The sequence below is a fragment of the Streptomyces sp. Ag109_O5-1 genome (genome assembly GCF_003814875.1).
Lineage (GTDB): Bacteria > Actinomycetota > Actinomycetes > Streptomycetales > Streptomycetaceae > Streptomyces > Streptomyces sasae.
Map to the genome: position 1 here is coordinate 2,282,116 of NZ_RKQF01000001.1, position 115,343 is coordinate 2,397,458.

Sequence of the window (115,343 nt, forward strand, 5' to 3'; positions counted from 1 at the left end):
GACTATGGCGGCCCCCAGAAAGTACTCGCTGGAGTTGCGTGAGCGTGCGGTACAGATGTGCCGGACCTCCGACCCGAAGCCGCAGATCAAGAAGCTGGCCGTCGACCTCGGCGTGCATCCCGAGGCCCTGCGCGGCTGGATCCGGCAGGCCGAGGCCGATGCCGGCGAGCGGGACGACCGGCTCGCCACCGACGAGCGGGCCGAGCTGGTGGCGCTGCGCAAGGAGAACGCCCAGCTCAAGCGGGCCAACGACGTGCTGCGGACGGCCTCGGCTTTTTTCGCGGCGCAACTCGACCCGACCCGGCCCAGGTGACGGCGCTCGTCGACGAGCATCCCCGCCTGGGAGTCGAGTGCGTCCTGCGGGAACTGCACATCTCCTCCTCCACCTACTACCGCTGGCGCCGCGCGGAGAAGGAGCCGTGCGAACGGCGGCGCCGCGACGTCGAGCTGACCGAGCGGATTAAGGAGATCCATGCGGAGTCCGGCGGCAATTACGGCTCGCCGCGCGTGCACGCCGTCCTCAAACGCGAGGGCACACGCGTGGGCCGCAAGCGGGTCGAGCGCCTGATGCGCGAGGCCGACATCGCAGGCGTCAGCCCGCGGCGCAAGGGCTTCACGCGCCGCGATCCCAAGGCCACGCTCGCCCCGGACCTGGTCAGCCGGGACTTCACCGCGCCGGCGCCGAACCGGCTGTGGGTCACCGACCTGACGATGATCTCCACCGGCGAGGGACCGTTGTGGCTCTCGGCCATCCGGGACGCCTTCTCCCGCCGGGTGGTCGCGTGGGAGACCTCTGCCCGCGCGGACGCCGACCTGGTCCTGACCACCCTGGAGTACGCGCTCGCGTCCCGTGAGGTCGAGCCCGGCAAGCTCATCCATCACGCCGACCACGGCTGTCAGTACACCTCCATCAAGCTCACAACCCGGCTGCTGCGAGCGGGAGTTGAATCATCCATGGGGTCCGTCGGGGACTCATACGACGCCCTCGCGGAGAACCTCTGGATGCTCATCAAAACCGAGTGCATCCGCGGCCGCACCTTCACCACAAGGGCCGAGGCCAACCTCGCGCTCTTCGAATACATCGACGGCTTCTATAACCCCCGCCGCATCCAGGAACGGCTCGGCTTCCTCAGCCCGATCGAGTACGAGGAGAAGCACTACGCCGAGCAGGCGACGGTCGAACCAACGAATCTGAACACCCATCGACCCCTGCTGACCAGCTGATCAGCACCTCCCGCACGACGGGGGAAGCTCAATCCCCGCGCATGTCATGAACGTACTTCCCGTCATGACGCGGCCTACCCTCCGCGCAAGGCAACTTCTCCAACCTCCGGTAACGCAACGTCACTTCGAAGGTGAAGTTGCCCATTGCGTTGGAGGCGTGGCGATCCCGCCTTGTGGGGTGCCGGTGACGGTCTCCTTGGAGGTGCCAACCTCGGTGAGGATGCCCGCCTTCAGAAACGCCTTCACCAGCGCGAGCACGCGTTTGTCTCCGATCCGAGCCCTCACCCGGTCCATCAGAGCCGAGTGCGAGATCTCGTCGAAGCAGGCCGTGATGTCACCCTCCAGCACCCACTCATAAGTCTTGGATGCCAGGAAACGGGTCTCGGCCATCGCGTCGTGCGCCCGCCGGTTGGGGCGGAAGCCGTACGAGCACGGCGCGAAGTCCGCCTCGAATATCGGCTCCAGCACCAGTTTCAAGGACGCCTGGACCACCCGGTCGGCCACGGTCGGCATGGTCATCGCATAGGGCCGCATCGTCCAGTGATTCCTTGGGATCGCTGGTGGTCACGCATCCGTTTCATCCGCTGGCAGGTCGACGTCTGGTGGTGCTGTTCATCAAGCGACGGGCGGGGGCTGTGGTGTTCGTCTGCGCGAGCGACATTTCGCGGAGTGTGACGCTGCCCCGGGAGTGGACCGATCGCGCCCCGCGCCCAGCCACACACCGGCTCTCGGCGGAGGGCTTGAGTGCTGCCCGCGCTCTGGTAGATGCGCTGGTCAGCCGTCGCGCCGGTACCGACGGAGGCGGATCCTGATGACAAGGGACCAGTTCTGCACCGTTGTTGGGCCGAGGGCAAGGGCGGGGCGCCATAGCCGGAGCAAGCGGGGTGTGCTGCGAGGCCGTGATGGCAGTGGCCAACATGGTCGAGTCCGTGCTGGGAGGCGGACGTGAACGGCCAGGGGAAGATCCGCAGTTCCCATCTGGAGCGCCAGGCGGTCATTTACCTGCGACAGTCCACGCTCGTGCAGGTCAGGGAGAACACCGAGTCCACCCAGCGGCAGTACGGGATGGCCGACGAGGCGGTCCGGCTGGGCTGGGCCCGCGTGGACGTGGCGGTGATCGACGCCGACCTGGGAACCTCAGCCCGCTTCGGCGCCGACCGCGAGGGGTTCCGGCAGGTCGTGGCGAAGGTCTGTCTGGGCGAGGCAGGGGCGATCTTCGGCCTGGAGGTCTCCCGGCTGGCGCGGTCCTCGGCGGACTTCGCCCGGCTGCTGGAACTGGCCCGCCTCACCGACACCCTCCTCATCGACGACGACGGCATCTACGATCTCGCCGACATCAACGATCGCCTCCTACTGGGCCTGAAGGGCCAGATGAGCGAGGCCGAGCTGCACATCCTGGCCTGCCGGATGCACGGGGCGAAGAAGGCCGCGGCCGCTCGTGGCGAACTGCGCTTCCCGCTGCCCGTCGGGTATGTCTACGACGACGAGGGCCTGTGCGTCCTCGACCCGGACGAACAGGTGCAGGCCGCGATCAAGGATGTGTTCGCCGCCTTCACAGCCAGCGGATCGGCCTACGCGGTGGTCTCCGCGTTCGTGGGCCGTCCCTTCCCGCTGCGGGCATTCGGCGGCATCTGGGCCGGCCAGCTGCGATGGGGCTGTCTCACCCACGCCCGCGTCCTGGGCGTGCTCAACAACCCCTGCTACGCGGGCACTTACGTCTACGGCCGCTACACAACCCGGCGACGCGTCGAGCCGGACGGCACCGTCCACACCGGCGTCCGGCTGCGGTCCCGGTCCGAATGGCCGGTGGTCATCCACGACCACCACGACGGCTACATCAGCTGGGACGACTACCTGGACAACCAGGCCAAGCTGGACGCGAACTGCACCCACGACGGCGCCCGACCGCCGCGCGAGGGCATGGCCCTGTGTCAGGGGATCATGCTCTGCGGCTCCTGCGGGCGGCCGATGACCACCCGCTACCACCGTGGCGGACGGGCCGCCTACGAGTGTTCGGCCTCCCGCGCCGACCAGCAGGCCACCGCGACCTGCCGGTCCATCGCCGCGGACACCGTCGACGACGCAGTCACCGAGCGGCTGCTTGCCGCGCTGACCCCGCAGCAGATCGCTCTCGCCCTGGCCGCCGCCGACGAGGTCGCCGACCGGCATGCCCGCAGCCACCGCGCTGCCGAACTCGCCCTGGACCGCGCCCGCTACGAGGCCGACCGGGCCGAGCGCGCCTTCACCCGGGTCGAACCGGAAAACCGTCTGGTCGCCCGCACCCTGGAGACCCGCTGGGAGGCCAAACTCGCCGCCCTCGCCGAGGCCGGGCAGGCCCTGGACACCGTCCGCAAGGCCCGGCCGCCGCTGCCCGAACCCGCCACGCTCAAGGCCCTCGCCACCGACCTGCCCCGCCTCTGGCACGCGCACGACACCCACGACAGGGACCGCAAGCGCCTGCTCCGGACGATGATCGCGGATGTGACCCTGCTGCCCGAACCCGACCGGCACCAGGCGCGGATCGGCATCCGCTGGCACACCGGCGCCACCGACGAGATCACCGTGATGCGCAACGACCTGCGGACCCCGGCGGCCGCTGTCGACCTGATCACCCGGCTCGGCCCCACCCACACCGACGAAGAACTCGTCGCCGAGCTCGCCGCCGCCGGCCTGACCACCGGCAAGAAACGACCCTTCGACATCAAGGCAGTGCGCTGGGTCAGGCACGCCTACCGTGTTCGGGCACCCCGCACGCTGCCGTTCCGCAAGGGCGAGATCGGGATCGACGACATGGCCCGCATCCTGGACGTCAGCTACAGCGCCGCCTACTACTGGGTCACCCACCACCGCCTCGACGCCCGCCAGGACCGCAGCGGCCGTTGGTGCGTGACTTGGAACGAGACCGTCGAAGCCGACTGCCGGGCCAGGATCGCCCGCTCCGGACACCTCAACCCCGCAGGCCCCGGCGCCCACCCACTGCCCGAGGAAGTACACGGCTGCCTCAGCGTCCACGACGTCGCTATCCGGCTCGGCGTCCCAACGGACGCGGTCTACTACTGGATCCGTGTCCACAAACTGCACGCTCGACGGACCACCACAGGCCGCTGGAGCATCCCCTGGAACGAGCAGATCGAAGACTCAGCCCGACAACTCGCCGCCCGCACCCGGAACTTCACACCCACAACGCAAACCATCACAGCAGGAGGGGCAGTATGAAACGTCCATCGGGATCCCGAGGCGGCGCCGCTTGTGCGACCCTGGCTTGGGGATCATCCGTTCCCTGACCGGCACCGGCCGGAAGCTACGGGACTTCAACTGCTCCCGCAGCTCGGCGAGGAACTGCACCTCGCCGAACCGTTCCCGGACGTAGGTGACGGTCATGCCGTCCACTCCGGCCGAGCGCGCGCCCTTGTTCCCCGCAACCCGCTCCCAGGCCATGGCCAGGAAAGCGGGATCACAGACGAGGTTGTACAGATCGTCGAACCGACGATGAGGCTCGTCGGTCGCCCAACGGTGCAGCTTGGTCTGGATCTCCAGTACCCGTCGCTCAGCCCGGAACGAGCCGAGCGGCAGATCACTCGTATTCACCAGCGGCCTCCTGGTCTTCCAGCACTTCCACTACTGACTTGCTGGCCCCCTTCGCCATGCGGCCGGCTTTCCCGGCCTCGGACTACTACGGAGCCTCCGCCCCGCCCGGCGCCGTCGGCAGACGACGTGCCTGTCCTTCCGTCGCACCGGCTGTGCATGGCGAGGACGACACCGGACGGTTCCCACGTTCACTTGAAAGTCGATCGACGGGCGAGGCGCCCAGCTCTACCCCTGCGGCATCGCCACGGCTACGCCGCAGACATTCACCGTGGCCTCCTGGCCGTGGATCACATGGCGACCAGGAGTTACCCGCTCTCGCACAAGAAGCAGGTACGCACCGCGACCAGCCCATATCCGCCAGATTTGAGCTGGTGGGCCGTTAAGGGGCGTCAGACACCGGTTCCTCTCGTACACCTTCCCGTCTCGCTGACCGGACCCGCACCATCTGGCAGTACTGGCACGTCCCAGCGTTGTCAGGGCTGCTCCCACCCTCCCCGGCGTCTCCCGGATCAGGCTGCCCTCAGCTTCACCCGGCCGCTGCGACGGCCAGGAGGCGAAGTAGGGGTCGGACCGGGGCGCGGTACTGGCCTTGTGACCAGCCCGTTTCCCCGGCCCGCCCTCCGCACCGGACATGCGACTCTCACCGCATCCGGCGCTCCACGGACTCCCTTGGGGCCGCGCGGTTCACACCGTCGCGGTCTTCGCCCACGGTGTCGGGATGCTGTATCCACGCCAGCGATAGCGGGTCACCTTCACCCGCTGCGGGACGAACAGCGTGATCCCGTCCTCCGCGGGCCGCCAACCGGGCTCGCCGGTCAAGTAGCGGCGCCGCAGAGTCCTCCAGTCGATCCCGGGATGCTGCTTCCTCAGCCACAACGTCACTCGACGCCAGCAGAAGTCGTCGAGATAGTGGAACGTGGCTGTGGACGACCCGAACCGGAAGTAGTAACACCATCCCCGCACCGCCGAGTTGAGCTGGCGGAGCAGGTTGGCGAGAGTGCGTTGACCTCTCTTGTTCGTCATCGCCCGCACCTTGCCCGTGACGGAGGCCAGCGCCTTCTTCGACGGATAGGTGTAGACGTAGTGCTCGCTGGTGCCCTTCTTGCGCCTCCGCTGGATGTGAAAGCCGAGAAAGTCCAGCCCCTCGTCGATATGGCAGACGCGGGTCTTGGCCTCGGACAGGCGGAGCCCCAGAGGGGCGAGCACGGCCGTGACCTCCTCCCACAGCGCGTCCGCGTGAGCTCGGGCGCCGCACACCATGATCAGAAAATCGTCCGCGTAGCGGACAATCCGGTATGTGGCACCTCCGCGTCGGCGGTGTGCTGTCCGCTTGCCGCCGTTGCCGTGAGCGTCCCACTTGGCGCAGAAGTATTCATCCAGCGCTGAGAGGGCGATGTTCGCCAACAGCGGCGAGGCGATGCCGCCTTGGGGTGTGCCGGTGTTCGTGTCCCTGGTCTCGCCATCGGCGGACATGATGCCCGCCTTCAGAAACACCTTGACCAGGGCAAGAACCCGCTTGTCTCCGACTCGTCGGCGCATCCGCTCAAGGAGAGCGGAGTGTGCGATGTTGTCGAAGCACGCTTCGATGTCCGCATCCAACACCCAGTGGTAGCCCTTGGTGCCGAAATGGTGCACCTCAGCGATCGCGTCATGGGCTCGTCGTTCGGGGCGAAAGCCGTAGCTGACCGGCTTGAAGGACGCCTCGAAAATCGGCTCCAGGACCAGCACGAGCGCGGCTTGCACGAGCCTGTCCATCGCGGTGGGAATCCCCAGCCTCCTGAGCTTTCCCCCGCTGCCCGGCTTGGGGATCACGCGCTCCCGCACCGGCAGAGGGGTGAACGTGCGGGCCTTCAACTGCTCCCGCGTGTTCTTCAAGAAGGCCACGATGTCGGCGTCGTCGGCGATGAAGGCCGGGATGACCCGGTCCACGCCGGCGGTGCGCGCGCCCTTGTTGCCCCTCACCCTCTCCCACGCGACGGTGAGGAAGTCGGGGTGATGGACAAGGTTGTAGAGATCATCGAACCTGCGGTCGGGATCATCGACCGCCCATTGGTGCAGCTTGGTCTGCATCCGTCGTACCCGCAGCCAGGCCCCATCGGGGTCGGGCCACAGATCACCGGTATTCACCAGCGTCTCCGTCCCTTGCAGTTCCTCAACTACCTGAATCCGCTGGGCTGCTTCGCCATGTGGACGGCTTTCCCGCCCTCGGACTACTACCAGCCCTCCGCCCCACCTCGGGCCGTCGGCGGACGTCGCGCCTTCCCGCCCCATCGCACCTGGAGAGCGCACTGAGACGAAAGCTTCGAGGTGGTTCCCACGTTCACTGTGATCCGCTCGTCGGGTGAGGCGGCCAGCTTTGCCCCTGCGGCATCGCCACGGTTACGCCGCAGTCCTTTCACCGTGGCCTCCCGACCGGCAAGATCAATCCGATCCAGGAGTTCCTGCCCGTACGGGCAGTGCGCACCGCGATCCAGCCCAGATCCACCGGGTTTGAGCTGGCGGAGGTCTTAAGGGGCTTTACACCGCTGGTTCCTCGCGTCCACCTTCCCGTCTCGCTTGCCGGACCCGCACCGTCCGGTAGTTCCGGTGCGTCCCGTCGTTGTCGGGGCTGCTCTCCATCAGATCCGGCCGACTCGCCGGGACCGACTGCCCCCTGCTTCTGCCGTCCCGCTGCGACGGGACGCCGATGCGGGTCTCACACCCGCACGCGGATCACAGCGCCTCGTGGCGCACGGTCTTTCACCTCCGCTCGACTTCAAGCGCCTCGTGGCGCACGTGATCCTCAGCCCAGTCGATTCCGCAGAACACGCTCATATGCGTCTCCTTCGTTCGGTTGTCTGCGCTGGTGACGAGCGCATGCGGGCCACGCGACGCTCTAATGCCAGGACTCACCGGTCCGCAATCTCACAAGCCGTTCGCGGCACCAGCGCACCGCACGAGCCTCGGTCTCGCCCAGAGCTCACGGGCTCGCGGAGACGAACGGGAGGTCACCATGCGGCGGACTCGCACCACGAGCATCAACGTCCGCTGTGGGCCCGCCATTTCATGGTGGCCGGAGGACGCCGGGCGCTGCCAGTCTTTCAATAGGCATCGCCGTGCCGAAGAGGGTTCGGAGTCATCCCGACGCCCACCAGACCACCACGAAACTCACCGTGGAGAACGGTGCCTGTCTTCTTTGAGACCTCACAGGTCAGCGACTCAGCGCACCTTCGGTGCGCGCCGGGGGCGTGGTAAATGCCCTGGCGCGCGCCGGAGGTGCTTCTGTCCGCCCTGACGTGGGCTGATGCCGGTCCGGGACGCTGGAGGGGTTCGTTCCGGCCGAAACCGAGGCTTCTGTGATGCCGGTGAGCTCGCAGGTCAGCATGGTGCCGAGGGCCGTCCACGGGAACCGTGGAGTGTTGCTGTGAGCACGCGCGTCAGAATTCCTGTTCCACCCCGGCCCTCCCGGAACGGCGAGTCGCCCGGTCGTCCGGTGAGGGAGGGAGCAAGGCCGTGGACGTGCTGCACGAACGCTGCGCCGGCCTGGACATCAGCAAGAAGGACGCCAAAGCGTGCGTCCGCACTCCGAGCACGAAGCGGCGGGGAACGTTCACCACCCAGACCACGACCTGGGGTTCGACGACGAACGCCGTGCTCGCCCTGCGGGATCACCTGCTCGCCGCCGAGGTCACACTCGTCGTGATCGAGGCGACCTCGGACTACTGGAAGCCGTTCTACTACCTGCTGGCCGAGGACCTGAACGTGATCCTGGTCAACGCCCGGCAGGTCAAGAACCTGCCCGGCCGCAAGACGGACGTCTCCGACGCCGCCTGGCTGGCCCAACTGGGCGCGCACGGCCTGGTCCGCCCCTCGTTCGTGCCACCGCAGCCGGTACGCGAGCTGCGGGACCTGACCCGGGCCCGCACCCAGATGACCCGCGAACGAGGGCAGATCGTGCAGCGGCTGGAGAAGCTGCTGGAGGACACCGGGATCAAACTCGCCGCGGTCGCCTCCGACATCATGGGCGTCTCGGGCCGGGCCATGCTGGAGGCCCTCATCGCGGGTGAACGCGACCCGCAGACGCTCGCGGACCTGGCCAGACGCAAGCTCCGCAACAAGATCCCCGAACTCACCGAGGCCCTGACCGGACGCTTCCGCGCCCACCACGCCTTCCTCACCCGGCTGCACCTGGACCACTACGACCAGCTCACTGATGCCATCGGACAGCTCGATGAGCGGATCGAGGAGGCGATGGCCCCCTTTCGAGGCGCCCTCGACCTGCTCGACACCGTCCCCGGGATCAACCAGGCCGTCGCCGAAGTGATCATCGCGGAGACCGGCGGGGACATGACCCGGTTCTCCTCGGCCGGGCACCTGGCGTCCTGGGCCGGGGTCTGCCCCGGCCACCACGAGTCCGCCGGCCGCACCAAGAACACCAAGGTCCGCCCCGGCAACCCGTATCTCAAGGGCGCCCTCGGACTGGCCGCCTTCGGCGCAGCGAGAACCAAGGACACCTACCTACAAGCCCGTTACAAGCGCCTGACCGCCCGCCGTGGCCCGCTCAAGGCACTGGTCGCCGTCGAGCACTCGATCATCACCGCGATCTGGCACATGCTCACCGACAACGTCCCCTACCGCGAACTCGGCGGCACCTACTTCACCCAGCGCGACCCCGAACGCGCCACCCGCCGCGCGATCACCGCCCTCAACCAACTCGGCTACACCGTCACCCTCAACCCGATCGAAGGCGCGGCCTGACCGCTCACAGACCAAGTGCCCGGCGGCCTCGACGACCACCGGGCACCCAGCCTGCCCAAACAGCCCCTGACCTGGACCTATTTACGCGTCAGAAGGAACTGAGGCATCCGCTCCATGCGTTCCAGACCCGCCTCAACAAGTGGGTGCGGAAGCACGTACGCACTGCATTAGAGGGTGCGCCTCCAGTAGGGCGTTGATCTGGGCTTCCAGGGCCCGGCGCTGTTCGTGGACTGTTCACCGCGCGGAACACGGCGAACAAGGTGGACGTGGTCTACCCGGACGGCACCAAGGTCACCGTGCTCACTGCGGCCGACGGGCTGGCCAGCCCCACCGCCACCGCCGTACGCGGCCACGAGCTCCTCATCACCGACGCGGGCCTCGCCGCCCCGCACCACGCGCAGCTGCAGGGCGGCCGGATCAACCTCGCGGCGCTGCGGGCCCACGGCTGACCTGGCGCGTCGGGGAAACACGATGCGTCATGGCCGGAATGGTACGACAGATGTCCTCCCGGCCACTCACCCGCCTCTGCGGGCGCACGCCACGCTTTCTTGTGCCGGGACCGCGGTCCCGGCACAAGAAGCAGTGAGACGGACATGAGCGAGGACAAGAGGACAACATGAGTGAGCACACCATGCGGGCAGTCACCATCAGCGAGTTCGGCGGAGCGGAGGTGCTGACCGTCGAGGAGGTCGCGCGCCCGGTGCCGCTGCCGACCGAGGTGCTGGTACGGGTGCACGCCGCCGGCGGTGCTCGTCCTGCGCTGGTTCATCGACGGCACCCGCCTCTCCCAACTCGCCCGCGACAACGGCCTGTCGGTCTCCACCTCCTACCGCTACCTCCACGAGGGGCTGACCGTTCTGGCGGCCGGGGCACCGGACCTCGCGACCACGCTGGAACGCGCGAAGGCGGCGGGGCTGACGCATCTTAACCTCGACGGCACCGTCATCCGCACCGATCGCGTCGCCGCCCCCGGCCCCAACGGCGCAGACCTGTGGTGGTCCGGAAAGCACAAGCACCATGGTGGGAACATTCAGGTCATCTCCACCCCGGACGGCTGGCCGATCTGGGTCTCCCCAGTCCGCCCAGGCAGGGAGCACGACACCACCTGCGCCCGCCACCACGGTCTGATCGACGCCCTCAACCGGATCGCCGCCGAGCTGGACATGCCGACCCTCGTCGACCTCGGCTACGAAAACGCCGGCGACGGATTCCGCCACCCGCACAAGAAGCCCGCCGGTGGCGAACTGACCGAAGCCCAGCAGACCTACAACAAGGTCATCCGCGGCATCCACGGCGTCTGCGAGCGCGCCAACTCCCTGCTCAAGACCACCTTCAAGGCCCTCCGCCGGGTCAGCCTCGACCCCAGCCGCATCACGAAGATCGCCGCCGCAGCCCTCGTCCTACTCCAGCTCGAATACGACCGCACCATCTGAGCGATCACACAACGTCATGATCCGTTACTGGCAAAGGCTCAGTGAGGCATACAGCACGGCGTCGCGCAGCCGTCAGCGCATGTTCCTGAAACGGGCCTGACGACTCCTAATGTCCAGGTGTCGCCGCCCAGGGCTGCGCAACTCCGAACCTCTTTCCTTGCCGAAGAGACTGCCGTGGCCGACCACGCGCCATCACTGCCGGACGGCATGTCGCTGGCCAAGCCATACCTCGTACATAGACCGAAGAGGTGTCCATGAATCTGCCGGACAACATGCTGGACGCACTGAGCCGATATGCCGGCGAACGGCCCCAACAGGTTGCCTGTCGGTTCCTCAGTACCGGCGAGGTCGACGGACCCACGGACGAGTGGACGTATGAACGGCTGTACACCGAGGTGCGCGCCGTAGCGGCGGCGCTGAGTGAGAGCCTCCCGACCGGGTCCCGCTGCCTGCTGCTGTTCTCACCGGGACTGGATTTCGTCGCGGGATTTCTCGGTTGCCTCTGGGCGGGAATGGTCGCGGTGCCGGCCTACCTACCCGATATGGAGCAGTCTCAGCCACGGGCGCTGCGCCGCATGCTTGGTGTTGTCCGCGACTGTGGAGCCACTGCTGTCCTGACCGCCCCCGCCGACGCCGGTCTGGCCCGGATGGCCGCCGACCTCGATCCCGCCTTCGCCGGTCTGGCTTGGCTGCACCGAACGGCAGAGCCCGCGCAACACGACGCCCACATCGACGACATGCCGCCGGCTGAGCAGGTGGCCTTTCTGCAGTACACCTCCGGCTCGACCGGAGAGGCGAAGGGCGTCATGGTCTCGCACGAGAACCTCGCCCACAACCTGCGCAGTCAGCAGGCCGTCTGGCAGCAGGACGCGGCCAACGTCGTGTCATGGCTGCCCGTATACCACGACATGGGTCTCATCGGCGACATTCTGTACCCGTTGTTCGTCGGCGGTACCACCACCCTCATGACGGTGTCGGCGTTCATCGCGCAGCCGACCCGTTGGCTGCGCGCGATAAGCCATTTGGGGGGCACACTCGCGCTTGCCCCCAATTTCGGCTACGAGCTGTGCGTGCGCAACGTACCCGAGGTGGATCTGCCACGGCTGGATCTGTCGACATGGGCGGTCGCCGTCAACGGCGCCGAGCCGATACGCAGGGGCACACTCGGATCGGGAGCGGAACCACCACGCCTGTCGCGTTGCGGGCCTCTGAAGGGATCGAGAGATAACGGGACCCCTCCCCGGGGGCCAGGACCCACCAACGATTCCGGGAAGGCAAGCCCCGCATGGCCACAGAGCATGTCACACCCGCCACACGGCACGGCATACGACCTGGCGTCACTGAAGCCGGTGCCGCGGTATCACTGTCGGTTTGTTGGCCACTGGCTGCTCTTCGGGCCTCACCAGCAGCGGGAGGCAGGTGGCGGCCACTCCACCACCCGTCGCAGCTACGCCGACAGCGCCCACCAACGGATACGACGGGCTGATACGGCTTCCCCTGTCCGCCTACGGCACATCCGAGCAGCGCGACGACCCGTGGTTGCGGACAGAAAGAGAGGCGGGCCGCCCGGTCGGCGCCTGAGGCTACCTTGGTCCTGCGACGGCAAAGCGCATCGGGTTCCGCATCGGAGCGATCTGTTCAGCCGGTCGTGCCGGCAGGGGGGAACGGACAACCAGGTCAGCGCGGCACGCAAACGCCGCTCGGCCCGCATGACCACGGCCGGCCACCCGGCCGACGACCCCGAAGAGCTGGCCAACGGCCCCTGGAACACGGCCAAACCCGCCGCGAAAGAGAGCACCGCGGCCACCGCCGCCGAGTCGCGCACGCGGCCATCGGGCCTGGCCGCCGTCTACTTCGCCGTCCTCACCGTCCTCGGCGGTCCAGAAACGGTCTATCCCGCCAGCCATGAGCAGACCCCGATCGCGAAAGGCAACGAGCGCCCCATGGCACATGAATTCATCGATGCGCAATCGACGCTGCTGGACCGGGAGGAGGAGTGGCAGGAGATTCGGCGGCTGCTCCGATCGGCGGCGGGCGGGCTCGGGCAGTCGCTGATCTTTCAGGGGGGCGCCGGAACTGGGAAGACGGCAATCCTCCACGAAGCAGCGGCGCAGGCCCGGTCCGCCGGGTTCCGGGTGATGTTGGCCCGGGGTAGCTATCTCGAGCATGACGTACGCCTGGGGCTGGTGCGCCGACTCTTCGACTCGGTACTGCCGGTCCTGTCCGGGCGTGACCAACAGCCGTTTTCACGCATCCTGCAACGCCTGCTGCGCGAGGCCGGAGGCCGGCCGGAGCCGGGCCGGACCCGACGGGTTCTCCACCTCGCGCTGCGCAGGCTGCTGTGGGCCGACGAGAACTCGCCGATCCTGGTGGTGGTCGACAACCTGCACTGGGCCGACCGGGAGTCCCTGGAATGGCTGGTAACCCTCCCGGAGCACATCGCATCGATGCCCATCGCACTGCTGGCCAGCGTGTGCAGTGGGATACCCGGCACCGATCCGACGCTGGTGGACGAGACACTGATCGAGAGCTCTCGTCGGGTCACGCTGCACGACATGACCACGAACTCGGTCGGGGCCCTGCTGGCCGACCAGTTCAGCAGCCGTCCCGACCCGGCGTTCGTGGCCGGTGTCATGCGGGTGACCGGCGGCAACCCGCATCTGGTCACGGCGCTGACCAGAAAGCTGGTCCAAGAGGGCGGCAACCCGGATCCCGCCCGCGCGGCAGCCCTGGACACCGTCGTCCTCGACACGCTGGGCCAGTCCGTGCGGGTGCGCCTGGGCCGGGTCTCGCCGCACGCGCACGCAGTGTTACGCGCCGTGACGGCCCTCGATGAGGAGACCACGTTGCACCGGCTGTGTGCGATCGTGGGTCTCGACCTCGACGAGACCGCGGACATCGTCGCCCGGCTGCGCCGGCTCGGTCTGCTCACCGCCGACCGGGGTCGCCTGCGGGTCGCCCAGCTCTTGGTCCGCAACGCGGTGCTCGACGAGGACACCTACGGCGCCCTCCGGGAAATCCACGCCCAGGCGGCGCGCCTGCTCCGGGACGAGCCGGGCACCGAGGAGGCAGTGTGCCGTCACCTCATACTGAGCGCTCCGATCGGCGAGGAGTGGGCCGCCGCGGCACTCCGCTCCGCGGCCCGTTCCGCCCTGGCCGCGGCCGATCCGCAGCGTGCCGTGCTGTTGCTGCAGCGATCCCTGTCCGAGCCGCTGTCACCGGATGACCGGCATCAGGTTCTGTTCGCTCTCGCGGCGGCCGCCGGGAACAACGATCTGCCGAGGGCCGCGGCTTACCTGATGGAAGCGCTCTCCGAGCAAGATTCGTCGCACTGGCCGATCCGGACCCTCGCAGGGCTCATCGACGTCATCGCCTTGGGCGGCCGGGAGAAAGACCTCGCCCGGCTGTTCGCCGCCGAACGCGGGCGCCTCGCCACGAAAGCGGACCTGCTCGGGGTCCGGCTCTCGATTCTCAGCGACCGGGACTCGGCCGAGACGAACGAGGTGCAGCGTCTCCAGGAACAGGAGCCGGAAGAAGCATTGACGCTGGCGGTCACGGCGAGGCGGGTGGCCGACCTCGGAGCGGACCGCCCAAGAGCGCTGGCCTTGGCAGACCGGGTTCTCAAGACATCGCCCGCGACGCCGGAGGAGCTGATGGCCCGCTTGCAGGTGTGCAAGGTGCTGATGGTGGCGGAACGGACCGAGGAGGCGGTCGCCCAATGCGAGTACGGATTGGACGTCGCCCGGTGCTGGGGGAACCAGCTCATGATCGGCTTCGCGCTGACGTGCCAGGCCGCGTGCCTGCGCACGGCCGGTGACCTCAACGCGGCGGACGCCGCGGCCCAAGAGGCGATGCAGGTCCTGACCGCCTGCCGCGCGTCGCCCGACTCCACCGCCGTTCTCGGCCTGCGTGCGACCCAGGTCGAGATTCTGCTCGACCTGGGCCAGGTGCAGAAGGCGGCGGCCCTGGTGGATCAGTCGGAGCCCATCCCCATCAAGCCGCGCACCCAGATGGGCGCCCTCTTGCTGGGCGCCCGTGGCCGGTTGCGCAGGATCCTGGGACAACCTCTCTCCGGTCTGCACGACGTCGTCGCCAGCGGCGACTACTTCACCCGGCACAACGTCGCAAACCCGCTCGTCTCCCCCTGGCGTTTCGAGGCCGCCCTGGCTGCCCAGGAGCTGGACAGCATCCCGCAGGCCCGAACCTACGCCCAGGCAGAACTGGCCGGGGCTCATCTGTGGGACACGCCGGGCGCCGTCGGCCGCGCGCTGCGCCTGGTCGCGCGGGTCGGCTACGAGCCGGAGGCCCGGACCACGCTGGAACGTTCCGTGGACGTGTTGTACGACAGCGACCAGCGACTGTCGCTCGCCGAGTCGCTCACGGACCTCGGCACGCTCCTGGCCCGCCAGAGCGAGAAGACCCGAGCACGGGAGGTACTGCGGGACGCGTGCGCCCTCGCCGAGGAGACCGCGTGCGCGCCCCTGATCAGCCGCAGCCGGTCCGAGCTGGCCGCGGCCGGCGGGCGGCCGAAACGCCCTGCGAGGAACGGCAACAGCGGACTTACCGCCTCCGAGCGGCGGGTGGCCGAACTCGCCGCCGGTGACCGCACCAACAAGGCGATCGCTGCGATGCTCTTCGTTGGACAGCGCACCGTCGAGATCCACCTGACAAATGCGTACCGCAAGCTCGGCATCGGGGGCCGCGACCAACTCCCGGCGGCGTTGCGGGCGGCCGGCCTCCTGGCGACCGACCACATTGAGCTCAGCTTGACGTCGCGAGGTGAAGCGTGAGGATGGCTTTGACCAGGTCGGTGATGCGGGTGGTGCTGCAGCGGAGCTTGTGCAGCAGCCGCCAGGTCTTGAGGGTGGCCATCGCTTGCTCGCCCAGGGCGCGGACCTTGGCATGGGAGGCGTTCACCGCCTTCTGGCCCTCGGAGAGGTTGTGCCAGCGTCCCCGGTAGGGGACGCAGACCGTGCCGCCGGCTCCCTGGTAGCCCTTGTCGGACCAGCAGGGCACGTCGGCGTCGGCCAGGGCGCCGATTATGCCGTGGGTGCGGGCCGCCTCGTCTTGCGGGAGCGGGTGGCTGCCGAGACCGGTGGGGCCGGGGTGCCCCCGCCGGGCCAAGCGTGCACGGAGTGCGGCTTCGACCTCGTCGTTCCAGGGGATGGCGATCCGGCCGGCCGGTGTGCGGTGGGCGCAGAGGTGGCCGACGCGGATCTGGTAGCGGACGGCCGCGTCCAGCACGCCGAGGTGTGCGGCGGCCTGCGGGATGCTGATCTCGCCGTCGCGGGCCGATTCCACGGGCAGCGGGCGCGGTCCGGTGGGCGCGAACTGTTCGGGGTGAGTGATCCAGTCCCGGCAGGCGTCCTCGACCTGCGGGTTCCAGGGGATCAACCAGCGTCCGGAGGGGTCCTTGCGAGCGGGCAGGCGCCGGCAGCGGATCCAGTAGTAGACGGCGTGCTCGACCACACCGAGGCGGGCGGCGGCCTGCTGGACGGTGACTTCGCCGGGCAGGGCCTGCACTGGGGGGCCGGGACGTGGGGTCAGGTGTCCGGAGGCGCCGATCTGCTCCCGGCAGACGGCTTCGACCTGCGGGTTCCAGGGGATGCACCAGCGTCCCGAGGGGTCCTTGCTGCCGGTGAGCCGGTCGTGGGTGAGCCAGTAGTAGACGGCGTTGGCGGTGATGCCCAGAATCTGGGCGGCCTGGTTGACGTTGATCTCGCCGTCCCGGAAGGGGGAGCGGGCCGGGATGTTGTAGGTGTGGCCGACCCACTTGACCGCCGCCACGTCGTAGCGGCGCCCGGTGCCCGTGGTGAGCCCAGCCTCGGCGAGCGCGACAACGACCTCCTCATCGCTGTGCTCCGGACGCAGGGCCGCGATCAGCTCCCGTGCGGCGGCCGGGGTCCGCCGCACCTCCGGCGAGGTCGCGGGCCGGGTCAGGGCGAGCTCGTCGGTGGCGCCGGTGTGCCAACGCACTCCGATCCGGGCGCGGGCCCGGGCCGGCTCGGGCAGCAGCGTGACGTCCGAGACCAGGGTTCGCAGTAGGCGCTTGCGGTCCCGGTCCTTGGTGTCGGGATCGTGCCACAGTCCGGGCAGGTCAGCGGCCAGGGCCTTAAGGGCGGTGCGGTCGGGTAGCGCCGGGCGTGCCTCGCGGGCCGCGGCCAGGGCGGCTTGGGCCTGGTCGAGCGCGGTCAGTCGCGCTTCCCAGCGGGCCTCCAGGGTGCGGGCGACCATCCGGTTCTCCGGCTCGACCGCGCTGAAGGCGCGCTCGGCGCGGTCCGCGTCGTACTGGGCGCGCTCGACGGCGAGTTCGGCGGCGCGGTGGGAGCGGGCGTGCCGGTCGCTGACCTCGTCGGCTGTGGCCAGGGCCCGCTCGACCTGGCTGGGGCTGAGCGTGCTCAGCAGCAGACCGGCCACCGCGTCGTCGACGATGTCGGCGCGGATCGAGCGGCAGGTCGCGGTGGCCTCGTGGTCGGCCCGGGAGGACGAGCAGCCGTAGGCGGCCTGGCCATGACGGTGGTAGCGGGTGGTCATCGGGCGTCCGCAGGACCCGCAGAACATGATCCCCTGACACAGGGCCAGACCCTCGCGGGCCGGACGCGCGCCGTCGTGGGTGCAGTTGGCCTTCAGCTGCGCCTCGGCGGACACATACTGCGCCCAGGTCCAATAGCCCTCGTGGTGGTCGGGCAGGACGATCGGCCACTGCTCGCGGGGCAGCAGCTTGATGCCGGTGCGCACGGTGCCGTCCGGCTGCACCCGGCGCCGGGTGGAGTAGCGGCCGTAAACGTAAGCCCCGGCATAGCACGGGTTGCGCAGCACCCCCAGAGCCCGCGCGTGCGTCAGCTTGCCCCACCGCAGCTGGCCGGCCCACGCTCCTCCGTAGGCGCGCAGCGGGAAACGCCTGCCCACGAACGCGGCCACGACCTGGAACGCCGAGCCGCCGGCCGCGAACGCCGCGAACACGTCGCGGATCGCGGCCTGCACCTCGGCGTCCGGGTCGATCACGCACTCGCCCTCGTCGTCGTAGACGTAGCCCACCGGCAGCGGGAACCTCAGCTCGCCGCGCTCGGCCGCGGCCCGCATCGCCCCCTGCAGCCGACCCGAAAGAATGTGCAGTTCCGCCTCTGACATGCTGCCCTTCAAGCCGAGCAGCAGCCGGTCGTTGATGTTCGCCAGGTCGTAGACGCCGTCGGCGTCGATCAAAAGCGCGTCGGTCAACCGGGCCAGCTCCAGCAGCCGGGCGAAGTCGGCCGAGGACCGGGCCAGCCGGGAGACCTCCAGACCGAAGATCGCCCCGACCTCGCCCAGACAGACCTTGGCCACCAGATCCCGGAAGCCCTCGCGAACCTGGCCGAACTTCCCCGACACGCCGAGATCCGCGTCGATGACCATGACGTCCTCGCGGTCCCAGCCCAGCGCGACCGCCTCGTCGCCGAGCGCGTACTGCCGCAGCGTCGACTCGGTGTTGTCCCTCACCTGCACCAACGTGCTCTGCCGCAAGTAGATCGCCGCCGTCCGGGAGCGATGGGACGCGGTGATCTTCGAGGTCCCGTTCACGATCACGGCTGCCCCCCAACACGGACTCGACCATGTTCGCCAGCACCATCACCACCTCGACGCAACACGGTGATGGCGGCACGGCCCCTCGCTTCCGCCCCCGACGGGACTGGCGCGCGATACAACTGTCGTTCCATCAGGATCCGCCCTCCTCCGGGCCTGCACCACGGCTCACCAGGGCATTCACCAGCGCACCAAGCGCACTCAACCCCTCGACCCCGAGCCGGTCACCCGACGGCTCCCCACCCCGGTCCGTCCACTCCTGCGGCAGCGTCACGCTCCGGCTCACGCCGTACGCGCAGACGAAGACCAGCGCACCGCTCCGGCGCTTGACGAACAGAATCTCCAGCCGCTGACCACTCAGCGCGTGGAACGGATGAGTCACCGTCAGGGAACCCAAGGACTGCTTGGACGACGCGGCACTATGCCGTGACCGTCGCGATACCCAGATAACGGACCTTGCCGCCAGCCTTGGGAATCGTGCGCCGCCGAGCCGGTAGGGGCCGGAAGGTGCGGGCTTTAAGATCCTCCCGCAGTTCCGCAAGGAACCCCTCCAGCCCGCGCACGGACTCGATGTAGTAGGCGGTCTCGCCGTCCACTCCCGCCGTGCGCGCGTTCTTGTTGTTCCGCACCCGATCCCAGGCCACCAGCAGGAAGCCCGGGTCCGCGGCGAGGTTGTACAGATCATCGAACCTGCGATGAAGGTCATCACTGGCCCAACGGTGCAGCTTGGTCTGGATTTCCAGTACCCGGCGTTCCGCCTTGAGCAAGACGTACTCCAGTTCGTCGGTATTCACCAACGGCCTCCCGGCATTCCAGCATCCTTACTGCCGACTTGCTGGCCCCCTTCGCCATGTGCGGACCTCTCGTCCGCTCGGACTACTACGGAGCCTCCGCCCCATCCCGCACCTTCGACAGACGCCGCATCTATCCCATGAACCCGGACGGATTCCGGGTTTGGGGAACGACGCGGGACGGTTCCCGTGTTCACGGTGAATCGATCGATCAGTCCGGCGCCCAGCTTTGCCCCGGCAGCATCGCCACGGTTACGCCGCAGGCTTTCACCGTGGCCTCCCCACCGACACGCCAAGTCGGCTACAGAGTCAGCCCGCTCAACGAGCGAACTGTGCGCTACAACCCGGCCCATATCCACCAGATTTGAGCCGGTGCCACGCTTACGGAGCTTTACCACTGGTTCCTCTCGTACGCCCTCTGATCTCGCTCGCCGGACCCGGCCCGTCTGGTAGTTCCGAGCAGTCCCGGCTTTGTCAGCGCTGCTTCCCGCCCTCCCCGGCGTCTCCCGGGTCGGACTGCGCTCAGCTACCACCAGGCTGCTGCGACAACCTGGCGAGGAGGTCTTGCACCTCCTTCGATTCACCGCGCCTCACGGCGCACACTCCGGAAAACACAAGAAGCACGGGATGAACGTGCAGGTCATCGCCGATCCGTTCGGGCGTCTGCTGTGGGCCTCGACCGCCCTGCCCGGCGCGGTCCACGACATCCGCGCCGCCCGCACCCACGGCATCATCGACGCCCTGGCCCAGGCGGACATCCCCTGCTGGGCCGACAAGGCGTATCAGGGAGCCGGCGGTACGGTGCGGGTTCCCTACCGCGGCCGCCGGGAGAAACTGTCCGCAGGCCAGCAGGCCGTCAACCGCTCCCACGCCAAGATCCGCGCGCTCGGCGAACAGACCATGGCCACCCTCAAGACCTGGCGACTCCTGCGCAAACTCCGGTGCAGCACCACCCGCATCACCGCACTCGTCCAAGCCGTCCTCACCCTCCACCTCAACGCCTCAAGCTGAGGTTGGGAAAGGCTCACTGAGGAACAAGGACATGGCTGTCACCCAGTTCCCGTCAGTGGGGTGCCCGGCTCACATCAATGGGGCGAATGTATCCGGTCTTTTCAGTGTTTCCGATCTCGATGTCCATGAGTTGCACCACAGGATTTCGCTTCCCGCGTCCGCTCACAATGAAGGAGGTCGACGCGGACAATGCAACAGAAAATCCCTGAGCCGATCCGAAATGAGCGCGAAGGCGTTGGTCGATATGCGTGATCGCCTCACGTTCGGAGGCTGATGCATTCGGCGCCACAACCTGCACCACTCCTGGTGATTCCTGGACGAGCTGGAACTCCACGAGTCCAGTGGCGGTCAGGGCGGCCAGCAAAGCGTAGGGTGAATAAGCTGCCCCCTCAATACCCACGAGGCGTGCTCCGTCGCGACCCAGCAGCTCATCGATCACGGTGCCCGGCAGGCCACATGGACAGTGCGTGGCAGGGGCGGCCAGATCTCCGGTCACATATCGAATAATGGGCATCGGGCCGGACAGCAGGGAGGTCAGGATGATGTCACCGACCCCTCCTTCCCGCACTTTCCCGGATGCCGGGAAGATTTCACATTGCACGAAATCTTCATGGAAGTGCATCCTCCTCTCGCTGCACTCCCAGGCCGCGTACCCGATTTCCGATGTGCAGTAGAGCATCGTCACAGGACAACCGAAGGTCTCTTCAACCAGCTTCCGTCCGCCGGCCGGCATGTGCTCGTAGGTGGCGACTATGCCACGAGGTTCAAGGCGGATTCCTCGCTCTGCGCAGTACCGAGCGAGGAGGATGATCCTGCTCGAGGAGCCGTGGATATAGTCGACCGGTACCCGCCCCACAACCGCCTCGTAGTCCGCCACGATCTCGGCACGGTCGGGATCGTATGCCCTGAGGTTGCACTGGACGTAGGGGCGTGGCAACGCTTTGGGCTCGAAAAAAGGCTGCCCCAAGTAGTGCAACCCAAGGTTGAACACTGTGCCCGTATCAGGAAGGTCCAAGTACTGGAAGAGTCGTTCGCTGACGACATTTCTCGACAGTGCCGCCGATTCCACGGTGGTCAGAATCTGCAGCGGCCGCCCGGTGCTGCCTGTGGTCTCATTAATGACGTAACGCCCTGGTGTCATCTGCCCGACCGGGCTGCGGGCTATGAAGTCTGGGAATTTGTCTCGCAGATCCGACTTCCGCGTAAGTGGAAAGTCCGCTAGGCAGATATTTTCTCGATCACGCAGGAAGCCGTACCGCGGAACCTCATCGCGAGCGATCGAAAATAGCTCGGCCAGGCGCCTCTGCGTAACTCCCTCGTCATACGGCACGGCTTTTTCGATCTCGGCACGGCGCCGATACCAAGCTTGACTTGATCGAAGCCGGGAAAGCCTGGTCCGGGTTTCTGTCATATCCCGGGCAATATGTGACGGGAGCTTCATTGAGTCCTTCCCAGTAACGGATCATGACGTTGTGTGATCGTTCAGATGGTGCGGTCGTACTCGAGCTGGAGTAGGACGAGGGCTGCGGCGGCGATCTTCGTGATGCGGCTGGGGTCGAGGCTGACCCGTCGGAGGGCCTTGAAGGTGGTCTTGAGAAGGGAGTTGGCGCGCTCGCAGACGCCGTGGATGCCTCGGATGACCTTGTTGTAGGTCTGCTGGGCCTCGGTCAGCTTGCCTCCGGCGGGCTTCTTGTGCGGGTGGCGGAATCCGTCGCCGGCGTTCTCGTAACCGAGGTCGACGAGGGTCGGCATGTCGAGTTCGGCAGCTATGCGGTTGAGGGCGTCGATCAGGCCGTGGTGGCGGGCGCAGGTGGTGTCGTGCTCCCGGCCCGGGCGGACCGGCGAGACCCGGATCGGCCAGCCGTCCGGGGTGGAAATGACCTGCACGTTCCCACCGTGATGCCGGTGTTTCCCGGACCACCGCAGGTCCGCGCCGTTGGGGCCGGGGGCGGCGACGCGATCGGTGCGGATGACGGTGCCGTCGAGGTTCAGATGCGTCAAGTCGGCCGCCTTCGCGCGTTCCAGCGCAGTCGCAAGATCCGGCGCCCCGGCTGCCAAAACGGTCAGTCCCTCATGGAGTTAGCGGTATGCGGTGGAGACCGACAGGCCATTGTCGCGGGCGAGTTAGGAAAGGCGGGTGCCGTCGATGAACCAGTGCAGGACGAGCACCGCCTGCCGGAAGCAACCCAGCGCCCGCCTGCCCCTGCGGGTTCCGGCCGCGATGCGGTGGTCGCGCAGGAGCCGGGCCAGGTGCCCGGCGGTGGACCGCTTCACATCGCGCACCGCGGTGTATTTACGCCCGCCCGGACTTGGGGACCGCACGGGCCGTAGCGGAAACATCGCGATCACAGAGAGCGACCAGCGCTCACGGGGAAAGACTCACTCACCGCTGCCCGCATCCCGAAGAAACATCAGGAGCCCACCCGACACCCGTGATCAGAATTCACGCAGTAGATCGCGGTTGAAGCCGTGCGCGACGACTACTCGCCACCGTAGAAACTCCAAATCCCGGCGGCATCAGCGCGAGACCACGTGCTCGGCCAAAACCTGTTGTTGCTATCGCCGGCCCAAGTCAGCCAAAGTTTGGTCTCCGCGTCCTGTACGCGAACCCAGCCACCGCCCTCGTCGAAGTAGTCCCAGTTCTGGAAATTGCCGCCGTTGCATTCCCCCCAGTAAACCTGGCCCTGCCAGTTACTATCGAGACACTGATTCGAGTAAGCGTGCTTGATTTGGGACGCGACCCGCTCCCACAACTGTCCTTGGTTACCTCAGCCGCACTGAACACCTATTAGGTTGCCTCCACCGGTGACGGTGATGCACCTACCGGTCTTGTCGCTGATCCAGGTGTTATCGCCGGCGCTTGCGCTCGTCGCGAACACCCCCATGATGGCTGTGGCGACGAATGTCGTCAGCGCGACCCGAAGCGTCCGCTTTAATATCCGTTTCACGTATTATTCCCCTTGCTTGTGGAGGGATGAATGGCGTACGGGAGACTGGCGCAATGTCGAGGATTCATCGAACCGCCACATTCCCAAACGTTTAAAGGGTGCGGCAGCGTGACGAGGGTAGTTGCTGTACAGGTGCCGTGGCGGCCTACGGCTTCACATTCATGCAAGATTCCTGCCAAGCGGCATACGTCTGCCCGGACTTGGGGACCGCGCGGGTCGCAGCGCAAGCATCGCGATCACAGCGAGCGACGGACGCTTACTGGGAAAGATTCATTGTGCCTACTTCAGGGCGGTTTGACGGAAGATCTCGCCCCTGCATGGAGTTCCATTTTTCAGCGAGCGACAGCCAGTGGGGGTGCCCCCACCGAAGCGAGGGCACCCGGAGAACGTCAGATCTCCTTACTGCCACCGGCCAGGTCGTCCAGCTCCTCGTCGGTGACTTCAAAATCGGTCTCGTCGACCGCAATGTCGTTCTCGGTGTTGTGCGGGCCATTGATGATATTCATCGCTACCTCCACGGTTGGGATTGGAAGGGGTTTTCCCGGCGGTCGAAGAACCCGTAGAAATCATCGAAATCCCGACTCCTCGAATTCGCGCCGCCGGCGCCAATCTTGGCACCCGGCCGGTCCGCCCGCAAGTGGTCGGCCGGTCACCCACGGTAGCTAATGATGAGTAATCCATGTTCACAGCGCCTGCCGTGTCACGCAAGCAGCGGCCGAGAACTTTGCGGCCATCGAATTCCTTTCGGTTGCCCTTTCGGCCTCCCCTCCGTAAGCGACACCGAAGTAATCACCGATAGATCTCGCTGCGCCTGTTCATCCGGATATTGCCGCCGTGCTTTGATCTGCGGACGTAATACAGACTTCCCGTGCTGGAGGGTAAGGCACCGAAAACGATGACGAATACCGCTGATGTCCGGGTCCGGTTCGTTGAGCGCTACATCCGCGTGGTGGACCGCTTCTGGTCGGACACCGACTTCGCCGGACGGCTTGAGGACTCCCCCCTGCCGGCGCTCGCGGAGTGCGGACTGGAGGTCCCACCCGGCGTTCAGGTGCGCCTCGTCCGGCTCCCGGCGTGGGACGTGGCGGACGCGATGCGGCGCTGGTTTGAAGCCGCCGAGATCGCGTTGCCGCTGCCGCCGGGGGGCGCCACGCATGTCTCCGATGCCGAGCTGGGCGACCTGGCCGGTGGCCAGGTCAGCGCCCGGCGCCGGGCCGCCATGACGGCAACCACCACCCAGCCCGCCCGCAAGGGCGGCCTGAAATTCCGGCCCGGTGCGCTGAAGAAGCTGGGTGCGCCGCCCGCGCTGGACACGCCGGTCCAGCTCGGCCGGCCGTACGACGTCCTGGCGCTGCTGTTGCTGGTCGTGCTGATCATCGCCGCGGCGTTCTGGGGCGGGCTGGGCTCTGTCCCGCGGACGATCTCCGCCGCCGGTGTGCTGACCCACCGCGAGGGCAGCTTCGAGTTGCAGAGCCCGACGGCCGGACAGATCACCCGGGTGTTCGTCGACAAGGGGGCACAGTTCGCCACCGACACGCCGATGTTCGAGGTCCGCCTCGGATCCGACGTGCAGGTGATCAGGTCGATCAGCGGCGGGCGGGTCACGGCGGTGCTGGGAAAGGTCGGCCAGATCATCTCGGCCGGGACCGAGTTGGCGATCGTCGAGCGGATCAAGGACGCAGACGATCCGCTGATGGCCGCCGTCTACGTGGCTGGGGACAAGATCGGGCAGATCCATCCGGGCCAGCAGGTCACGCTCTCGGTCCAGTCTGCACCGGCCCAGAAGTACGGCCTTCTCGAGGGCACGGTGAGCTCGGTCGGCCAGTTCCCGGAGGCCCAGGGTGAGATCTCCGAGTTTCTCGGCGACAGCCACCTCGGCACTCAGTTCACCACGGGTGGCCAGCCGTGGAAGGTCCTCGTCCGGCTGGCTCCCGCGGGCACCCCGAGCGGGTTCCGCTGGACGACCGGCGTCGGACCGCCCTTCGGGATCGAATCCCGGACGACCGTCGACGCCGACTTCCACCTGCCGCCGCTGAAGCCGATCGACTGGCTGGTCGCGCGATGACGCCTGTACAGGGCCGGCATCGCCACCTGGCCGGTAGTGCGATGACGGCCGGACCGGGCAGGCATCGCCGGCCACCTCAGCCACGCCGCCGTGAGCCGCGGGCTCCGGCGCGGGTACGCACCCGGACGGTAGTCCAGATGGAGAGCACCGAGTGCGGCGCGGCCTCCCTCAGCATGGTCCTGGCCCACTTCGGCCGGCACGTACCCCTCGAGGAACTCCGCAAGGCGTGCGGGGTCAGCCGGGACGGCGCGATGGCGTCGGCGCTGCTCGCCGTGGCGCGTCAGTATGGCTTGCAGGCCCGCGGGGCGAACTTCTCCGCGGAGGCCCAGCACACCATGCCGGCCCCGTCCATCCTGTTCTGGGAGTTCAACCACTACGTGGTCTTCGAGGGTTTCGGCCGCCGGCGGGGCCGGACCGTCGTGTACCTCAACGATCCGGCCCGGGGCCATCGGAGGCTCAGTCTGGCTGAGTTCGACGAGAGCTTCACCGGTATCGCCCTCACCATGTCCCCGGGGAAGGACTTCACTCCCGGTGGCCGGGTGCCCGGCAGGCTTTCCGGGCTGCCGACCCGGCTCGCCGGCATCGGCATGCTGCTCGTGGCGGGCATGGTGGCGGAGCTCGCCCTCGCGGTGGTCGGCTTCAGCGGGCCGGCCTTCAGCCGCGCCTTCGTGGACACGATCCTGCTCGGCGGCGACCGGTCGATCATCGTCCCGTACTTCGTGATGATGGTGGCCACGACGGCGGTCGTCGGGCTGCTCACCGGCCTGTTGCAAGGCTTTCTGCTGCGTGCCCGGATTGTCGGGTCCACCCTGAACACGACCCGGTTCCTGCGGCACGTCCTGCGGCTGCCCGCCGACTTCTTCAGCCAGCGCAGCGTGGCCGACATCGCCCAGCGCGTGCAGTCCAACGATGACGTTTCGGCGATCCTGTCGACGCAGGTGTCCAACGTGGGCGTCTACGCGGTGATGATCCTGGGCTACGGGGCGTTGCTGTGGACGTACAACGCGATGCTGACCGCCCTGAGCATCGGGCTGGCGCTGCTCAACGTCGGTGCGCTGCGGCTGGCCGCGGTCTCCCGCCGGGTGGGCGTCGCCAACGCGGCCAACGACGAAGCCGAGTTGCTGACCACGTCCTACAACATCGTGCACTCGATCGAGACCATCAAGGCCGTCGGCAGCGAGAGCGAGTACTTCCGGCGATGGGCGGCAGAGCAGGCCAAGGTGGTGAGCGGCCGGCAACGGATCGGCACCCCGCTCGCCCTGCTCGCGGTCGTCGCGCCCACCCTCGCCGCGCTCAACGGCACGCTCGTGCTGCTGCTGGGCGGCCTCCAGGCGGTGCACGGACAGATCTCGATCGGGTCCCTGATCGCGTTCTCCGCCTTTGTCGTCGCCTTTACGCTCCCGATCACACGGCTTACCGGGATCGCCGGACAGGCACAGGACATCGCGGTCAAGATGGCCCGGCTGCATGATGTGGAGCGATACCCGATCAGCGAGAAGGCATCGGCTCCGGCCCGGCTTCCGGCCCGGCAGCTGATCGGCGAATTGGAATTCGACCAGGTCACCTTCGGCTACAGTCGGCCCGGCGACCCGCTGTTGCGGGACTTCTCCTTCGCCGTCGGTCCGGGCCGGCAGGTCGCCCTGGTGGGGGGCTCAGGCAGCGGCAAGTCGACCGTGGCCCGCCTCATCGCCGGCCAGTACGTGCCGTGGACGGGCGAGATCCGCCTCGACGGCCGGCCCCGCGAGGAGATCCCGCCGTATCTGCTGGCCGGCTCGATGACCTTCGTCGACCAGGACATCTTCCTGTACGACGGCTCGGTCCGGGACAACATCACCCTCTGGGACGACGCGATCCCGGACGAGGACGTGGTGGCGGCGCTCAAGGACGCCGCCGTCTACGACGTGGTGGCGGCCCGGGCGGGCGGCATTCACAGCCGGGTCGAGGAGGACGGGCGCAACTTCTCCGGCGGTCAACGCCAGCGGCTGGAAATCGCCCGAGCACTGGTCCGGGATCCCGCCGTCCTCGTCCTCGACGAAGCCACGAGCGCACTGGACGCCGAGACCGAGAAGAAGATCATCGACAACGTCCGGCGCCGGGGTTGTGCGTGCGTCGTCATCGCCCACAGGCTCAGCACGGTCCGCGACAGCGACGAGATCGTCGTGTTGCAGCGCGGCGCGGTGGTCGAGCGCGGCGTGCACGACGACCTCGTCGCGGCCGGCGGTCCGTACGCCCTGCTGATGGCGGAGCACTGAGATGGAAGAACTGCTCCGACGGACCGAGTGGGGCACCTACCTGGAGGTCGACCGCCGGGGCACCCGGCTCGAGGCCGACGGCCGCCCGTGGCTGATCGCCTCCGGCATCGTCGAGGTGTTCGTGGTCGCCGAGGACGGACCCGGTCGCTGGCAGTTCCTCGGCGAGACCGCCGTCGGCACGGTCCTGCTCCCGCCGGTGCCGGGCACCGGCCGGGCGCTCCTGGTGCGCCCGGCCGACGGGACGCAGGTCGAGATCTTCCGCATCGATCGACCGGGCATGTGGGGCAATGACCTCGACGCCGGTATCGCCCGCGGGCTGAACCTGCTGCTCGGTTTCCCCGAGCGTGCGGTGCCACCGCGGCGCTGCACCCGTCTGAGCCCCGGGCACGAGGTCGAGCTGGCATCGGGCGAGCATGGCCGCCCGGCCGACCTGGTCTGGGTCACGGTGACGCAGGGTGAGGTGCGGGTCGACAGCGCCGACGGACACCGCACCGTGGCCGACGGCGAGTTTCTCGCCCTCACCGGCCAGGACTGGCTTGTCGCGGTCTCCGCCGCCCGGCTGACCGTCCGGTCCACGAGCCGGCAGGTGGCCGAGGTGGGCTGGGCCTCGCTCTGCGCCGTGAGCACGGAGCTCGTGCTGCGGCTGGACCAGATCATCGAACAGCGCGACCGCCGCAGTATCCAGCAGTTGGAAGCGTCGGGCCGGGCGGATCAGGCCGCCGCCGGGCGTGCCGTACGGCTGCTGCGGACGGCGCTGCGTTCCAATCGGTCCGGCGTCCCGGCCGCCCCGGTTCCCGGTTCCGACGCGACGCTCGGCGCGTGCCGTATCGTCGCCGACGAACTGGGAATCGACCTGGCGATGCCGACCGTCACGGAGCGGGACCCGCGGATCGGTCCGATCGAGCAGGTGGCGGTCGCGGCGCGCCTGCGCAGCCGGGTCATCGGGCTGACCGGCGCCTGGTGGAAGACGGACGTGGGGCCCCTGGTCGGGCACCGGGCGGACGGTCATCAGCCGGTCGCCTTGGTCTTCCGGTTCGACGCCTACTACGCCCACGACCCGGAGACCGGGAACCGGACCCGGGTGTCCGCGGGTAACCAGGCCGACTACGAGCCGGCCGGGGTGATGTTCTACCGCCCGCTTCCGGAATCGGCCGTGAGCACCTGGGGACTGCTGCGGTACGGCATCCGGGGCAGCGGCCGGGACATCCGGCGCCTGCTGACCAGCATCCTCGTCTCGGTCGGCCTGGCCGCCCTCGTGCCCCTGAGCTTCGGCCAGGTCCTCGGGCGTTTCGTCCTGGAGGCGAACGCCACGGCGATCGTGCAGGTCTGCATCGGTCTGGTGGTGGCCTCGCTCTCCTCGGCGGTCTTCGGGGTGTTGCAGAACATGGCTCTGCTGCGGGTCGAGGGGCGGCTGGAGTCCGAGTTGCAGGCGGCCGTCTGGGACCGGATGCTCCGGCTCCGGGCGACGTTCTTCCGCGGGTTCTCCACCGGCGAGCTGGCTGCGGCCGCCATAGGCGTCGGCAAGATCCGCTCGTCGCTCGCCGATGTGAGTTCGCCGCTGCTGTCCTCAGCCGCCGCGGTGGTGGTCAACCTCGTCGCCCTGCTGATCATCGCGCCGCCGCTGTGCGGTGTCGCCGCATTGTTCCTGTTGGTCCAAGGCATGTTCTTCCTGGCTGTCGGATCGCCGCAGCTGCGCTGGCAGCGCCGGTCGATCGCGCTGGGCAACGAGCTCACCGACCGCGTCCTCCACACCTTGCAGGGCCTCGGGAAGCTCCGCGTGACCAACGCGGTCGATCGTGCCTTCGCCCAGTGGGCCACGCTGTTTGCCCAGCACAAGGAGACCCAGAAGCGCGCCGGGTGGTACCAGAACGTCCTCACCGTCTTCAACGCCGTGTATCTGCCCTTCTCCTCGCTGGTGGTCTATGCGCTGGTGGCCGCACACGGTCTCGGCGCGTTGTCCACCGCCGACTTCCTGACCTTCAACACCACGCTCGGCGCGATCCTCAACGCCTCATCCCAGCTGACCAACTCGATCCTGTCCGTCACCAGCGTGGTGCCGATCTTCGACCGGCTCCGGCCGCTGCTGGCCGAGCCGCTGGAGGTGTCCAGCAGCAGCCTCGCGCCGCCGCCGCTGAACGGCGACATCGAGGTCAGGAATCTGACGTTCGGGTACGGCCCGGACAGCCCTCCGGTCCTCTCCGATCTGTCGTTCCGGATCGGCGCCGGCCAGATGGCGGCCATCGTGGGGCCGAGCGGATGCGGCAAGTCCACGCTGCTGCGGCTGCTGCTCGGCTTCGAACAGCCGTCGGCCGGCACGATCCTCTACGACGGTCAGGACCTCGCCCGGCTCGACCAGGCCGCGGTGCGGCGCCAGTGCGGAGTCGTGTTGCAGCAGGCCAGGCCGTTCCGCGGGTCGATCCTGCAGGCGATCACCGGCGGCCAGGACTACTCGATCGACGAGGCGTGGCAGGCGGCGGAGCTCGCCGGAATCGCTGACGACATCCGGGCGATGCCGATGACCATGCACACCCTGATCACCGACGGGAGTGCGTTCTCGGGCGGTCAGCGGCAGCGGCTGGTCATCGCGAACGCGCTGATCCGCAAGCCGCGGATTCTCTTCTTCGACGAGGCGACCAGCGCGCTGGACAATGCGACCCAACGGATCGTCACCAAGAGCACGCAGCGGCTGAACTCCACCCGGATCGTCATCGCCCACCGCCTGTCGACCGTCATGGAGGCCGACGACGTCATCGTCCTGGCCAACGGCCGGATCGTTCAGCAAGGCCCGCCGGCACAGCTGGTCGCCGACCGGTCCGGACTGTTCTACCAGCTGGTCCAGCAGCAGATGCCACACAGCATCTCGCAGGGGCTGTCATGACGGCCCGACGTGCGCGCCGTCAACTCGGGCCCGGCCGCCGGTGGCCCGACGCGTGTCGGGGGCGAGGTCCACCGGGCCCTCCATAAGGCGACGATGCGGCGATGTTCGGCCGGCCTCAGGATCTCGGCGGCGCATTTCATGATCACCCGGCTCCAGATGCTCCTGCCCCACATGCCGAGCAGCGGCTCGGCGCGGGTGCTGGCATGCAGCGCGATGGTCACCCAGGTATGGGACAAATTCGACGGACATTTCAAGTGATGGGCTGGATAAGTCGGTGTCAAAACAAGTTGTGCTGTTCAACGGTGTGTACGGGGTGACGCAGGAGGGCGGGAGCCCGTGGTTGCCCTTGTCGATTCTCACGATCGGAAGCTTCCTCAAACACCACGGGTACGACCCGGTCCTGCTGGACCCGCAGGTGCATCCGGATTGGAAGGACCGGCTGGCGGCGCTCACCGCGCAGGGTCCGGTCTATCTCGGCGTGACCTGTATGACGGGCCCGAGCATCTACAACGTTCTCGAGGCGATCGGGATCGCGAAGGGCGTCGACCCGACGACTCCGGTGGTGTGGGGCGGCTACCACGCCACCCTGCGGTACAGCGGCATCGTACGGGAGGGTCTCGCCGACGCGGTCACCCGCGGGCCGGGCGAGGACGCGGCGCTGGAGCTGGCGAGGATCTTCGAACACCGGCGCTCCGGCGACGCCGAGCTGGCGGACGAGTTGCGCACCGTCTCCAACATCGCGTACGGCCCTGGCGGTGGCGGGCGGACCGGGCTGCGCCTGACGCCGAGCAAGCGGATGCCCGATGTCAACGACCTGCCGCCGTGCGACTACACGCTGCTGGATCCCGAGCTGTACTACGTGGAGTCCGAGCGGACCCTGCCGTTCATCACGAGCTACGGATGTCCGTACGCGTGCGCCTACTGTTCTGAGCCGACCAACAGCGGCCGCCGATGGCGCGGGCTCGCGCCGGAGCGCCTGGTGACCGAGATACACAACCTGGTGCGCGACTACCGGCCGCAGATCATCGACTTCATGGACCCCAACTTCTCCAGCGACCCCCGGCGGGTGGTGGCATTCGCCGAGGAGATGCGCAAGCGGCCGGTGAAGGTGGGCTTCATGGCCTGCATGCGTGCCCGGGACATCGTGATGATCTCCAAGCGGATGCCGATCCAGAACCTCGCCGACATCGGGTTCGAGCGTGTCTTCATCGGCGTGGAGTCCGGTTCCGACCGCCTGCTGACCCACCTCGACAAGGCCGCGACCACTCAGGACACCTTCGACGCGTGCCAGGCCCTGAGCGACGCCGGCATCCAGACCTGGACCAGCTTCATGCACGACCTGCCGACCGAGACGCCGGAGGAGAACGAGGAGACGCTGGCGATGGCGGAGCGGCTGATCCAGCTAGAGGGCAACCTCCAGTCGCACCACTTCTACATGCCCTTCCCGGACACCCGTCTGTTCAAGGACGAGTTCAGCCACATCGACCTGACCCTGTTGCGCCAGGAAGACTGGGCGGAGAGCAGCACCAAGGGCAGCGTGCTGTGGCGTGGCCGGCCCGAATTCCGCAACCGGGTCGTCGACCGGCTCGAGAAGATGCGCGACGAGCGCCCGGACGTGTTCGCACTCACCGATCTGCCGGAGCGGACCAGCTGCGACGAGCCCGGCTCGCAAGCCGTCCTTGAGCCGAGCCTGAGCAGGACCTACCAGTCGCTCATCCAGGAGGACCTGGCGGGCTGACGGACGGCCGCCTCGCCCGGGAGTCCTACCAGGCGAGGCGGACCGCCACTGCGTGCCGGCGCGCCTCCATCACCAGGATGTGCCGCATGGCCGGCCGGACGTCGAGGAAACACCGCCACGGGTTCTCCTCGGCGAGTACGTACGCGGCCGGAATGTCCAGGCAGTGCAGGCCGGTCCGGCCGTCGAGGGCGGCGAGCCAGGCGAGCGGCGTCTTACCGAACCGCCGGGCGTCCGAGCCGTCCATCCGCCAGGCGGCATACTGCTTCCGTACGGCCCGCGCGTCGGGCTCGCGCAGCTCGACGAGGCGCGCGCCGGCGTCGGTCAGGACCGCGGCGGCGTCCGCCGGGCTGTCGACGCCGGGCGCGACGATGGCGGACAGCACCGTCCACCCGGGCCGGGCGTCGGACAGTGCCGCGAGCGCGGCGAGAACCCGGTGGTCCTGGCTGGGGCTGGCATCGACCGGGTCGACGCCGGCGGTGTCCCGGTAGAGCGAGTCGCCGCCGGTGTCGACGCCGATGATCACGGTAGCGCCGACCTCCGCCGCGATCGTCGTCAGATCGTCGCGGATCGTCGCCGGATCGAGGGAGTTCAGTAGGAACATCCGGGCCGGATCGGGGCTCTGGAGGGGCACGTCCTCAAGGAACCGCCAGGACCCGACGGGCCGTGTGCCGGTGCCCACCTCGACAGTGGCCGTGCCGACGCACCGGGACGCGTCGCGGACCCGGTTCTCGGCACGGCGCACCGAAACCACCACGGCGTCGCGCAACTTGAACCGGCCCTTGAGGATCAGCCGCAGCATCGCCGCCTGCACGCCGTCGGATCCGCCGCCCATGCCGACCACGATGCCGGTGCGACCGGCCAGCGGGAAAACCGTGCCGGCCGGGGGAAACCGGCGCTCGGCCGGGGGGATGAGCGGCCGTGGCCGTAACATCTCGCCATGGAGGTCGAACCGTACCTCGCCCAGGTGTGGTGGATCCGCACGGACCAGCGACTCGAGATCGGCGACGACGATGCCGTCCATGCCGGCACTGGCGATGCGCGCTTCCTGGAGCACGTGGGCGAAGAAGGTGAGGGCGAAGTCGACCGAGCGGATCGCGCAGAGCCGCCGCAGCAGCGCGGGCCCGTAGGCAGGCAGCGTGGCGCGACCGGCGATCCCGTCCCGGGCCAGTTCCTCGATCAGGATCACGCGCACCGCGCGGGGTTGCGCGCGGAACTCGGCCGCCAGCCGCGCGAACGACGGTCCGTCCAGGATCCGCAGGTGCAGAGCGAGCCGCGCGAGCGCCCGGCGCTCGGCGGTGTCGTCCGGAACAGACGTGCGGTCGGCCGCGGTCAGCCGCGCGATCTCGCCGTCCAGATAGGCGGTGAACCGGTCGGCGGGGTCGCCGGCCCCGCGGTCACGCAGGGTCCGGTTGAGGGCGCGCATCCGAGCCCAGGCAGCCGAGGTGAGCGTGGTCGAGACCGACTCGTCGTTGTGGCCACCGGCCCCGGCGACGTCCACGATCGACTTGACGATGTCGAGATCACGGGCGGCCGGGCCGAGATGCTGCTCGATGGCGACGAAATGCCCGGCGGGCACCTCGCCCTGGAGCAGCTTGGTGTAGCCCAGCTGCCACCGGCAGGCCTCGCGGATCAGGCGCCGGCCCTCGGGCGCGAGCCCGTCGAACGTCGGCAGCAGTGCCCGCCGGGCCGCCTCGTACCGCTCGTCGCCGAGGATCGTGGCCAGCACCGCGTCGTGGTCCGCGCCCGGCCCGGCCGACACCGCGCGGGCCAGACGCGGGTTCTTGCCGGCGTCGTGCACGGCGACGAAATAGCGTGCTGTCCGCAGCGCTGCGCGGTCCGGAAGCACCGCCCGCACCAGGTGGTGCAGTTCGAGGAAGTCCGCCGGGGCGAGGTGGGCGAGCCGCCGCCGGCGTCCCCGCCAGGCTTCGAGCAAACAGGCGTCGGAGAGCGCCGTACGCCGCGCCTCGGCCCGTCGCACGGCGTGGGCGGCGCCGGTAACCTCGGGACTGACGCTGACGCCGGGCTCGGTGAGGAGCGCGAACTCGGGCAGCGCGGACAGTGGTGCGAACGCGCCGCCGGCCATCACCGCTGGCCGTGGCGGGCGTCCAGGACCGCGTGAGCGATCTTCTTCGAGATGATCTCGGCGTGCTTGCCAGCCTGCGTCGCGAGGTCCTCCGTCGAATTCAGCCATAGGTAGCCATGATGGAACAGGCTGTCGAACGGGCTGCACGAGTGTGCGGTCTCATAGATCGGCAGGAGGCGCTGGCGCGGTACCTTGCCCTGCAGGATTTCGGCCTCGAAGCAATGCGACCGGCGCAGCCCGAACGCGTTCGACAGCACGACCGCCACGAAACGACTCTGCCGGACGAAGACGTCCTCGAGGAATTCATCGATGTTCACGCCCAACAGGCGGTCCTGCTCGTTGAAGTCGTAGAAGACCGCATAGCCCAGCCGGACCAGGGCCTCGAACAGGGGCTCGACATAAGGGCGTTCCTCGGTGGCGAAGGAGAGCGCCACGTCGTACCGGATGTCCTGGGTCAGGTTCAGGTGGGGCAGTTCGCCTTCGACGGTGGCCCAGTCGGTCTGCCGCAACGCCTCCCGCAGGGCGTCGCCCGGCACCCGCAGCAGGCCCAGCCGCTGATCGAAGTCGATGAGGCCGGGCTCGGCGGCCTCGGCGAGGAACGCGGCCAGCAGACCGGTGTTCCAGACGGTCCGGATCGCCGCCGCGTCCCCCGGGAAGTCGCGGCAGCAGTCCTCGAGAAACATGTGGCCGGCGTTCGAGGCCGCGGTGGACTGCAACAGCCGCAGCAGCGGTGCCCGCGCGCCGACATTCACTTCGGGTCCGCGAGCCAGCCGGCCGATCAGCGACGTCAGGGCCGGGTCGTCGACCGGGGCCGGGGAACGGGGCACCGTCAGATTCTGGACCTCGGCCAGCTGGGTCATGCCATCCGCCTTTCGTGGGTGCTCGACGTGAACGCACGGAAGTCGTGGGCGGTCTGGCTGGTCCGTTCCGGCGAACGGGTCTGCCAGTCCCGGAAGTCGCCCTCGCCCAGCTGCTCGGCGAGCGAGAACTTCAGGTGGGAGTCCTCCAAGGCGGTCCAGGACGATTCGCTGCCGGGCAGGATCAGCCGGGAATCCACGCAGCGGCCGTCCAGGAACTTACGGGTCACGACGTACGGCCGGCCGGCGGCTGCCCGGCCCAGGTCGGACAGATCGTCGAGCTGGGTGACCACGACGGCGGGATCCATCGTCCGTACGAGCCGCTCCACGTCGATCTCCCCGGGCCACGAACAGTAGTGGGCGTGATGCCAGAAGCCGCTGCGGCCCAGCAGTTGACCGCCGCCTGCCCGGCCCTGCTCGTAGAAGACGGTCGCCCGGCCTCCGCGCCACCGGGTGAACGTGTCGGCGATCCGCTCGAACTCCTCGACGTCCCGTGCCCAGCCGTCGGCGGCGACCGAGAAACACGGATCGGCCACCCCCGACCGGGGGAATTGGAATGCGACCAGACTCGAGGGCACCACCTGGCCCAACGGCGAGATGATGTTGAGATCGCCGGCGCGGCCCAGCCGCTGCTCATCCGAGAAATCATTGGTGCAGAACGCGCAACGGCCATCGCTCGTTTCGTTCGTGCCCCCGCGTCCTGACCGATAGCTGGCGAGTACGGTCACCACGACATCCCTTCGACGGCGACGATGCAGCTCACAGAAAAGCAGAAGGTGTTCTCGTCGGCACCGAAGGCCTCTGTTTATCTCGGTCGGTATTTCAGTGACCCGGCCGAGATACGCACCGAAAGACGTTGCCCCAGCCGTTGACTCGTCGACGACGGCCATGCGTACATCAAAGCGTTATCGACCGAGGAGATGCCTCTGAGCTGCCCACCGATCGGACTGGATCCGCGGACGAACACCGCAGTGGCCGGTCGAGGTCGCCCACAGCGCACGGTGCGCATCGACACCGGTGACGGCGGCCGGGAGACTTGCCCCCTATCGCAGACATTGTGAGGTCACCAATGCTGGACCAGAGCAAGCAGCCTGGTTGGATCGAAGTAGAGACCGACACGTACTGTAACCGGGTTTGCACGTGGTGTCCTAATGGCTATTCAAGTCGGGGCCATGAGCGGACACCCATCGCGGACACGGTGTGGAACGCGCTGCTCGGCGATCTGAGCCGAAACGGATACAGCGGCTTCTTCGGTTTCCACAACTACAACGAGCCGCTCGCCAATCCGCGGATATATTCGCTCATCGAGAGTGCGCAGGACGCGATACCGGAGGCCCGGCTGGCGGTCTACACCAACGGCGACTACCGGCGTAACGGAGAATTCGCGCGGCTGGTGGAACTCGGCGTACACAGCGTGCGCATATCGCTCTACGCGAACGAACGGGACCGGAATCCGTTGCCCGGGCCGGCCGCGGCGGCTGCCTTCCTGGCCGAGTGTTTCCCCACCGTGTCGGCCGAGACGCACGACAACGTGCGGGGCCACAACGCCACCTTCCAGATCGGCGAGACCCACTTCCGGATCTTCGTGCCCAAGGTTGAACAGTTCAACAGCCGGGCCGGGAACATCAAGATTGCGGCGCCGTTCATCCGGCACACGCCGTGCTTCCTGCCCAGCTTTGCCGCCGCGGTCGATGTCTGGGGCAACCTCAAGATGTGCGTGCAGATGTACGACGTCCGGCCGGCCTCGGAGGCCGCCTATCTGATCGGCAACGTCGTCGAGACCCCGTTCATGGAACTGTGGGCGGGCGACAGGATGAACGAGATCCGGCGGGCGCTGGGCCAGGCCCGGCTCGACGGACTCCAGCGGTGCATCAGCTGCAACCACAGCCTGCAACCGGAATTCGACCAGCCGGCCCGGCAACGGCACACGGCTCTGACCGCCCTGCCGATGGCCAAGGCCACTGTCGAGCAGGACCGTTAGATGCGGCTGCGACCGCTGGGCACCACGGGCCTTCGGGTGTCCGAGTTCTGCCTGGGCGGCGTCACGCTGGGCACCCGCTGGGGGTTCGGCGCCGACGAGGCCGAGTCCCGGCGCATGGTGGACGTGTTCCGGGACGCCGGGGGCAACTTCATCGACACCGCCGCGACCTACACCGAGGGACAGTCCGAGTCCATCATCGGGACCGCGGTCGCCGGCCGCCGTACGGAGTTCGTCCTGGCCACGAAGTTCGCCATGCACGCGGACGCGCGGGATGCGAACTCGCTGGGCAACCATCGCCGGAACCTGAAACTCTCCCTCGACGGCAGCCTGCGCCGGCTGCGGACCGACTATGTCGACCTGCTGTGGGTACACACCTGGTTCTTCGAGAACCGCCTGGACCAGACCGTTCGCGCCCTCGACGACCTCGTCCAGGCCGGCAAGGTCCTGTACTGGGGCCTGTCGGACACCCCGGCCTGGGTGTGTGCCCAGGCCGAGACCCTGGCCCGGTTGCGGGGGTGGGCGCCGCTCTCCGCGGTCCAGTTGGAGTACAGCCTCGCCGAACGCACGAGCGACCGGGAACTCCTCCCATTCGCCGACAGCGCCGGTGTCGCCGTCGTCGGCTCGAAGCCGCTCGCCGGCGGCCTGCTGACCGGGAAGCACCATCGGCCCGGGACTAAGCCGGACACCCGCCGCTCTGCCGGGGCGGACCCCCGCGTCGAACGAGTGGTGCGCGGACTCCTGACCCTCGCCGACAAGTCCGGGGTCGCGCCCACGCAGCTCGCGCTCGCGTGGATCCTGCACCGGCACCCGTCGGTCATTCCCGTGCTCGGCGCGCGGACCGCCGACCAGCTGATCGAGGGTCTCGGTGCCGCCTCGGCCGTGGTGCCGGACGAGGTGCTCGATCAGCTCGACGAGGAGTCCGCCGTTCCGCTCGGGTTCCCCCACGAGCTGACGGCACGAGCGTCCATGCGAGCCGGCATGTACGGCCCGTTCCCCCCGCTGCCACCCGTCGCACCGTGAACGCCCGCGGCCCTCTCGAGAATGGGAGAACCAATGACCGGCTCCATGCTGGACCCGGCTCGGTCCAACCAACCCGTTGTCATCGGCGAGGCGTTGATCTGGAACGCCATCGACCGGGCCAGGCGCTGGCTCGACGAGGCGAACGGCACCTCGCAGGCGGAGCTGACCATGCGCCTGCTCAAGATCGCCGAAGAGTACGGCGAAGCGTCCGCGGCGTGGGTTGGTGCCACGGGCCAGAACCCACGTAAGGGCATCACCCACACCTCCGAGGACGTCGCCGACGAGTTGGGCGACGTCGCCTTCACCGCTCTGATCGCCGCGGCCAGCCTAGGCTTCGACCCGCGCCGGGTGATGGCCACCGTCGCCCTCAAGATCATCGGTCGCATCGGGGTGTGACGTCCCTAATGGTCGACGGTCTTGGTGCTGGTGGGCCGGTCGACGGCCACGCACTCGACCTGGTTCCTGCTGCCGGTGGCGGTGAGCGTCAGGTGGTTGGGGTTGCCGCAGCTGTTGTTCTGCCGACCTTCCTGCGCCGTGTTCTGCTGAACCAGGTTGCCGACGACGGCCGGGGTGATCGACTCGCAGTCCGTCAAGGCGGACGCCGTTGTCGGCGCCGACAGCCGCGGCTTCGACGGCGGCAAGCTGATCAAGGGACCTGACCAGCCGCAACAGCGTGTCCCTACCTATGGTGAGGCCGACCGCGGACGTCAGTCGGGCTCCTGCCCGGCCGGCCAGGGCCAGCCCGATCTGCGTCAACACCTCGCGCAGCAGCGGGGTATGCCGACTGTGCGGGGTGGTCAGCCCCGAGACCTGTTCGGCGAACGTCACCGCCGTGCAGGCAGGGTTCTCGCAGCGGAAGCGGCGGACGCATAACTCGATCACGACACCGAGCCCGCCCACGGCAACATCATGCAGCCTGCGTATGTACTGACCGTGCACTCGGGCCGAGCTCTGACCGCACCGACAGGAGCCAGTCGTCGCCCGCACCTGCGTTCTCAGCACTACCTGGTCCGGCCGCCGCTCGACCTCCTCGATCAGCAACGCGGACAGGTACGGAAAAAGCTCCAGGAGCACATCATGGGAGCACGCGATGCATGATCGCGAACAGGCGGAGCAATGTACTCAGCCGTCCGGATCACAAGATCGTCGAGAGAACCAAGACCGGGATGGGCAGGTGGCCAACCGGCCGATCTATGTGGCGATCGCGGTCACCGCCGACGGCTACCGCGAGATCCTCGGCCTGTGGGCCGGCGACGGCGGCGAGGGTGCCAAGTACTGGCAGCAGGTCCTCACCGACCTGCGCAACCGCGGCGTGAAGGGCGTCCTCATGCTGGTCTGCGACGGACTGAGTGCGCTGCCCGACGCGGTGGGCAACGTGTGGCCGCAGACCGTCGTGCAGCGATGCGTCGTTCACCTGATCCGCCAGAGTCTGCGCTACTGCTCACGGCGGGACTGGCCCGAGGTCGCCGCCGACCTCAAGCCCGTCTACACCGCCGTCAACGAGGCCCAGGCCAAGGAGCGCCTCGCGGAGTTCGACGCCAAATGGGGCCACAAGTACGGATCCGTCGCCGCGGTCTGGGAGCGGGCCTGGAGCGAGTTCGTGCCCTTCCTCGCCTTCCCCGACGTGATCCGTGAGGTCGTATACACGACCAACAGCATCGAGTCCCTCAACGCCCGCTATCGCCGCGCGGCCCTTGAGTTCCAGTGATCGTTGCAACACCCCAGCTCAAGGGGTGCAATGGAATTCAAGATCCGGGAGAACCGGAAGCCTCAGGGGGCGAAGAGGCTCACCGCGGAACGGGCGGCATACTTCCAGCTCATGCAGCAGGGCTTCAGTAACAACGAGGCTTGCCGGATCGTCGGGATCGACCCGAGAAGCGGCAGGCGCTGGCGTAACGGATACGTACCGTCCGGTCGGAGAGGGGTGGCCCATCCGGTTCCTCCGGCGGTGCCGCCGGCATCATCTCGGTATCTGAGCGTGGACGAACGCATCTACATCGCTGACCGGATACGGGAGAAGGCGGCGGTCCGGGCGATCGCCGCCGAACTCGGGCGGAGCCCGGCCACGATCAGTCGGGAGATTCGCCGCAATCGGCATCCCGACAGCGGCGTCTACCGGCCCCATGCCGCCCAGGCCCGCGCCGAGGCTCGCCGTCCGCGACCGAAGCCCGCAAAGATCGAACAACACGGTGAACTACGGCAGTTCATCCAAGAACGACTCGACCGGCGGTGGAGTCCCGAGCAGATCTGCCAGGCTCTTCCCAGCGCCTTCCCCGAGCGGCCGGAGCTGCACGTGGTCCCCGAGACGGTCTACCAGGCCCTCTACGTCCAGAGCCGTGGTGAGCTGCGCCGTGAGATCCACCGAGCCCTGCGCACTGGTCGGGTCCGCCGCAAGCCGCGCCGTCAAGCCCAGCAGCGCACCCCGCGGTTCACCGACCCTATGGTCATGATCAGCGAACGCCCGGCCGAAGCTGAGGACCGGGCCGTTCCCGGCCACTGGGAGGGAGACCTGATCATCGGCAAGGACGGAGCGTCAGCGATCGGCACGCTGGTCGAACGCACCACCCGCTATGTGATGCTCGTCCATCTGCCCGACGGCCGCAGCGCGGAACTGGTCCGCGATGCTCTCGTGAATACCGTCCAGACACTGCCCGCTCACCTAACGCGCTCACTGACCTGGGACCAGGGCAGCGAGCTGGCCGCACACGGCTCATGCACCACGACCACCGACATCCCAGTCTATTTCTGCGATCCCGCCAGCCCTTGGCAGCGCGGCTCGAACGAGAACACCAACGGCCTGCTGCGGCAGTACTTCCCGACTTGTAATGGGGGTAGCGGTGTTCGTGATCGGGTTGGCCGCCCGTAACGTGCCGCAGGACGCCGGGCAGGCTGACTCGAGTACTTCCTGCCGCCCGCAAGGGCTGGCTCTCTTTGGGTGTGTCGACCTGCCCGGTATCCGTTCGCGGCTTGACTCAACAGAGGCATGAGCACCGGCCACCCCACGTTTCTCGAAGTCGGGATGTCAGCTGCGGATTTCACCGACCCGACGTCCGAGAAAGAGGACCGCCGATGATGCTGATCGGCATCGATCCGCACAAGTCGACCCACACAGCCACCGCCGTCGATCCCGGAACCAACCGTGATCAGGCATCGATCCGTATCGACGGGACTCTCCAGGAATACCAGCGCATGCTGGACCGGGCCCGCCAGTGGCCCCAGCGGCGATGGGCCGTCGAGAACGCCCGGAGCCTGGGACACCACCTGACGTCATGGCTGCTCGCCCGGGGAGAACAGGTCGTCGACGTCCAGCCCAGTGCCACCGCACGTGTCCGCCAGCTCTCCCGCGGCGCAGGCCGCAAGAACGACCGCATCGATGCCGCGGCGGCGGCCTGCGTCGCCGCTGTCCAGGGCGACGCGCGACCGGTGCAGCCCGAGACCTCAACGGACGCACTGGCTCTGCTGGACGAACGACGCAGCAACCTCGCCCAGGCCAGAGTCCGCGCGGTCAACCAGCTCCACGCGCTGCTGCGAGCCCTCCTGCCCGGAGGGGCGCCACGCGATCTGTCTGCGGCCAAAGCCGAGCAGCTGCTGGAGACGGTCGTCCCCGTCGGCCCCGCCGAAACCACCCGCCATGCCCTCGCCGCCGACCTGATCACCGAGGTCCGCGCATGGGACGTGAAGCTGAAGGACAACGCCAAAGCCATGGCCTCACTGGTCGCAGAGTCCGGAAGCCGGCTGACCGACACCCCTGGCATCGCAGCCGTAACCGCCGCCCGCCTCCTGGGCCGGACCGGAAACCCCACCCGCTTCCCAACTGCCTGCGCCTTCGCCCAGTACGCCGGAACCGCCCCCATCGAGATAGCCAGCGCCGGCCGCGCACACCACCGCCTGTCCAGGCGCGGCGACCGCCAGCTCAACGCGGCACTCCACACCGTGGCCATCACGCAGATCCGCATGCCCGGCACCCGGGGCCACGCCTACTTCCAGGCCAAAATCGCAGAAGGCAAGACACCCAGGGAAGCGCAGCGCTGCCTGAAGCGCCGCTTGGCTGATCACGTCTGGCGCACGATGGTCGGCGACGAACGCCGCCGCACCCGAACGACGAGCCCAGGAGGACAACCGGGGGCGACTACAGCATCCAGCGCGGTCGGCCCAACCCCGACGGCCGACTCTTCGGACAAGTCACTTCCCGGACCCGCCGAAACCGAGCCTACGCCACCGCACCAGACACCTTGACAAACTGTGAGTCTTCATCGGGCTGATCCGGGATCGGCTGGCAGGGTTGACGTCGGTCGCCTCGTCTTAGTCGTGACTCGTGACAAAAGTGGCCCCCACGGGTGCCTTGCCTATGAACTGTCCGACTGTGGCGGGCGGCCGGCGCCGACCCGGCCCACCTCGGTGGCCTGATAAGAAGCCTGCCCGGCCCCAAAGGGTCGTGGCCCGTCACAGTTCTGCCTCGAAGTGACCTCTCCCGGGCACAGCGCCGGTCCGCAGCGACCGGGACCACCGCCTCACGGAGAGGAAGCCTGATCGCGTGAACACCATTGTCGCCCTCACGCATTCATTCGTCATCGGCGTCGACACCCACGCCAAAACGCACACCTACGCCGTGCTCGCCTCCAATGGAGAGCACCTGGGCACGGAGGCATTCCCCAACACCCACGCCGGCAGGGCACGAGCCATCAACTGGGCTGGACGTCGCACTGGTGGAGACCTCGGTGCTCTGTGGGTGATCGAGGGTGCGGGCAGTTACGGAGCCCAGATCGCCCGCCAGACGGCACGCGCCGGCTACCAGGTGGTTGAAGCCGCCAGAATGGGCCGCGCCGGCCGCCGCGGCATCGGCAAATCCGACCCGATCGACGCCCGGCGGATAGCCGCTGCCGTGCTTCCGCTCCCCGAAGAACAGCTGCGCACTCCACGAATGGACGAGGGGGTGCGGGCAGCAGCACAGATCCTCCTCACCTCCCGGGACGAGCTCACCAGCGAGCGGACCAGGGCCGTGAACGCCTTGACTGCCCTGGTGCGCATCGCCGACCTCGGCATAGACGCCCGTCGTCCCCTCGGCGCCAGGCAGATCGGCGAAATCGCCCGCTGGCGCCCCCGTGAGGAGGACCTCGCCGCCACGACGGCCCGCACCGAGGCCGTCCGTCTGGCCAAGAGGATCCTCGCCCTTGACACGGAAATCGCGGACAACATGAACCGGATAGGCGAGCTCGTCGATGCCAGCCCTGCGGCCAGCCTCCCCGAGGAAACAGGGATCGGCCCCGTCACCGCTGCCACCGTCCTGGTCGCCTGGTCCCACCCGGGACGGGTCCGTGACGAGGCCGCGTTCGCCGCCCTCGCCGGAGTGAGCCCCATCCCCGCCTCCTCGGGCAACACCACTCGCCACCGCCTCAATCGCGGCGGCGACAGGCGTCTCAACCGAGCTCTGAACGTCATCGCGATGGTCCGCATGGTGCATCACCCGCAAACCCGCGCCTACGTTGACCGACGGCGGACCGAAGGCAAGACAGACCGCGAGATCCGCCGCTGCCTCAAGCGCTACCTCGCCCGACGCCTCTACCGTCATCTCAACAACGCCGCCGCGGCCGAATTGGGGGTTGACGGGACATAGAAGCTTCAGAGGCACCCAAAGGCACCGACCTTGCGGCCCACTCCCGAGAGCATCTGGACGCAGTCGCCGCCGAACTCAACGGGCGTCCACGCAAGACACTCGACTGGGACACCCCAGCCGAGCGATTGCATAAACTGATCGCAGCCTGACCTACCGACCATGTGTTGCGACGACCCCTGGATTCCAAGGCCACCGCCTGCGGACATTTCCCCAACGAACAGGCAGCGCTCAAGAGGATCTACCTCGCCACCCTCGCCCTCGACCCCTCCGGGCGCGGCCGCAAACGCTGGAACAACAAGTGGAAAGCCGCTCTCAACGAGTTCGACCAGCTCTTCGACGGCCGCCTCACCGCCGGACGGGTATAGGCCGACCGGACCAACCAAATACCACTAGGCCAAAAGGCCTAAAAACACCTAAATCATGATAGACCCGGGCCTGGACCGGGACATCGACGCCGTGATCGCCGGGCTCACGCTTCCGTACAGCAATGGCCCCACCGAGGGCGTCAACACCAAGACCAAACGGATCGCGCGCCAGATGCACGGACGAGCAGGCTTCACCCTGCTCCGCCATCGCATCCTTCTCGGATAACGGCACGCTCCGTCACCACCGAATGCGAGACAGGGCCACTCGTTTGACAGTCCCGCGCCCCCCGGTGCCTGCGGTATAGGGCGAGGGCGGCCGCCGCGCATTCCGCGGAGATGAGCGGGTCGACGACGATGACGCCCTCGTGGCCCTCGACGACCGTCATGGGCCCGTCACCGCGCACCCGAGCCTGTGGCGGCAGTCGCAGCTGGCAGTCGCCGTCCAGGAACCCGTACGCCCCCTCGTCCCGCACCACCCGCCCGTCCCCGTACGTCACCACCCGCGGCTCGAGGGCGGCGACGAAGCCCCGGTCGGCGTTCTCGACGTCGGTCCGGTCCTCGAAGGGCGGCAGACCGTCACGGGGCGGGGCGTCCATGGGGCCGGCTTCTGGCCGGGGCGGGCGCCGGGCCACCGGGGGGACCGTTCGAGGTGCCCGGGGATCACCGCCCGTGGATCACGCCAGTGGCACCGCCCGTGGAACGGCACGTTGATCACCCCCGCTCCCGAGGACCTGGTCCGAGAGGCTGTTGGAGAGGTTCCCGGCGGACGTGGGCAGATGGGCCGTGGTCGCCTTCCGCTTGCCGTGGGCGGGATGCTCGGCGAACAGCGCCACCGTCGTGCTCAGGGAGGTGGTGGAATCCGTCGTCCAGAGGGTGCGGGCGCCGGGACCTGTGCCCGCGCCGCCGGAGAAGTGGTAGGTCCCCGGCTCGGCGGAGGGCGTCACGGTCTGCATCTGTTGGATGGCCGCGTGGGCCGTGTAGACGGTGCGGCCTGCACGGGTGATCTGCACGACGGTGTATGGCGCCGCGTATTTGCCCTGCGCCGTTATCGCCGCGTAGGCCGAGGCCAGGCGCAGCGGGTTCGGAGCCGTCGACTGGGAGAGAGTGGCCAGGGGGCCCTTCAGCTTGACGGACTTGAACGGGTCGAGTGCCGTGCCCGCCTCCACCGCTCCCGACAGCGCGTCGTTGAACGGCTGGTGCGCGTAGTCCGGGCCGCCGTACAGCACCCGGACGGCACCGTCGCCGGGCACTAGGGCGATCACCGCTGCGTGCAGTGTCGTCCCCTTCGGCACGTCCAGCATGCCCAAGCTCACCTTGTCCGTGACCGCGTCCTGTGTCTGGAGGTCGAACGTCGTGCGCACGGTGTAGCCACCGCGGGCCAGCTCGTCCTGGCTGATGCCGAGCCGGTCGGCGGCCTCCTGCGCCGCCGCGTCGATCAGGTACTGGCGCTGACCGTCCGCGTCGCCAGGCGGATAGAAACGGAACGCGGGGAAACGAGCCTGTGCACGCTGCTTCGCCGTGATGGCGCCGCTGTCCGCCATCGCGTCCAGCACCCACTTCCAGCGGCGGATCAGCGTCCGCGTCACCTTCGGGTCGGAGCCCGCGTGTTCGTAGTACGAGGGGATGTTGATGATGGATGCCAGCACTGCGCCCTGGCTGATCGTCAGGTTCTGCACGTCCACGCCGAAGTAGTTCCGCGCGGCCGACTGGATGCCGGCGGCGCCCCGGCCGAAGTAGACGGTGTTGAGGTAGCCCTGAAGGATCTCGTCCTTGGAGTGGGTGCGGTCCAGCTTGACCGCGATCAGCGCCTCCCGGAACTTGCGGGACAACGACTGCTCCGGGGTGAGCAGCGCGTTCTTGACGTACTGCTGGGTGATCGTCGAACCGCCCTCCCGCTCGCCGCCGCTCAGCGTGGACACCGCCGCGCGCACGACGGCACGGGGCGAGATCCCGTTGTCCGTACGGAAGGAGCGGTTCTCCGCGGCGATCACCGCGTCCTGGACGTGCCGCGGCACTCGCGACAGCGGCACATCCTGGCGGTCCACCGGACCACGGACGCCCAGATAGCGGCCGTGTTCGTCGACGAAGACGGTGGACTGCATCGCCGTCTCGGGGTGCGGTTTGGGGATCTTCGTCCGCGCGTACGCCACCACGAGCGTGCCGACGAGGAGCAGCACCAGCACGGCGAAGGCGGCCAGCACCCGCCGCAGCCGGCGGCCGCGGGTACGACGGGCCCGGACGAGCCGGCCGAGGCGACGACGGGCGCCGGAGGTCCGCCCCAGCATACGGCCCCTCATTGGCCGATCTCCTGGCTCGCGATCACTTTGCCCGTTGCGTCGTACACCGTGAATCTTCGCGGGATGTTCTCGGAAAGCGCGGCTTTGGCCTTGCTTCCGGCGGGCGGCTTCACCACGGCGTACCAGCCACCCCACCCAGGGGTGCCCGCGAGGGTGAGGATCGTGCCCGCGGTGCCACTGCGGGCGGACTCGACCCGCACGCGAGCAGCCTCTCCCTTTCCCTTGTAGATCCCGAACGCCGTCCAGGTGCCGTCAGGGTCGCCCCACATCTGCGGTTGCCTGCTCGCGTCGGTGCTGCCGGTGATCTTTATGGGCGGACCACCTGGCACGTTCCTAGCCTCCGAGTGCAGGCCGTCGGTGGCCAGCCAGATCTTCGTGTCGTCCTTGACCGTGACCCGTTCACCGGGCGTGACCACCCGCACCACACCGGCGGACGAGGAACCGTCGTCGCTCGCCGCCGGGGGTGTGACGCCGTCTTCCGCGCCGCCGCCGAAGACCGTGCCCGTCACGGTCCACGCCCCGAGGAGCAGCCCGCACCCGACGCCGAGCACGGCCACCCTGCGCGTAAGCCGGCGCCGGCGGCCGGCGAGCTGGACGGCCGCCAGCGGCGGCGACGACGGCGTGATCTCGTACGCGGTCTCGGCAAGCGCCTCGCGCAACCGCTCGACCTGGGCGCTTACCGCGCGTGCCTTCGCCTCGCCCCTGCGGTTGGACGTTCTGGAGTGGTTCATCGGCGGGCTCCGGGGGTGGGGAGGGGGTGTTCGTGGATCTCGGGGGTGGAGCGGGGTAGTTCGTGGATGCCGGGGGTGGGGAGCGCGCGGTCGTGCACGTCCAAGGCGGGGTGGGCGCGCAGGGCCGCGAGGCCGCCCCGGACACGGGCCCTGACCTTTCTCAGCGAGCAGCCGAGCAGCTGTGCGACCTCGGCCTCGGTGAAGTTCTCCCAGTAGCGCAGAACCAGCACGGTCCGCTGCCGGGCGGAGAGCCCGGCCAGCGCCTCGTCGACCGTGGCCCGCCGCTCGGCGGATCCGGCCTTCGGCTGGTGCACCCGCTTGGGCGCGAACGGCATCAGCAGGCGGGCGACGCGCTTCTTCCGGACCCGGCTGAGGCTGTTCTCGACAAGCGAGCGCCGTACGAAGAAGCCGGCGTCGTTGCGCGGAATGCGCCACCAGCGTGCGTAGACCTTGGCCAGCGTGGTCCGCACGAGGTCCTCGGCCTCGTGGAAGTCGCCGGTGAGCAGATGCGCCGTGCGCACCAGACCGGGCCAGGCTGCGGCGGAGTACGCGGCGAAGTCGGTGCTCGGGGCGGAGACTGTGGAGTTCTTGCGTTGCGTCACGGGCGGTTCCTCTGGCTCGGGTACAGGGGCAGTGAGGGCGGGGGGCCGAAAGTCCCTCCCACCGGAAACCGAAGGCGAATACGTACGCGGGCCGCCAGAACGTCACCGACCGCTGCAAGAACCTCCTCACGGACGGCACAGCGGAGACGTTTTGCCGCGAAGTCCTCCCCGGCGCCGTCAGTTCCAGGGAGACGGTCGCGCTCGGCAGCGGCCGCACGGCCGGGACGCCGGCTGCATCGGAGGTACGTGCCCGAGGCGGTGAGATGGACGGCATAGCAACAGGCCCTGTAGGCATGGTCGTTGCCGATGGTTCGCGAGTTCATGAACACTCTGCAGGCCTGTCGTCCAGGAGCCCTCCACCCCGGCGACGGCCTTCATCTGCCCATTCGGCCCTGGCACGTGGTCCTGGAGGTACGGCGGGGCAGAAGGTGACGGAAACCGGCATGCCGGCGCCGGCGGTGTGCGCGCAGACGGTGAGCGTGTATACGGACGCGGTCGCCCGGGCGAGCCCGCGGCACCGGTCCCTGGCTCTACTCATCATTGCGTTCACCCTGCCGTGTGTTTCGATGTGCGGCGCTCTCGAGACGGCCCCGGCGGCGCGGCGGGGGACCGCGCCGCCGGGAGCGAGGTGAGGTCGCGTCGCTGCGCTCACGGACGTTCAGGCTTGTCCGCTCATGTGATCGAAACCCGGCTGGGAATATGACCGAATCGCAACAGCCAGGGCCATGTGATCATCGTGTAACAGTGTTGCTCCGGCCGGTGGCCGTCGGCCGCCCGGCGCTGGTCAACGGCGATACTGGGCCCATGTCCCGTGTCCTGCTTGTCGAAGACGACCCCGCTGTCCGCGAGGGCGCCCGGCTGGCCCTGCGCCGCCAGGGACACGACGTCGCCGCGGTCGAGACCGGAGAGGAGGCGCTGGTCCAGCTCAGCTCGTTCCGACCGGACGTCGTGGTGCTCGACCTGATGCTGCCCGGGATGCCCGGGCTGGAGGTGTGCCGCCGGATCCGCGCGGACAGCGCGCTTCCGATCATCATGATGACGGCCATGGGTGACGACGTGGACATCGTGCTCGGGCTCGAGACCGGGGCCGACGACTACGTGGTCAAACCCGTCCAGGCCCGAGTGCTGGAGGCAAGGATCCGCGCCGTGCTGCGCCGCGTCGAGACAGCGCCGTCCTGTGACGGCGGTGCCGCCACGGCCGAGGCACACGGCGAACTGCGCATCGACCGGGCCGCGCTCACCGTCACCTGGGAGGGAGCCCCGGTCGTGCTGGCCCCGTCCGAACTGCGGCTGCTGCTGACACTGTCCGCCGCCCCCGGCCGGGTGTTCACCCGCCAGCAACTGCTGGAGACCGTCTGGGAGCACAGTTACCACGGCGACGCCCGGCTGGTGGACGCCTGCGTCAAACGACTGCGGACCAAGATGGGCGAGCCCCCGCGGCAGCCGCGCTACATCCAGACCGTCCGGGGCTTCGGCTACCGGTTCCACAGCCCCCAGTGATCACGCCCTTGTCTCCACGTACATCCCCGCCGCGCCGACCACTGCCGCGCCGACGACTGCCCCGCTGGTTGCTGCCCGGCGGCCTGCGAGTCCGGCTGGTGGCCGCGTTCGGTCTGGTGGCCGTGGTCGCCGCCCTCTCCACGGGCGCCCTGACGTTCCGTGAGGCGCGCACCGGCATCCTCCAGCAGAGCCAGGACACCGTGATCCGCCTCCTGCGCGACCGCGTCGACACCCTCGCCCCCAACCTGCCCTTCCCACCCGCCCAGCAGGACCTGAACGGGTTAGCCGCCTCGGTCGCCCAGGCCGACCCCTCCCAGTTGTGGCGGGTCCTGGTCACCTATCACGGCCTGAGCGCGACCTCGATCCCGCACGACCCGTTCGCCGAGCTCACGCCCGCCCTGCGCGCGGCCACGACCAACCAGACACCGACCGTCTTCCAGCGCGTGACCACCCAAGACGGCCGCTCCGACCTCCTCGTCGGCATGCCGGTCATGTTCGCCTCGTCGCAGGGCGGGCGCACGCCCACCGGCCTCACTGTCTTCCTGGTGGTGCCCCAAACCAACGAACAGGCCTATATCCAGGCCTTGGTAACCGCCGTGGAGCGGGCCGCCGTCCCGGCCCTGGTCCTGGCCGTGCTGCTCGCCCTGCTCGCCGCCCAGGGCGTGCTTCGTCCCGTACGGGAACTGCGCCACGCCACCCGGCGCATCGCCGAGGGCCGGCTCGACACCCGTCTCGCCGTCAACGGTTCCGACGAACTCGCCGATCTGTCCCACACCTTCAACGAGACCGCTGCCGCCCTCGAGGCGTCCATCGCCGAACTGCGCCGCATGGAGTCCAAGGCCCGCCGCTTCGCAGCGGACGTCTCCCACGAACTGCGCACCCCACTGGCGGCCATGTCGGTCGTCACCGACGTCCTCGACGAGGACGCCACCGGGCTCGACCCCGACACCGCCACCGCCGTCCGGCTCATCAGCCAGGAGACAACCAACCTTGCCCGGCTGGTGGAGGACCTCATGGAGATCTCCCGCTTCGAGGCCGGCACTGCCGCCCTGCACCTCGACGAGATCGACCTCGTCGAGTCGCTGCAGCGCACCCTCACCACCCGGGCCTGGCAGGACCGCGTGGCCACTCGGCTACCCGACCCCGCACAGCTCCGGGGCCGCGTCGACCCGCGCCGCCTCGACGTGGTCGTCGCGAACCTCATCGGGAATGCCCTGCGCCACGGGGCGCCTCCGGTCCGGCTCTCCCTGCACGCCGAGCGGCGGCCCGCCCGGAACGGCGCGGCCGGGACGGAGCGGTGGGCGGTGATCGAGGTGCTGGACAGTGGGGCCGGCATCCCCGACAGCGTTCTGCCGCACATCTTCGACCGCTTCTACAAGTCCGACACCGCCCGCACCCGCACAGAAGGCAGCGGCCTGGGCCTCGCCATCAGCTCCGAGAACGTGCACCTCCACGGCGGCACCATCCACGCGGCCAACCACCCGGGCGCCGGCGCCCTGTTCACCGTCGAACTCCCGCTGCCGGAGCCGGAGGCGGAGGCTCCGTCATGAAGGTCATGAAGGCCATGAAGCGTGTGGCGCTGCTCACCGCAGTCCTGCTGCTGTCCGGCTGCGGCATACCCGCGACCGGCGTGATCCAGTCCGGCGACCCGGCCACCGGCGTCCGGCCCCCGAACCCCTTGCTCTACTTCGTCACCACCGACCACCGCCTGGTCCCCGTCAGCAGAGAGGTCACTGACCCGGTCGGCGTACGCACGGCCCTGGACCTCCTGCTCAACGGCCCGGACCTGGGGGAGCGGCTGCTCGGTCTGACCACTGCGCTCGCCCGCATCCCCACCCCGGAGGTCAGCATGAACGGCGCCGAGGTGACGCTTCAGATGTCCGCAGGCACCGAGCCCCTGCCGCCGATCGCCGCCCGGCAACTGATCTGCACGGCCGCCGCGGCCCGTCTGACCCAGGCCCCTGACACCGCCGCAACGGGTGTGACCGTGGTCGTGACCGGACCCGACGGCCAGCACACCGAGGGCGCCAGCCGCACCTGTTCAATCCCCCGGCCCGCCGCCCCTCCCGCTGAAACCCCGGGCATCAGCCCCGGTGGGTAGCCCTCGCCCGTCGAGGAAGGCGTCCGCTCCATCGCGGCGTACCGGCCTGACAGGGGGTGAGAAGCCGTATCTCAACCGAACGTGATCCTTTGATTCCTCCTGGTCAGGCATGGTTTCGCTCGGGTTGAGGGAGGCGTCGCGACGTCTTGTGTCCGCTTCATGATCGAGGGGTGCGCGGTGGCGTCGGTGCTGGGAATGCTGGAGGAGCGAGAGGCGGCTGCTCGTGTGCGGGTGGAGGGCTTGCGGGAGGAAGTCGCGCGGTTGGCTGAGGCGTTGGAGGCCGCGGAGATCGAGCTGGACCGGCGGGTGATCGCGCGGGAGGAACTGCTCGAGGCCCTGGCAGTTTCTGCGGCTGAGTCCACTGCCGTGACCACGACCGAGGCGGAGGAGGAAGCGCCGCCGTCGCTCGCGCCGGTGCGGAGAAGACGGTCGTGGTCGATGCGGTCGAACGCCGCTGCCAGGTCCGCGTCGAGAATCCACCGGCGGTGCGGGTTCTTTCCCCCGACCGCGTTGAAGATCGCCTCGATGGCGTCATGGCAGCCACGGCCGGGCCGGAAGCCGTACGACCTCGGCTCGAACCGTGCCTCCCACTCGGGTTCCAGCGCGCTGAGGGCCCGCGCCTGGAGAGCGCGATCAACGATCACCGGCATGGTGGCTTCATACTGCTCCTCCTGCTGGACTCGTTCGGGATTGGGGTGTGAATTTGCGGCATTCCTGGGCTCGTTGTCGGCATGCTGCCTCGACGCCGCTTGTCCAGGGGATGCTGACCCGGCCGCTGGCGCTGCGGTGGGGCGGTGAGGTCGCCGCGGTAGATCCAGTGGTAGACGGTGCCGGGCCGTGAGCATGAGGAGGGCCTGGTGGCGCATGCCTTCGTGGGAGTTGCAGATCGAAAGACGGGCGGTCCGATGATCACGAGGTGTCGAATTCCTGATCGCCGCGGGGGCCAGGCCGGGTCGAGCGGGCGTACTCCGCAGGCGTCTGGCCGTAGCGTTTTTTGAAGGCCCGGATGAAGTGGCTGCTGTCCGCGAACTGCCAGTGAGCGGCCAGTTCGGAGACGGTCAGACGGCGGGACCACGCCGTGAGAGCGAGTCGGGCTTCTTCCAGTCGGCGGTTGCGGATGTAGGTGGCCACCGACTCTCCTGATGCGACGAACGCCCGCTGGAGGGTTCGTACGGAGGTGTTGAGTTTGCCCGCCAGCATCGCCGGGGAAAGCTCGGGGTCGGTGAGATGGCTGTCCGTGAGACTCTTCGCGGCCTGTGCGAGCGAGAGGGCCAGCAGGGGCTCCACATCGTCGAACTTGCGCATCACTACCGCTTTGGCCAATTCGATGAGGGTGCTGTGCGCGGCCTGTACCCCGGCTGGACTGAGGCCGGTGACAGTGTCGTGGACCGTTTGCGCGTGGGCCGTCAGTAGGCGTACCTCTGCTGTGTCTGCCGGCCCGACGATGCTCCGGTAGCTGAGTAAGGAGCCACACGTCGCGGCGGGCAGAACGACGATCTTCGCTGTGGTGTGCGGCGCCACCCTGAAAGACGATGGCCGCCCGATGTGCCGGAGGAGGAACTCGCCAGACGCTACGGTGTGTTCACCCCGATCGGGTACTTCGCCCAATGTCCAGGCGCCGCGCCGCACCAAGTACAGCCGTACCTGTTCCTCCCTGCCGTCCGGGGTGCCGGCGGTCTGGATAGCTGACGCACTGTCTACATCGATGATCGCCGCGTCAAGCACCCTGGCGGCATGGCCCTTGACCCGGAAGTCATCCGTCGTGTCTCGTGTGTAGGCTGGCTGCCGGAAGGCGTTGCCGATTTGACTATCCCACTTAGCCAGTAAGGTGTCATATGCCCCTGCCGAGGCGGTGGTGTCGAAGGAGTACGCCCCGACCGCCGCTGCGGCCTCCACCTTTGCGCCGTTCATCGCCGGCTGCTCCTTTCCCCTGGGTGGCAACGCCCGTTCGTGGCGCAGATGTTCTGCCAACGTGTTGCGGGAGTACAGTTGCGCGTGCTCACTCAGGCGGGTGAGTGACTGAAAAGACATCTGTCGTACTATTCCAGCCACGACTCCTCGTGTTTCCCCCGCGCGCCAGGCCAGCCGTCGGCACGCAGCGCTGCGAGCCAGAAGTCGGTTCCGGAACGCAAAACGGCACGTCACAGCCACAAGATCTGCGCGTCACCCGCTGAATCCCGACTACGCCGCCCGCAGATGCCTCAAGAGTGCTCATGAGCACCCACGTTGGGCGTGTAAACGCACCCTGCACGACCGACTACACCCACCCCGTCTGGCGCACGCCGCCAGGCAACGGCCAAACGAACCCGTCAACCCTGTGGGGCTCGAAAAGTCATCGCCGCAGGTTAAGCGGCGTACTGGTACTGATTGATGACTCCGCCGAAGATGCGTGTGCGCAGGAGCCTTCACAGTGTGCCGATGGGCAGGATGGGCGACTGTTCCGGAGCTTCGGGTGGCCGTTGGTCTCGTGACCTGTGGGGCCGATACGCGTTGTAGTGCTCCCGGTACTCCGCCAGGACCCGTCGTGCGTGGCCCTCGTTCAGGACCAGAACGTGGTCGAGCGCCTCGCGTCGGATCGTGCCGATGACCCGCTCGCAGTGGGCGTTCATCCGAGGCGCCTGGGGAGCGCTGAGCAGCACCTCCAGGCCCTCGGCTTCGAAGACGGCGTCGAAGGCGTCGGTGTACTTGCTGTCGCGGTCGCGAAGCAGGAATCGGAGCGACTCCATGCCTGTACCGAGGTCGGCGGTGAGGTTGCGGGCCTGCTGGAGCGCCCACTGCGCGGTGGGGTGCGCGGTGACGCCGGTGATGTGAAGCCTGCGGGTGCCGTGCTCCAGGAACACCAGCGCGTACAGCCGCCTGCCGCTGATCGTGTCTACGTGAAAGAAGTCCGCCGCGACGATCCCCTCGGCCTGGGCGGTGAGGAACTCCCGCCAGGTCGGGCCGGTACGACGCGGAGCCGGATCGACGCCGGCCCCGTGCAGGATCTGCCAGACCGTGGACGGCGCGATCGTATGCCCCAACTTGGCCAGTTCGCCCTGGATCCGCCGATGGCCCCAACGCGGGTTCCCCTGCGCCAGTCGCAGCACCAGCCTCTTGAGCGCCGCTGCTGTCGGTGGGCGGCCGATGCGCCGACGTCGGTGGGAGTAGTCCCACCGCTTCGCGATCAGCCTGCGATGCCAGGACAGCAGTGTCCCCGGGGTGACCGGGAAGACGCGCCTCCAGTCGCAGCGCGGTATCAGCGACGACAGCGCGGCCAACCAGAACCGATCCCCCGGCTCATAGCGGACCGGGCGAGCGAGCTGCCGACGCAGCACCGCGTTCTCATGCCGCAGCACCAGCAGTTCGGCATCCTTCGCCGTGTCCCGGCGCAAAAGAGCTCCAGGCACGGACACCAAAGCCCGGGTGATGCGGTACAGGATCGAGATGATCACCTGCGCAGCATCCCAGCCGCCGGCGAACGCCTCTCAAGCGGGGCCCCACCTGCAGCGATGACTTTCCGAGCCCCACAGGCTCGACATCCACCAGAGGATCCCTCATGCAGGCATAGCGCAAGCCTTCGCAGCGACCCTAGCCCGCGCGGCGTCATAGGATGCCGACAATAGGAAGCCGTTGGCCTCGACCCTTCAACGGCATGCGGTCGCTGCTCGGCTCGGCGGTTCGCCCGTAATGTCCTCTGTCGATCGAGGGCGGGCCGTCAATGCCGGTCGGTTAAGCACGGCCGCCGGAGGTCACGGGCCGGTTGACCTGACCCTATGAGGGCCGGGCCCCCTTCCGTGCTCATCCGCCGGCAGGCATGTTTACGATCCGCAGTTTGTACTCGGGGCTGAAGGAACGGCGCTTCAGGCGGGGAGCCGGATCGGATCCGACGGGGTTGCTGCTGGTCATGAGGGGGGTGGTTCTCCTGTCGTGCCCTCTCAGGCTAACCCGACGAAGCGGGGCGTCTCACCCAAGGCTGACAGAGAGGGAGATGAGGCCTTCGGGGCGGTGCAGAAGGTAGATGCCCTCGCCGTGACGGACCTCGACGATGCCGCGGGCGCGCAGGGCGGTGATCGCCTCGCGGATCGAGGAGCCGCCGACCTCCAGCTGTGCGGGTCGAGGCCGAACCCGTCCAACTCGTCCGCGAACGCATCGGCGCCGTCGCCTCCCTCACGGGCGTCACCGTCGTAGCGGCCCTGCCCAAGACCTGCTCGGGCAAGATCCTGCGCAAGACGATGCGCGGCATCGCCGACGGCCGTGACGCACCCATCCCCTCCACGGTGGACGACCCCAGCGTCATCGAGGTGCTGCGCCCCGTTCTCCGCCGCGCCGGTCACACACCGTGAACGCCCGACTCTCGGCCCGGCCGGCGTCAGCGCGTCCACCGGACTGGCGTCGACACGGCTCGTCGAGCAGGCCGGGGGTACATTTCCGATATGGGAACCGACACCCGCGCCTTCCTCAGCGACCTCGCTCGAGGGCTCGCGCCCCGAGCGGATCACATGGTCGACGTGGTGCTGCAGCGCTTGCGCGGCGAACTTCCCGAAGTATGGGAGTACGAGGACATCGCCGCTCTGGCGCCCGTGGCGTTGTCTGAACACGTCGCCGCCTTTTTGGATTTCCTCGAGCGCGGCCTTGACATGACCGAGGTCGGGACGCCACCTGCCGCCATCGAGTTCGCCTGCCGACTCGCCGAGCATGGGGGGCCGATAAGTCAGCTTCTTCGCATCTATCGGCTCGTCCACGCGGGTGTGCTTCATGAGCTCTATACGGAGACAGCCCGTGTCACCACGTCCCAGGAGCTGATCAACGCGACGACGGTCACCCTGAGCGCGATCTCCTTCGAGTACGTCGATCGCAAGTCGGAACAGGCCGTCGCGGCGTTCCAGAGGGAACGCGACCGACGGCTGCAGCGGCGGCTGATCATCATCAACGAGGCCGGGAGGCGGATCGGGACCACCCTGGACACCATCCGCACCGCCCAGGAACTGGCGGACGTCGGTGCCGACCACTTCGCAGACCTCGTCACCGTCGACCTCCTGTCCTCCGCCCTCCAGGAGGAGAGCACGTACCCGGTAGCCGGTCCCCCGACGCTCCGCCGAATCGCCCAGGCGGTCTCGGACGGCTGTCCGGACCCGGAAATCGTCACAGGGGAGACGTACGCCTGCCCGGAAGGCTCGGAGCCGGCTCGCGTACTGGCCACCGGACAGCCTCTCCGGTTCCGCATCGCCGCGGACGCCATCCCCGTATGGCTGGCGATGTCGGCGCGCCACGAGCCGGCCCTGCGCGCCTTGGGCCCGCGCTCCCTGCTCCTGGTCCCGCTGTGGGCCCACGGAAGCCTGCTGGGACTCGCACAGTTCGTCCGCCGTCACACGGCAGACGCCTTCGACGACGACGAGCTCCTGCTGGCCCAGGAGATCGCGTCCAGAGCAGCGGTGAACATCGACAACGCCCGTCGCTACACCCAGGAGCGTTCCACCGCGCTCACCCTCCAACGCAGCCTGTTGCCGCAGCACGTGCCGAAGGGTTCCGCCGTCGAGTCGGCATCGCGCTACCTGCCCAGCGGATCCAGAGCGGGCGTGGGCGGTGACTGGTTCGACGTGATACCGCTCTCCGGAGCCCGCGTCGCCCTCGTCGTGGGCGATGTGATCGGTCACGGCCTTCATGCCGCGGCCACCATGGGTCGGCTGCGGACGGCCGTCCGCACTCTCGCGGACATCGACCTGCCACCCGACGAGTTGCTGACACACCTTGATGACGTGGTCATCCGCATGCAGCGCGAGGAGGAACGGGGTACGGACGAGATCAGCGCCACCTGCCTGTACGCGGTCTACGACCCTGTCTCCCGAGTGTGCTCCCTGGCCAGTGCCGGACACCTTCCGCCGGCCGTCGTGACTGCACCGACCGCCGCCGACGATGCCACCACAGCCCATGCGGTCGACGTCCCGGAGCTGCCGATCGGCCCGCCCCTGGGCCTGGGCGGCCTCCCCTTCGAAACCGCCCAGTTCGAACTGCCACAAGGCAGTCGGCTGGTGTTGTACACCGACGGCCTCGTCCAGAGCCGCTCGCGTGACCTCGGGACCGCCCTCGCGCTGCTGCGCGACGTGCTCGCCCGAGCACCGGTGTCGCTCGAGGAGACCTGCGACGAACTGCTCTCCGCGCTGCTGCCCGGCCGTCCCGCAGACGACGTCGCCCTCCTTGTGGCACGAACCGGAGTGCTGGACGCCGATCACGTCGTCACCTGGGATCTCCCCAGCGATCCAGCAGTGGTCTCCACGGCCCGCGTCCAGGCATCCGATCAACTGGCCGCCTGGGGTCTGGAAGAGATGGCCTTTCCCACAGAGCTGGTCGTCAGCGAACTGGTGACGAACGCCATCCGCTACGGCAAGAGCCCCATCCGACTGCGGATGATCCTTCAAACCGCGCTGACGTGCGAAGTTTCCGACGCGAGCAGCACCGCCCCGCACCTGCGCCGCGCCCGGGACTTCGACGAGGGCGGTCGCGGCCTGCTCCTCGTCGCCCAGCTCACCGAGCAGTGGGGAACACGGCACAACAGCGAGGGCAAGGTCATCTGGGCAGAACAGCTGCTTCCATCCGAAGTCTCGTCCGCTCTGGCGTGAGGTTCTGCGCAAGATCCGGGGGACGCAGACGGCGATGGCTCGAGGGCGCTATCGCGAGACCGTCGATACCGGGCCATGACGATCGACCGTGGTGCCACGTCTGGGTTATTGCAGGCCCAGCAGGCAGCTGGCGGTGGTGCCCGAGGAGGCACGGCCGCCACCGGCCAGGGCATCACCGCATCGTGGGGCGCACCGGGTGTGAACAGGTCGGCCCATCAGACACAGCCCGTCCCCGAAGTCGATGCGCGTGAGATCTGCTCGTGAGACGATACCGAGCTTGGGGAACACATTGGCCAAGTGATGAGCCACCGTGCGGGGACTGATCAGCAGCTGTGCCCCGATCTCCGGGTTGGTGAGGCCCTGCGCTGCCAGCCGCGCGACTCTCAGCTCCTGCGGGGTGAGAGTCGTCGCGGTGCCCCCGGCCGGTGCGAAGTCGCGGCGCGGCTGCCTCCCCGTCAGTCCTGTTCGGCCCAGGTGCGGGCAAGCAGGGGCGCCGGGTCCAGTAGCCGGAAGGTCTCCGCGGCTTCGGCCAGCTGGGTCCGGGCGTCGGTACGGCGGCCGGCCCGCCGCAGCCACTCGCCGTACGGCAGGCGCGTGCGGGCGTAGGTGAAGGGCCGCGACCGGGCTCGGGGAACATCCAGCGCAAGCCTGAAGTGCTTCTCCGCATCCGCCCCCGACGCCAGCAGGGCATGGACCAGGTGCGTCGTGGAGATCGCCCACGCCGCGTCGGTCCGTTCGGCCCAGCGTCGCAGCAGCCGCGCCTGTTCGACTTGGCTTCCCTGGCACCGCATCCAGCCCTTCCCCGGGAGCCGCCCGTAGTGGCGGGCGTAGGCCGCGGCCAGAGCCCGCTCCCACTCCCGCGGGGTCTGCTGCATCAGCGAGCCACGCAGTTGCGGGTGGTCCTCCGTCGCCCTGGCCAGCGAGATGACCAGCCCCTGCATCGAACCGACCGGGACACGGCCACCGAGGTCGACGATGCGCCAACAGCACCAGGCCATCTCCCGGTCCATCGGGGCAGGCAGCCGCCCGAAGCGGAGCCGGAAACCGCGCTGGTGCTTGCCCAGGGTGAAGGCCGCGCGATCGGCGGGCTCCAGCTCGGCCGAGTCGAGCTCGACAGTCCGAAACCGTTCCGGGAGGGCGGCCCATACGCCCTCCAGCACGTTTCCCTGGAAGCAACCGGAAGTGTCGCGCATGCTCTCCAGCAGCAGCTTGGCGCCCATCAGCACGGTCCGATCGGTTCGGCGTCCAGCGCGGCCCGCCAACTGGCCGTGAGTTTCGTCCAGTCAGCCACGGCCCGCAGCTCGGCGTCCTCGGTGACGTGGGCGTACGTGTTCATCGTGGTCTGCACATCGGCATGCCCGAGTCGGCGGCTGACCACATGCATCGGCACTCCCGACAGCAACAGCGCGGTGGCGTGGCTGTGCCGGAACCAGTGCGGCGTCCAGCCCGCCGGCATCTGCCCGGCGAGATCCCGGCGGAGCCGGTCCACCAGGTCATAGACGCTGTCGGGCTTCCAGGGCGCGAACCGGGGCTCGCGCTCCAGATTGACGAAGACGTACGAGGCATCGAAATCATCGGTGACCAAGTCAGCCCCGGCTTCGCACAGCTGCCACACGTACTCCCCGTAGAGCCGGTCGACCTCGTCGGAGACATACAGGCGCCGGTAGCCGCTCTTCGCGCCGACCTCGTGCGGGTGCTCGCGCGCGACGACCTCGATGAACGGGGTGTCACCGCGGCCGGTGTGCCAGTCGCGGTGCTGCAGCCCGAGCGCCTCGCCGAGGCGGAGCCCGGACTCGGCGAGCAAGGCCCACAGCAGCCGGTTGCGTACCGAGCCCTGCCATTCCCGGGCCTCGTCGCCCCAGCTCGCGCAGGCGTCGCAGATGAGGTGGATCTGCCGCGGCGTCAGCGTGGGCGGGGCGGCCGCGCGGGGCCGCCTGGCCCGGATGACGGACCGGCGACGGCCCTTGCGGCGGGCGATGTGCTCCAGGAGCGGCTTGTAGTTGCCGCCCCGGCCATGCGTGATCCGGTACAGATCCCGCCCGACGTCCACCCCGTTGAGTTGGTGGTAGGTGTAGAGGGACAGCACGGCCCGCAGTCGCACCGCGACCGTCGACTCCTCGAACCGGGACCTGCCCGGCTCGATCGCGGCCATTGCCGGGCCGTCCCCGGTCCGCAGCCAGGTCAGGAAGCCGCCGAAGTCCTCCAGCGTCACCGCGTCCCAGGCCAGGCCGAACACATCGAGGTACTGCCACCACAGCGCGAGCGCCCGGCCGTAGGACTTCACGGTGTTCGGCGAAGCCTTCTGCACGCGCAGGTACTCCAGATACTCCTCCGCCGGCCCCACCACCCGGTAGTCACTGCCCAGCACGGTCGAGGTCCGTTCACCGCCGGGCAGGGTGAGGCGCTGCGTACGGGACCCCGAGAGATCAAAACACTAGAAGTGATCCACATGAAGGTCTACATGCCCAAACGACGAACATTAGCCTCACGGGCGCGTTACTGGATTCGTAATCTCTTATTCTGATAGCTCGCCAAACGCGAGCTATGCTGTCTGCTGATGACTGAGGTTGCGCAGCAGGCAGTGTTCTGGACCGACGACTCGCCGGTCTGCGAGCCCATGGCGCACGGCGAGGACATCGCCGCGCACTTCCATGACTACGGCCAGCTGAGGTATGCCGCCTCCGGGGCGCTCGTCACGACGACCAAGCTCGGGACCTGGGTGGCTCCGGCGAACCGCATCACGTGGGTGCCGCCCTTCTATGTCCACAGCAGTCGCTCCTACGGTGAGACCGATGTCCGCGTGCTCCCGGTTCCGGCAGGGGTGTCCGAGGAACTGCCGCCCGAGCCGTCGGTCTTCGTGGCCAGTGCGCTGCTGCGCGAGGCATACCTGGCGATGAGCAGCGAGCACGAGCCTGCCGCCAGTGAGCGTGGCCGTCTGCTGCTCGCAGTGATCGGCGCGGAGCTGATCCGCGCCCCGCAGGAGCCACTACGGCTGCCGGAGCCGAGCGATCCTCGCCTCAAGGCCGTCACCGACCTGCTGCACGCCGACCCGGGAATTTCGGCGACGCTGGCGGAGCTGGGGCACCGAACCGGCTCGAGTGAACGGACTCTCAGCCGTCTGTTCGGCAGCGAACTGTCGATGAGCTTCCATCAGTGGCGCACGCTGCTGCGGGTTCAGCGAGCGCTGCTCGAACTCTGTGACGGTACCTCGGTCACCGACACGGCGATGCGACTTGGCTGGGCGAACCCCGGCAGCTTCATCAACGCCTTCACCGATCTCGTCGGCCAGACGCCCGGTCGTTACCGCTCCACAGCGGGTGCAGCTCACGTCTGAGCACTACCTCCGCCGACCTGGCGGGTTTTCCGAAATTCGGGGCGGAACATCGGTGGCACGCCCGCCCGCTCGGCGGCCACGCTTTGAGGCATGTCTCACCACGTTCCGGGTCACAGCGCTGCGGCTTCGGCAGCCGCCACGACGGCATCCTCCGGAGTCACGCTAGGCGACCTGATCATGCAGGCGCTCAGCCGGCACAGCTTGTCCGAGGCCTTCGTGGCCGGTGATCGGCGACTGACCTATGCGCACGTCAGGGACCTGCTCTCGCAGTACGTGGCCGCGCTGGCCCGTCGGGGAGTGGGGCTCGGCGTGGGGGTGACGATGCTCAGTCCGAACATGCCTGAATCGTGGATCGTCCAGGCCGCGACGTATCTCTTGGGCGGCCGCTTCACCGGGCTGCAGACTTTGGCCTCGGTCACGGACCACATCACCGTCTGCGAGGACGCTGAGGCCACGGTGCTGGTGGTGACCGGGCCCCTGGAGGAGCATGGACGCCAGGTCCTCGCCGAGGTCGACTCCTTGCGACACCTGATGGTGATCCCCGCCGCCGGTGGTCTGCCCGAGGACGAGCCCCCGGCGGTTCGATCGCTCGACCGTGGTCCGGCGACGGAGATGGATGTCGCCTGGCTGCAGTACACCGGGGGGACGACCGGCAAACCCAAGGGCGTGATGCAGCCTCATCGGTCGATGGTGCAGATGGTCTACGCGCACATGGCCGACTTCGAGCAGCCACACCTCCCGCGGTACCTGGCAGCGGCCCCGCTCACCCACGCGGCCGGGCTGGCCGTCATCCCGACACTGCTGCGTGGCGGCACGGTCGTGATCGAGCAGGGCTTCGAACCCAGCCGGTTCCTCGACGTCATCGAGGCCGAGCACATCAACTGTGTGAACGGCATTCCGACGATGATCTACACCTTGTTGGATCAGGAGCGTCCGGAGACCAGGGACCTCTCCAGCCTTGAGGTCATCTGGTACGCCACCGGACCGATGTCGCCGGTGCGCCTGGCGGAGGCTCGCGAGCGGATCGGTCCGGTCTTCTCCCAGATCTACGGGCAGACGGAGTCGGCCGGCATCGGGACGGTCCTGACCAAGGCCGCACACGAGACCGCGAGCCTTGAGCAACTCGCCTCCTGTGGCCGTCCCGTGATCGGCAACCGCATCAGGCTCATCGACGACGACGGCCACGACGTTCCCTCGGGCGAGGTGGGCGAGATCGCCATGCAGAGCCGCGGGGTGATGCAGGGCTACAGGAACCTCCCCGACGAGACAGAAGCCGCACTCAAGGGGGGATGGCTCCACACCGGAGACCTCGCCCGCCAGGACGCCGAGGGCCTGATCTACATCGTGGACCGCAAGAAGGACATGATCATCTCGGGCGGTTTCAACATCTACGCCAGCGAAGTCGAGGCCGTTCTGACCACGCACCCCTCGGTGGGATCAGCCGCCGTCATCGGTGTGCCGGACAGCCGCTGGGGCGAGATCGTCACTGCGTTCGTGGTCCCGCGACCGGGGCGACAGGTCGACATTCCCGCGCTCCAGTCCCACGTCAAGCAGGTCAAGGGATCGATGTACGCGCCCAAGAAGGTCGTGGTCGTGGACTCACTTCCCGCCACGCCGGTGGGAAAGATCGACAAGAAGCGCCTGCGCGCGCCGTTCTGGGCCGACTCGACCCGCGATGTCCACTGACCACCCCGACGGCCTTCCCACGACCCTTCACGAAAGGCACCCAGTGTCGAACGTCCCACCAGCCCGACTGATCGACTTCCACTCCCACTGGGGCACAGAGCGAGGATGGAAGGGAAGCCCGTACGAGACAGCCGAGGACCGCGAGGCCCTGCAGGGCTACTTCAAGTGGGGCATGAGCTTCGTCAGCGACGAGGAGCAGGCCATCCAGTTCCGCCGCGCCAACGTCAAGGCGATGCTCGACTTCGCGTTCACCCACACCATGGACGCCGGTGCACTACGCGACCAGCACGACTACGCCTTCGACTATGCGCGCAGGTACCCCGACGTCGTACTGGGCAACTGGATCGGCATCGATCCCACGCAACCAGCTCATGTCAAGGAACTCGAACGTTGCCTGAGCGAGGGGACGGGACTCGTCGGACTGACGGTCCACTCGTTCACACCGGCCGGGACACCCGACCAGCCGGAATGGGAGACCTGTCTGAACATGTGCATCGACGCCAACCGTCCCGTCCTGGTCCATGTCGGCATGTCGGCCACCGGGGCCGGCACCCGCGGAGGCATGGGCATCACCCTGGAGGGCTGCCACCCCCGTTACGTCGACCGCGTCGCGGCCAAGCATCCCGATCTGAACGTGATCGCAGCTCGGGTGGCGTGGCCCTGGCAGTCGGAGATGATCGCGGTCGCACTGCACAAGGCGAACGTGTGGATGGAGCTCCACGGCTGGTCACCGCGCTACTTCCCCGACGAGCTCAAGCGCGAGATCGGCAAGCGGCTGCGCAAGAAGGTCTTCTTCGGAGCCGACTACCCGATGCTCGCCCACCAGAGGCTGGTCGAGGAGTGGCGCGAGGAGGGCTTCTCCTCCGACGTCCTCGATGACGTGTTCTCCGGCAACGCCGAGACCTTCCTCACCTCGATCGGAGTTCAGTGATGGACGTCGGACTGACCGGCAAGGTCGCCATCGTCGGCGGCGGCAGCGACGGCCTGGGATACGCCATCGCCGATCGTCTTCTGAAGGAAGGCGCCAATGTCACGATCTTCGCGCGACGCGCGGAGAAGGTTACAGCCGCCGCGCAACGGCTTGCCAGCGCATACGGCGAGGAGAAAGTCCTCGGGCTGGCCGCCGACTGCTCGGCCGACACCGACATCGAGCGCGTCACCGCCTCGACCCTTGAGCGCTTCGGTCCAGCCGTTCACGTTCTGGTCACCAACGACGGCGGACCGCCGATCCGGCGCATCTCCGAACTCACCGACGACGTGTGGCTGAAGGCCTTCGAGCGCCACTTCTTCTACGTCGTCAGATCCGTGCGAACCACCTTGCCGTACATGACCACCGAAGGCGGCAGCATCCTCAACGTGGTCTCCGGCGTCGTCGAGCGCCCGGCCGTCGGCATGGCGGCGTCCGTCGGCGTGTGGTCGGCGGTGATCGGCTACGCCAAGACCCTCGCCCTGGAGGTCGCCAGGCAGGACATCAACGTCAACACTCTGCTGTCCGGATTCTTCGACACCGCCCTGCTGGGCGGAATGCTGGAACGGCAGCCAGAGCTGTCCAAAGCCAGCCTCGGGAACGGGGTACCGATGGGACGCATCGGGGAGCCCCGTGAGTTTGCCGACCTGGCCGGTGCGCTCGTGTCACCCAACTTGCGATTCGTCACCGGCGCGGTGATCCCGGTCGACGGTGGCGCCGGTATCGGCATGGGCGCAAGCTTCGACTCGCCGACTTCGAAATGAGGCACTGTTTATGAAGCGGACCATGAAGATCTCGACGATGCTCACCTACGGCACCGACCCGCGCGAGGCCGCTGACCACATCACTCGACTTGAGGCCGCCGGGCTCGACACCGTCTGGGTCGCCGAGGGGTACGGCTACGACTCGCCGACCCTGATGGGCTACCTGGCGGCCCGCACCTCAAGCGTGGAGATCGGCGCAGCCATCCTCAACGTCTACTCCCGCACCCCGACCATGCTCGCGTCGACTGCGGCCGGCCTCGACAGCGTGTCCGGCGGTCGCGCCATCATCGGCCTCGGCGCCTCCAACCCGAAGATCATCGAAGGGTGGCACGGCATGCCCTTCGTACAGTCGACCGGCCGTACGAAGGAGACCGTCGAGATCATCCGCGCGGCCCTGCGGCGCGAGGCGGTCGACTACAGCGGCCGCTCCTTCGAGATCCCTCTCCCAGCCGGTCAGGGCACCGGTCTTAGTGAGCCGCTGAAGATCATGACCAAGCCGCTACGCCCCTCTGTTCCGCTCTACGTCGCCGCGTTGGGACCGAAATCAGTCGAAGGCGCGGCGGAGTACGCCGACGGCTGGCTGCCTTTCCTCTATTCGCCCGAAGGCGCCGCCGGGGCATGGAGCGACGCGCTTGCCGCGGGGACCGCGAAGCGCTCCGAGAACCTCGCGCCCCTGGAGGTCGTCGCCGGTGGCATCGTCGCTATCGGCGAGGACGTGAAGAGGGTGCTCGACCTCGCGCGGCCGATGCTCGCGCTCTATATCGGAGGCATGGGTGCCCGCGGCAAGAACTTCTTCAACGACCTCGTCCGACGCTACGGCTACGAAGCCGAGGCCAAGGAGATCCAGGACCTCTACCTCGACGGCAAGAAGAAGGAAGCCGAGGCCAAGGTCCCATTGCAACTCCTTGAACAAATCAACCTCGTCGGTCCTGCCTCGTACGTCCGGGAGCGGATTGAGGCCTTCCGCGAGTCCGGCGTCACCGATCTCCAGGTGACCCCGACCGGCGACGACCCCGCCGGACTCGTGCGCCAACTCAAGGAGTGGGTGGCCTGACTTCCGCTTCTGCCCAGGCAACACCCCTTTGCGAACCCAGGAGGAGCCGTCTGTAATCGGTTAACGGTAGTTCGTTAAATCCGGTGGTGGCGTGGGTTGACGGCAGGTCAGGTTGGTCGTAGGCCGGTGGTAGGCAGGGCTTCGGCGTTGTCGTGTGGGGCCCGGTTCGTGGCGGTCTGTCAGCTCGGTGGTACCCGGAACGAGGCAGGCACAGGCTTCCAAGATCATGGAGTTCTCTACGCCCCGTGATCCGAGTGGAAGACCGTGCCTGTCGACGCATCATCGCTGATCCCGCGTGCCTTTGACCAGCTCCGCAAACATCCCGAGGCCGTATCCGACGAGGTCCCGCGCCTGCTGGAGCGGCTGGCCGAGGTGCCCGACCCGCGGGACCCGCGCGGCGTACGGCACGCCCTGGTTGCCGTGCTCGCGCTGACTTGTTCTTTTTCTTCCCGATTCGAATTGCTCAGGTTCAGTGCACGCTCCAACGCGGGGTAGAACTCCAGCAGTTGAGCCCGCAGGCGGTTGGTCTGGCGGGTCCGGTCGTTGACCAGGTCGAGGCGGCGGGCGGTCAGGGTCCGCAGGTCGACGGCTATCTCGTCGCCGGGTCGCAAGAGACCGAGGTCCTTGCGCATGCGTGCCTGATCGGCGATGACGAACGCGTCCTTCTCGTCCGTCTTGCCCTGTCCTCGGTAGGCGGCCGAAGCCTGGTGCACGGCGAGGCCGGTGATGTAGACCATCGGCTGTTCGTGGCTGAGCAGGAGGCCGATGAGCAGGGCGGCGCCGCCGTGGTTGATGTCCACCGCCCACAACGTGTCCCCGGAAAGCGCGAGGACGTCCGCGATCAGTTCAAGCAGGGCCGACTCGTCGTTGCAGACTCGACGCGAAAGGAGGCGTTCGCCCCGCTCGTCGACCACCACGCAGTGGTGGTGTTCCTTGCCGATGTCCACTCCGGCCCAGATCTGGGGCACGGTCACCTCCGCCAGCTCGTCGTCACACAGCGATCCCGCAGACGACCTCGCCGACGTTGTCCTACACAGCGATCAAGTCGCGTATCCCAATTAGGAAGCCGGAGGTCCTGCGGTCCTCGCCCCGAGGATCCTGCTGGCCAAATATGCGGTCATGCGGCGAGTGTGAGGTTGAGTCGGGCGAGGTGGCTGGTGCGGGTGTGGTCGAGGGGCTGGCCGTTCCACCAGGCGTCGAGGCGGATCAGGTTGAGGGCGACGGCGGAGTAGACGTGCTCGAGATGGGTCTTCCCCAGCCCGCGGTAGCGGGCCCGGCGGGTGCCGGTGACCGCCATGGCCTGGCGGATGGTGCCCTCGACACCGGCCCGCAGGGCGTACTTCGCCCGCCATTTCTCGTCTTCCTGGGCGGTGTGGTTGGCGTGGATGAGTTCGTGCAGCGGCCTGGGCCGCAGAGTGATCTGGCGGCCCCAACGGGTGGCGTTGGTGCAGACGGCTCTGACGGGGCAGGGGACGCAGTCGGCCTGGTCGAAGCGGACCACGATCACGTCGCGGCCCTTCTGTCTGGCAGGGCTCCAGAACCGGCTGGTGGCGCCCTGGGGGCAGGTGGCCCGGCGGGCGTCCCAGTCGATGGCGAAGGCTTCGCGCTGGTAGCCGGCGTTCTCCCGGTACTGGCGGGACGTGCCCGTCAGCAGCGGCGTGACCAGGGTGATGCCGAAGGCGGCCCGGGCCCCGACGATGAGTTCGATGCTCGCGTAGCCGGAGTCCAGGCAGTGCTCGCCGGGCAGCAGGCCCCGGGCCGCGAGGGCCTGGTGGACGGGTTCGACGAGTTTCACGTCGGGCACGGTCGCATCGGTGGTTGCGACATGGGTGATCATGTTCGGGACCGGGGGACGTGCCCGCCGGCTCTGTCGCAAAGCCTCGTCCTCGGGCCGGGGCGGCTGGCAGACCTCGCTGATGTGCAGTTTGTATCCGGTCCAGCGCAGATCTTCCTTGCCGCCGTAGCGGGCATCAAGGTCATAGGGCGAGGTCAGACGGATTCTGCCGGGCGGGAGACCGTCCTTGTCCGCCTCCCGCCGCTTGACCACCTCCGCTCCGCTGCTGTCGCTGGTGATCAGATAGTTCTGCACGGTGATCTGCCGCAACGTCTGGACCGCAGACAACTCGCGCAGCCACAGTGGCGCAGCCGGATGGTAGACCGCCCGCAGCAGAGCCACCGCGTCGCGGCCGTAGTCCAGAGCGAGCTGGTCCCGCTGGGTCTGGGACCGGGCGGACGCCAGTACGCGACGATCCGCCGCCCGTAACGCCGGTTCCACCCACCGACGTCCAGGGCCCGCGCCACCCAGTCGGGGGCCGCGGCGGACAACGCCTCCAGCGCGGCCCGCACCGTCTCCCCGGCCAGCTCCAGCCGGTTCAACTCCCGCACCGCCGCCAGCACATGCGTGGAATCCGTACGCTGCTTGCCTCCGGCCTTGACCAGGCCCTTCTCCTTCAACGCGGCCAGCAGCAGATCCAGCACCCGCTCCTCCAGGCCGTGCTCGACCACCCGGGCGCGGAACTCCGAGAGCACCGAGGCATCGAAGCCGACGTCCTCCAGCTCCAGACCCAGGCAGTACTTCCACGACAGATCGAACCGAACCCGCTGCACGGCAGCGCGGTCGGTGAGGTTCTCCGCCATGTGCTCCCGACGGCCCCAACGTGATCACGGACGTGGCCACCACCGCGGCCACCACCCACGACAGCCAGGTCCTGCCCGGCATCCATACCCGCCTCGCCCGCCGCGGACTGCTCCCCGCCGAGCACCTGGTCGACACCGGCTACACCTCCCTGCCCCCTGGAACAAGCCACCCGCGAACACCAGGTCACCGTCTCCGGGCCGCTGAAGAGCAACCCCACCCGCCAACACCGCCAAAACGAGGGCTTCGCCCGGGACGACTTCCACATCGACTACGACAAGCAGCAGGTCACCTGCCCCCAGGGCCAGGTCAGCCAGGGCTGGCACGGCCCCTACCCGACCTCCTCACCCACCGCAGCCCCGCTGATCGTGGCACGGTTCACCAAGAGCCAGTGCCGCCCCTGCCCGGCCCGCACCCAGTGCACCAGCACCGCCGACAACGCCCGCACCGTGGGATTTCCCCCGCGAGAGCTCCGCGACCTTCAACTCCGCGTCCGCACGGAACAACAGACACCCGAGTGGAAGGCCCGCTACGCGGTCCGCTCCGGAGTGGAGGGAACCGTCAACGAGTTCGCCCACGGACACGGCATGCGCCGCTGCCGCTACCGAGGACAGGGAAAGGCCCACATCCAGCACGTCCTGACCGCCATCGCCGTCAACATCGAGCGCCTCAGCGGACTGACGCCGACCGAGGAAGCACCCACGCCCCGCCGGCCGACCGCCTTCCAGAACTACCTCGACCAGCGCGAACTACCCCGGCCAAAGTCCTGGCGCACCCTCGGCACCTGACCTCGACCATCCAAGATCACCGACAGAGTGTGCCTGTTCCTGAGCCGGTCATGACAGTCCAGTGCCTGCAACTCCTCGTCATCGATGTTCACGTACAGTGTTTAGCTTAGGGTGTTGTCGCGGCCATGGCCCGGCTGGGTGGTCACTGTGCCGTCATAGGCTCCGGTGCGTTGTGGGCTCGACGGTAGGCCAGTGGTGACAGGCCCAGGTGCGTGTGGAAGTGCTTGCGCAGGGCGACGGGGTCGCCGAAGCCGCAGGCGGTGGCGATCCGTGCGACGGTCAGGTCGGTGGATTCCAGCAGCAGGCGCGCGTGCGCCAGCCGTCGTTGTGCCAGCCACTTCAGCGGGCTGCTGCCCACCTCGCTGCGGAAGCGCCGGGTGAAGGTGCGCACGCTCATGTGCGCGTGGCGGGCCATGTCCTCCAGTGTGATCGGCTCGGCCAGCCGGTCCAGCGCCCACTGGCGGGTCGCCGAGGTAGAGCGGTCGGTGTCCTGCGGTACCGGGTGCTCGATGAACTGCGCCTGGCCGCCCTCGCGCCACGGCGCCACCACGCAGCGCCGCGCGGCGGCCGAGGCCACCGCCGCCCCGTGGTCCAGACGGACCAGGTGCAGGCACAGGTCGATGCCGGCCGCTCCGCCGGCGGACGTCAGGATGCGTCCGTTGTCGACGAACAGGACGTCCGGATCGACGTCGACGTCGGGGAACAGCCGCGCCAGCGCGTCACACAGCGCCCAGTGTGTGGTGGCCCGGCCGCCGTCCAGCAGACCGGCCGCCGCGAGCAGGAAGGCCGAGGTGCACAGGCTGACGATGCGGGTTTGCGGCCCGATCCGGTCCAGTGCCGCGGCGAGTTCCCCGGGAAGCGCTCCGGTCGCGAGCAGGTCCTCGCCGGGCTCCTGCGTGGCGAGGACGACGGTGTCCGCGCTCTCCAGCACCGACTCGTCGTGGTCGACGACGATCCGGTAGTCCTCGTGCGTGCGCACCGGCCGGCCGCCGAGGGAGCAGGTGACGACGGAGTACAGAGGAGTCCCGTCCGGCTCACGGGCCTCGTTGAACACCCGGGCCGGGATGCCCAGATCCAGCGGAAGAACTCCGTCGAGGGCGAGAACAGCGACACGATGCGACATGGCTGGAATGGTACGACAAGCGGCCCTCCGGCCACTCACCCGCCTTGGTAAGCACACGCCACTCTTTGGGTAGCGGGGACGCGGTCCCCGCTGAAGGAAGAGCAAGACAGGCATGAGCGAGGACACCATGAGCGAGGACACCATGCGGGCAGTCACCATCAGCGAGTTCGGCGGAGCGGAGGTGCTGACCCTCGAGGAGGTCGCGCGCCCGGTGCCGCTGCCGACCGAGGTGCTGGTACGCGTGCACGCCGCCGGCGTCAACCCGGTGGACTGGAAGACGCGCGAGGGCGAGGCCGTGGCGGGGCTGCAGACGCTTCCGCTGATCCTGGGCTGGGACGTGTCCGGTGTCGTCGAGGAGGTCGGCTTCGGCGTCACCACCCTGAAGGTCGGCGACGAGGTCTACGGCATGCCGTGGTTCCCGCGCGCCGCCGGCGGCTACGCCGAGTACGTCACCGCACCGGCCCGCCAGTGGGCCCGCAAGCCGGCCGCCCTCGACCACGTGCACGCGGCCGCCGTGCCGCTGGCGGCGCTGACCGCCTGGCAGGCCGTGGTCGACACCGCCCACGTCCAGGCCGGCCAGCGTGTCCTGATCACGGCCGCCGCCGGCGGGGTGGGCCACTTCGCGGTCCAGTTCGCCCGGCACCTGGGCGCCCACGTGATCGCCACCGCCAGCGCCGCCCGCCACCCCTGGCTCAAGGAACTCGGCGCCGACGAGACCATCGACTACACCACCACCCGCTTCGAGGACGTCGTCGAGGACGTCGACGTCGTCATCGACCTGGTGGGCGACGCCCACGACAACACGAGCACCCGCTCGCTGAAGGTCCTGCGCCCGGGCGGCCTGCTGGTCGCCATCCCGGCCGGTGTCTCCCCGGACCTGGCCCAGGCCGCCGAGGCGGCCGGCGTGCGCGTCACTGCGTACCTGGTCGAGCCGGACGGTCCCGCGCTGACCACGATCGCCGGCCTGATCGACGCCGGTGAGGTCGCCGTCGAGGTGGAGGAGACCTTCCCGCTGGAGCAGGCCGGCGCGGCCCACGCCCGTGTCGAGGCCGGCCGCACCCGCGGCAAGGTCGTCCTCACCGTGACCGACTGACCATCCCTGCAAACGTCAGGAGCAGCACCGTGTACTACGAGATCCGCCGCTATCAGGCGCAGCCCGGACGCCGCGAGGAGTGGGTGCGCTACATGGAGGACGTGGTCATCCCGTTCCAGGCCTCGCTGGGCATGGACGTAACCGCCTCCTTCGTCGACGCCGAGGACGAGGACGGCTACGTGTGGATTCGCCGGTTCGAGGACGAGGCCCACAGCGAGGCCCTGTACACAGCCGTGTACGAGCACGACCGCTGGAAGAACGAGATCGGCCCGGTCGTCTACGGCCTGCTGATCCCCGAGAAGTCCGTCATCACCCGTGTGGTCCCCACCCCGGCCTCACCCCTGCGATGACCCGGCTCACGGCCGCTTCATCCACCACCGCACAGCACCGCACAACAGCGAAGAGATAGAACCCAACCCATGAGCAAGACACTCAACCTCGCCGCGGCCGCAGCTGCCGCAACGGCCGTCTTCGTGTCGGCCCCCTACGCGTCGGCCACCGCGGGGCGGGAACACCCCAAGCCGGTCGTCACGGATGTCAAGACCGTCGCCCCGTTCGACTGGTCCGCCGGGGAGGTACCAGAGAACATCACCGTCAACCCGGACAGCACGCTCACTGTCTCCATGCTGGGCAGCTACGCCGGCCAGCGGCCGGAGCTGGTCCGCCTGAGCGCCAACGGACAGCACAAGACGGTGCTGGTGACCGGCGTCCTCGGCGACGGATTCACCGGGAACACCCGTGGCAGCGACGGGACCATCTACTACAACGTGTGGTCCAAGGACGCCTCGCGCGCAGGAGTGTGGAAGCTGCCCCCGGGCGGCCACCCCAGCCGCGTCGCGGCCCTGCCCGCGGACGGCCTGCCGAACGGACTCGCGATCGACCCTGCCGAACGCACACTCTACGTCACCGACAGCATCAAGGGCACGATCTGGGCCGTCCCGGTCGCAGGGGGCCAAGCCAGGGCGTGGCTGACCGACCAGGCTCTCGCGCGGGACCCGAAGGCTCAGCTGTCGTTCGGCGCCAACGGGCTGCGCTACCACAACGGGGCACTGTGGGTCACGAACTTCAACAAGGCCACCCTGCTGCGGATCCCCGTGACCGCTGCCGGCAAGCCGGGCCGCATCCACCAGGTGACCGATGGTGAGGTGGGCATCGACGACTTCAACTTCCTGTCCTCCCGCTCCGACATTGTGTTCACCGCGCGGAACACGCAGAACAAGGTGGACATGGTCTACCCGAACGGCACGAAGGTCACCGTGCTCACTGCGGCCGACGGGCTGGCCAGCCCCACCGCCACCGCCGTACGCGGCCACGAGCTCTACATCACCGACGCGGGCCTCGCCGCCCCGCACCACGCACAGCTGCAGGGTGCCCGGATCAACCTCGCGCGGTTGCAGGGCCGCTGACCGTGCAGCGCCGGAGCCACGGCCTCACACATCGCCCCTGTTCCCATATTGACCCCGGCTATTCAGCGGAATTAAGGGATCTGACGCCCCGATAGCAGAAAGGTGCCGTTGACCTGCGAGGATGCGAGTGTCTAGAACGTATCCGCTGCGGGAGCAAGGCACCTTTCTGGTGGTCGAGAGCACAGGGTGGGACCGTCGGCTGCCCGTGGTGGCTGACGGGAAGAGGCTGATCGGTCATGCCGGGGCGGTGCTGCTGCGCCGGTGTGCGGACCGGACGGGGCTGACGGAGGCGCTGGCGAAGGTGCTGCCGTCCAGTGCGGTGGCCGGCTGGCGGGACCGGGCAGGGTTGCTGGTGCACCTGGCGCTCGCGATCGTGCTCGGGGCGTCGAATCTGTCGGAGGCCGAGCAGCTCCAGCTTCACCATCGGCCACTGTTCGGGCCCGAGGCATCGGACTCGACTGCCCGCCGTGCTCTTGCCGCGCTTGACGAGGCCGCCCTGGCGAAGATCGCCAAGGTGCGGGCGAGGGTGCGTCGGCACGTGTGGGGCCTGCTGCATCTTCGGCCGGGCGGCTTCCCCTGGCTGGTCGTGGCGGGCAAGCGGCTGTGCGGCTGGATCGTCATCGACCTCGACGCGACGGTCATCACCTCCGCCTCGAAGAAGGCCGGGGCAGCGGTCACCTTCAAGAAGACGTTCGGGTTTGATCCGCTGGCCGCGTGGTGCGCGAACACCACGGAGTCCCTGTCCATGCTGCTGCGGCCGGGAAATGCCGGTGCGAACACGGTGGCCGACCACATCGCCGTGCTCACCGACGCCCTCGCGCAGATCCCCGGATCGTCGGCCGCGAAGATCCTCATCCGGGTGGACGGAGCCGGGGCCACGCATGGGCTGCTCGAACACCTGGAGGCGTTGAACACCACACGGCGCACAGTCCGTTACACCGTCGGCTGGAAGATCTGCGCACTTCCTCCGCGACTTCCCGCAATACTGCCTCTTCCAGCGGCTCCTCCGGGGCCACACCCCCCGCCGGGACGTGCGTGCCGGGCGGCAGGTCCGCATCGTGGTCGAACACGAGCAACTCCACCGACCGTCCCGCGCGCCGGCGCAGCACGTAGGCAGCCACCCGGATACGCAACGTCAACTCCCGCATTCCCGCAGCGTAGGGGTTACACATCCTCGATCACGTGAGATCCCCCTCGATCGAAGAGACAGGCCCTAGAAGCGGACGAAGAGGTCATGCCAAAACCGTGCCAGATCGTGCAGCGAATGACGGGGACCAGGGCTCCAGCCAGTCGAGCCCCAGAGCCGCTCCGCCGCAGGTCAGCCAAGCAACGACCACCAAGGACCCCAAGCTTCCCAGACTGATGGCCCTGCCGTTCGTCGGGGCTGCGGCGCTGAGGCTTCCCTAGGAGAGAGCAGAGAGCCGTCCGTCGTCGCGTCACGCGATTCCGCGGCCAGTCACAGAGGGTCGGTGGCATCCTCCTTGGACTGCGCCTCGGTGACGTCTTCCCCAACGAGTACTCCAGCGCGACAGCGTCGCGCTGGAGCTCGGCTCCTTACGGGCCCACTAGGCCCCCGCACGGGCTCACAGACCGTCCGCGGCTGTGAGTGCTTCGAGGGCGCTGGCCTGCGTGCGCCAGTCGGTCTGGTTGGGTGCGCTGCCGGCCCAGCGTTGGCCGAGCCGGCTGAGTGAGTCCCGGTCGGCCGCCCAGATGGAGTCGGCCTGGTTCTTGATGTACGCCCGGTAGGTGGCGGACCCGGTGGCGTCGGCCAGGTCGGCCAGATGCCGGATGAAGATTCCCTTGAACTGTTTCTGGTTGTCGTCGCAGGAGTTGGTGCCGGTGTCGCAGGACTCGGTGAGAATGCCGTCACGGGTCAGCTGGGGTGAGGAGGTCGCGGCGTCGGCCAGGTGCTTCGCGGCGTCCAGGTAGCGGTTGTTGCCGGTGGAGCGCCACAGCTGGGTGAAGGCTCCGATGGCCAGTCCTTGGTTGTAGCTCCACACGGTCTGGCCGTTGTTCGAGCAACTGGTGTTCAGTCCGTCGTTGACCAGGCCCGAGGAGTTGATCAGCCCGCTGTTCAGGTACCAGTCGGCGGCCGTGGTGGCGCGCTGGCCCCAGGCGGTGTCGCCGCTGATCCGCTGGTGCAGTGCGGTGGTCAGCCACAGATACAGTCCGTTGGTGACGGCGTTCTTGTAGGTGCGTTCCCGGTCCCACCACACACCGCCGCCGCACGTACCGGTGTCCCAGTACTGGTGGACGTAGTTCGTGATCGTGACTGCCTCGTCCAGGTAACGGCGGTCACCCGTGTAGTCGTACGCGGACAACCAGGTCACCGCCCACCAGCCGGAGTCGTCGATCGCCCGGCTGATGAAGTCCCCCTCGACCGGATCCGAGCTGCGCACGCCCGCCGCGAACGCGCCCCGGTTCTGCTCGAACGTCCGGGCGATCACCCAGTCGTAGTCGTGTCGCCCGGTGCGCTCGGCGAAATCGATGACCGAGGTGAGCGCGACCGCCGAGTTCCACCAACTGCTGGGCCACCAACCCTCGTTGGTCTGGTACGAGGCCATCAGCGCGTCTACCGCCGCTCGTGGCCGGCTCGGCGCGGGCCGGACCCAGGTGGTACAACTGCCCTCCTGATGGGACGCCTCCCGGCCGCACGCGCGCACCGCCCCGCCGTACATCAGGCCGCGTGGGTCCCGGGTGGCGAACATGGCCGTGCGGGTCGAGGTCGCGCCGGAGGGCACACTGGTGCGACCGAGGGAGGATCCCTCCGGCCAGGTGGCACCGCCGTCCCAGGAACGGTCGAGCCAGATCTCGTCCCCCGGGCCGCCGGCCGCGATGACACCCCAGGCCATCGCGTTCTTCTGGTCGACGTGCAGGCTGATGGTCCGTCCGAAGAGTGTGGTCGAGGGGACGGGGGTGTCGTCGCCTGCCGCGTCGGCGGGGTCGGCGCCGTCGCAGGACGTGCCGTCGCACACTGTCGGGTTCACCCAGTCGGTGCAGGACACCGTGCCGGCGTCACCGCACGCCCGAATCCAGCCGCGCCGGTGCCCCACCGGGTCGGTGATGTTGTACATGAGCGTGCGCGTGCCGGTCCACATACTCGGGATGCTCGCCTTCCCCAGCATCGGCTCCCAGGTCGCGCCCCGGTCCCAGGACCGGTCCAGCCAGACCGCGTCACCGGTCACGCCGTTATCGATGCTCGCCCAGGCCATGTCGTCCGGGCCGGAGACGTGCAGCCGAAGAATCCGCCCGTTGACGTTCCTGTCGGCGACGGGGAAGGTCTCCCGCTGGGCCTTGGAGGGATCGAGGGTGTCGCAGGCCAGCGCGCACACCTGCGTGGCCGCATGGGAGGTGGCGGGGACCGCGACGAGCGCGGCCAGCGCGAGGGCCAGGGCCAGCAGTGCGCTGACAGCGCGGGGTAACCGCAGGGTCATGACGGAGTACGCCTTTCCAGGGCTGTGCGCGGAACGGACGGAACGGGGACATCTCCTCATCGGCCGCCGACAGCACCGCGGTTCATCGATGCGTCAGGGCCTTGACGGGTGGCTCCGCACGTCAGGGGCGGCGATCGGGCAGGACCGCCGTCCCTCGTAGGTGCCGGTTGTTCAGAGAATCCTGATCTTGTCTATACGGACCCCGCCGGGGTTGTGATCCCAGACGAAGTAGGTCCGCTTGTTGATCGGGGCACGGGCTGCCACCTACCGTCGCCGTGCCACTGGACCTGGTTGTTGCCCAGGGCGATTGCAAAGTCCGTTGATCGCGTGTTACGGATCTTGGAGGCGTCCTCGCGGAAGGCGGTATCGCGGACGAAGTGGAGCCTGTTTTCGATCACCCAGTGCGCCCTCAAGATCTTCACGATGCGCTCCGGGGATGCCTGGCGGCTGGTCAGGTCGGTGATGACGTAGACGGTCTCGCGGCTCTGCTTGCCCGACTTGGTGTCGGGTGCTGTCGCGTACAACCTTGGCGACCTGGGCGGCGTGCGGGAAGTCGACGCCGAGGTCGGTGACGGTCAGGGCCTGCACGACCCGGGTCACCTTACGTCCGTGGCCGGTGGTGCGGTCGTAGAACGTCGCCGTCGCCTTCTCCCAGGTCAGGATGCTCAGCTGGGTGTGGAGGTTCTTCTGATTGCGTTTCACGGTGAAGGCGTAGTGGGCCTTCTTCGTTTCCACGAGGAAGCGGCGTGGTCGCGCAGGGTGTGCAGGGCATCGCCGGTCACGGTGACGCCTCGCGGGTCATAGGGGTCCAGGAGAGCCCTTGATAACTCGGCGGGTCGTCGCACCGCTGGGCGGGATGCGCACATCCAGGGCGGTTGCGTTGCGGGCACCAGCCGGGCCAGAACCTCCTGCCGGGCGTCGATGGCCGCCTTATCGATCGCAACAAAGCTCCTCGCCCCGGTCATCACGGCGGAACAGGCGATCAGCAGCACTGCCACGAAGGGGTGACGCTTCCCGCGTCGGCACCGCGGATCGGCCAGCGTGGCCAGCCGCTTGGCCAGCGGACCCGTCACACAGTGCTGACGGGCGGGCGACTTGACCAGACAGACGGTGGCAGAGGGACGACACATCGAAGCTCCGTTGGGCGCAGGCGACTTGGCAAGGTCACCTCCACAACGGAGCTTCGTGGCGTCCAGTCGCGCACCCTCCCGACATCGTCACACCGCAGTGACCTGCACACTCACGAGATCACCGCGACTTTGCAATCGCCCTGGAACGGAAAGTGATCCAGAACCACGGTTCACGGAACGGCGACATCAGAGAATCCTGATCCTGTCGATGTCAACCCCACCGGGGTTGTTCGGCCAGGTGAAGACGGTGTTCTTGTCGATCCCGCCGCTGGGCTGCCACTTTCCGTCCCCGTGCCACTGGACACGGTTGTTGCCGGTCGAGATGCGCGTAATCCAGACATCCCAATACCCTGCCGGGGTTATCTCCACCTCTCCAGCATTGGCGAAACACAGCGTGCGATAGTTCACCGCTTGGCCGGTGTCGGTGGAGTCGTGGAGGTCGATCTTCAGGAAGTCACTCCGGCTGCAGTCGGCTGGATTGATTGCGAACGCCTGCGGCGTTGTGGCGACAGTGAGTGAGGCCACCGCTGCGAAGGTCACCAGCGAGGACAGAGCCACACGTTTGATTCCAAAATTCATGGAAGGTCTCCTCTGAGGGAAGGAACGAAAGCGGAGCGACAAGCCGGGACGAACTAGCCCGACTTACCGTCCCTGAAGATTCAATCAATTACTTGATCACGAGCGTTTGCAGCTTCACGGTGCCCACCGTGGGCCAGGTGATGACGTGCCAGCGCGCCAAGTCATAGTAATTTCCATCGGCTGCCCAGGTAATGTCGTTGTTGCCAGTACTGATCTTGCTGGCCCAGAATGATTCCCGGCGAAAGTCGTACGATCCGGCGTTCGCGAAGCAGTGATCCGCGTTGTAATTCTCCGTGATGCGGACGAAGTCTGTGCGGTTTCCGCAGTCCACCTTGTCCATGGCAGAGGCGGGGGTGGTGACGACCGTGGTGAGCGCGGCGGCCAGGAATGCCGTCGCCGCAACTTTCTTGAAGCTCAACTTCACTTAAGTGCCTCGATTCCTTGAATGCAGAGGCCCAGGCTGACGCCCGAGCCGGGTCGACCGATTTTCGACCCGCCCGTGACTGGATGCAGACTTGCAGACGTATCCCCGGTCAATCAACCAGGAGCCGTCTCGATTAGTCGTTCTTCTAAAACGGCGGTGTGCGAGTTGGTAGGTGATTTATCGTCACCTGAACGTGTGGGGCTGCGGCAGTCCAGCCCTCACGGCGGAACAGGCGATCAGCAGCACTGCCGCGAAGGGGTGGCCGGCGACTTGACCAGACAGAGAATCTTTCCCAGTAAGCGTCCGTCGCTCGCTGTGATCGCGATGCTTGCGCTGCGGCCCGCGCGGTCCCCAAGTCCGGGCAGACGTATGGCGCTTGGCAAGAATCTTGCATGAATGTGAAGCCGTAGCCGCCACGGCACCTGCACAGCAACTACCCTCGTCATGCTGCCGCGCCTTTTAAACGTTTGGGAATGTGGCGGTTCGATGAATCCTCGACATTGCGCCAGTCTCCCGTACGTCATTCATACCTCCACAAGCAAGGGGAATAGCACGTGAAACGGGCATTCAAGCGGACACTTCAGGTCGCGCTGACGACATTCGTTGCCACAGCCACCATGGGGGTGTTCGCGACGAGCGCATACGCCGGCGATAACACCTGGATCAGCGACAATTCCGGTAGGTGCATCACTATCATCGGTGGAGGCAACCTAAGAGGTGATCAGTGCAGCTGGGGTAACAAGGGACAGTTGTGGGAGCGGGACGGGTCCCAAATCAAGCACGCTTACTCGAATCAGTGTCTCGATAGTAACTGGCAGGGCCAGGTTTACTGGGGGGAATGCAACGGCGGCAATTTCCAGAACTGGGACTACTTCGACGAGAGCGGTGGCTGGGTTCGCGTACAGGACGCGGAGACCAAACTTTGGCTGAAATGGTGCGCCGTGAGTAGCAGCGGCGGGTATTTGCCGTGCACGATATCTAGATCCGACTATAGCTATTTTTGGAGTTTCTACGGTGGCGAGTAGTCGTCGCGCACGGCTTCAACCGCGATCTACTGCGTGAATTCTGATCACGGGTGTCGGGTGGGTTCCTGATGTTTCTTCGGGATGCGGGCAGCGGTGAGTGAGTCTTTCCCCGTGAGCGCCGGTCGCTCTCTGTGATCGCGATGTTTCCGCTACGGCCCGTGCGGTCCCCAAGTCCGGGCAGGCGTAAGGCCCCTGGTAGGAACGATCTTGCGACGGATTGTTCTGACCGAGGGGCCTCACGTGTCGACCAGTGTCACATACACCGCGGTGCTCGATGTGAAGCGGTCCACCGCCGAGCACCTGGCCCGGCTGCTGCGCGACCACCGCATCGCGGCCGGAACCCGCAGGGGCAGGCGGGCGCTGGGTTGCTTCCGGGAGGCAGTGCTCGTCCTGCGCTGGTTCACCGACAACGCCCGCCTTTCCCAACTCGCCCGCGACAATGGTCTGTCGGTCTCCACCGCATACCGCTACCTCTATGAGGGACTGACCGTTTTGGCAGCCGGGGCGCCGGATCCTGCGACTGCGCTGGAACGCGCGAAGGCGGCCGGCTTGACGCATCTGAACCTCGACGGCACCGTCATCCGCACCGATCGCGTCGCCGCCCCCGGCCCCAACGGCGCGGACCTGTAGTGGTCCGGGAAACACCGGCATCACGGTGGGAACGTGCAGGTCATCTCCACCCCGGACGGCTGGCCGATCTGGGTCTCCCCAGTCCGCCCAGGCAGGGAACACGACACCACCTGCGCCCGCCACCACGGCCTGATCGACGCCCTCAACCGCATAGCTGCCGAACTCGACATGCCGACCCTCGTCGACCTCGGTTACGAGAACGCCGGCGACGGATTCCGCCACCCGCACAAGAAGCCCGCCGGAGGCAAGCTGACCGAGGCCCAGCAGACCTACAACAAGGTCATCCGAGGCATCCACGGCGTCTGCGAGCGCGCCAACTCCCTTCTCAAGACCACCTTCAAGGCCCTCCGACGGGTCAGCCTCGACCCCAGCCGCATCACGAAGATCGCCGCCGCAGCCCTCGTCCTACTCCAGCTCGAGTACGACCGCACCATCTGACACGGCAGCTGTAGTTCTTGATCGTTGATGCGTTGGTGCTGGTCAACAGGGTGCTGGGGTGGCCGCGAGCAAGGGAACGGCCACCATGATCATGAACGTTTGTGACGACGTATCAAGAACAGGTGGCCGTGGAGGCCACGATAGCCGGGCAGGAGTGGACGGCGGCACTCGGGACGGTGATGGCCGAGGTCGCGGACTGCTTCCCGCGCCGCGAACCACGGCTGCTGGCACGGGAGATGACCCAGGGGCTGCTGATGGAACTGGACACGCGTAACTGCTGGACGCTCGCCGAGGCCCTGGGCCACTCGGTGTCGGCGTACGAGTTGAAGTGCAGAGCCGCGTACGGATAAACGTGCAGAGGTGTCAGGCGACCTCGTTCTCGCGCTCGATGGCCTTGAGGCGGTTCTTGAGCCGGTAGCTGGGTCCGTTGATGGAGATCACTTCGCAGTGGTGCAGGAGGCGGTCGAGGATGGCGGTGGCGAGGACCTCGTCGCCGAAGACCTGGCCCCACTCACTGAAGGTCTTGTTCGAGATCAGGATGATCGAGCCCTTCTCGTATCGCTTGGAGATGACCTGGAAGACCAGGTTCGCCTCGGCGCGTTCGAGGGGCTGGTAGCCGACTTCGTCGACAACGAGGACGCCGGGCCGCAGGTAGCTGCCGAGTTTGCTGGTCAGCCGGCCTGCGGCCTCGGAGGTCTTGAGGTTGCGGACCATGTCGTCGAGGCTGGTGAAGTAGATCGAGTAGCCGGCCCGGCAGGCGGCGACCGCGAGGGCGACGGCGATGTGCGTCTTGCCGACCCCGGGCGGCCCGAGCAGGGCCGCGTTTGCCTTGGCCTCGACGAAGGACAGCGTCGCGAGGTCCTTGACCTTGCGCGGATCGAGTTCGGGCTGGAAGGAGAAGTCGTACTCGTCGATCGTTTTGTGGTGCGGCAGTTTCGAGGTCCGCAGTCCGCTGCGGAAGCGGCGGTCGTCCCGGACGGCGAGTTCCTCGGACAGCACCAGGTCGAGGAAGTCGAGATAGCCGAGTTTCCCCTCGTCGGCCCGCCGGGTGTACTCGTTGATCGTTTCTGCCAGGTGGGGCAGACCGAGTTTGCCGGCGGTGGTGCGGATGCGGGTGCTGACCAGCTCGCTCAAGAGGATTCCTTCGTCGCTCGGTTGGTGGTGAAGGGGCGGGTGCCGGTGAGCTCGTCATAGACCGACAAGGGCCGGCGGCCGACCTCGACGCGGGTGGCCGCGGCCCGGTTCAGCAGAGCCTGCAACGGACCGGTCTCCTCGCCGCGGGGCTGCGGGCGGGGCCGCGGCGGGACATCTCCGGTGGTGGTCCGGCGTCCCTGGCCGGTGGGCAGGCCGTCCCAGTGCCTCTCCTCGACGACACGCACCCCGCGCCCGACTGCCCGCGGATGCGACGCCAGGAGCGTCTCGCCGCTGGCGTCCGGAGCGGTGGAGTGCACCATGACCTGTGACTTCGTGGCCCGGATCTCCACAAGCTGGCGTGGACGGACGCGGCGGGCGGGCACCGAGTAGAGGTTGCCGCCGAAGGCGACCAGGCAGTCCTTGCCGACCGGCCGCAGGTGCCGCTCGGCCACCAGATACGGAGTCGGCGGCAGCGGTTTGAGGGCCGCGTGCTCACGGGCCGCCCGCTCGCCGATGACCTCCCGGTGCGTCTTGTGGATCTGCGACCGCCGCCGGGGCACCCAAGCCGTGAACGCGGCGTCCATCTCCTCGACGCAGGAGAAGGCCCGTCCGGACAGAACGTGGTCGCGGACGATCAGCACCTGGCGTTCGACGCGGCCTTTGCCGGTGGGCCGGTAGGCGGCCAGGACGTCGATGTCGAAGTCGTAGTGGCCGGCGAAGCCGACCGCCTCCGGGTGCAGTGGCACCGCCTCTCCTGGGGCGACGTGGCGGCGGACAACGGTCTTGGTGCGGTCATAGACGATCGTCATCGGCACCCCGCCGAAATGGGCAAATGCCCGGCGGTGGCAGTCAAAGAAGGTCTGCAGGTCCTGACTGGTGGTGAAGCAGCAGAACGGGTCGCGCGAGTACGACAGGACCATGTGGAACGAGTAGACCTTCGCGATGCCCATGTGGGTGAGGATCTTGCCCTCGTCGCCCCAGTCCACTTGCGCCTGGGCGCCGGGGATGACCTCGAAGCGGCGGTGCATGCCCGCCAGCTCCTTCGGCGTGATGCCGAGTTCTTCCGCGACCCGGGGGCGGGCTTCCTGGACATAGAGCTTGACCCGCTGGTAGTTCCCGGTGAACCCGTACTCCTGGGTGAGGCGTTCGTGGATGACCGCGGCCTTCATCAGGATCTCCGCCCGCAGCATCGAGTCGACCAGCGGCGCGAACTCGTCGATCACCCTCGCCCGCACCCGTCCGTTCGGCGACCGGCGCGGAGGCGACGCGGGCCCGTCGGCGGACAGGTACTTGCTGACGGTCCGCCAGTTCAGCCCGGTCTCCTTGGCGACCTCCGACAAGTTCATCGCACCGGACTCGACCAGGCCGCGAAAACGCCGGAGTTCCAGCCAGCGTTCCGGGTCCAGGACCACGACCCACCCCCTCTGCACCCCCGAACAGGACAGGAGCAGAGTGCCGGGCACGGGCCCTCAGTACATCAAGAACTCTGCACCTTCATCCGTACGCGGCTCTGTACGTTCACGTGTACGCCGACACTCGGGCCCGCACCGCCTGCAGCACTTCCTCTCCCGAGGCGCCTGGGACCACGATCTGGCCCGCGACCGGCTGATGGCCTGGACGGCTGGCCAACTCGCGGACGACCAGGCGGTGTTGATCGTGGACGAGACCGGCGACGAGAAGTCCTCCACCGACTGCGTCGGCGCATCCGCCCAGTACTCCGGGGCACTCGGCGGAATCGGCCTGTGCCAGGTCGCAGTCCACCTCACCTACGCCTCGACACACGGGCAGGGGTTGATCAACCGCGCCCTGCACCTGCCCGCCGACTGGGCCGCCGACGAGGAACGCCGCCTGCTCACCCACGTCCCCGACGAGACGGGCTTCGCCACCAAGCCGCAGCTCGCCGCCGCCATGCTCAAGCGCGCCCGCACCCTGGGCATCCAGGCCCGATGGTTCGTCGGCGACGAGGTCTACGGCGGCCGGGAACTGCGCCATGCCGCCCGTGCTCTCGGCTTCGACTACGCGCTCGCCGTGCGCGCCGACCACCGCGTGAACACTGCAGCCGGCCGCTTCACCGCCACCGAACTCGCCGCCCGCGTGCCGCGCCGCATCTGGATGCGCATGCGCACCGGCCACGGACTGAAGGGGGACCGGCACTACGACTGGGCCATGCTCGGCATATGCCCCGACGACACCCCCGACGACCAGCCACCCGGACACGCCAACCTGCTGGTGAGACGTCACCGCTACACCGGCGAACTCTCCTTCTACCGCTGCCACACCGCCGCCCCGGTGGCCCTGGCCGCCCTGGTCGACGCGGTGTGCTGCAGATGGAAGATCGAAGAGGACTTCCAGGCCGGAAAGTCCGCCTGCGGCCTGGACGAGGGCCAAAGCACCTGCTGGAACTCCTGGATGCGCTGGAGCCTGATCAGCATGCTCGCCGCCGCGGTCCTGGCCGTCACCCGCGCCCGCACCCGCCATACCGGCAAACCCGCCGGCCCACTCGCCCCCGCCAGCCGCCGCGAGTTGCTCCGTCTCCTGCGCGCCACCGTCCTGCCCCGGCCCCGCCGCGACCTGGGCCACCTCCTGCACTGGTCCGCCTGGCGCCGCCGCCACCAACACCAAGCCGCCCAAGCCCACCGCCACTGGAACAACATCACCGCCGCCGCAACCACCTGACCAGCAACGATGCCCTACCGATCAAGAACTACAGCTGCCGTGACTGACGACACATGTTGGGCGCAGGCGACTTGCCAAGGTCACCTCCACAACGGAGCTTCGTAGCGTCCAGTCGTGCACCCTCCCGACATCGTCACACCGCAGTGACCTGCACACTCACGAGATCACCGCGACTTTGCAATCGCCCTGGAAGGCCACCGGCCCGAACACACTCGTACCCCAGCCCACGTGAAAGCCCGTGGTCAGAGGCCTTATCGGAGTTCCGATAAGGCCTCTGACCACTCCCGGGGGACCGCTTGGGGACCAATCGGTCAATGCCGTTCACTGTGGGGTGTGTTCCGTGTCCTGCCCCTCGCTCGCCGAGCGGTGGATCGAGGAGCGGCCTGCCTTTCGGGATCGAATTTCAAGGAACTTCCGACGTCGATGGAAAGGCGGCAGTCTGATTTCACGTCCGCAAGGCGTCCCAGTAGAACGCTCTGGTTCAGACAGTCTTGATCGCGACGAGGTTTACCTTCACGGTATCACCAGTGGGCCAGTTGATGGTGCTCCAGCGCGACATGCTGTGGTAGGAGTTGTCAGTCTCCCTCCAGAGAATTTCGTTGTTGCCACTGCTGATCCTGTTGACCCAGTAGCCGTTCCCCAAGTCCACCGATCCGGCGTTCGCGAAGCAGTGGTCCACCGTGAAATTCTCCGTCACGCGGAGGAAGTCCGTACGGTCTCCGCAGTTCACCGCGTTCATGGCAGATGCGGGCGTGGTTATGCCCGTGGCGAGCGCGGTGGCCAGGCCTGCGATCGCCGCTACTTTCTTGAAGCTCAATCTCACTAAAGTGTCTCAATTCTTTGAATGGAGCGGCCCAGGCTGACGCCTGAGCCGGGTCGACCGACTTTCGATCCGCCCGTGACTGGACATAAGCTTGCAGATGTATCTCCGGTCAATCAACCAGGAGTCGTATCGATTAGTCGTTCTTCTAATGCCGCGAAGGACCGTCAGGCAGTCGGACCAAAACGGGTAGGGTGTGGATTCAGGCTGCGGGAGGCGCGGCCAGAAGGTGCGCCACCTGGCCGGTCTGTTTCTGGACTTGTTCCTGGTAGTCGGTCAGGATGGTGGCATTAGTAGATATGAGCTGCTGCTGGTATCCGGTGAGTACGGCGAAGTAGACGGCAGCCAGGCCCGATGACCGCGTGCAGGACTCGGCGGCGGTGGCTGCGGCAATCTCCTGGGCGGTGGGCTTCGCCGTATTCCACGGGCTGTCGGCCAGCTTCTGGGGGTCGTCGGCCGGGTGCCCGGCCGACGACATACAGGCGGACCAGTGTGTGCGCGCGTCGCTGACCCGGCGGTCCGCACCCGCCTGCTGCAACGACTGACCGAAGAGGTCCTGGGTGAGCTTCCAGCCTCGGGTGCCAGTGAGATCAGGCAGTTGTGCGGTCACCTCGTCCAGGCAGGCTTGACTGTCCTTCGCCGCCTGGCCGGTTAGGCGCGAAGCATCGGTTGGGGGCTGTACTCCGATGTGGAACCCGAGGCGCTTCGCGGTTGCACGGCCGAGGTAGCCCCAGGCGCCGGCCGGGCGGACCGCCTCTTTGTCTTCTTCGGTCTTCGCGGTGGTCCGGGTCATGTTCTGGCCGGAGTAGCTTGAGTGTCCTCGTTTTTTCATGCAGCGGACGACCAGTGCTTTGCGTGTCCGGAAGAGCAGGTCGTCGTCTTGCTCGGAGGTGCCGTAGGCAGACAACGGGAGCCGCATCAGTCCGTCATATCCCGAGGAGGGCGCTGTCGGCGTGGCTGCGATGACTGGCGGGGTCGGTGCGACATCCGCCGCGCCGTTTGCCAGGCTTGCGGAACAGCCGGTGGTCAGCAGGAGACCGACGGCGATCGCTGCACCATGGGTCAGGCTCGCGACGCGCCGTGAGGTTTGCTGCGCGGCGGGTGCGAATCGGGGCGTTCTCATGCTGGACTTGCCTTTCGGGAAGCAGGAGTGTGATGTCGTTCCCCACGGGATGCCGACGGCTCCTCGTCGGTGCAGGGAGGGCACCGAACCTGGTTCTCGTCGGGAGCTCAGTGTCATCTGAGCCGGCTGCTTGATGGACATAGCCGAGTGTGCAGGGAAGACCCGTGCAGGTGTTCTTCGCCGTAGCATGACCATGCATGGCTGCTTTTGACCTGAGCACGATTCCGGGGAGTTGGAGCAGCATGGGCGAAGCGGGAAGGAGTTGCGCCCCGAAGACAGCATCCGGGATCGGCGGTCACGGAGTTCACCACAATGTGGAGCTTTTTATATGGTGGCGTCATCGTTCACTCGCGGTGGCCAGACGTCCACCCTCAGGACACCCACCGCATAGGCGCGTGCCACCAGCGCCACCCGATTCGACACGCTCAGCTTCCGCAACAGCCTGCCGATACGGTATTCGACGGTCTGGCGACTAATGAACAAACGCGATGCCAGGACTTCCGACGTCAAGCCCACCGCAATTCCTTCCAGGATTTTGCCGTCAACCTTGCTCAGGCTCCGGACGTCGTCGATACCGCCTGCACCCCCTTTGCCCACCGTACGAACGGAGAGGACAGCCGCCGCGCCGTGTGGCAGGCTGCCGCGCAGGACCCAGGCGGTCAGGACGCCGGTCAGCGGTAAGGCGTCCCGTCTTGGCACTGCGATTCGACCGCTGAACTGGTCTGCTGTCCCGTTGAACAGCTCGGTGAGGTGACGGGTCAGGGGTTCACGCTGGTGGGACACCACGAGGTCATGAAACTGCCGGCCGCACAGTTCGTCGGCATTTGCACCGAACGCCCGGAAGAACTCCCTATTTCCATATTTGATCTCTTGTTTTGGTCCTAGGAAAAGAATAATTCCCGCACCGGCTTGCTGCATGGAGTGATTCACATGCAGTGCGCGCTGGACGGAATGTTCGACGTGGTCGACCCCATGAGGTCGACCAGTGCGAATGCCGTCACTGGCACCAAACACCCGATTAGATCCCCGATTCATTCAGATTCCCCTCCGCCTTTCTCTGCCCCCACAGGCTGAAACTGGTGTCGGCTCTCAAGCGTCTGGCCATCTGGCGTGCTCCGACGTATTCGACGGTCCGCTTCCGACCCCACCTGTTACCACAGGGGGCGGTAGATAAACTTGCTCCATTCGCACTCAGGCATAAGCGGATCTCCCGGTTGCGCAGATAGTTCGGGACGAGGGTGAGATCTGCGCCCCATACGCGATGCGCGAACGTCTCAGGCGCGCGGGTCGGATGCCTGTTGCCATGTGGGCGCCTTCGATGTCCTTCCTTTTTTTGCGTCTATCACGCTTAGCTCCTCTGTGTCCTGCTATGTTTCATGGCCACTGCTTGCGCCGCACCGTTGGCCACGCCCGCGCAGCAGCCGGTGGCCGGGGGACTGTCGGCGATCACGACGAACCGGATGCACGGACACTGGGTCGTGTGGCGGGTGACTTGCTCAGTGCGTCGCAGAAAGGTCACCGCGGCTCTGGAGGCGCTCGGTGCGCCATGCTGTACCCGCTGTCTCACTGACTGCTGCGGGTCACGATGCTGGCAGGCGTGATCAGCTGTTTCGGCTCTGCCGGGCGTTCAGCGGCTAAACGTAGGGAAACCTGTCGCGAGTTGTCGTGTCCTCGTCCGGCCGTGCCGGGGCAGTAGGGACAGGCAGGGGTAGGGGGTGCGCTGAGTGTGGGGGCCGTGCCGTGTCAGAGGGAGCCGGTGAGTACGGCGGTGGCGAGTTCGGTGCGGGAGCGCTTTCCGGTGCGGGCGAACAGCCGGGTCAGGCGGTTGGCCACGGCGTCCTCGTTGAGCCGCAGGACGGTGGCGATCTGACGGTTGGTGAGCTGTTCGGCGATGAGGGTGGCCAGAAGCCGGTCGTTCTCGGTGGTGGCCTGTTTACGGCCGGGGGTGGTGACCCCGGCTTCTCGTAGCGCGGTCCTGGTGTGGAAGCGCCACAGGCTGGCGCCGGTCATGCCGAACAGGTCGTACGCCTCGTGGAGCAGCGTGGCCGGGACCGCGCCCGCGATGGCGGCCGCGAGCAGGGTGGTCGCCATCTCGAAGGGCAGGTTACGAGAGCGGGCGAGGTCTACCGCTTCGCGCAGGTTCCCCCGGGCGGTGTCGGGGGCGTCGTGGCGCAGGACGCGGGCGCAGGCCAGCAGGTGCCGTAGGCGGGTCCGGTCGGTGCCCGTCCGGGCGGTGATCCCTTGCAGGTGTTCGAGGCAGGTCAGCGCCTCGGCGGTGCGTCCGGCCTCGGCCGTCACCTCTGCCAGCAGGGCCCACAGCTCGTCCGTGCCGTAGATCTGGTTGTGCTCCCGTGCCGTGGCGAGCCCGCTGAGCAGTGTCTTCTCGGCCTCGTCCAGGTCGCCGAGGGTCATGAGCGCTTCTGCCTCGGAGGCGTGCAGGGCGCACTGCGGTGGGCACGTCTCGGGGCCGCGCATGTCCTCGACGATCTGCAGGGCGCTGGTGACGCGGCCCTGGGCGAGGAGGATGGCCGCTGTCCGCGCGGGGAGCAGCGAGCTGTCCGACACCGGGGTGGACTGGACCTCGTTGTGGGCCAGCAGTCGGCGGGCTGACTCCAGTGCCTGGTCCCACCGGCCTGTGAGGTGGTTGACGAGGAACTGGCTGAGCGGGGGAAGTATGTGTACGGTCAGCCCGGCGGTCTCTAGGAGAGTGTCGGCCGCGTTGAGGTCGTAGCCGACGAGCAGGTCGTCGAACATGCCGCTCGCCAGCGAGTACACCTTGCCGGGTGGTAGCTCGAGGGCGTCGGGCATGGCCAGTCCGTGCCGGTAGGGTTCCGGCCGGCCCATGGCCAGTTCGGCCATGGCGCTGAAGATGGTGGGTGTCGCGCGGGGGCGTGTGCTGGTGTTCCACACCGTCTTGGTCTTTTTGAGCAGGTCCGCTGTCTGCCGCCATTTGGAGAGGTGGCACAGGGCCAGGGCCTGGCCGGTCACCTTGGCCAGGTCGGGCACCGGCAGTGCGTCCCACCAGTAGGCGGTCGCGAGCCGGCCCATGGTGGCCCAGTCGCGCTGGTTGGCCGTGGCCGCCACGACCAGGCAGGCGGCCTCCTGCAGGTCGAGGTCGCTCAGCGTTGGTCCCGGGTCGCGCAGCAGCGCTTCCCCGACGGCTCGTCCGGTGGTGTAGTCGCAGGCCAGGTAGGCGGTCGTCCCGTACTGCTGGAGGACGAGATCGCGGGCGTCGGCGTGCTCGGTCAGGTCACGGGCTGCGCGCAGCCACCGCAGGGCCCGCCCGTCATCGGTGCCGGGCCTCATCTGCCGTGCGGCAGCGGTCAGTTCGGCCACCGCGCGCTCGCGGTCGACGAGGCTTCCTGCGTCCGCGACCCGGTCTGCCCGGTAGGCCAGAGCGTTCGTCTCGTCGAGAAGAACCGGCGCCGGGGAGATCCCGGATCCGGCGCGCTCCGAGTCCGCGTCGTTCCAGAGGAGTTCGACCGCCGCGGCGGACAGCCGGCTGCGGTCCACCGGGCTCAGCCGCTCCCGGACGGTGTGCGCGGTCAGCGGAAGACGGAAGGTCCAGCCCCGTACCGTGGTTGCGTCTTCTCCGGGCAGTTCCTCGATGATGCCCGCCTCGACCAGGCGGCGGACACCGTCGTAGGCGGCGTCGGTGGACAGGCCGGTCCAGGCGGCGGTCAGCTGAAGGGCGGGCTGGCCGAGTGGTCCCAGGATGCTCAGTGCGGCGGCCACCGCGCGCGCAGGCTCGCCAAGTCGGTCCAGTGGAGTGACGAACCGGTCGTCGTCGGGCAGTACCGGTACTGTCGTCCTCCCGGGTATGAAGGCGTGGCCGTCGGCGACCCGGATCACGCCCCGGCGCGTCCAGCCAGTGAGCAACGCCTCGATTGCTCCCGGGATGCCACGCGTCAACTCGCGCACCTGCCCGGCCAGGACAGTGTCCGCTCTGGCCTGCAGCCACCGCGCCACCAGGGCAGTGGTGTCCCGCGGTCCCAGCGGAGGCAGAACCAGCATGCGAGCCCCCTCGACGCCGGCCAGCTGATCTATGATCGACGCCGCACCTTCACGGCCCGGGCCCCGGACCCCTTCGGCGTTGAGCCCCTGGCGTGGCGCGCTCTCGTGGCCGGTCGGGAAGGTGTCCGCTTTCATGTCTGCCGCGCTCGATGCGACGTGCTGCGCGGCCGACACCACCAGCCGGACACCGGGAGCATCGATACGGCTGAGTGCGGCCAGGGAGTCGGGGTCGGCATGCTGGACATCGTCAACCAGGACGGTCACCGGTGCGCGACGGCTGACAGCGGCGCACAGCAGCGCCTCCATCGCCGCCTGGTCGCACTGGTCGAGGGCCGACAGCGCCCGGGTAACCGCGCCTGTGGCCGACCGGTGGCATTCCGCGTGAGGCCGGCGCTCCTCCAACGCCATGATCAGTCGCAGCGCCAGCAGCAGCGGTCGGTCACCGTCGCCGGGGACACAGTCCACAGCAAGCACGGTGGTTCCCTGCGCGCGCAGTCGCTCACCGGCCGCGCGCAGGAACGCGCTTCGTCCCACACCGCGTTCGCCTCGTACGAGGACCAGGTGCGGGCCGCCGGGCCTGTTCAGAAGTTCGTGGACCTGTTCCGACTCGCGCTCGCGGCCGAGCAGGCGGCGATCGGTGCGGTCCATGCGGGCGGGCGTACCCCAGCGGACCAGATCATTGGTTCCCGACCACGCAGCCACTGTGCAACACGTCCCTTGCTTTGGAGATATGCCTCCGTCCGCCGTGAACACTGCCGTTCCCAATTGTGCGCCGACGCCCGGGGCTTGGTCTGTGCGCTGGACATTATGAACGGCGCCGCCCCACGTGGACCGCCAGGACCCTTGCGTACGATCTCTCGGTGACGGAGTTCTCAGTGAGTCTTTCCCGGTAAGCGCCCGTCGCTCGCTCGTCGACCTCGGCTACGAGAACGCCGGCGACGGCTTCCGCCACCCGCACAAGAAGCCCGCCGGAGGCAAGCTGACCGAAGCCCAGCAGACCCACAAAAAGGTCATCCGCGGCATCCACGGCGTCTGCGAGCGCGCCAACTCCCTGCTCAAGACCACCTTCAAAGCCCTGCGCAGAGTCAGCCTCGACCCCAGCCGCATCACGAAGATCGCCGCCGCAGCCCTCGTCCTGCTCCAGCTCGAGTACGACCGCACCATCTGAACAATCACACAACGTCATGATCCGTTACTGGGAAAGACTCAATGACTGGGATGTTATCGCTGTTAATGAAAGCGACATATTGGAAGTCCTCGCTTTCGCTGTACATTTTTGCATAACTGAGAGCAAGGGCGATCTGCCGTTCATCCACGCCTTCGAAAAGTAAGCTGTCACGTAGCAAAAAGCCAGGATTATTTTCGTGACTCTGCCATACGCGCGCCAAAGATACGTCATAGGCGAAAATGGCCATCAGATCCACGCCATTAGATCCACGACTCTGTAGTTTGGTCTCAAAGGTAAAGTCATTTTCGCTCAGACCGAAGCTCAGCTCGCCTGGTTGCCCATATAGGTAGCGCGTAACATCGACGAAGTTGGAAATTACTTGCGACCATCGAGGCCGACGTTCGGCGCGATCGAGGAGTACGAGGCCAACAGCCGGACCACTGAGGCCGGTAAGCCGACGGTCGACCAGTACGCCGCCGGGTGAGCCCGCCGGGCAAACGCGGCACCGCCTATCGCGGTGAGCGATCCGCCCAGCTCAGCCCGCGTCATCAGGTCAGTCATGCCAATGAACTCGCCTGAGCCATCGGTAAGACGCCGGGCGCAACGGCCGATGCGCGGTAAGCGATGCCGTGCCGCTGCTGGCCGTTGAACACGCTTTCCCACTGACGGGCCACCAGGCCGACCACTGATGGCCCTTCGGCCGCCCCCACCGGTCCGGCATTCCATCCGGCATCCCAGGAAGGTTGGGTTTCTCCAGGTCAGAGCCGGTGCAAGCATCCCAGCGTCCCAAAATGGACCAATGGAACGGCGGTTGGGACGTCGCATGGCACAGGCTTGGGCCCAGCAAGCACGGCGCTGCGCTGGCCGCGCGAAGTGCTCGCCGAAGCCGAGTGAGCCTCCCGCCCGTTTTCTTTGCCAACGCCTTGCAAAGGGCCCGGGGGTTCGGTCGTCTCTCCTCCGGTTCCGCACCACCGCAGAGAGGGGCTTGATGCGCACCCGCGGCGGCACGAAGGGCCACCTCGCACGACAAGCGGACGAACCGGGCAACAAGCCGAGGCGATGACCAACCGGCCTCGATCTTGCATGCCGGCTCGTCAGCCTGACTGGCGGGCAACCCACACTCTCAACCGACCAACCGAACAGATAGGGCAGGCATGAAAAGCGCATTCAGGCGGACATTCCAGGTCGCGCTGACGACATTCGTCGCCACAGCCACCATGGGGGTGTTCGCGACGAGCGCAAGCGCCGCGCCGGGCGATAACACCTGGATCAGCAACAGGGACGGTATGTGCATCACCGTCACCGGTGGAGGCAATGTCTATGGTACTTCTCAGTGCGGCTGGGGTAACAGGGCACAGTTGTGGGAGCGGGTCGGGTCCCAAATCAAGTTGGCTTACACGAATATCTGCCTCGATAGCGATGCTAGCGGCGCCCGGGGCTGGACCGGCCATGTTTACTGGGGGGAATGCAACGGCGGCAATTTCCAGAACTGGGACTACGTCGACGCGGGCGGTGGCTGGGTTGATGTACGGGACCGGGAGACCAAACTTTTTCTGGTTATACATCAGGACGGGATCGTGGATACCCACATCGATGGCAACAGCAACGGCCCTCTTAGTTTCTACGGTGGCGAGTAGTCGTCGCACACGGCTTCAGCCGCGATCCACTGCGTGAATTCTGATCACGGGTGTCGGGCGGGTTCCTGATGCTTCTTCGGGATGCGGGCAGCGGTGAGTCCAGGTACAGGGAACGCAAAGGCACCGGGTGCTGTCTCACCTCGGGGGCCGAGGAGAACGGGCGAGGTCACCATGCGCCGACAACGTGGAGCGGTTATCGGCAGAGACGGCGATATCCGGGCGGTGGAGGATGCGTTTCGGGCCACCGGTGACGCGGCGCGTGTCCTGGTGGTCACCGCCGGGGCGGGGATGGGCAAGACGGCGGTACTGGAGCAGGTGCGGCATGCGGCGGCCCAGGACGGCGCCGCAGTGGTGCGGCTGGGCTGGGAAGGCGAAGACACCCGGGATATGGCCGACGCGATTGTCGTCGCCGGATGCGGCCTGGTCCTCGCCGACCCCGACGACTGCCTGCTTCCTCTGCCCACCGCCCTGCGAGCACGACTGGGTGCCGCGGCCCGGGAGGGCGGGGCGAGCGGACTGTCCGCGTTCTCCGACGCACTGGCCGCAGCAGCCCGCCAGATGCCCTTCACGCTGGTCGTCGACGGCATCGAGCGCATGCCGCGGCACGTCGCCGACGCATTGAGCACGCTCCTGCGGATCTTCCGCCCGCACGGCGTCCCCGTGGTGATGGCCGGCCGGCCGCAACCCGCGGCGGACCCCCGCCGCGCCCAACTGACAGCCGCGGCCGACCAGGTCCTCGAACTTGCGCCACTACGGCCGACCGACGTCGCCGCGCTCGTCGACATCCACGTCACCCGGCGATTCAACCGTCCGGCCGAGCCTGCTCTGGCGGAGTCGGTGTCGCGGGCGCTGGGCTGCCTGGCAGGCAACCCACGAGCCGTGCTGTCGCTCCTCGGTACCCTGGACAAAGAAGACCTGCTGGAACTCGACGGCCGGATGTGCCTCACGCGTGCGGAGAAACAGCTGCGGCTGACCACCGAAGAAGCCTTCCTCCTCGGTTTCGGCCGCCCCCATGCGCCCCCGTACCCCGGGATCGTCGAAGCGGCGATCATCACCGCCTGCCTGTTGGACCATGCCGAAGTGCACGTCGATGACGTGTTCAGACTGGCACCATCGGCCGACGCCCGAGCTCTTGAGCACACACTGGGCCGCCTGGTCACAGACCGGATCCTGACTGCGGACCCGCAGGGCCGCCTGTCGTTCGCCGTCCCGGCACTCGCGGCGGCTCTGCGGACCCTACCCATTCGGCGCGACGTACAGGGCAACTACGCGCGGTTCGTCACACGCTTGACGGACAAGCTCGGTGCCGAAGCCACCGGCCGCGGCTACCCAAGGCTGGCCGATCACGTCGCAGCCTTAGGCCCGCTCCTTGCCGACTCCCTCGCGGTGCCGCTGCTGCTGGCCGCAGCCCGCGAGGAAGCCAGGACCAACTGGCCTCGATCGGCCCGCGCCTACACGGCCGCGCTCGACCGGCTCACACCACGGGACCAGCGCACCCCTGATGTGCTTCACGAGGCGAGCAGCCTGAGCCTGCGACACGGCGACCACGACGGGATCCTGGCGCTCGGCAAGCCCCTGCTCGCCCTCCTGGACACACCGCACACCGAACACACCCCAGCCGGTCTGTCAAGCGTTGCCACCGCATGGGTGTGGGCCGCCCTTCACGAACACCGAGCTCCTTGCGCCAACATCATCCGTCCCCGCTCCGGCGAGAAAGCTGACCCGTTTCCCGCCGCGGCCGGGCTGGCGGCCCTCGGCGGCCTATACGGCATCGGCCCGCTGACGCCCCGAACGACAATGGCCGCCTGCCACACCCCGGACACCGATCCCGGGCACCGGCGCACGCCGTTGCCCTCACCCGCCGAACTGCATCTGGTGGCCGCCGCGGTGGCCAGCCACACCGAACTGAGCCGCGCACGGCGAAACCTGCCCCCCGACACCATCGACGACCAAGCCCTCGACCAGCTGCGCCACGCCGCCGCCTACGCAGACCTGGCCGGTGCACTCGCCGCCGTCCTCGGCGACCGGTACGTCGCGGCCGAAGAGGGCATCGCCCTCCAATACCGGGGCATGGTGCGCGACTACCTGACAGGGAACTGGGACGCAGCACTGACAGCAGCCCGCCGCATCGAGCTACGCAGCCGGACCCGAGCCACGACGGGCACCCCCCACCTTCCGCGGGCGCTGGCCGCGGAGATCCACTGCACCCGCGGGGACATCGCATACGCCCGCGCATGGCTGGAGATGGTCCCCGACGCCCTCACCCACCCCCTGGCGGCACGCGCCCGCCTGGCCCTGCAGTACTGGTCGGGCCGAACAGAGGAGGCGCTGGAAGGAGCCTGGCACGACGCGCGGCAGGCACGCAAGAACGGCCAACTCGCCGGTCTCGAGAGGCTGCTTCTGCGCATCCTGTCAATCACCGTCCGCGAGGACCGACCGCACATGGTCCAGCAGGCTCTGGAGGAACTACAGACCCTGCAAGAGGAGGCTGCCACACCCATGACCCACGAGGCCCTCCTCATCGCACGGGGCATCGCCCACCGCGACACGGACAGCGCGCTGACCGCCCACCACTTGATCGAGCACCGAGGCGATGTCCATCTGAGCGTCATCTCCAGCCTGTGCCTGACGGATATTGCCGACGACCCCCGGCCCTGGCTGATCGAGGCCATGCGCAACGCGAACGGCCTCGGCCTCGGGCGCCCGTTCCGCAGCGCCGTCACCCGTGCCGCGCAGCGGCGCAACATCCCCGTACCCAGGCTCCGTCAGACCAACGAGAAACTGACGGAACTCGACATCGCACTAGTGCGCATGGTCAGTGCCGGTGTGACCAACCGGCAGATCGCCGCCGAACTCTCCTGCAGCCACAAAACCGTGGAACAACGCCTGACACGGCTCTTCCAGCGCACCGGCTCTCATTCCCGAGCAGAACTGACCGCCGCCTGGCTGAACGGAACCCTCACCCGCACCCGGATCGCCACCGACTCCGATCCGCCCAGCCCCGGCCCCCGGACAACGGCTGCCCCGCCCCACGCACCCGACGCGTGCAGTAAGTGGGCCTGAGGCGGTCTGCGCTGGGCGCCGCCCCACCATGCGGCGAGAGACGGTGCTCGACATGATGCCTTGAGGAGCACCGGCCGGGCGGTGGCACTGGCTGAAGGTGGGGACCTGGGACACAATTTCTGACGGGAACGGACGACTCTGCGCCGCATCACGAGGCTTCCTCCGACGATCTCGACCCGCAGCCCGATCGACGCTTCGATCTCGTCAGCGGAAAGCCACTCCACGGCTCTCACAACGCACGCTTCCCGGTTCCGCCCACCCTCCAGGGGGCCAGGGGATCACGAGAGAGCGACAGGGGAGGCGAGAACAGCACACAACCCTTGTGCCACAAAGTCCCCCACCCTCACTCCTCAGACCTGTGCGCATGTATGGGCTCCGTCTGTCACCCAAAACCCCTCCAGCCTACGTTTTCGCAGGTCAGACGGGCTTTCACAGGTAGAGCCCAGGGGAGTCGAACCCCTGACACTGGCAGGCAGCGCTCCCAGTACCAGGCCTGCGGCCTTCCAGGGCAGCCCCTCGCTTGCGGTGCGCGACGAAGCCGCCCCCATCCGCCCCCGGGATACCAGCAGTAGGATAGGCCGCCAAGTACTCGATCACCATGCCGCGGGACATCGCCGAAGCCGCCAAGGCCCGCAGCGGCCCGTCCGGGCTGTCCGCCTACGTCGCCGCCGCCGTAGCCCGCCAGATCGAACGCGACAACCTCAACGAACTCATCCTCGTCGCCGAAGCCGAGCACGGCCCGATCGCGGACGAAGAGATCCAGGCGCTGCGCGACCAGCTCCACCAGGCCCGGCGTCAGCAGGCGCAGGGCGGGGCGGACGCGACATGACCCGCTCCCCCGCCGTTCCCGGCGGCACCCTCGTGCTGGACAGCGAGGGGCTGGCCAAAGCCTTCCTGCGCGACCGCACCGTGACCGGGTGGCTCGCTCTGGCCCGTGCTGACGACCTGCGGGTGATCACCTGTGCGGCCACCCTGGTTGAAGTCGTCCACCCACGGATCAACCGCCCGGCGCTTGAGTGGACACTGTCCCGCCTCGTCGTCGAACCGGTCACCGAACCCATCGCCCGCCACGCCGCCGCCCTCCTTGCCGACGCCGGCCTGCACGGCCACAAATGCGCCATCGACGCCATGCTCAGCGCCACCGCCCTCGCCGCCCCCGGCCCCGTCACCATCCTCACGTCCGACCCGGAGTACCTGACCGCGCTGTGCGGCACACGCGCCGCCGTGATCAAGGTCTGACTCGGCACCCTCCTCGATCGCCGCGCACTCCACGGCGTCAGCGATTCACGCCGGACGCTCCCGATCCCCACAGCTCCCAGCATGGACATCAACTGCGGCAGGGCGAAGTGGGGCATGAGCTATGCCGACGACGGGATCGCGGCAGCACAGGCGGTCGGCAAGTTCGCCCTACGGGGCGGGGTGAGCCGTCGTCTCACCCCGCCCCGCGTCAGATCTCCCACTTGGAGCACAGCGTGTCCAGCATTCCCTCCGCCCCGGAGATCCCCCTCGTGCTCCGGTGGGTTGCCGCCATCGCCGCATCAGTAGGGATTCACCACCCTGTACCGGTCGGTTGCTACAACCGGGCACAACGCATCATGGCCATCGCCGGGCCTCTGGTCGGAATCGTCGCGACAGTCCTTTTTGATGCCGCCTACAACTCCATCTCGGCCAGCTCCTGCCGATGTGCGGCTGCACGGTCGCGGCGGTGTGGCTCGCGGGCGTGAGACACAGCAAGGAATTGCGTGAGCTGTGGCGGATCAGCGATGAAGAAGGAGATGAGAACGACCGCATCTCTCCTTTGCTGACCCTTCAGCTCACCGCAAGTCTGCTGATCCTCTGCGGCCTGGGAATCTGGTTCGCCGCCAGTGCCTGATCCGCCGGCCCTCAGGCATCACGGCCCGGTACTCAGGTAGAGCTCGAAGAAACCGCCAGCCCGACAAGGGCCCTGACCCGTGGCTCAGCACCATTCCCCGTGGACTCTGCCAGTTCAACCTGAGTAAGTGGCACCGGATGAGGGCGGGGGCCATCCCTCAAAGGATCCTGCTGGCCAAATATGCGGTCATGCGGCGAGTGTGAGGTTGAGTCGGGCGAGGTGGCTGGTGCGGGTGTGGTCGAGGGGCTGCTACCTGCTCGATCTCGGCTTCCACCTGGGCCGCGAGCACGCTGCGAAGCTCCTCTCGGTCGGGCTCGGGCGGATAACCCATGAGCGCGCCGGGCATGACGCTGGCCGACCACACCGTCTCCACGACCTGCACCACGCGCAGCGGCCGATCACACCCCACCGCCTCCCGGGCCGCCCACACCACCGCATCATGCGCACTGTCCGACCCGTCGAAGCCGACGACGACCGGAGAACGATCCGACGAGGTCAAGGCGACGTCCTTTCATCCCGGGACCACATCCACTCCCCCCGGGTGCCCGTGATTGGCTCCGCCGAACCCCGTCGAGCCCTGCCCGGCCGAGCGACGAGGACGGCGACCGATCCTCCGAGCACGATACGAACGATCGTTCATTCTGTGGTTTGACACCTGAAGTTCTGCCAGCCATTCTCTACGCTCAGACACTATGAACGAGCGTTCAGGGATCGGGGACATGCCAGAGCTGACGGACGCGGAGCTGGAGCTACTGCCGCTGGTCGAGGGGATGTCGGCCGCGCGGCGCAAGTTGTATGTGACGGCGCTGCGCCTGTTCGCCGAGCACGGCTACCACGCCATTTCGGTGCGCGACATCACCGACGCGCTCGGGCAGCGGTCCGGCGCGCTCTACGCGCACGTCGCGTCGAAGCAGGAACTGCTGTACCAGCTCATGCGGATCGGCGTCAGCGAGCATCGAGACCGGCTGCGGGCCGCGGTGCTCGACGCCGGCAGCGAGCCCGCCGACCAGCTCCGCGCTCTCGTGCGAAGCCATGTCCTGGTGCATCTCGCGTACCCGGACCTCGCACGGCTCGTCTCACGCGAGGCCCGGTCCCTCGATGATGCCCAACGCGAGGGGGCACAGGCGGTCATCCACGAGACCGAGCGCACGCTCCTGGACGTGATCGAGCGCGGACAGCGGCTCGGCTCCTTCCGGGCCGACACCGACCCTCTCCTGGCCGGCGCCGCGATCGGCGGCATGGGGGTGCGGGTCCCCGAGTGGTGGACACCGGCCGTGCCACGCACTCCTGAGCAGATCGCCGACACCTACGCCGAGTTCGCCCTGCGCCTGTTCCGCTGACCCGCTCTCTCCCGCCGCCTGGAGGACTGGCATGACACCTGACGAAACCGCAGGCGCGACAACACCGTTCGGCCGCGTCATGACCTCGATGGTGTCCTCCTACGTGGGCGCGTTCATCGCGCTCAACGTGCCGGTGGCCCTGCTGCTGACGCTGCACCTGACTGCCATGGTCGGCAAGGCGGACGTCGCCGGCGCGATCGGCGTCGTGACCGGAGCCGGCGCGGTCGCGGCGCTCGTCGTCAACCCGCTGGCCGGGCGGGTCAGCGACCGCACCCGGCTGCGGTTCGGGCAGCGCCGCACCTGGATTCTCACCGGTGGCCTCGCCGGCGCGATCGCCGTGACGCTGATGGCCTTCACCACCGAGGTCTGGCAGGTGGTCGTCGGCTGGTGCCTGGTCCAGGCGCTGTTCAACGTCCAGCTCGCCACCACGGGCGCGCTCATGGCCGACCAGGTGCCGCCCGCCCGCCGGGGTGCGATCTCCGGCGCGCTCGGTTTCACCGTCGCGATCGGACCGCTGATCGGTCTCGTCGCGGTGGTGCCCTTCGCCGGCTGGACGCAGTGGCTCGTGCTCGGCGTCCTCGCCGCGGTCGGCGCGGTGCTCGCGGTGATCTTCCTTCGCGATCCGCTGCGGCCCGTGCCTCCGCAGCCGCTGGGGTTCCGCGCCCTGCTGACGTCGTACTGGGTGAGCCCGCGTCGGCATCCGGCGTTCGCCTGGGGCTGGCTGGTGCGCTTCCTCGTCACGGCAGCCGGCGCGGCGGGCAGCTACAACGGCGTCTATCTGCTCCAGCGCATGAACGTGCCCGAATCCTCGCTCTCCGGGCCGGTGCTCACGCTGTCCACGATCTACGTCGTGATCGGCGGGTTCGCGAGCCTGGCCGGCGGGGTGCTCTCCGACCGGCTGCGCCGGCAGAAGCCGTTCGTGCTGCTCGCGGGTGTCCTCATCGCGGCGGGCCTGGTCATGCTGGCCTTCGCGCCGTCGATGGACTTCGTCTACGTCTCGACCGCGATCAGCGGTGTCGGCGCGGGCATCTTCCTCTCGGTCGACGTCGCCCTGAGCTCACGGTTGTTGCCGAACGCCGTCGACATCGGCAAGGACTTTGCGGTCATCAACCTCGCCAACACCATCCCGCAGTCCGTCGTCCCGCTCATCGCGCCGCTCCTGCTCGGCCTCGGCGGGTTCACCGCGCTCTACCTCACCCTGGCCGTGATCGGCCTGATCGGAGGGATCCTCGTGTTGCGTCTGCCCGAGCTCGGGTGCGAAGGCGACCCGCGCTTCGCGCTGCTCACCACGGAACGGCCGAACCAGGCCACGGCCAAGGAGTCCGTGGCATGAGCACGATCGAGCTGACCGAGTTCGAGCTGCGGGACCTGCCGCCCGGCGAGGGCAACCCGATCGAGTTGACCCACGACGCCTCCGGTCCGTGGCTGCCCGCCGCCGTGCCGGGCGGTGTCCACGAGGCACTGATGGCCGCCGGCCGCCTGGTCGATCCTCTACTCGGCGACCACGAACCGGATGCCGCGTGGATCGAGGGGCGCGACTGGTGGTTCCGCACGCGGTTCCGCGAGCCCGCGTGCACCGGCCAAGAGCGCGTCCGGCTGATCTTCGACGGACTCGACACGATCGCCGACGTCTGGCTCGACGGCACGCTGCTCGGTCACCACGAGAACCAGTTCGCCCCCGTCTGTTTCGACGTGACCGCAAGGCTCGAATCCGATGCCGACGAGACGCATGTGCTTCTCGTGCGCTTCGCCCCGCCCATTCCGGCCGACGCGGAGCAGGCGTCCGGCACTGGGCCACGCGGTCCGCTCCAGCTGGTGCGGCACCTGCGCAAGGCGGCGTTCTCCTGGGGCTGGGACTTCGCGCCACGAGTGCCGTCGATCGGCGTGTGGCGGCCGGCGCGACTGGCTCTGGAGCGCGGCGCGGCGATCACTGGCCACCACGTCGGTCTCACCGAGTTGGCGGCGGACCATTCCGCCGCGGTCGTTCGGATGAGCGTCGACGTCGACGTGTTCGCGGCGACCATCGCGACCGCGGCGTTCACGCTCACCGCCCCGGACGGCCGTGAGTTGCGCGCAGCCGCTGCCGTCGCCGACGGCGCCGCGTCCGTCGAGCTCGACCTCGACCACCCGGCACTGTGGTGGACGCACGACCTCGGCGACCAGCCCCTGCACCAGGTGCGGATCGAACTGCACGCCGATGGTGCTCTGGTGGACGCCCGCGACGACCGCGTCGGCCTCCGGACGATCGCCGTGGATCGTTCCCCGGAGCCCGTCGAGGGCGGCCGACTGTTCCAGTTCGTGCTCAACGGAGTTCCCCTGTTCGCGCGCGGAGCCAACTGGGTGCCGCCCAGCCCCTTCGTCGGGTCCGCCGATCCCGGTCTGCTGCGCGACCGCGTCCTCCGTGCCTGCCAAGGCAATCTCACGATGCTGCGGGTCTGGGGCGGCGGCGTGTACGAACACGATGCCTTCTACCGCGCGTGCGACGAGCTGGGAGTGCTGGTCTGGCAGGACTTCATGTTCGCGTGCGTCGACTATCCCGGTGAGGACGCGACCTTCCGCGCCGAGGTCGACGCCGAAGCACGGGCCCAGGTCGCGCGGCTGCGCAACCGCGCGTGCCTGGCTCTGTGGTGCGGCAACAACGAAGTGGAGATCATCCATCTGCTCACCAACGGCGGGCGGGAGGCCGGCGACTGGGGACGCCGGATCTTCCACGAGGTGCTGCCGCGGGCGGTGGCCGAGATCGACGGGCTCGTGTCCTACTGGCCGGGAAGTCCTTGGGGCGAAGGCGGTCCGCACGGAGTCAACGGCGTCCTCGACGGTGACCGCCACGACTGGGAGGTCTGGCACGGGCTGGTCATTCCCGGCTTCACACACGGATCCGACAGTTACCCGACGCGGGGCGACGCCCGCCACTACCGACGCTACGCTGACGACACCGCGCGCTTCGCCAGCGAGTTCGGCATCATGTCGGCCCCGGATCGGGGAACCCTCGACCGGTGGCTGCCGGGCATCGCCCTGCACGACACGACCTTCGACAGGCACCTCACCGACCGTCCGGTGACCAAGCTCGACGAACTGTTCGCGGTGACCACGGGAATACCCGGCGACCTCGACGAGTACGTCGCGCTCTCCCAGGCGGTGCAGGCCGAGGCGATGACCTTCGCCGTGGAGCACTTCCGCCGCCGGCAGCCGCGAACCGCGGGCGCCCTGGTCTGGCAGTTCAACGACACCTGGCCGGCGATGACCTGGTCGCTCGTCGACGTCGACGGCGTGCCGAAGGCCGCCTACCACGCCCTCGCCCGGGCATCGGCGCCGCTGGTCGTGAGCTTCATGCCCACGGCCGACGACGGCCTGCAACTCTGGCTGGTCAACAACACCCGGCTGCCCGCACGCGTGCGGGTCGACGTGGAGTTGGGCACCTTCGACGGACTCGAGCGCGACATCATGTGCGTCACGGGCACCGCCGAGCCCGCGACCTCGACCGTGATCTGGACCGGCCGAGTCAGCCGGGATGCCCGCCACTACGCGTGGGCCGCCAGCCCTGACGGCGCTTTTCCGCCCGCGCGCCGGCACTTCGCCGAGCTCGGCGACCTCGAACTCGGCGACGGCCGTGTCGACGTGACGGTGGTCCACGGCGGCGTCGATCTGGTGTCCCACGGCTACAGCTACGGCGTGCGGATCTCGCACCCGGAACCGGCGATGCGGCTCGACGACAACCATTTCGACCTCCGCAACGGCGAACGCCGCTTCGTCGGAATCCACGGCGTCGACCCGGCGACGGTCACCGTGACCACCACGACCCCACACTCCCGTGCCAGCCGGGAGCGAACCGTATGAGCGAGCACGTGACGACCCGGATCTCCACCGGGACGCTGCGTGGAGTGCGGGCGGACGGCATCGACCGCTACCTCGGAATCCCTTACGCCGCAGCACCAATCGGCGACCTGCGATTCCGCGAGCCGCAGCCGGCGCCGGCCTGGGACGGCGTCCGGGACGCGACGACGACGGGCCCCACCGCGCCCCAGATCCCCTATGGACCCGTCACGGCACAGTTCCTCGCGAACGTGATCTCACCCGGCGACGGGTACCTCAACCTCAACATCTGGGCACCCGTCGGCGCAGCGAGCCGTCCCGTCATGGTGTGGGTGCACGGCGGGTCGTTCGCGCACGGCTCGAATGCCCTCGACGGCTACGACGGCAGCGCGTTCGCGCGTGACGGCATCGTCCTCGTGTCGATCAACTACCGACTCGGCACCGAGGGTTTCTCCGTGCTGCCGGGCGTGCCCGCGAACCTCGGCCTCACCGACATCGCCGCCGCGTTACGCTGGGTACGCGCCGAGATCGCCGCGTTCGGCGGCGATCCCCACAACGTCACGGCGTTCGGCGAGTCGGCGGGTGCGAGCGCCGTCGGCGACCTGCTCGGCAGCCCACATGCCGTGGAGCTGTTCGACAAGGCGATCCTGCAGAGCGGCACTCCCTCGGCGGTGCACCCCGAGCGCGCCGGCCGGATCACGCGCCGCACCGCCAAACGGCTCGGCATCCCGGCCACCCGCGAGGCATTCGCGGCCGAGCCCTCGTCGCGACTGCTGGCGGCCGAGGCCGCGCTCACCGCGAACTCCTCGCCCGTCTCGGCCGGCCTCGGCTTCCAGGCGGCGATCTCCGAGCCGCTCCTGCCCCGCGAGCCGCTACAGGCGATCCTCGACGGCGCCGGCGACTCGATCCCTGTGATGCTCGGCTGGAACGCCGAGGAGACACGACTGTGGCTCGTGCCCTCCGGGTTGCAGGACCGCATCGGCCGCCTCCTGTTCACCGCCGTGCGACTCCGGTTCCGGATCGGACGCCGCATCCTCCGCGCCTATCGCGCGGCCTTCCCCGCCGCCAGTCGAGGGCAACTGCTCGGCGAGTTCGCCACCGACTTCATTCTCCGCCTGCCCTTCCACCGGATCGGCGACCACCGGCTGGCCCGCCAGGCCGCGTCGACCCACCTCTACGAGTTCGCCTGGCGCACCCCCGTCGGCGACCTCGGCGCCGCACACGCCCTCGAGATCGGCTTCGTCTTCGACCAGCTGACCTCCCCCGACTGGATCAGGTTGGCCGGCGCCGAGGCGCCCCAATCCCTGGCCGACGCCATGCACGCCGCCTGGGTCCGCTTCGCGACGACCGGCGACCCCGGCTGGCGCGCCTGGGACTCGAACCGCCCCGTGATGGTCTTCGACAGCCCGTCCTCCCGGGTCGTCGACAACCCACGCGAGGCGATCCTGTCCGCATGGCGGCGACGCGCCGAAAACACGTCTCCAGCAAGGTGACCATCTCATGAGTCGGGCCTGCTCAGGGCGAAGGCCCGTTCCGCGGTGGCATGGCTGATGTGGTCCCGCTGGTTGTCGGTGAGCGGCGCGGTGCGCAGGAACTCGATGGCGTCGCCGGTGTTCTCGTATGGCGTGTCGATGGCGAACATGATCCTGTCGTCGCCGATGGCCGTGCGGGCGAGGTCGAGGACGTCGGGGTCGTCGATGCCGCTGGTGGTGAGGACGAAGTTGCGGCGGAAGAACTACTGTACTGAGTCTGAATGGTCGGGGTGATCATGGAGGTTGGGGTTGCGGACTGCTGGCGATTGACTGCGCGCGGGCGCGTTCTGGCGCACATGAGTGAGTGTTCGGGCTGCGGCGTGTGCGACCGCACAGCATGCGCACGCGGCCGCCGTCACCACGGGGCAGAACGAAGGTTCCTCTGCCGAATGTGTGACCTTTCCTGGCGGTGGTCGTTGGGTGCGGTGACGGGTTCTTCGGGGGACGCTGGGACGGGGGTGGAGGGATGGGCGGGCTGCGGGAGCTGGCGGCGCCGTTCGTGGTCCCCGGTCCCTCGGGAGTCGCGATCCGTGACCGGCTCAAGGGGCTGACTGCCGAGGACGAGAAGGTGCTGCGCCTGGTCGGTGATCATCTGGGCATGCTCGCCTCCCGGGACCTGAGGGCCCGCTGCGCGGCCGCGGAGCATGCCGCGGGGCAGTGGGCGCAGCGCAAGCGGGCCCTGACCGATTTACCGACTCTCGATGTGTGCGGGTGGACTCTGAACTGAGGTGATGCGGCGCGTAGATGTCCGTGACGGTTTTGAGCCGCCCGTCAAAGCAGCGGCTTTGCGCGTTGCACCTCGGCGGTCAGGGCGCGGATACCGTCTGCAGAGTGCCGTCACTTCCCGTCCTGAGTCGGTTGCGGCGAGGGGGCGGGGCTGGGCGCCGTCGCGGGCCGGCGCGAGATAGCGCCGATCTGCCAGGTGGCGGCGTACAGCAGCAGTACGACCGCGAACGAAGCGCCCGCTCTCTTGGCGGCCCCGGTCAACACGCCTTCGGCGAGGGTCCCCCACGGAGCTTGGACCATCTTGGAGGGATAGGTGGTATCGATCACGCCGTCTCCCCGGTCGACGGTAGTCGGGTGGCTGTAGTCCACTTCAGTCACATAGCGGTAGGCGTTGAAGTCGTCACGGGCGTTGACGGCGCCGCCCAGCACGGGTGCCGCAACCAGCAGAGTCACCACGCTCCACCGCATGACGGGACCCAGGCGGGCAACGGTGTCGGTGCCGCCGTGGGTGCGCAGACGGTCCCGGCGCCGCCAAAGATGCCAGCCGACGGCCGCCAGGCCGAAGGCGGTGCTCGCCAACTGCAGCAGCCGGGCGACCGTCAAGCCTCCCAGGGCCGAGGCGCGCAGCGGCTGCACGTGGGTGACCAGGAAGCCGTCGCCGTGGGTGAAGGAGTCCCACGCGAGGTGGGAGGCGATACCGATCAGGGCGGAGACCAGTAGCCACATGGTGTAGCGGACCTTGGCCGGCAGGCCGGTTGTCCGCTCGGGTTCCGGAAGGCGGAGGCCGGATGGGAGCAGTGCTGTGATCGGCGCGCGCAGCATCCGGTAGGCGGCGACCAGACCGATGGCAAGGGGCAGACTGACCACCAGGCCCACACTGAGCGAGTGAGTCTCCGTGGCGTTGAGGAGCGGCCCGTACCAGTCCTTGGGGCTGGTCTCGGACACGCCGATGGCGTCCAGGAAGTACGGGATGTCGGGTGCCATGGCACCCGCGACCAGAGACGCCGGAACGAAGGGCCGACGCATCAGCGGCAGCACTGCTGCGGGGTGGGACAAGGTGAACGGCAACTCGATGATCTTCTCTGCTCGGAAGGGACCGGGCGGGGGTCAGTGCACGTCGCGCTGCGGGCGCCCTTTCGCTGGGGGCACCACCCGAGATCGCACGGCTGGCCCAGACAGCACTCCCGGATAGAACGCTGGACAGAGTATTCATCTCAACGGACTATTGCAACGTGTGCGGAGCACGGTGTGCTGCCGGCATGGAAGCCGTCAGGCAAGACACATGGTCGGCACGGCAAAGCCGGCCGCCCGTTGGCGGGCGGCCGGAAAGTGAAGGCGGGGTCAGCGTCGGCGGCGCACTGCCTGGAAGAACGCGGTGAGCGCGGCCACGACCGACAGCAGGAGAAGAGTGCCGAGGACGGGCCGGAGATCGCCCCAGGCAGTCGCGTAGGAGTAGGCGACCAGCGGCGGAGAGGCCACGGCCATCGCGCCCATCTCACGCAGACCTGAGGAACGTGCGCGGAGGGCGAGGACGGCCCCCGTGAAGGCGAGGACCAGCATCGGCCAGGCGCCGTAGTCCGTGGTCACGCCGAAGGCCCCTGTATAGGTCCCTGCATCCACGGCGACGACGGGAAACCACCCCGCGGCAGCCATGGCTCCGGCCGCCGCCGACAGTCGCCTGTCACCGCGTCGGTCCGGAGGGCAGGCGAGGACGACGGCGACGGTCAGCAACGCCACGACCGGAGCGATGGCCCCGTCGTCGTACACGTGTGCGCCGGCAGCCCACTGCACGGCCGTCCCCAGCAGCCCGCACACGGCCACCCCCACGCCCGGCCCCCACCGGCCGGTCAAGGCCATGACCGCGCCGACGCACACCAGCAGTGAGAGCAGCATGTACAGGGTCCACGCACCATCCATGGCGGAGAGCTGTACCCATACCGGGGCCGGCGAGAGAACAAGCCCGGCGTACCAGCTCGACAGATGCAGCCCGCTGGCCACCGCACCGGCCGCCAGTGCGAACGGGGCAGCCAGGGCGAAGAAGCGCCCCGCAGGCGCCGCCGGGTCAAGCCCCAGCCGAACCCGCAGGGCGTGCGCGGCCAGGTCGGCGTCCGCACGCAGCCGGGCCGGACACGGCATGTCCGCCGTCATCTCCCGGTGCACGTCGATGATTTCCTGCCCGTAAGCAGCCCGGTATGCGGCCGGATACAGACGGACGAGGGGATCGCTCACGCGGGCGCCGCCGCACCGTCGGCCAGACGCCGCCTGACCTCCCGGACAGTCGCGGCCAGCCGCTCCGCCTCGGCCTCCAGCCTCTCCCGCCCGGCGGGAGCGAGAGCGAAGATACGACGAGCCCGGCCGCCCACCACATCCTCACGCTCCACCTGGATCAAACCCTCCGCCAGCAGCCTGTCCAGCGCCCCGTAGAGCGCCCCGGTACGCGGCGCCACTCGGCCGTCGGTGATGGTCTTGACCTCCTGGGCGATGGCATACCCGTGCCGAGGGGAATTCGCCAGCGCCGTCAGCAGCAGCAGGGCTAGCTCCTGCATTCCTCGTCCGCTCATATCGACAGAATATTCCGCCCGACGGACCCTCGGTGGGCTGGAGCCGCGGCGGTCTCGTCCTCGCGGGTGCGTGGGCCGGGCACCGTCGCCGCCCGGGCGGTCAGGTCCAGGTCGAGGCGGCTGTTCATGCCAAACTCGAACCGGCCGTAGGGGGTCACGTGCGTCCAGAACGCGGGGACAAGGCCCGACGATCCGCATCGGTGAGTGTCTCGGCCCACTTCGGAAAACGGGTGACGGCTCCGCTAATGCGGAACCCAAGATCAACTATTGACGGCTTCCGGGCTCACCTCGGCGACACCCCCAGACGAACCCACGGACGTCTGCACTGAACGCAGCCCTCAGCCCGCTACCGCGAAAATCCGGTCCGATCCTCCTCGCGGGCCTGTTCGAGAAGTTGGGCTTCGAGGTCGGCGATGCGCTTCTCGGCGAAGCGCAGGTTGGAGCGGGCGCCTTCGAGTCGCTCCTGGAGTGAGCGGTGCTCTCGCGTCATCTGGTCCAGACGGCGCTTGAGGGAGGTGTTCTCGGTGCGGAGGGCTGGGGCGGATTCCGCGGGGGCACTCTGTTCAACGTCTCGGAGCTGGCCCATCAGTTCGCCGATCCGCTTGCGCTGGGTGAAGACGGTCTCCTGGGTGCGGGTGAGTGCCTCCTCGGCGTTGAGTGCGCGCTCGCGCCAGGATGCTTCGATGCGCTCGTGTTCCTGCTGGGCTCCTTGATCACGCCGTTGTCGGGCGTCGGCGACGGCTGCTTGGACCAGGGCTCGTGCGTCCGTGTTCTCGTAGCAGAAGGTGGCGGACACTCCCGCTCGCTCGGCGATGGCTCGGACGTTGAGCCGTCTGCGTTCGCGGCGAAGCTGCGTGATGGCCTTCTCTAGCTGGGTCAGTTTGTTGCGGGTCTGGCGGCGGCGAGCGGCGATCGCGGCCGCTGGGGGGTTGGCAGCGGATGTCATGCGGCGTCACCGTCTTCGATCTCCGCTGGCTCGGTGAGGTCTGCGGCTCGGAAAGCGGTGGACCAGACGCGGCCGAAGTAGTCCTGGGGGCGGCGGAGGTCGAGCGCGAGGGCCTCGTCCAGGAGACCGACGGCTTCCAGCGCACGCTCCAGGCCGGTGATCGCGCGGGCGGTGGGCTCGAAGACTTGGTGGAGGTAGTCGGCGGTCGCACTGTCGGGCGCGCGTTCGGCAAGCATGCGCCACTGCTCACGCTTGCGGTGCCAGTAGACGAGGTCTGCGCCCGACATCACGAAGTTCTCGCAGCTGTGGCAGTTGAGATCGAAGGGGCAGGCCGCGCCGTCGACGACGTGCTGGAAGGTACAGAAGCCGCCGTCGGCCGGGGTGGACCGGCGCGTCAGGTCGATGGCGAGGGCCTCGGCCTCTTCCTTGGACATGGGCTCGCTGCCGGACAGGATCAGTCCGGGCTCGTCCGATCCGGGGCCGGCGACCCAGATAGTCTGCAGGGCCTGTTCGAGGCGGGGGTCGGTGTTGGCGAGGTGGACGTAGTGCTCGGCCATCCGGCCGGAGACCTGCCCGAGGTAGCGCTTTACGTGGATGAGGTCGGCGCCGTTGCGCAAGAGGTTCGTCGCCAGCGTGTGCCGACTTTGGTGGGGAACACAGTGGGCGATGTCGAGCGTGTCGACCCAGTTCCGGAACAGCTTGTGGAACCATCCGTAACTGACGCCCTTGAGCAGGTTGCGGTTGCTGTACTGCCGGGGGAACAGGGCGATGTCAATCCCCTCGAAGCGTGGAGACGATCTATGCGGCCCCTCGGCGAGGGTGGCTCGGTAGTCACGTTCGTAGTCGATCGGGCTCTTGAACCCGCACACGCTGTGTAGCCGCCTGGCGTTGTAGAAGTCGGTGATCCAGGTGACGATCTTGATGCGTGCCTCGGTGCGGGTGCGGAAGGTGTGGCGGTGTACGTACTCGACTTTGAGAACGCTGTTGAACGCCTCGCTCACGGCGTTGTCGAAGCAAGATCCGACTCTGCCCATGGATTGGACTACGCCGAGCTTTCGGCAGGCCCGCCTGAACCGCCGCGAGCAGTACTCGCTGCCCCTGTCCGTGTGCATGATCACGCCGCGCACGTCGCCGCCGCGGGTGGCTGCGGCCATGTTCAGGGACGCGACGACCAGGTCGGCGTCGTGCCGCTCGGCCATCGCGTAGCCGAGCAGGCGGCGGGAGAACAGGTCGATGACCGTCGCCAAGTACAGCTTGCCCTCGCCGGTTTCGATCTCGGTGAGATCGCCCGCCCAGACGAGATCGGGCTCCTCGGCGGTGAAGTCCCGGCGCACGAAGTCCGGGGCGGCTGGCCGCTTGCCCGGCCTCGTCAGCGAATGGCGGCGGCGCACCTTCCGTCCGGCCAGCCCGAGTTCGGCCATGACCTTCGCGACCGTGTTCACCGATACTCGCCAGCCTCTGCGCGCCAGCTCGATGAACACCTTCGGCGAGCCGTAGGTGCCGCCCGAGCCGTGGAAGATCTCCTCGATCTCCTCGGCCAGCTGCTGCCGGCGCGCCTCACGCGCTGTCGGCGGACGATCCCGCCACTTGTAGAACCATGACTCGGACACACCCAGCGCCGGGCAGGCGGCACGGTACGGAATCTTCTGCTCGGCCTTGCAGCTGCTGATCACCCCGACCGCCACGGCCGGGTCCGCCTCAGCTACTTCACCCACAAGGCCACGAATCGCTTGCACACATCACGCTCCATCTCCAGCTCGCGGATGCGCTTGTCCTTCTCCCTGGCCTCGGCCCGCAGCCGCTCCAACTCAGCGCGCTCGCTCTCCCGCAGACGACCGCCGGGCGACGGCTCGGCCACCGGCCGGTCCGACGACGGCGACCCGTTGCGCCGCGCCCGCGACACCCAGCTGTGCAACGTCCCCGGGTGGATACCCAGATCCTCAGCCACCTCCGGAATCGGCTTCCCGGTCTCCGTCACGATCCGTACCGCCCCCTCACGGAACTCAGCGTCGTAGATGCGCTTCCTGGATGCCATGACCCCCAACTATCCCTCCGGTCACGGTCTCCACAGTAGGAGGGGAACCTCAAGGAGGATCGGGCCCGGATCGAGGCCCGCCGCGGCAAGAACATCGCGAAGATCGCCGCGGCCCGCAAACTGCTCACCCTGGTCTACTACGGGCTGCGCGACGGGCACATCCGCGCCCTGGCCCGCCAGGCCGCGTGAGCAGCTCGGTGGCGGCAGGCGCGCGGTCGGGCAATTGTCTGACCCCCACCCGGCGCGGTCGCGGTTTTGATTGACCCCGCCTGCCGCACGTCGCACCGCTCCATGCGGCCTCACGCCGCGAAGGAATGACCGGCAGCCGAGCCATGGCCCTGCCCTCCTGCATCACACAGCGGAGACGAGCGACACCCACAACCCCACAGAACACACGCACCCTCGCCGACCTCACCCGTTGCCCGCGAGCCGGTCAACGCTGCCCAGAACCATCAACAACCAGCAGATATACCGCCCTTGACCAAACCCACCCCTTCAGGAATGACAATTACTCTTCCAGCTCGCGCAGCGGGCTGTAGCGACCTTTCGAGCGACACGGGCTTCACGCCTGCGTCCCGGGGCGGGACTCCACCCGCAGCAGCAGAACCGCTTCATGCAGCCTCACGATGTTGTCGACGGCTCAGTGTTGCCGCAGGCGTCAGGCACGTGAGCAGCTACTCAGTCCAGTGCGGACTTCTTGCCCGCCAGGTGCCAGAGCACGCTACCCAGAAACGGCAGTGCGAAAATCGCTGCAATCCACACTACTTTAGCGAAAAGCTCCAGCCTTGAGGTCAACGCACCCCATATCGCACTGACCACAAAGATGCAATAGGTGGCGAAGAGTGCAATCAGTACGAGCGCGGCGATGTCATGCATGCTGCAGTGCATCCTTTCCTGTGAAGTGCCTTGCATACTCTCATACATGCCGTCGCGGCTAGGGTTCGCGCTGTGACACCTTGGTGGGAGCGCCGTAACGATTCCGTGACGCCGCCCAGGTTGCGACGAGCGGGACGCTGTGGTGGAAGTCGGCATCATCCCACGGCAGGTCGCCGATCACGCGGTGCTGACGTGAGGGCGACTTGCCCCTCGACACCTACCGGACACTTTCGGGCGCTCGGCATCGGGAGGGGGACGGACGGGAACATTGGTCGGCCCGTCTGGACAATGTCGGCAGAGAGCCGTCGCCGAGTGCGCCAAAATGAACCCCTAAATCCGTGGCGCTTGTCAGCAGCGCCTGGACGCGCGGACAGAGAACGCCCGCCTGCAGTTGCACAGTTCACTGCGATCAGAAAATGGAGACGGTGCATGAAACTGCGCAAAGGTGTCGTGGCCGCAACCGCTGTGGCCACCGCAGCGGTGTTACTGCCCTCGCCACGGCGGGCACCGCTTCGGCAACGACCCGCCTCGGTCCGGTGCGGACCGGGTCCTACATCGAGTGCCGGACCTTGGGTGACGAGTACGCCCAGGATGGCCTTCTCGCCGGTTTCACCTGCGTTGCCGTCGGGAGCGGTTACTGGCTCTACCCTTCATGACCCGCGACCTGCCCACGATCCGCAGCCGGGGGTTGGGGAGGCTGTTTTTTTCAAGCAGTCGGACGCCAGGGCAAGTTCCCTGGAATCCCCTCACACCTGAAAGACTTTTACAATCGAGCGCGTTAAACGGCATGGGATCCGGCCGATGATACTTGGATCAGAACCATGAGCGCGGTCCCGGCACAGTCGGGAACATTCCATTTCGCACCTCGCCGACATGAAGGGAACATGCATGAAGCAGACATTCAAGCGGACACCTCAGGTCGCGCTGACGACATTCGTCGCCACAGCCACCATGGGAGTTTTCGCGACGAGCGCAAGCGCCGGCGACAACACCTGGATCCGGCAGCAGGATTTCGGTATTTGCATCTCTAGCGGCGCCAACGGCTACGTGTACGGCAACCGTTCTTGCAACTATGGTGACACCTCGCAGCTGTGGGACCGGGTAGGGTCCACCATCAAGAGGGCTTACACGAATCGGTGCCTCGACAGCAACGACTATGGCAATGAGCTATTGACGGCAACGAGCGGTGACGCTCTGTGAAGTTGCAACTGAGCAGGGCAATTGGCCACTCTGGTGCCTTTCAGGCGTTCGGTGGCAGCGGTCAAGAAGTCGGGCAGGTGGAGACGTCGGTCTCACCCTGAAGCGATCAGTTACGGCACTGAAGCGAACGTTCTTCTCATGTCCCGGCGAGGGTGGCTCGCAGTTCGTCGGTCACCGTGTGCAGGCAGCTGCCGAAACTCGCATGCCCTTTGCTCTCGATCCAGTGCCGGAAGGCGTTCCCGAAGACCATCGTGGCGAGCTGCGCGACCAATTCGGCTGTCTCGGCCTTCACCTGACGTTGCTTCAGGGCGTCGCGGATCGCCTCGGTGATCGCGACCGCCTTGGTCCGTTCGCGCTCCTGCAGCTCCGGGCTGGCGTCGATCACCGCCCGGCGCTCCGTCGCGCCGTCCACTTGCTCGGTGAGTTGGCCACCGACTCGGGCAAACGCGTCGAGGGCAGCAGCGAGCGGGGACGCGTCCGGGTTTGCCGCCAGGACCGCCTCCGCGAGTGCCGGGGGCAGGTGTTCCGAGCCGGCGAACAGGACCTCGCGCTTGTCAGGGAAGTAGCGGAAGTAGGAGCGCCGGGTGAGTCCGGCCCGCTCAGCGATGTGGGTCACCGTCACGTTGTCGTAGCCGCGCTCCAGGAAGAGCTCCAGAGCTGCCCGCTTCAGGCGCTGCTCGGCACCCGGATCCCACCTCGCCATGGGTTGACTGTAACAGGTGATGTCCCACTGTGTCGTCAGTGCTAGCCTGCACTCACGACACACTGTGTCATCACTGGGGCACCTGTCCCCGGTGCGGCCCGGAGCAGGCAGGGGTGGCGTTCACATGACGGAGACCAGCAAGACCGACGGAACAGCTGGCGAGAGCAGGGCGGACGACGAGGTATGGATAGTCGGGGCCGCCGGCCGTGTGGGCCGGGGCGTGACCGCGCGACTGGTCGGGCGGGGGCTGACGGTCGTGCCGGTCGGGCGCAGCCGGGAGCGGATGCTCGCCGCCGGGGCCGAAGCCGGTTTGCCTGGGGACGCGAAGGTGATCGTCGCCGATTCTGCTGAGCGGATCGCGGACGAGATCGTCCGGAAGCGCCCGCGGGTGGTGGTGAACACGATGGGCGCCTTTGCCGCCACGGCACCGGTGATCGCCCGCGCCTGCATGCCCGGCGGCCACTACGTCGACCAGGCCAACGACGTGGTCGCCGTGCAGGGGCTGCTCGCCCTGCACGACGAAGCGGTGCGGGCGGGCAGCACCCTGGTCACCGGCGCCGGATTCGGTGTGCTGGCGACGGAGGCGGTGGTGGCGATGCTGTGCGAAGGCCGACCCACGCCGCACCGGGTGCGGGTCGACGCCGTGGCCTCGGTGGCCGTCGAGGCGGGTGTGCTCGGTGCCGCCTTGGCGGCCAGCATCGTGGACGTGCTCACCGCCGGCGGACGGCGGTACGAGAACGGGCGGCTGATGACGTCGCGCCTCGGCGCGGACCCACAGCAACTCATCTTCCCGGACGGTGAGTCGGCGAAGTCGGCAGGTGTCTCGTCCGGCGAACTCCTCGCGGCGCATGCGGTGAGCGGAGCACCATTCGTCACCGCGACTTCGGCTCTCGTGCCGACCGCTCCGCTGATCCGTGCCCTGCTCCCACTGCTCGGCCGCCTGCTGTCCGTTCCGGCGCTGCGGCGCCTCGCCGTCGACCGGCTCGGCCGGGCCACGGTGAAGGCCGCACCCCGTCCGCGCAAGCACTCCTGGGGGCACGCCGTCGTCGAGTGGGCGGACGGCACCCGGCACGAGGGATGGCTCCGCGCCGGTGACGGCATGGACTTCACGGCCGACGTCACCGCCACCGTCACGGAACTGCTGGCCCGTGGCGTCGGCAAGCCCGGGGCCTGGACGCCCGCAGCCGCCCTCGGGGCCGACCTTGCGACGGCCGCAGGCGGCACCTTCGTACTGGACTGAGGAGCGCCGATACCCGCCGTCCGGCGGCTGCCGGGGCCTCTCACCCTCTTGCCGCCAGATGGGATCGACATCGAGGCGAACGGCCGCAGCCGCTGGTCGATGCCGCTGCGGCCAACTGCGATGCTCGGCCTGGCAAACCAGCGTGCTCAGTCACAGAGGTAGCCGCGTCTGCCGGATCAGCACCCCGGCCCTGGACAAGAGCAGTCGGGTGGCCCGGAGGGGTCTCACCTCCGGGCTCCCACAGATCCCGGCGTGACAGTCTCCCGTCACCGGGCTCTTCTCAACCTCGCCATCAGAACTCCGGGACCCATCGCCAGTGCGCGAAGAAACCGGGGTACTGGCGGGTCGTGCGCTTCCATGCGGCGTGCGCTTTGTTGAAGG

The 115,343-nt window shown here is 68.0% G+C and carries 91 protein-coding genes and 18 pseudogenes (1 of these 109 running past the window's edge); 56 read left to right on the plus strand and 53 right to left on the minus strand.

The genetic code is table 11. The features are described 5' to 3' along the window. Positions 1-4 precede the first annotated feature (4 nt). Together EDD90_RS10230 and EDD90_RS10235 are read left to right on the plus strand one after the other, a co-directional pair. Entirely contained in the window at positions 5-313 is a 309-nt protein-coding gene (locus EDD90_RS10230) for a transposase (protein ID WP_185149016.1), read from the plus strand. Then, on the plus strand, positions 310-1,224 hold the full coding sequence (locus EDD90_RS10235) for an IS3 family transposase (protein WP_185149017.1): 915 nt from the start codon (positions 310-312) through the stop codon (positions 1,222-1,224). The genes EDD90_RS10230 and EDD90_RS10235 overlap by 4 nt, the downstream gene beginning before the upstream one ends. Before the next feature lie 153 nt (positions 1,225-1,377). Here EDD90_RS10235 and EDD90_RS10240 read toward each other — a convergent pair. Then, positions 1,378-1,758: pseudogene (locus EDD90_RS10240) on the minus strand (reverse transcriptase domain-containing protein); the annotation flags it as partial. A gap of 26 nt (positions 1,759-1,784) precedes the next feature. Between EDD90_RS10240 and EDD90_RS58950 the strand changes: the two are divergent. Both EDD90_RS58950 and EDD90_RS10245 read left to right on the plus strand, forming a co-directional pair. Continuing rightward, positions 1,785-2,036: a DUF5372 family protein gene (locus EDD90_RS58950; RefSeq protein ID WP_398928490.1), complete on the plus strand. Its 252-nt coding sequence runs from the start codon at positions 1,785-1,787 to the stop codon at positions 2,034-2,036. Positions 2,037-2,169: 133 nt separating this feature from the next. Beyond that, positions 2,170-4,440, plus strand: a complete 2,271-nt coding sequence (locus EDD90_RS10245; protein ID WP_123972750.1) for a recombinase family protein — start codon at positions 2,170-2,172, stop codon at positions 4,438-4,440. Here EDD90_RS10245 and EDD90_RS10250 read toward each other — a convergent pair. Further along, the gene (locus EDD90_RS10250; RefSeq protein WP_185149019.1) at positions 4,363-4,812 is read right to left on the minus strand and encodes a hypothetical protein; all 450 of its coding nucleotides are present in this window, start codon (positions 4,810-4,812) and stop codon (positions 4,363-4,365) included. The two genes, EDD90_RS10245 and EDD90_RS10250, sit on opposite strands and share 78 nt — an antisense overlap. A gap of 684 nt (positions 4,813-5,496) precedes the next feature. Then, on the minus strand, positions 5,497-6,882 hold the full coding sequence (gene ltrA / locus EDD90_RS10255; protein ID WP_123981104.1) for a group II intron reverse transcriptase/maturase: 1,386 nt from the start codon (positions 6,880-6,882) through the stop codon (positions 5,497-5,499). A gap of 1,422 nt (positions 6,883-8,304) precedes the next feature. Here ltrA and EDD90_RS10260 point away from each other — a divergent pair. The 4 genes and pseudogenes from EDD90_RS10260 (at position 8,305) to EDD90_RS58540 (ending at position 15,772) form a co-directional block, all read left to right on the plus strand. After that, entirely contained in the window at positions 8,305-9,549 is a 1,245-nt protein-coding gene (locus EDD90_RS10260; protein ID WP_123972751.1) for an IS110 family transposase, read from the plus strand. 260 nt (positions 9,550-9,809) lie between these two features. Next, on the plus strand, positions 9,810-9,998 hold the full coding sequence (locus tag EDD90_RS10265) for a hypothetical protein (protein ID WP_185149020.1): 189 nt from the start codon (positions 9,810-9,812) through the stop codon (positions 9,996-9,998). Positions 9,999-10,241: 243 nt separating this feature from the next. Continuing rightward, positions 10,242-10,982: pseudogene (locus tag EDD90_RS10275) on the plus strand (transposase family protein); the annotation flags it as partial. A 254-nt stretch (positions 10,983-11,236) separates the two neighbouring features. After that, complete coding sequence (locus EDD90_RS58540) at positions 11,237-15,772, plus strand: AMP-binding protein (RefSeq protein ID WP_123972752.1); 4,536 nt, start codon at positions 11,237-11,239, stop codon at positions 15,770-15,772. On the opposite strand, the pseudogene EDD90_RS57100 reads toward EDD90_RS58540, so the two are convergent. The 4 genes and pseudogenes from EDD90_RS57100 to EDD90_RS10300 form a co-directional block, all read right to left on the minus strand. Beyond that, positions 15,744-16,043, minus strand: a pseudogene (locus tag EDD90_RS57100) (transposase family protein); the annotation flags it as partial. The gene EDD90_RS58540 and the pseudogene EDD90_RS57100 overlap by 29 nt on opposite strands. Positions 16,044-17,402: 1,359 nt before the next feature. After that, positions 17,403-18,545: pseudogene (locus tag EDD90_RS57105) on the minus strand (recombinase family protein); the annotation flags it as partial. Positions 18,546-18,675: 130 nt separating this feature from the next. Then, positions 18,676-18,939 carry a DUF5372 family protein gene (locus EDD90_RS10295; RefSeq protein WP_123972753.1) on the minus strand — a complete coding sequence of 88 codons (264 nt, stop codon included), beginning with the start codon at positions 18,937-18,939 and terminating at the stop codon, positions 18,676-18,678. A gap of 22 nt (positions 18,940-18,961) precedes the next feature. Beyond that, complete coding sequence (locus EDD90_RS10300) at positions 18,962-19,336, minus strand: hypothetical protein (protein ID WP_185149021.1); 375 nt, start codon at positions 19,334-19,336, stop codon at positions 18,962-18,964. Between the two features lie 597 nt (positions 19,337-19,933). Here EDD90_RS10300 and EDD90_RS10305 point away from each other — a divergent pair. Further along, a pseudogene (locus EDD90_RS10305) lies at positions 19,934-20,344 on the plus strand (transposase family protein); the annotation flags it as partial. A 52-nt stretch (positions 20,345-20,396) separates the two neighbouring features. Here the strand turns inward: EDD90_RS10305 and EDD90_RS10310 are convergent. Both EDD90_RS10310 and EDD90_RS10315 read right to left on the minus strand, forming a co-directional pair. Then, positions 20,397-21,785: a phenylacetate--CoA ligase family protein gene (locus tag EDD90_RS10310; RefSeq protein ID WP_123972754.1), complete on the minus strand. Its 1,389-nt coding sequence runs from the start codon at positions 21,783-21,785 to the stop codon at positions 20,397-20,399. 41 nt (positions 21,786-21,826) lie between these two features. After that, positions 21,827-22,684, minus strand: a pseudogene (locus EDD90_RS10315) (transposase family protein). A gap of 1,503 nt (positions 22,685-24,187) precedes the next feature. Between EDD90_RS10315 and EDD90_RS10320 the strand changes: the two are divergent. The 5 genes from EDD90_RS10320 to EDD90_RS10340 all read left to right on the plus strand — a co-directional run bounded on the left by EDD90_RS10320 (position 24,188) and on the right by EDD90_RS10340 (position 32,225). Continuing rightward, a complete protein-coding gene (locus EDD90_RS10320) occupies positions 24,188-25,357 on the plus strand; it encodes an HlyD family efflux transporter periplasmic adaptor subunit (RefSeq protein WP_123972755.1) in 1,170 nt (389 codons plus the stop codon). 137 nt (positions 25,358-25,494) lie between these two features. Beyond that, positions 25,495-27,609, plus strand: a complete 2,115-nt coding sequence (locus EDD90_RS10325; protein ID WP_398924292.1) for an NHLP family bacteriocin export ABC transporter peptidase/permease/ATPase subunit — start codon at positions 25,495-25,497, stop codon at positions 27,607-27,609. Position 27,610: 1 nt separating this feature from the next. Then, positions 27,611-30,487: an NHLP bacteriocin export ABC transporter permease/ATPase subunit gene (locus EDD90_RS10330; protein ID WP_123972756.1), complete on the plus strand. Its 2,877-nt coding sequence runs from the start codon at positions 27,611-27,613 to the stop codon at positions 30,485-30,487. A 9-nt stretch (positions 30,488-30,496) separates the two neighbouring features. Next, a complete protein-coding gene (locus EDD90_RS10335) occupies positions 30,497-30,745 on the plus strand; it encodes a hypothetical protein (RefSeq protein WP_123972757.1) in 249 nt (82 codons plus the stop codon). Positions 30,746-30,800: 55 nt separating this feature from the next. After that, positions 30,801-32,225, plus strand: coding sequence for a B12-binding domain-containing radical SAM protein (locus tag EDD90_RS10340; RefSeq protein WP_260328707.1), 1,425 nt, complete (start codon positions 30,801-30,803; stop codon positions 32,223-32,225). A 25-nt stretch (positions 32,226-32,250) separates the two neighbouring features. Here EDD90_RS10340 and EDD90_RS10345 read toward each other — a convergent pair whose 3' ends face one another. Genes EDD90_RS10345 through EDD90_RS10355 form a run of 3 tightly spaced genes read right to left on the minus strand, consistent with a single transcriptional unit; the run spans position 32,251 to position 35,701 of the window. Next, positions 32,251-34,308, minus strand: coding sequence for a DUF1152 domain-containing protein (locus EDD90_RS10345; protein ID WP_123972759.1), 2,058 nt, complete (start codon positions 34,306-34,308; stop codon positions 32,251-32,253). After that, a complete protein-coding gene (locus EDD90_RS10350) occupies positions 34,308-35,168 on the minus strand; it encodes a toll/interleukin-1 receptor domain-containing protein (RefSeq protein ID WP_123972760.1) in 861 nt (286 codons plus the stop codon). The genes EDD90_RS10345 and EDD90_RS10350 overlap by 1 nt, the downstream gene beginning before the upstream one ends. Further along, positions 35,165-35,701: a hypothetical protein gene (locus EDD90_RS10355; RefSeq protein WP_123972761.1), complete on the minus strand. Its 537-nt coding sequence runs from the start codon at positions 35,699-35,701 to the stop codon at positions 35,165-35,167. Before EDD90_RS10355 ends, EDD90_RS10350 begins: the two co-directional genes overlap by 4 nt. Positions 35,702-36,234: 533 nt before the next feature. On the opposite strand from EDD90_RS10355, the gene EDD90_RS10360 reads away from it, so the two are divergent. Genes EDD90_RS10360 through EDD90_RS10370 form a run of 3 tightly spaced genes read left to right on the plus strand, consistent with a single transcriptional unit; the run spans position 36,235 to position 38,562 of the window. Further along, positions 36,235-37,146, plus strand: a complete 912-nt coding sequence (locus EDD90_RS10360) for a radical SAM/SPASM domain-containing protein (RefSeq protein WP_123972762.1) — start codon at positions 36,235-36,237, stop codon at positions 37,144-37,146. Then, entirely contained in the window at positions 37,147-38,166 is a 1,020-nt protein-coding gene (locus EDD90_RS10365; protein ID WP_123972763.1) for an aldo/keto reductase, read from the plus strand. 33 nt (positions 38,167-38,199) lie between these two features. Next, complete coding sequence (locus EDD90_RS10370; RefSeq protein WP_260327784.1) at positions 38,200-38,562, plus strand: MazG-like family protein; 363 nt, start codon at positions 38,200-38,202, stop codon at positions 38,560-38,562. Positions 38,563-38,567: 5 nt separating this feature from the next. Here EDD90_RS10370 and EDD90_RS57110 read toward each other — a convergent pair whose 3' ends face one another. Then, the gene (locus EDD90_RS57110; RefSeq protein ID WP_260327785.1) at positions 38,568-38,759 is read right to left on the minus strand and encodes a hypothetical protein; all 192 of its coding nucleotides are present in this window, start codon (positions 38,757-38,759) and stop codon (positions 38,568-38,570) included. On the opposite strand from EDD90_RS57110, the pseudogene EDD90_RS58955 reads away from it, so the two are divergent. Continuing rightward, positions 38,731-38,820, plus strand: a pseudogene (locus EDD90_RS58955) (IS5/IS1182 family transposase); the annotation flags it as partial. The gene EDD90_RS57110 and the pseudogene EDD90_RS58955 overlap by 29 nt on opposite strands. 201 nt (positions 38,821-39,021) lie before the next feature. On the opposite strand, the pseudogene EDD90_RS58960 reads toward EDD90_RS58955, so the two are convergent. Next, positions 39,022-39,240: pseudogene (locus EDD90_RS58960) on the minus strand (ISL3 family transposase); the annotation flags it as partial. 88 nt (positions 39,241-39,328) lie between these two features. Here EDD90_RS58960 and EDD90_RS10380 point away from each other — a divergent pair. The 7 genes and pseudogenes from EDD90_RS10380 to EDD90_RS10410 form a co-directional block, all read left to right on the plus strand. Then, positions 39,329-39,856 (plus strand): annotated as a pseudogene (locus tag EDD90_RS10380) (IS256 family transposase); the annotation flags it as partial. Between the two features lie 48 nt (positions 39,857-39,904). Then, a pseudogene (locus EDD90_RS10385) lies at positions 39,905-40,984 on the plus strand (IS30 family transposase); the annotation flags it as partial. A gap of 251 nt (positions 40,985-41,235) precedes the next feature. Then, positions 41,236-42,402, plus strand: a complete 1,167-nt coding sequence (locus EDD90_RS10390; RefSeq protein ID WP_123972765.1) for an IS110 family transposase — start codon at positions 41,236-41,238, stop codon at positions 42,400-42,402. A 298-nt stretch (positions 42,403-42,700) separates the two neighbouring features. Then, on the plus strand, positions 42,701-43,780 hold the full coding sequence (locus EDD90_RS10395) for an IS110 family transposase (RefSeq protein WP_123972766.1): 1,080 nt from the start codon (positions 42,701-42,703) through the stop codon (positions 43,778-43,780). A gap of 14 nt (positions 43,781-43,794) precedes the next feature. Next, positions 43,795-43,929, plus strand: a pseudogene (locus EDD90_RS10400) (IS30 family transposase); the annotation flags it as partial. Between the two features lie 15 nt (positions 43,930-43,944). After that, entirely contained in the window at positions 43,945-44,145 is a 201-nt protein-coding gene (locus EDD90_RS10405; protein ID WP_123972767.1) for a hypothetical protein, read from the plus strand. Between the two features lie 67 nt (positions 44,146-44,212). Continuing rightward, positions 44,213-44,371, plus strand: a pseudogene (locus EDD90_RS10410) (transposase); the annotation flags it as partial. Here the strand turns inward: EDD90_RS10410 and EDD90_RS10415 are convergent. The 4 genes from EDD90_RS10415 to EDD90_RS10430 form a co-directional block, all read right to left on the minus strand. Further along, positions 44,337-44,741 carry an MBL fold metallo-hydrolase gene (locus EDD90_RS10415; RefSeq protein WP_185149024.1) on the minus strand — a complete coding sequence of 135 codons (405 nt, stop codon included), beginning with the start codon at positions 44,739-44,741 and terminating at the stop codon, positions 44,337-44,339. The pseudogene EDD90_RS10410 and the gene EDD90_RS10415 sit on opposite strands and share 35 nt — an antisense overlap. A 78-nt stretch (positions 44,742-44,819) precedes the next feature. Further along, complete coding sequence (locus tag EDD90_RS10420) at positions 44,820-46,430, minus strand: transglycosylase domain-containing protein (protein WP_123972768.1); 1,611 nt, start codon at positions 46,428-46,430, stop codon at positions 44,820-44,822. 8 nt (positions 46,431-46,438) lie between these two features. Further along, on the minus strand, positions 46,439-47,173 hold the full coding sequence (locus tag EDD90_RS10425) for a hypothetical protein (protein WP_123972769.1): 735 nt from the start codon (positions 47,171-47,173) through the stop codon (positions 46,439-46,441). Then, positions 47,170-47,775, minus strand: coding sequence for a SigE family RNA polymerase sigma factor (locus tag EDD90_RS10430; protein WP_123972770.1), 606 nt, complete (start codon positions 47,773-47,775; stop codon positions 47,170-47,172). The genes EDD90_RS10425 and EDD90_RS10430 overlap by 4 nt, the downstream gene beginning before the upstream one ends. 804 nt (positions 47,776-48,579) lie before the next feature. Here EDD90_RS10430 and EDD90_RS10435 point away from each other — a divergent pair. From EDD90_RS10435 to EDD90_RS10445, 3 genes are read left to right on the plus strand one after another with little or no spacing between them, the layout of a single operon-like run. After that, a complete protein-coding gene (locus tag EDD90_RS10435; protein ID WP_123972771.1) occupies positions 48,580-49,275 on the plus strand; it encodes a response regulator transcription factor in 696 nt (231 codons plus the stop codon). 56 nt (positions 49,276-49,331) lie between these two features. Continuing rightward, positions 49,332-50,825, plus strand: a complete 1,494-nt coding sequence (locus EDD90_RS10440) for a cell wall metabolism sensor histidine kinase WalK (protein ID WP_123981114.1) — start codon at positions 49,332-49,334, stop codon at positions 50,823-50,825. Further along, entirely contained in the window at positions 50,822-51,376 is a 555-nt protein-coding gene (locus EDD90_RS10445) for a GerMN domain-containing protein (RefSeq protein ID WP_123972772.1), read from the plus strand. Before EDD90_RS10440 ends, EDD90_RS10445 begins: the two co-directional genes overlap by 4 nt. 71 nt (positions 51,377-51,447) lie before the next feature. Here the strand turns inward: EDD90_RS10445 and EDD90_RS58965 are convergent, their stop codons facing one another. The 4 genes from EDD90_RS58965 to EDD90_RS10470 form a co-directional block, all read right to left on the minus strand. Then, complete coding sequence (locus EDD90_RS58965) at positions 51,448-52,242, minus strand: reverse transcriptase/maturase family protein (RefSeq protein WP_221305089.1); 795 nt, start codon at positions 52,240-52,242, stop codon at positions 51,448-51,450. 43 nt (positions 52,243-52,285) lie between these two features. Then, entirely contained in the window at positions 52,286-53,407 is a 1,122-nt protein-coding gene (locus tag EDD90_RS10460) for a helix-turn-helix domain-containing protein (RefSeq protein WP_260327787.1), read from the minus strand. A gap of 374 nt (positions 53,408-53,781) precedes the next feature. Next, positions 53,782-54,807, minus strand: coding sequence for an integrase core domain-containing protein (locus EDD90_RS10465; protein WP_123972773.1), 1,026 nt, complete (start codon positions 54,805-54,807; stop codon positions 53,782-53,784). 511 nt (positions 54,808-55,318) lie between these two features. After that, positions 55,319-55,459 carry a GntR family transcriptional regulator gene (locus tag EDD90_RS10470; protein WP_221305191.1) on the minus strand — a complete coding sequence of 47 codons (141 nt, stop codon included), beginning with the start codon at positions 55,457-55,459 and terminating at the stop codon, positions 55,319-55,321. Positions 55,460-55,464: 5 nt separating this feature from the next. On the opposite strand from EDD90_RS10470, the pseudogene prpE reads away from it, so the two are divergent. Further along, positions 55,465-55,698: pseudogene (gene prpE / locus EDD90_RS10475) on the plus strand (propionyl-CoA synthetase); the annotation flags it as partial. A gap of 90 nt (positions 55,699-55,788) precedes the next feature. Beyond that, positions 55,789-57,972 carry a SpoIIE family protein phosphatase gene (locus EDD90_RS10480; RefSeq protein ID WP_123972774.1) on the plus strand — a complete coding sequence of 728 codons (2,184 nt, stop codon included), beginning with the start codon at positions 55,789-55,791 and terminating at the stop codon, positions 57,970-57,972. 105 nt (positions 57,973-58,077) lie between these two features. Here the strand turns inward: EDD90_RS10480 and EDD90_RS55250 are convergent, their stop codons facing one another. Genes EDD90_RS55250 through EDD90_RS10490 form a run of 3 tightly spaced genes read right to left on the minus strand, consistent with a single transcriptional unit; the run spans position 58,078 to position 60,340 of the window. Further along, entirely contained in the window at positions 58,078-58,446 is a 369-nt protein-coding gene (locus EDD90_RS55250) for a helix-turn-helix transcriptional regulator (protein WP_260328709.1), read from the minus strand. Further along, positions 58,428-59,192, minus strand: coding sequence for a hypothetical protein (locus tag EDD90_RS57120; protein ID WP_260327788.1), 765 nt, complete (start codon positions 59,190-59,192; stop codon positions 58,428-58,430). The genes EDD90_RS55250 and EDD90_RS57120 overlap by 19 nt, the downstream gene beginning before the upstream one ends. Next, positions 59,192-60,340, minus strand: coding sequence for a tyrosine-type recombinase/integrase (locus EDD90_RS10490; RefSeq protein WP_221305090.1), 1,149 nt, complete (start codon positions 60,338-60,340; stop codon positions 59,192-59,194). The genes EDD90_RS57120 and EDD90_RS10490 overlap by 1 nt, the downstream gene beginning before the upstream one ends. 189 nt (positions 60,341-60,529) lie before the next feature. Here EDD90_RS10490 and EDD90_RS10495 point away from each other — a divergent pair, with 189 nt between their 5' ends. The 5 genes from EDD90_RS10495 (at position 60,530) to EDD90_RS10515 (ending at position 65,777) form a co-directional block, all read left to right on the plus strand. Next, positions 60,530-61,306, plus strand: a complete 777-nt coding sequence (locus EDD90_RS10495) for a helix-turn-helix domain-containing protein (protein WP_123972776.1) — start codon at positions 60,530-60,532, stop codon at positions 61,304-61,306. Positions 61,307-61,396: 90 nt separating this feature from the next. Then, the gene (locus EDD90_RS10500; RefSeq protein ID WP_123972777.1) at positions 61,397-62,992 is read left to right on the plus strand and encodes an AMP-binding protein; all 1,596 of its coding nucleotides are present in this window, start codon (positions 61,397-61,399) and stop codon (positions 62,990-62,992) included. Between the two features lie 172 nt (positions 62,993-63,164). Continuing rightward, positions 63,165-63,923, plus strand: a complete 759-nt coding sequence (locus EDD90_RS10505; RefSeq protein WP_221305091.1) for an amidohydrolase family protein — start codon at positions 63,165-63,167, stop codon at positions 63,921-63,923. Further along, the gene (locus EDD90_RS10510; protein WP_123972779.1) at positions 63,923-64,723 is read left to right on the plus strand and encodes an SDR family oxidoreductase; all 801 of its coding nucleotides are present in this window, start codon (positions 63,923-63,925) and stop codon (positions 64,721-64,723) included. Before EDD90_RS10505 ends, EDD90_RS10510 begins: the two co-directional genes overlap by 1 nt. A 22-nt stretch (positions 64,724-64,745) precedes the next feature. Continuing rightward, positions 64,746-65,777, plus strand: a complete 1,032-nt coding sequence (locus tag EDD90_RS10515; protein ID WP_123972780.1) for an LLM class F420-dependent oxidoreductase — start codon at positions 64,746-64,748, stop codon at positions 65,775-65,777. Between the two features lie 458 nt (positions 65,778-66,235). Here EDD90_RS10515 and EDD90_RS10525 read toward each other — a convergent pair. The 3 genes and pseudogenes from EDD90_RS10525 to EDD90_RS55260 form a co-directional block, all read right to left on the minus strand. Further along, positions 66,236-66,745, minus strand: a pseudogene (locus EDD90_RS10525) (IS110 family transposase); the annotation flags it as partial. A 149-nt stretch (positions 66,746-66,894) separates the two neighbouring features. Next, positions 66,895-67,881 carry a transposase gene (locus EDD90_RS55255; RefSeq protein WP_185149027.1) on the minus strand — a complete coding sequence of 329 codons (987 nt, stop codon included), beginning with the start codon at positions 67,879-67,881 and terminating at the stop codon, positions 66,895-66,897. After that, positions 67,851-68,414 (minus strand): transposase, encoded by a 564-nt coding sequence (locus EDD90_RS55260; protein WP_185149028.1) that lies wholly within the window; start codon positions 68,412-68,414, stop codon positions 67,851-67,853. Before EDD90_RS55260 ends, EDD90_RS55255 begins: the two co-directional genes overlap by 31 nt. Positions 68,415-68,678: 264 nt before the next feature. Between EDD90_RS55260 and EDD90_RS10535 the strand changes: the two genes are divergently transcribed. Continuing rightward, a complete protein-coding gene (locus EDD90_RS10535) occupies positions 68,679-69,200 on the plus strand; it encodes a transposase (protein ID WP_260328710.1) in 522 nt (173 codons plus the stop codon). A 142-nt stretch (positions 69,201-69,342) separates the two neighbouring features. Here EDD90_RS10535 and EDD90_RS10540 read toward each other — a convergent pair whose 3' ends face one another. Next, positions 69,343-70,323, minus strand: coding sequence for a GlxA family transcriptional regulator (locus tag EDD90_RS10540; protein WP_123972782.1), 981 nt, complete (start codon positions 70,321-70,323; stop codon positions 69,343-69,345). A gap of 127 nt (positions 70,324-70,450) precedes the next feature. Here EDD90_RS10540 and EDD90_RS10545 point away from each other — a divergent pair, with 127 nt between their 5' ends. The 4 genes and pseudogenes from EDD90_RS10545 to EDD90_RS10560 form a co-directional block, all read left to right on the plus strand. Then, on the plus strand, positions 70,451-71,416 hold the full coding sequence (locus tag EDD90_RS10545) for an NADP-dependent oxidoreductase (protein ID WP_123981120.1): 966 nt from the start codon (positions 70,451-70,453) through the stop codon (positions 71,414-71,416). Between the two features lie 29 nt (positions 71,417-71,445). Further along, positions 71,446-71,766, plus strand: coding sequence for an NIPSNAP family protein (locus EDD90_RS10550; protein WP_123972783.1), 321 nt, complete (start codon positions 71,446-71,448; stop codon positions 71,764-71,766). A 69-nt stretch (positions 71,767-71,835) separates the two neighbouring features. Then, on the plus strand, positions 71,836-72,822 hold the full coding sequence (locus EDD90_RS10555) for an SMP-30/gluconolactonase/LRE family protein (RefSeq protein WP_123972784.1): 987 nt from the start codon (positions 71,836-71,838) through the stop codon (positions 72,820-72,822). A 121-nt stretch (positions 72,823-72,943) separates the two neighbouring features. Then, positions 72,944-73,723, plus strand: a pseudogene (locus EDD90_RS10560) (transposase); the annotation flags it as partial. Here EDD90_RS10560 and EDD90_RS58970 read toward each other — a convergent pair. The 6 genes from EDD90_RS58970 to EDD90_RS10590 all read right to left on the minus strand — a co-directional run bounded on the left by EDD90_RS58970 (position 73,674) and on the right by EDD90_RS10590 (position 78,389). Beyond that, entirely contained in the window at positions 73,674-73,994 is a 321-nt protein-coding gene (locus EDD90_RS58970; protein WP_398928496.1) for an NUDIX domain-containing protein, read from the minus strand. The pseudogene EDD90_RS10560 and the gene EDD90_RS58970 overlap by 50 nt on opposite strands. A gap of 411 nt (positions 73,995-74,405) precedes the next feature. Beyond that, a complete protein-coding gene (locus EDD90_RS10570; RefSeq protein ID WP_123972785.1) occupies positions 74,406-76,256 on the minus strand; it encodes a glycoside hydrolase family 76 protein in 1,851 nt (616 codons plus the stop codon). Between the two features lie 191 nt (positions 76,257-76,447). Further along, positions 76,448-76,780, minus strand: coding sequence for a transposase (locus tag EDD90_RS58975; RefSeq protein WP_123972786.1), 333 nt, complete (start codon positions 76,778-76,780; stop codon positions 76,448-76,450). Between the two features lie 174 nt (positions 76,781-76,954). Then, complete coding sequence (locus tag EDD90_RS58980) at positions 76,955-77,386, minus strand: transposase family protein (protein WP_123972787.1); 432 nt, start codon at positions 77,384-77,386, stop codon at positions 76,955-76,957. 186 nt (positions 77,387-77,572) lie between these two features. Beyond that, positions 77,573-77,965 (minus strand): beta/gamma crystallin domain-containing protein, encoded by a 393-nt coding sequence (locus EDD90_RS10585; RefSeq protein WP_123972788.1) that lies wholly within the window; start codon positions 77,963-77,965, stop codon positions 77,573-77,575. An 88-nt stretch (positions 77,966-78,053) separates the two neighbouring features. Continuing rightward, positions 78,054-78,389, minus strand: coding sequence for a beta/gamma crystallin domain-containing protein (locus EDD90_RS10590; RefSeq protein WP_123972789.1), 336 nt, complete (start codon positions 78,387-78,389; stop codon positions 78,054-78,056). A gap of 1,265 nt (positions 78,390-79,654) precedes the next feature. Here EDD90_RS10590 and EDD90_RS10595 point away from each other — a divergent pair. Together EDD90_RS10595 and EDD90_RS10600 are read left to right on the plus strand one after the other, a co-directional pair. After that, a pseudogene (locus EDD90_RS10595) lies at positions 79,655-80,482 on the plus strand (transposase family protein). A 101-nt stretch (positions 80,483-80,583) separates the two neighbouring features. Next, positions 80,584-80,832 carry a hypothetical protein gene (locus tag EDD90_RS10600; RefSeq protein ID WP_123972790.1) on the plus strand — a complete coding sequence of 83 codons (249 nt, stop codon included), beginning with the start codon at positions 80,584-80,586 and terminating at the stop codon, positions 80,830-80,832. Between the two features lie 13 nt (positions 80,833-80,845). On the opposite strand, the gene istB is transcribed toward EDD90_RS10600, so the two are convergent. Both istB and istA read right to left on the minus strand, forming a co-directional pair. Beyond that, complete coding sequence (gene istB / locus EDD90_RS10605) at positions 80,846-81,616, minus strand: IS21-like element helper ATPase IstB (protein ID WP_123972791.1); 771 nt, start codon at positions 81,614-81,616, stop codon at positions 80,846-80,848. Then, positions 81,613-83,028 (minus strand): IS21 family transposase, encoded by a 1,416-nt coding sequence (gene istA, locus EDD90_RS10610; RefSeq protein ID WP_185149591.1) that lies wholly within the window; start codon positions 83,026-83,028, stop codon positions 81,613-81,615. Before istA ends, istB begins: the two co-directional genes overlap by 4 nt. A 40-nt stretch (positions 83,029-83,068) precedes the next feature. Here istA and EDD90_RS10615 point away from each other — a divergent pair, with 40 nt between their 5' ends. Continuing rightward, a complete protein-coding gene (locus EDD90_RS10615; protein WP_260327790.1) occupies positions 83,069-84,292 on the plus strand; it encodes an IS701 family transposase in 1,224 nt (407 codons plus the stop codon). Positions 84,293-84,773: 481 nt separating this feature from the next. On the opposite strand, the gene EDD90_RS10620 is transcribed toward EDD90_RS10615, so the two are convergent. From EDD90_RS10620 to EDD90_RS10635, 4 genes are all read right to left on the minus strand, one after another. Next, positions 84,774-85,109, minus strand: coding sequence for a beta/gamma crystallin domain-containing protein (locus EDD90_RS10620; RefSeq protein WP_123972793.1), 336 nt, complete (start codon positions 85,107-85,109; stop codon positions 84,774-84,776). 205 nt (positions 85,110-85,314) lie between these two features. Then, the gene (locus EDD90_RS10625; RefSeq protein ID WP_123972794.1) at positions 85,315-86,235 is read right to left on the minus strand and encodes a hypothetical protein; all 921 of its coding nucleotides are present in this window, start codon (positions 86,233-86,235) and stop codon (positions 85,315-85,317) included. Positions 86,236-86,559: 324 nt separating this feature from the next. Further along, positions 86,560-87,153, minus strand: coding sequence for a LuxR C-terminal-related transcriptional regulator (locus tag EDD90_RS10630; protein WP_185149029.1), 594 nt, complete (start codon positions 87,151-87,153; stop codon positions 86,560-86,562). An 825-nt stretch (positions 87,154-87,978) separates the two neighbouring features. Then, on the minus strand, positions 87,979-90,897 hold the full coding sequence (locus EDD90_RS10635; RefSeq protein WP_123972796.1) for an AAA family ATPase: 2,919 nt from the start codon (positions 90,895-90,897) through the stop codon (positions 87,979-87,981). Between the two features lie 256 nt (positions 90,898-91,153). On the opposite strand from EDD90_RS10635, the pseudogene EDD90_RS10640 reads away from it, so the two are divergent. Further along, positions 91,154-91,417: pseudogene (locus EDD90_RS10640) on the plus strand (transposase family protein); the annotation flags it as partial. A 4-nt stretch (positions 91,418-91,421) separates the two neighbouring features. Here the strand turns inward: EDD90_RS10640 and EDD90_RS55265 are convergent. Then, a complete protein-coding gene (locus EDD90_RS55265) occupies positions 91,422-91,793 on the minus strand; it encodes a DUF2326 domain-containing protein (protein ID WP_260328711.1) in 372 nt (123 codons plus the stop codon). 778 nt (positions 91,794-92,571) lie between these two features. On the opposite strand from EDD90_RS55265, the gene EDD90_RS10650 reads away from it, so the two are divergent. From EDD90_RS10650 to EDD90_RS55270, 5 genes are all read left to right on the plus strand, one after another. Next, entirely contained in the window at positions 92,572-93,054 is a 483-nt protein-coding gene (locus EDD90_RS10650) for a hypothetical protein (RefSeq protein ID WP_123972797.1), read from the plus strand. Positions 93,055-93,225: 171 nt separating this feature from the next. Continuing rightward, positions 93,226-96,117 carry a LuxR family transcriptional regulator gene (locus EDD90_RS10655; protein WP_123972798.1) on the plus strand — a complete coding sequence of 964 codons (2,892 nt, stop codon included), beginning with the start codon at positions 93,226-93,228 and terminating at the stop codon, positions 96,115-96,117. Between the two features lie 598 nt (positions 96,118-96,715). Further along, positions 96,716-96,946: a CopG family transcriptional regulator gene (locus tag EDD90_RS10660; RefSeq protein WP_123972799.1), complete on the plus strand. Its 231-nt coding sequence runs from the start codon at positions 96,716-96,718 to the stop codon at positions 96,944-96,946. Next, on the plus strand, positions 96,943-97,356 hold the full coding sequence (locus EDD90_RS10665; protein WP_123972800.1) for a PIN domain-containing protein: 414 nt from the start codon (positions 96,943-96,945) through the stop codon (positions 97,354-97,356). Before EDD90_RS10660 ends, EDD90_RS10665 begins: the two co-directional genes overlap by 4 nt. A gap of 481 nt (positions 97,357-97,837) precedes the next feature. Beyond that, positions 97,838-97,990, plus strand: coding sequence for a hypothetical protein (locus EDD90_RS55270; RefSeq protein WP_185149030.1), 153 nt, complete (start codon positions 97,838-97,840; stop codon positions 97,988-97,990). A 157-nt stretch (positions 97,991-98,147) separates the two neighbouring features. Here the strand turns inward: EDD90_RS55270 and EDD90_RS10670 are convergent, their stop codons facing one another. Next, entirely contained in the window at positions 98,148-98,489 is a 342-nt protein-coding gene (locus EDD90_RS10670) for a universal stress protein (protein WP_123972801.1), read from the minus strand. A gap of 220 nt (positions 98,490-98,709) precedes the next feature. On the opposite strand from EDD90_RS10670, the gene EDD90_RS10675 reads away from it, so the two are divergent. From EDD90_RS10675 to EDD90_RS10690, 4 genes are read left to right on the plus strand one after another with little or no spacing between them, the layout of a single operon-like run. Then, positions 98,710-99,330 (plus strand): TetR/AcrR family transcriptional regulator, encoded by a 621-nt coding sequence (locus tag EDD90_RS10675; protein ID WP_185149031.1) that lies wholly within the window; start codon positions 98,710-98,712, stop codon positions 99,328-99,330. A gap of 31 nt (positions 99,331-99,361) precedes the next feature. Continuing rightward, positions 99,362-100,663 carry an MFS transporter gene (locus EDD90_RS10680; protein WP_123972803.1) on the plus strand — a complete coding sequence of 434 codons (1,302 nt, stop codon included), beginning with the start codon at positions 99,362-99,364 and terminating at the stop codon, positions 100,661-100,663. Then, complete coding sequence (locus tag EDD90_RS10685) at positions 100,660-103,167, plus strand: glycoside hydrolase family 2 protein (protein WP_123972804.1); 2,508 nt, start codon at positions 100,660-100,662, stop codon at positions 103,165-103,167. The genes EDD90_RS10680 and EDD90_RS10685 overlap by 4 nt, the downstream gene beginning before the upstream one ends. After that, entirely contained in the window at positions 103,164-104,636 is a 1,473-nt protein-coding gene (locus tag EDD90_RS10690) for a carboxylesterase/lipase family protein (protein WP_123972805.1), read from the plus strand. The genes EDD90_RS10685 and EDD90_RS10690 overlap by 4 nt, the downstream gene beginning before the upstream one ends. A gap of 5 nt (positions 104,637-104,641) precedes the next feature. Here the strand turns inward: EDD90_RS10690 and EDD90_RS55275 are convergent, their stop codons facing one another. Further along, entirely contained in the window at positions 104,642-104,785 is a 144-nt protein-coding gene (locus tag EDD90_RS55275; protein ID WP_185149032.1) for a hypothetical protein, read from the minus strand. A gap of 356 nt (positions 104,786-105,141) precedes the next feature. On the opposite strand from EDD90_RS55275, the pseudogene EDD90_RS10695 reads away from it, so the two are divergent. After that, a pseudogene (locus tag EDD90_RS10695) lies at positions 105,142-105,360 on the plus strand (IS200/IS605 family accessory protein TnpB-related protein); the annotation flags it as partial. 152 nt (positions 105,361-105,512) lie between these two features. Here the strand turns inward: EDD90_RS10695 and EDD90_RS10700 are convergent. From EDD90_RS10700 to EDD90_RS10735, 7 genes are all read right to left on the minus strand, one after another. Further along, positions 105,513-106,469, minus strand: coding sequence for a DUF4184 family protein (locus EDD90_RS10700; RefSeq protein ID WP_221305092.1), 957 nt, complete (start codon positions 106,467-106,469; stop codon positions 105,513-105,515). Positions 106,470-106,742: 273 nt separating this feature from the next. After that, positions 106,743-107,630 (minus strand): hypothetical protein, encoded by an 888-nt coding sequence (locus EDD90_RS10705; protein WP_123972806.1) that lies wholly within the window; start codon positions 107,628-107,630, stop codon positions 106,743-106,745. Further along, positions 107,627-107,962 (minus strand): PadR family transcriptional regulator, encoded by a 336-nt coding sequence (locus EDD90_RS10710; protein WP_123972807.1) that lies wholly within the window; start codon positions 107,960-107,962, stop codon positions 107,627-107,629. Before EDD90_RS10710 ends, EDD90_RS10705 begins: the two co-directional genes overlap by 4 nt. Positions 107,963-108,308: 346 nt before the next feature. Beyond that, on the minus strand, positions 108,309-108,908 hold the full coding sequence (locus EDD90_RS10715; RefSeq protein ID WP_123972808.1) for a DUF6262 family protein: 600 nt from the start codon (positions 108,906-108,908) through the stop codon (positions 108,309-108,311). Beyond that, on the minus strand, positions 108,905-110,623 hold the full coding sequence (locus tag EDD90_RS57135) for an IS3 family transposase (protein WP_260327791.1): 1,719 nt from the start codon (positions 110,621-110,623) through the stop codon (positions 108,905-108,907). The genes EDD90_RS10715 and EDD90_RS57135 overlap by 4 nt, the downstream gene beginning before the upstream one ends. Beyond that, positions 110,611-110,943, minus strand: a complete 333-nt coding sequence (locus EDD90_RS10725) for a transposase (protein ID WP_123972809.1) — start codon at positions 110,941-110,943, stop codon at positions 110,611-110,613. The genes EDD90_RS57135 and EDD90_RS10725 overlap by 13 nt, the downstream gene beginning before the upstream one ends. Positions 110,944-111,621: 678 nt before the next feature. Next, the gene (locus EDD90_RS10735; RefSeq protein ID WP_123972810.1) at positions 111,622-111,819 is read right to left on the minus strand and encodes a hypothetical protein; all 198 of its coding nucleotides are present in this window, start codon (positions 111,817-111,819) and stop codon (positions 111,622-111,624) included. 888 nt (positions 111,820-112,707) lie between these two features. Here EDD90_RS10735 and EDD90_RS10745 point away from each other — a divergent pair. Further along, the gene (locus EDD90_RS10745) at positions 112,708-113,019 is read left to right on the plus strand and encodes a hypothetical protein (RefSeq protein WP_123972812.1); all 312 of its coding nucleotides are present in this window, start codon (positions 112,708-112,710) and stop codon (positions 113,017-113,019) included. 136 nt (positions 113,020-113,155) lie between these two features. On the opposite strand, the gene EDD90_RS10750 is transcribed toward EDD90_RS10745, so the two are convergent. Beyond that, on the minus strand, positions 113,156-113,722 hold the full coding sequence (locus tag EDD90_RS10750) for a TetR/AcrR family transcriptional regulator (RefSeq protein ID WP_123972813.1): 567 nt from the start codon (positions 113,720-113,722) through the stop codon (positions 113,156-113,158). 124 nt (positions 113,723-113,846) lie between these two features. Here EDD90_RS10750 and EDD90_RS10755 point away from each other — a divergent pair, with 124 nt between their 5' ends. Further along, the gene (locus EDD90_RS10755; protein WP_123972814.1) at positions 113,847-114,962 is read left to right on the plus strand and encodes a saccharopine dehydrogenase NADP-binding domain-containing protein; all 1,116 of its coding nucleotides are present in this window, start codon (positions 113,847-113,849) and stop codon (positions 114,960-114,962) included. 292 nt (positions 114,963-115,254) lie between these two features. Here EDD90_RS10755 and EDD90_RS57140 read toward each other — a convergent pair whose 3' ends face one another. Next, positions 115,255-115,343: the end of a group II intron maturase-specific domain-containing protein gene (locus EDD90_RS57140; protein ID WP_260328712.1), read on the minus strand. Its footprint extends 202 nt past the window's final position; 89 of the gene's 291 nt are visible here — the last part of the coding sequence; its start codon lies beyond the right edge, outside the window; the stop codon is at positions 115,255-115,257.

What these genes read in the sequence shown, in the direction of transcription:
- EDD90_RS10350 (WP_123972760.1), bottom strand. Translation starts at nt 35,168, where the DNA reads ATGACCCAGCTGGCCGAGGTCCAGAATCTGACGGTGCCCCGTTCCCCG.
- ltrA (WP_123981104.1), bottom strand. Translation starts at nt 6,882, where the DNA reads ATGCAGACCAAGCTGCACCAATGGGCGGTCGATGATCCCGACCGCAGG.
- EDD90_RS10680 (WP_123972803.1), top strand. Translation starts at nt 99,362, where the DNA reads ATGACACCTGACGAAACCGCAGGCGCGACAACACCGTTCGGCCGCGTC.
- EDD90_RS10425 (WP_123972769.1), bottom strand. Translation starts at nt 47,173, where the DNA reads ATGAACCACTCCAGAACGTCCAACCGCAGGGGCGAGGCGAAGGCACGC.
- EDD90_RS58540 (WP_123972752.1), top strand. Translation starts at nt 11,237, where the DNA reads ATGAATCTGCCGGACAACATGCTGGACGCACTGAGCCGATATGCCGGC.
- EDD90_RS10510 (WP_123972779.1), top strand. Translation starts at nt 63,923, where the DNA reads ATGGACGTCGGACTGACCGGCAAGGTCGCCATCGTCGGCGGCGGCAGC.
- EDD90_RS10480 (WP_123972774.1), top strand. Translation starts at nt 55,789, where the DNA reads ATGGGAACCGACACCCGCGCCTTCCTCAGCGACCTCGCTCGAGGGCTC.
- EDD90_RS10445 (WP_123972772.1), top strand. Translation starts at nt 50,822, where the DNA reads ATGAAGGTCATGAAGGCCATGAAGCGTGTGGCGCTGCTCACCGCAGTC.
- EDD90_RS10390 (WP_123972765.1), top strand. Translation starts at nt 41,236, where the DNA reads ATGATGCTGATCGGCATCGATCCGCACAAGTCGACCCACACAGCCACC.
- EDD90_RS10555 (WP_123972784.1), top strand. Translation starts at nt 71,836, where the DNA reads ATGAGCAAGACACTCAACCTCGCCGCGGCCGCAGCTGCCGCAACGGCC.
- EDD90_RS58970 (WP_398928496.1), bottom strand. Translation starts at nt 73,994, where the DNA reads ATGTGTAACCCCTACGCTGCGGGAATGCGGGAGTTGACGTTGCGTATC.
- EDD90_RS55260 (WP_185149028.1), bottom strand. Translation starts at nt 68,414, where the DNA reads ATGGCGGAGAACCTCACCGACCGCGCTGCCGTGCAGCGGGTTCGGTTC.
- EDD90_RS10745 (WP_123972812.1), top strand. Translation starts at nt 112,708, where the DNA reads ATGAAGCAGACATTCAAGCGGACACCTCAGGTCGCGCTGACGACATTC.
- EDD90_RS10500 (WP_123972777.1), top strand. Translation starts at nt 61,397, where the DNA reads ATGTCTCACCACGTTCCGGGTCACAGCGCTGCGGCTTCGGCAGCCGCC.
- EDD90_RS10755 (WP_123972814.1), top strand. Translation starts at nt 113,847, where the DNA reads ATGACGGAGACCAGCAAGACCGACGGAACAGCTGGCGAGAGCAGGGCG.
- EDD90_RS10420 (WP_123972768.1), bottom strand. Translation starts at nt 46,430, where the DNA reads ATGCTGGGGCGGACCTCCGGCGCCCGTCGTCGCCTCGGCCGGCTCGTC.
- EDD90_RS10655 (WP_123972798.1), top strand. Translation starts at nt 93,226, where the DNA reads ATGCGCCGACAACGTGGAGCGGTTATCGGCAGAGACGGCGATATCCGG.
- EDD90_RS10365 (WP_123972763.1), top strand. Translation starts at nt 37,147, where the DNA reads ATGCGGCTGCGACCGCTGGGCACCACGGGCCTTCGGGTGTCCGAGTTC.
- EDD90_RS10725 (WP_123972809.1), bottom strand. Translation starts at nt 110,943, where the DNA reads ATGGCATCCAGGAAGCGCATCTACGACGCTGAGTTCCGTGAGGGGGCG.
- EDD90_RS10505 (WP_221305091.1), top strand. Translation starts at nt 63,165, where the DNA reads ATGAGCTTCGTCAGCGACGAGGAGCAGGCCATCCAGTTCCGCCGCGCC.
- EDD90_RS10685 (WP_123972804.1), top strand. Translation starts at nt 100,660, where the DNA reads ATGAGCACGATCGAGCTGACCGAGTTCGAGCTGCGGGACCTGCCGCCC.
- EDD90_RS10650 (WP_123972797.1), top strand. Translation starts at nt 92,572, where the DNA reads ATGAAAAGCGCATTCAGGCGGACATTCCAGGTCGCGCTGACGACATTC.
- EDD90_RS10320 (WP_123972755.1), top strand. Translation starts at nt 24,188, where the DNA reads ATGACGAATACCGCTGATGTCCGGGTCCGGTTCGTTGAGCGCTACATC.
- EDD90_RS10370 (WP_260327784.1), top strand. Translation starts at nt 38,200, where the DNA reads ATGACCGGCTCCATGCTGGACCCGGCTCGGTCCAACCAACCCGTTGTC.
- EDD90_RS10660 (WP_123972799.1), top strand. Translation starts at nt 96,716, where the DNA reads ATGCCGCGGGACATCGCCGAAGCCGCCAAGGCCCGCAGCGGCCCGTCC.
- EDD90_RS10435 (WP_123972771.1), top strand. Translation starts at nt 48,580, where the DNA reads ATGTCCCGTGTCCTGCTTGTCGAAGACGACCCCGCTGTCCGCGAGGGC.
- EDD90_RS10415 (WP_185149024.1), bottom strand. Translation starts at nt 44,741, where the DNA reads ATGGACGCCCCGCCCCGTGACGGTCTGCCGCCCTTCGAGGACCGGACC.
- EDD90_RS10630 (WP_185149029.1), bottom strand. Translation starts at nt 87,153, where the DNA reads ATGCAGCAAGCCGGTGCGGGAATTATTCTTTTCCTAGGACCAAAACAA.
- EDD90_RS10330 (WP_123972756.1), top strand. Translation starts at nt 27,611, where the DNA reads ATGGAAGAACTGCTCCGACGGACCGAGTGGGGCACCTACCTGGAGGTC.
- EDD90_RS10715 (WP_123972808.1), bottom strand. Translation starts at nt 108,908, where the DNA reads ATGACATCCGCTGCCAACCCCCCAGCGGCCGCGATCGCCGCTCGCCGC.
- EDD90_RS10570 (WP_123972785.1), bottom strand. Translation starts at nt 76,256, where the DNA reads ATGACCCTGCGGTTACCCCGCGCTGTCAGCGCACTGCTGGCCCTGGCC.
- EDD90_RS10545 (WP_123981120.1), top strand. Translation starts at nt 70,451, where the DNA reads ATGAGCGAGGACACCATGCGGGCAGTCACCATCAGCGAGTTCGGCGGA.
- EDD90_RS10635 (WP_123972796.1), bottom strand. Translation starts at nt 90,897, where the DNA reads ATGGACCGCACCGATCGCCGCCTGCTCGGCCGCGAGCGCGAGTCGGAA.
- EDD90_RS10585 (WP_123972788.1), bottom strand. Translation starts at nt 77,965, where the DNA reads ATGAATTTTGGAATCAAACGTGTGGCTCTGTCCTCGCTGGTGACCTTC.
- EDD90_RS10710 (WP_123972807.1), bottom strand. Translation starts at nt 107,962, where the DNA reads ATGAGCGGACGAGGAATGCAGGAGCTAGCCCTGCTGCTGCTGACGGCG.
- EDD90_RS58965 (WP_221305089.1), bottom strand. Translation starts at nt 52,242, where the DNA reads ATGCGCCACCAGGCCCTCCTCATGCTCACGGCCCGGCACCGTCTACCA.
- EDD90_RS10495 (WP_123972776.1), top strand. Translation starts at nt 60,530, where the DNA reads ATGACTGAGGTTGCGCAGCAGGCAGTGTTCTGGACCGACGACTCGCCG.
- EDD90_RS10690 (WP_123972805.1), top strand. Translation starts at nt 103,164, where the DNA reads ATGAGCGAGCACGTGACGACCCGGATCTCCACCGGGACGCTGCGTGGA.
- EDD90_RS10540 (WP_123972782.1), bottom strand. Translation starts at nt 70,323, where the DNA reads ATGTCGCATCGTGTCGCTGTTCTCGCCCTCGACGGAGTTCTTCCGCTG.
- EDD90_RS10735 (WP_123972810.1), bottom strand. Translation starts at nt 111,819, where the DNA reads ATGCATGACATCGCCGCGCTCGTACTGATTGCACTCTTCGCCACCTAT.
- EDD90_RS10345 (WP_123972759.1), bottom strand. Translation starts at nt 34,308, where the DNA reads ATGGCCGGCGGCGCGTTCGCACCACTGTCCGCGCTGCCCGAGTTCGCG.
- EDD90_RS10515 (WP_123972780.1), top strand. Translation starts at nt 64,746, where the DNA reads ATGAAGATCTCGACGATGCTCACCTACGGCACCGACCCGCGCGAGGCC.
- EDD90_RS10230 (WP_185149016.1), top strand. Translation starts at nt 5, where the DNA reads ATGGCGGCCCCCAGAAAGTACTCGCTGGAGTTGCGTGAGCGTGCGGTA.
- EDD90_RS10665 (WP_123972800.1), top strand. Translation starts at nt 96,943, where the DNA reads ATGACCCGCTCCCCCGCCGTTCCCGGCGGCACCCTCGTGCTGGACAGC.
- EDD90_RS10750 (WP_123972813.1), bottom strand. Translation starts at nt 113,722, where the DNA reads ATGGCGAGGTGGGATCCGGGTGCCGAGCAGCGCCTGAAGCGGGCAGCT.
- EDD90_RS10325 (WP_398924292.1), top strand. Translation starts at nt 25,495, where the DNA reads ATGGAGAGCACCGAGTGCGGCGCGGCCTCCCTCAGCATGGTCCTGGCC.
- EDD90_RS10310 (WP_123972754.1), bottom strand. Translation starts at nt 21,785, where the DNA reads ATGAAGCTCCCGTCACATATTGCCCGGGATATGACAGAAACCCGGACC.
- EDD90_RS10460 (WP_260327787.1), bottom strand. Translation starts at nt 53,407, where the DNA reads ATGTCTTTTCAGTCACTCACCCGCCTGAGTGAGCACGCGCAACTGTAC.
- EDD90_RS10675 (WP_185149031.1), top strand. Translation starts at nt 98,710, where the DNA reads ATGCCAGAGCTGACGGACGCGGAGCTGGAGCTACTGCCGCTGGTCGAG.
- EDD90_RS57120 (WP_260327788.1), bottom strand. Translation starts at nt 59,192, where the DNA reads ATGGGCGCCAAGCTGCTGCTGGAGAGCATGCGCGACACTTCCGGTTGC.
- EDD90_RS10360 (WP_123972762.1), top strand. Translation starts at nt 36,235, where the DNA reads ATGCTGGACCAGAGCAAGCAGCCTGGTTGGATCGAAGTAGAGACCGAC.
- EDD90_RS58980 (WP_123972787.1), bottom strand. Translation starts at nt 77,386, where the DNA reads ATGTGTCGTCCCTCTGCCACCGTCTGTCTGGTCAAGTCGCCCGCCCGT.
- EDD90_RS55275 (WP_185149032.1), bottom strand. Translation starts at nt 104,785, where the DNA reads ATGTTCGCCATCGACACGCCATACGAGAACACCGGCGACGCCATCGAG.
- EDD90_RS10625 (WP_123972794.1), bottom strand. Translation starts at nt 86,235, where the DNA reads ATGAGAACGCCCCGATTCGCACCCGCCGCGCAGCAAACCTCACGGCGC.